This is a genomic window from Alteribacter aurantiacus DSM 18675 (assembly GCF_000429705.1).
Taxonomy (GTDB): Bacteria; Bacillota; Bacilli; order Bacillales; family Salisediminibacteriaceae; genus Alteribacter; species Alteribacter aurantiacus.
Map to the genome: position 1 here is coordinate 57,672 of NZ_KE386941.1, position 115,343 is coordinate 173,014.

Annotated in this window: 95 protein-coding genes and 2 riboswitches (2 of these 97 cut by a window edge); of the genes, 76 read left to right on the forward strand and 19 right to left on the reverse strand. The window is 44.0% G+C overall.

The window, feature by feature from the left end; genetic code table 11:
- The 3 genes from G476_RS0103410 to G476_RS0103420 all read left to right on the forward strand — a co-directional run.
- Window positions 1–597, forward strand: partial view of a PrkA family serine protein kinase gene (locus G476_RS0103410; protein WP_026688834.1) — the final stretch only. Its footprint begins 1,299 nt before the window's first position; the window shows 597 of its 1,896 coding nt (coding positions 1,300–1,896); its start codon lies beyond the left edge, outside the window; the stop codon is at window positions 595–597.
- 396 nt (window positions 598–993) lie between these two features.
- Window positions 994–1,593: a signal peptidase I gene (gene lepB, locus G476_RS0103415; protein WP_084405585.1), complete on the forward strand. Its 600-nt coding sequence runs from the start codon at window positions 994–996 to the stop codon at window positions 1,591–1,593.
- A 93-nt stretch (window positions 1,594–1,686) separates the two neighbouring features.
- Window positions 1,687–2,019 carry a CHY zinc finger protein gene (locus tag G476_RS0103420; RefSeq protein ID WP_026688836.1) on the forward strand — a complete coding sequence of 111 codons (333 nt, stop codon included), beginning with the start codon at window positions 1,687–1,689 and terminating at the stop codon, window positions 2,017–2,019.
- 11 nt (window positions 2,020–2,030) lie between these two features.
- Here the strand turns inward: G476_RS0103420 and G476_RS0103425 are convergent, their stop codons facing one another.
- The 4 genes from G476_RS0103425 to G476_RS0103440 form a co-directional block, all read right to left on the reverse strand.
- The gene (locus G476_RS0103425) at window positions 2,031–3,278 is read right to left on the reverse strand and encodes a hypothetical protein (protein ID WP_026688837.1); all 1,248 of its coding nucleotides are present in this window, start codon (window positions 3,276–3,278) and stop codon (window positions 2,031–2,033) included.
- Window positions 3,262–3,822, reverse strand: a complete 561-nt coding sequence (locus G476_RS0103430; protein WP_051314634.1) for a sigma-70 family RNA polymerase sigma factor — start codon at window positions 3,820–3,822, stop codon at window positions 3,262–3,264. The genes G476_RS0103425 and G476_RS0103430 overlap by 17 nt, the downstream gene beginning before the upstream one ends.
- 215 nt (window positions 3,823–4,037) lie before the next feature.
- Window positions 4,038–5,543: a glycine betaine uptake BCCT transporter gene (locus G476_RS0103435; RefSeq protein WP_026688839.1), complete on the reverse strand. Its 1,506-nt coding sequence runs from the start codon at window positions 5,541–5,543 to the stop codon at window positions 4,038–4,040.
- Window positions 5,544–5,710: 167 nt separating this feature from the next.
- Window positions 5,711–7,210, reverse strand: a complete 1,500-nt coding sequence (locus G476_RS0103440; protein WP_026688840.1) for a BCCT family transporter — start codon at window positions 7,208–7,210, stop codon at window positions 5,711–5,713.
- 477 nt (window positions 7,211–7,687) lie between these two features.
- Between G476_RS0103440 and yhbH the strand changes: the two genes are divergently transcribed.
- The 3 genes from yhbH (at window position 7,688) to G476_RS21180 (ending at window position 10,461) form a co-directional block, all read left to right on the forward strand.
- Window positions 7,688–8,851 (forward strand): sporulation protein YhbH, encoded by a 1,164-nt coding sequence (gene yhbH, locus G476_RS0103445; protein WP_026688841.1) that lies wholly within the window; start codon window positions 7,688–7,690, stop codon window positions 8,849–8,851.
- Window positions 8,852–9,472: 621 nt separating this feature from the next.
- Window positions 9,473–9,835, forward strand: coding sequence for a DUF2188 domain-containing protein (locus G476_RS0103455; RefSeq protein ID WP_026688843.1), 363 nt, complete (start codon window positions 9,473–9,475; stop codon window positions 9,833–9,835).
- 86 nt (window positions 9,836–9,921) lie between these two features.
- Window positions 9,922–10,461 carry an LOG family protein gene (locus tag G476_RS21180; protein WP_035186067.1) on the forward strand — a complete coding sequence of 180 codons (540 nt, stop codon included), beginning with the start codon at window positions 9,922–9,924 and terminating at the stop codon, window positions 10,459–10,461.
- An 80-nt stretch (window positions 10,462–10,541) separates the two neighbouring features.
- Here G476_RS21180 and G476_RS0103465 read toward each other — a convergent pair whose 3' ends face one another.
- Entirely contained in the window at window positions 10,542–10,784 is a 243-nt protein-coding gene (locus G476_RS0103465; RefSeq protein ID WP_035186068.1) for a hypothetical protein, read from the reverse strand.
- A 91-nt stretch (window positions 10,785–10,875) separates the two neighbouring features.
- On the reverse strand, window positions 10,876–11,523 hold the full coding sequence (locus G476_RS0103470) for an SDR family oxidoreductase (protein WP_026688845.1): 648 nt from the start codon (window positions 11,521–11,523) through the stop codon (window positions 10,876–10,878).
- A 175-nt stretch (window positions 11,524–11,698) separates the two neighbouring features.
- Window positions 11,699–11,800, forward strand: a riboswitch (purine riboswitch).
- Between the two features lie 166 nt (window positions 11,801–11,966).
- On the opposite strand from G476_RS0103470, the gene G476_RS0103475 reads away from it, so the two are divergent.
- The 16 genes from G476_RS0103475 (at window position 11,967) to G476_RS21195 (ending at window position 35,162) form a co-directional block, all read left to right on the forward strand.
- Window positions 11,967–12,920: a phosphate/phosphite/phosphonate ABC transporter substrate-binding protein gene (locus G476_RS0103475; RefSeq protein WP_026688846.1), complete on the forward strand. Its 954-nt coding sequence runs from the start codon at window positions 11,967–11,969 to the stop codon at window positions 12,918–12,920.
- 82 nt (window positions 12,921–13,002) lie between these two features.
- Complete coding sequence (gene phnC / locus G476_RS0103480) at window positions 13,003–13,788, forward strand: phosphonate ABC transporter ATP-binding protein (protein WP_026688847.1); 786 nt, start codon at window positions 13,003–13,005, stop codon at window positions 13,786–13,788.
- Window positions 13,772–14,596 (forward strand): phosphonate ABC transporter, permease protein PhnE, encoded by an 825-nt coding sequence (gene phnE / locus G476_RS0103485; protein ID WP_026688848.1) that lies wholly within the window; start codon window positions 13,772–13,774, stop codon window positions 14,594–14,596. Before phnC ends, phnE (G476_RS0103485) begins: the two co-directional genes overlap by 17 nt.
- Entirely contained in the window at window positions 14,596–15,408 is an 813-nt protein-coding gene (gene phnE / locus G476_RS0103490) for a phosphonate ABC transporter, permease protein PhnE (protein ID WP_026688849.1), read from the forward strand. The genes phnE (G476_RS0103485) and phnE (G476_RS0103490) overlap by 1 nt, the downstream gene beginning before the upstream one ends.
- A 245-nt stretch (window positions 15,409–15,653) precedes the next feature.
- Complete coding sequence (locus G476_RS0103495; RefSeq protein WP_026688850.1) at window positions 15,654–16,223, forward strand: hypothetical protein; 570 nt, start codon at window positions 15,654–15,656, stop codon at window positions 16,221–16,223.
- 354 nt (window positions 16,224–16,577) lie between these two features.
- The gene (locus G476_RS0103500) at window positions 16,578–17,876 is read left to right on the forward strand and encodes an NCS2 family permease (protein ID WP_035186070.1); all 1,299 of its coding nucleotides are present in this window, start codon (window positions 16,578–16,580) and stop codon (window positions 17,874–17,876) included.
- Between the two features lie 140 nt (window positions 17,877–18,016).
- Entirely contained in the window at window positions 18,017–18,733 is a 717-nt protein-coding gene (sfsA, locus tag G476_RS0103510) for a DNA/RNA nuclease SfsA (protein ID WP_026688852.1), read from the forward strand.
- Window positions 18,734–18,929: 196 nt separating this feature from the next.
- The gene (locus G476_RS21185) at window positions 18,930–19,865 is read left to right on the forward strand and encodes a polysaccharide deacetylase family protein (protein WP_051314635.1); all 936 of its coding nucleotides are present in this window, start codon (window positions 18,930–18,932) and stop codon (window positions 19,863–19,865) included.
- A gap of 216 nt (window positions 19,866–20,081) precedes the next feature.
- The gene (locus G476_RS0103520) at window positions 20,082–20,981 is read left to right on the forward strand and encodes a manganese catalase family protein (protein WP_026688853.1); all 900 of its coding nucleotides are present in this window, start codon (window positions 20,082–20,084) and stop codon (window positions 20,979–20,981) included.
- A gap of 305 nt (window positions 20,982–21,286) precedes the next feature.
- A complete protein-coding gene (locus G476_RS22780; RefSeq protein ID WP_245579666.1) occupies window positions 21,287–23,122 on the forward strand; it encodes a PAS domain-containing sensor histidine kinase in 1,836 nt (611 codons plus the stop codon).
- Window positions 23,123–23,233: 111 nt separating this feature from the next.
- The gene (locus G476_RS0103530) at window positions 23,234–23,659 is read left to right on the forward strand and encodes a hypothetical protein (RefSeq protein ID WP_026688854.1); all 426 of its coding nucleotides are present in this window, start codon (window positions 23,234–23,236) and stop codon (window positions 23,657–23,659) included.
- 179 nt (window positions 23,660–23,838) lie between these two features.
- Window positions 23,839–24,156: a hypothetical protein gene (locus G476_RS0103535; protein ID WP_026688855.1), complete on the forward strand. Its 318-nt coding sequence runs from the start codon at window positions 23,839–23,841 to the stop codon at window positions 24,154–24,156.
- 555 nt (window positions 24,157–24,711) lie between these two features.
- The gene (locus G476_RS0103545) at window positions 24,712–25,140 is read left to right on the forward strand and encodes a hypothetical protein (protein ID WP_026688857.1); all 429 of its coding nucleotides are present in this window, start codon (window positions 24,712–24,714) and stop codon (window positions 25,138–25,140) included.
- Window positions 25,141–25,469: 329 nt separating this feature from the next.
- Window positions 25,470–27,347 carry a molecular chaperone HtpG gene (gene htpG / locus G476_RS0103550; protein WP_026688858.1) on the forward strand — a complete coding sequence of 626 codons (1,878 nt, stop codon included), beginning with the start codon at window positions 25,470–25,472 and terminating at the stop codon, window positions 27,345–27,347.
- A 212-nt stretch (window positions 27,348–27,559) separates the two neighbouring features.
- Window positions 27,560–28,630, forward strand: coding sequence for an ethanolamine utilization protein EutH (locus G476_RS0103555; protein WP_026688859.1), 1,071 nt, complete (start codon window positions 27,560–27,562; stop codon window positions 28,628–28,630).
- Window positions 28,631–28,880: 250 nt separating this feature from the next.
- The gene (locus G476_RS21195; protein ID WP_051314637.1) at window positions 28,881–35,162 is read left to right on the forward strand and encodes a carboxypeptidase regulatory-like domain-containing protein; all 6,282 of its coding nucleotides are present in this window, start codon (window positions 28,881–28,883) and stop codon (window positions 35,160–35,162) included.
- Between the two features lie 223 nt (window positions 35,163–35,385).
- Here the strand turns inward: G476_RS21195 and G476_RS0103565 are convergent, their stop codons facing one another.
- On the reverse strand, window positions 35,386–36,267 hold the full coding sequence (locus tag G476_RS0103565; protein WP_026688860.1) for a LysR family transcriptional regulator: 882 nt from the start codon (window positions 36,265–36,267) through the stop codon (window positions 35,386–35,388).
- Window positions 36,268–36,432: 165 nt separating this feature from the next.
- On the opposite strand from G476_RS0103565, the gene G476_RS21200 reads away from it, so the two are divergent.
- Genes G476_RS21200 through G476_RS22785 form a run of 4 tightly spaced genes read left to right on the forward strand, consistent with a single transcriptional unit; the run spans window position 36,433 to window position 41,516 of the window.
- Complete coding sequence (locus G476_RS21200) at window positions 36,433–37,533, forward strand: ATP-binding cassette domain-containing protein (RefSeq protein ID WP_084405588.1); 1,101 nt, start codon at window positions 36,433–36,435, stop codon at window positions 37,531–37,533.
- Entirely contained in the window at window positions 37,520–38,581 is a 1,062-nt protein-coding gene (locus G476_RS0103575; RefSeq protein WP_026688861.1) for an ABC transporter substrate-binding protein, read from the forward strand. The genes G476_RS21200 and G476_RS0103575 overlap by 14 nt, the downstream gene beginning before the upstream one ends.
- 25 nt (window positions 38,582–38,606) lie before the next feature.
- On the forward strand, window positions 38,607–40,262 hold the full coding sequence (locus G476_RS0103580; RefSeq protein WP_035186073.1) for an ABC transporter permease: 1,656 nt from the start codon (window positions 38,607–38,609) through the stop codon (window positions 40,260–40,262).
- Window positions 40,263–40,286: 24 nt separating this feature from the next.
- Entirely contained in the window at window positions 40,287–41,516 is a 1,230-nt protein-coding gene (locus G476_RS22785) for an MBL fold metallo-hydrolase (RefSeq protein WP_051314638.1), read from the forward strand.
- 339 nt (window positions 41,517–41,855) lie between these two features.
- On the opposite strand, the gene G476_RS0103590 is transcribed toward G476_RS22785, so the two are convergent.
- The gene (locus G476_RS0103590; protein ID WP_026688863.1) at window positions 41,856–42,155 is read right to left on the reverse strand and encodes a hypothetical protein; all 300 of its coding nucleotides are present in this window, start codon (window positions 42,153–42,155) and stop codon (window positions 41,856–41,858) included.
- A gap of 477 nt (window positions 42,156–42,632) precedes the next feature.
- Between G476_RS0103590 and G476_RS23465 the strand changes: the two genes are divergently transcribed.
- The 6 genes from G476_RS23465 to G476_RS0103620 all read left to right on the forward strand — a co-directional run bounded on the left by G476_RS23465 (window position 42,633) and on the right by G476_RS0103620 (window position 49,364).
- Complete coding sequence (locus G476_RS23465) at window positions 42,633–42,776, forward strand: hypothetical protein (RefSeq protein WP_156906509.1); 144 nt, start codon at window positions 42,633–42,635, stop codon at window positions 42,774–42,776.
- 214 nt (window positions 42,777–42,990) lie between these two features.
- Window positions 42,991–44,007, forward strand: coding sequence for a LacI family DNA-binding transcriptional regulator (locus tag G476_RS0103600; RefSeq protein WP_026688864.1), 1,017 nt, complete (start codon window positions 42,991–42,993; stop codon window positions 44,005–44,007).
- A gap of 105 nt (window positions 44,008–44,112) precedes the next feature.
- Window positions 44,113–46,203, forward strand: coding sequence for an amylo-alpha-1,6-glucosidase (locus tag G476_RS0103605; RefSeq protein ID WP_026688865.1), 2,091 nt, complete (start codon window positions 44,113–44,115; stop codon window positions 46,201–46,203).
- Between the two features lie 28 nt (window positions 46,204–46,231).
- A complete protein-coding gene (locus G476_RS0103610) occupies window positions 46,232–47,485 on the forward strand; it encodes an ABC transporter substrate-binding protein (protein ID WP_026688866.1) in 1,254 nt (417 codons plus the stop codon).
- A gap of 124 nt (window positions 47,486–47,609) precedes the next feature.
- Window positions 47,610–48,512 (forward strand): carbohydrate ABC transporter permease, encoded by a 903-nt coding sequence (locus tag G476_RS0103615; protein ID WP_026688867.1) that lies wholly within the window; start codon window positions 47,610–47,612, stop codon window positions 48,510–48,512.
- Between the two features lie 24 nt (window positions 48,513–48,536).
- Window positions 48,537–49,364, forward strand: a complete 828-nt coding sequence (locus tag G476_RS0103620) for a carbohydrate ABC transporter permease (protein WP_026688868.1) — start codon at window positions 48,537–48,539, stop codon at window positions 49,362–49,364.
- A gap of 511 nt (window positions 49,365–49,875) precedes the next feature.
- Here the strand turns inward: G476_RS0103620 and G476_RS0103625 are convergent.
- A complete protein-coding gene (locus G476_RS0103625) occupies window positions 49,876–50,268 on the reverse strand; it encodes a response regulator transcription factor (protein ID WP_051314639.1) in 393 nt (130 codons plus the stop codon).
- A gap of 539 nt (window positions 50,269–50,807) precedes the next feature.
- On the opposite strand from G476_RS0103625, the gene G476_RS0103630 reads away from it, so the two are divergent.
- From G476_RS0103630 to G476_RS0103660, 7 genes are all read left to right on the forward strand, one after another.
- Window positions 50,808–51,902, forward strand: a complete 1,095-nt coding sequence (locus G476_RS0103630) for a BMP family lipoprotein (RefSeq protein ID WP_026688870.1) — start codon at window positions 50,808–50,810, stop codon at window positions 51,900–51,902.
- Between the two features lie 200 nt (window positions 51,903–52,102).
- A complete protein-coding gene (locus G476_RS0103635; protein WP_026688871.1) occupies window positions 52,103–53,626 on the forward strand; it encodes an ABC transporter ATP-binding protein in 1,524 nt (507 codons plus the stop codon).
- Window positions 53,626–54,693, forward strand: coding sequence for an ABC transporter permease (locus tag G476_RS0103640; protein ID WP_035186074.1), 1,068 nt, complete (start codon window positions 53,626–53,628; stop codon window positions 54,691–54,693). Before G476_RS0103635 ends, G476_RS0103640 begins: the two co-directional genes overlap by 1 nt.
- A complete protein-coding gene (locus tag G476_RS0103645) occupies window positions 54,694–55,656 on the forward strand; it encodes an ABC transporter permease (protein ID WP_026688873.1) in 963 nt (320 codons plus the stop codon).
- A gap of 179 nt (window positions 55,657–55,835) precedes the next feature.
- A complete protein-coding gene (locus G476_RS0103650) occupies window positions 55,836–56,300 on the forward strand; it encodes a chemotaxis protein CheX (RefSeq protein ID WP_026688874.1) in 465 nt (154 codons plus the stop codon).
- A gap of 214 nt (window positions 56,301–56,514) precedes the next feature.
- On the forward strand, window positions 56,515–58,050 hold the full coding sequence (locus tag G476_RS0103655; RefSeq protein WP_026688875.1) for a bifunctional GNAT family N-acetyltransferase/carbon-nitrogen hydrolase family protein: 1,536 nt from the start codon (window positions 56,515–56,517) through the stop codon (window positions 58,048–58,050).
- A 340-nt stretch (window positions 58,051–58,390) separates the two neighbouring features.
- Window positions 58,391–58,882, forward strand: coding sequence for a hypothetical protein (locus G476_RS0103660; protein ID WP_026688876.1), 492 nt, complete (start codon window positions 58,391–58,393; stop codon window positions 58,880–58,882).
- A 25-nt stretch (window positions 58,883–58,907) separates the two neighbouring features.
- Here the strand turns inward: G476_RS0103660 and G476_RS0103665 are convergent, their stop codons facing one another.
- Window positions 58,908–59,831 (reverse strand): AraC family transcriptional regulator, encoded by a 924-nt coding sequence (locus G476_RS0103665; RefSeq protein WP_035186077.1) that lies wholly within the window; start codon window positions 59,829–59,831, stop codon window positions 58,908–58,910.
- 317 nt (window positions 59,832–60,148) lie between these two features.
- On the opposite strand from G476_RS0103665, the gene G476_RS0103670 reads away from it, so the two are divergent.
- The 18 genes from G476_RS0103670 (at window position 60,149) to G476_RS0103755 (ending at window position 86,423) form a co-directional block, all read left to right on the forward strand.
- The gene (locus tag G476_RS0103670) at window positions 60,149–61,738 is read left to right on the forward strand and encodes a solute:sodium symporter family transporter (RefSeq protein ID WP_026688878.1); all 1,590 of its coding nucleotides are present in this window, start codon (window positions 60,149–60,151) and stop codon (window positions 61,736–61,738) included.
- A 113-nt stretch (window positions 61,739–61,851) separates the two neighbouring features.
- A complete protein-coding gene (locus G476_RS0103675) occupies window positions 61,852–64,083 on the forward strand; it encodes an alpha-galactosidase (protein ID WP_026688879.1) in 2,232 nt (743 codons plus the stop codon).
- 21 nt (window positions 64,084–64,104) lie between these two features.
- Entirely contained in the window at window positions 64,105–66,180 is a 2,076-nt protein-coding gene (locus G476_RS0103680) for a beta-galactosidase (RefSeq protein ID WP_035186080.1), read from the forward strand.
- A gap of 697 nt (window positions 66,181–66,877) precedes the next feature.
- Window positions 66,878–68,068, forward strand: a complete 1,191-nt coding sequence (locus G476_RS0103685; RefSeq protein ID WP_026688881.1) for a galactokinase — start codon at window positions 66,878–66,880, stop codon at window positions 68,066–68,068.
- On the forward strand, window positions 68,068–69,069 hold the full coding sequence (gene galE / locus G476_RS0103690) for a UDP-glucose 4-epimerase GalE (protein ID WP_026688882.1): 1,002 nt from the start codon (window positions 68,068–68,070) through the stop codon (window positions 69,067–69,069). The genes G476_RS0103685 and galE overlap by 1 nt, the downstream gene beginning before the upstream one ends.
- A 45-nt stretch (window positions 69,070–69,114) precedes the next feature.
- Window positions 69,115–70,650, forward strand: a complete 1,536-nt coding sequence (galT, locus tag G476_RS0103695) for a UDP-glucose--hexose-1-phosphate uridylyltransferase (protein ID WP_026688883.1) — start codon at window positions 69,115–69,117, stop codon at window positions 70,648–70,650.
- Between the two features lie 297 nt (window positions 70,651–70,947).
- Window positions 70,948–72,165, forward strand: a complete 1,218-nt coding sequence (locus tag G476_RS0103700; RefSeq protein ID WP_026688884.1) for an ROK family transcriptional regulator — start codon at window positions 70,948–70,950, stop codon at window positions 72,163–72,165.
- A gap of 149 nt (window positions 72,166–72,314) precedes the next feature.
- Entirely contained in the window at window positions 72,315–73,643 is a 1,329-nt protein-coding gene (locus G476_RS0103705; RefSeq protein ID WP_035186085.1) for an ABC transporter substrate-binding protein, read from the forward strand.
- A 129-nt stretch (window positions 73,644–73,772) separates the two neighbouring features.
- Entirely contained in the window at window positions 73,773–74,870 is a 1,098-nt protein-coding gene (locus G476_RS0103710) for a M24 family metallopeptidase (protein WP_026688886.1), read from the forward strand.
- 27 nt (window positions 74,871–74,897) lie between these two features.
- Window positions 74,898–75,791: a carbohydrate ABC transporter permease gene (locus G476_RS0103715; RefSeq protein WP_026688887.1), complete on the forward strand. Its 894-nt coding sequence runs from the start codon at window positions 74,898–74,900 to the stop codon at window positions 75,789–75,791.
- Window positions 75,788–76,627, forward strand: a complete 840-nt coding sequence (locus tag G476_RS0103720; RefSeq protein ID WP_026688888.1) for a carbohydrate ABC transporter permease — start codon at window positions 75,788–75,790, stop codon at window positions 76,625–76,627. Before G476_RS0103715 ends, G476_RS0103720 begins: the two co-directional genes overlap by 4 nt.
- A gap of 387 nt (window positions 76,628–77,014) precedes the next feature.
- On the forward strand, window positions 77,015–79,024 hold the full coding sequence (locus G476_RS0103725; protein ID WP_026688889.1) for a beta-galactosidase: 2,010 nt from the start codon (window positions 77,015–77,017) through the stop codon (window positions 79,022–79,024).
- A gap of 562 nt (window positions 79,025–79,586) precedes the next feature.
- On the forward strand, window positions 79,587–80,153 hold the full coding sequence (locus G476_RS0103730; protein ID WP_026688890.1) for a glycerol-3-phosphate responsive antiterminator: 567 nt from the start codon (window positions 79,587–79,589) through the stop codon (window positions 80,151–80,153).
- Between the two features lie 12 nt (window positions 80,154–80,165).
- Entirely contained in the window at window positions 80,166–81,662 is a 1,497-nt protein-coding gene (gene glpK / locus G476_RS0103735; RefSeq protein WP_026688891.1) for a glycerol kinase GlpK, read from the forward strand.
- 227 nt (window positions 81,663–81,889) lie between these two features.
- Window positions 81,890–83,554 carry a glycerol-3-phosphate dehydrogenase/oxidase gene (locus G476_RS0103740; RefSeq protein WP_026688892.1) on the forward strand — a complete coding sequence of 555 codons (1,665 nt, stop codon included), beginning with the start codon at window positions 81,890–81,892 and terminating at the stop codon, window positions 83,552–83,554.
- Window positions 83,555–83,703: 149 nt separating this feature from the next.
- Window positions 83,704–85,440, forward strand: a complete 1,737-nt coding sequence (locus G476_RS0103745) for a phospho-sugar mutase (protein WP_026688893.1) — start codon at window positions 83,704–83,706, stop codon at window positions 85,438–85,440.
- A 146-nt stretch (window positions 85,441–85,586) separates the two neighbouring features.
- On the forward strand, window positions 85,587–85,778 hold the full coding sequence (locus G476_RS21210) for an aspartyl-phosphate phosphatase Spo0E family protein (protein ID WP_026688894.1): 192 nt from the start codon (window positions 85,587–85,589) through the stop codon (window positions 85,776–85,778).
- A 51-nt stretch (window positions 85,779–85,829) separates the two neighbouring features.
- Entirely contained in the window at window positions 85,830–86,423 is a 594-nt protein-coding gene (locus G476_RS0103755) for a pentapeptide repeat-containing protein (RefSeq protein WP_026688895.1), read from the forward strand.
- 45 nt (window positions 86,424–86,468) lie between these two features.
- Here the strand turns inward: G476_RS0103755 and G476_RS0103760 are convergent, their stop codons facing one another.
- The 4 genes from G476_RS0103760 to G476_RS0103780 form a co-directional block, all read right to left on the reverse strand.
- A complete protein-coding gene (locus G476_RS0103760) occupies window positions 86,469–87,167 on the reverse strand; it encodes a P-II family nitrogen regulator (protein ID WP_026688896.1) in 699 nt (232 codons plus the stop codon).
- Window positions 87,164–87,895 (reverse strand): DUF1538 domain-containing protein, encoded by a 732-nt coding sequence (locus G476_RS0103765; RefSeq protein ID WP_026688897.1) that lies wholly within the window; start codon window positions 87,893–87,895, stop codon window positions 87,164–87,166. Before G476_RS0103765 ends, G476_RS0103760 begins: the two co-directional genes overlap by 4 nt.
- Complete coding sequence (locus G476_RS0103770; RefSeq protein ID WP_026688898.1) at window positions 87,892–88,587, reverse strand: DUF1538 domain-containing protein; 696 nt, start codon at window positions 88,585–88,587, stop codon at window positions 87,892–87,894. Before G476_RS0103770 ends, G476_RS0103765 begins: the two co-directional genes overlap by 4 nt.
- An 822-nt stretch (window positions 88,588–89,409) precedes the next feature.
- The gene (locus G476_RS0103780; protein ID WP_084405589.1) at window positions 89,410–90,954 is read right to left on the reverse strand and encodes a peptide chain release factor 3; all 1,545 of its coding nucleotides are present in this window, start codon (window positions 90,952–90,954) and stop codon (window positions 89,410–89,412) included.
- A 302-nt stretch (window positions 90,955–91,256) separates the two neighbouring features.
- On the opposite strand from G476_RS0103780, the gene G476_RS0103785 reads away from it, so the two are divergent.
- The 7 genes from G476_RS0103785 to G476_RS0103815 all read left to right on the forward strand — a co-directional run bounded on the left by G476_RS0103785 (window position 91,257) and on the right by G476_RS0103815 (window position 95,551).
- A complete protein-coding gene (locus G476_RS0103785) occupies window positions 91,257–91,514 on the forward strand; it encodes a hypothetical protein (RefSeq protein ID WP_026688900.1) in 258 nt (85 codons plus the stop codon).
- A gap of 71 nt (window positions 91,515–91,585) precedes the next feature.
- Window positions 91,586–91,837, forward strand: coding sequence for a hypothetical protein (locus G476_RS0103790; protein WP_026688901.1), 252 nt, complete (start codon window positions 91,586–91,588; stop codon window positions 91,835–91,837).
- A 164-nt stretch (window positions 91,838–92,001) separates the two neighbouring features.
- Window positions 92,002–92,364 (forward strand): GntR family transcriptional regulator, encoded by a 363-nt coding sequence (locus tag G476_RS0103795; RefSeq protein WP_342664064.1) that lies wholly within the window; start codon window positions 92,002–92,004, stop codon window positions 92,362–92,364.
- On the forward strand, window positions 92,361–93,248 hold the full coding sequence (locus tag G476_RS0103800) for an ABC transporter ATP-binding protein (RefSeq protein WP_026688903.1): 888 nt from the start codon (window positions 92,361–92,363) through the stop codon (window positions 93,246–93,248). The genes G476_RS0103795 and G476_RS0103800 overlap by 4 nt, the downstream gene beginning before the upstream one ends.
- Window positions 93,245–93,949 carry a hypothetical protein gene (locus tag G476_RS0103805; RefSeq protein ID WP_026688904.1) on the forward strand — a complete coding sequence of 235 codons (705 nt, stop codon included), beginning with the start codon at window positions 93,245–93,247 and terminating at the stop codon, window positions 93,947–93,949. Before G476_RS0103800 ends, G476_RS0103805 begins: the two co-directional genes overlap by 4 nt.
- Before the next feature lie 96 nt (window positions 93,950–94,045).
- Complete coding sequence (locus tag G476_RS0103810; protein ID WP_026688905.1) at window positions 94,046–94,897, forward strand: ABC transporter ATP-binding protein; 852 nt, start codon at window positions 94,046–94,048, stop codon at window positions 94,895–94,897.
- On the forward strand, window positions 94,898–95,551 hold the full coding sequence (locus G476_RS0103815; RefSeq protein ID WP_026688906.1) for an ABC-2 transporter permease: 654 nt from the start codon (window positions 94,898–94,900) through the stop codon (window positions 95,549–95,551). It begins immediately after the preceding gene.
- A 142-nt stretch (window positions 95,552–95,693) separates the two neighbouring features.
- Here G476_RS0103815 and G476_RS0103820 read toward each other — a convergent pair whose 3' ends face one another.
- From G476_RS0103820 to G476_RS0103830, 3 genes are all read right to left on the reverse strand, one after another.
- Window positions 95,694–96,968: an ammonium transporter gene (locus G476_RS0103820; protein WP_026688907.1), complete on the reverse strand. Its 1,275-nt coding sequence runs from the start codon at window positions 96,966–96,968 to the stop codon at window positions 95,694–95,696.
- A gap of 598 nt (window positions 96,969–97,566) precedes the next feature.
- On the reverse strand, window positions 97,567–98,511 hold the full coding sequence (pfkA, locus tag G476_RS0103825) for a 6-phosphofructokinase (protein WP_035186631.1): 945 nt from the start codon (window positions 98,509–98,511) through the stop codon (window positions 97,567–97,569).
- Window positions 98,512–98,621: 110 nt separating this feature from the next.
- On the reverse strand, window positions 98,622–98,879 hold the full coding sequence (locus tag G476_RS0103830) for a hypothetical protein (protein ID WP_156906510.1): 258 nt from the start codon (window positions 98,877–98,879) through the stop codon (window positions 98,622–98,624).
- A gap of 388 nt (window positions 98,880–99,267) precedes the next feature.
- On the opposite strand from G476_RS0103830, the gene G476_RS0103835 reads away from it, so the two are divergent.
- The 3 genes from G476_RS0103835 to G476_RS0103850 all read left to right on the forward strand — a co-directional run bounded on the left by G476_RS0103835 (window position 99,268) and on the right by G476_RS0103850 (window position 102,466).
- Entirely contained in the window at window positions 99,268–100,713 is a 1,446-nt protein-coding gene (locus G476_RS0103835) for a SulP family inorganic anion transporter (protein WP_035186633.1), read from the forward strand.
- Window positions 100,714–100,785: 72 nt separating this feature from the next.
- The gene (locus G476_RS0103840) at window positions 100,786–101,205 is read left to right on the forward strand and encodes a universal stress protein (protein ID WP_026688911.1); all 420 of its coding nucleotides are present in this window, start codon (window positions 100,786–100,788) and stop codon (window positions 101,203–101,205) included.
- A gap of 184 nt (window positions 101,206–101,389) precedes the next feature.
- Window positions 101,390–102,466, forward strand: coding sequence for a M42 family metallopeptidase (locus G476_RS0103850; RefSeq protein ID WP_035186090.1), 1,077 nt, complete (start codon window positions 101,390–101,392; stop codon window positions 102,464–102,466).
- Between the two features lie 91 nt (window positions 102,467–102,557).
- Here the strand turns inward: G476_RS0103850 and mgtE are convergent, their stop codons facing one another.
- The gene (gene mgtE, locus G476_RS0103855) at window positions 102,558–103,919 is read right to left on the reverse strand and encodes a magnesium transporter (protein WP_026688913.1); all 1,362 of its coding nucleotides are present in this window, start codon (window positions 103,917–103,919) and stop codon (window positions 102,558–102,560) included.
- Between the two features lie 240 nt (window positions 103,920–104,159).
- Window positions 104,160–104,327: riboswitch (M-box (ykoK) riboswitch) on the reverse strand.
- 193 nt (window positions 104,328–104,520) lie between these two features.
- On the opposite strand from mgtE, the gene G476_RS21215 reads away from it, so the two are divergent.
- The 4 genes from G476_RS21215 to G476_RS0103880 all read left to right on the forward strand — a co-directional run bounded on the left by G476_RS21215 (window position 104,521) and on the right by G476_RS0103880 (window position 108,872).
- A complete protein-coding gene (locus G476_RS21215) occupies window positions 104,521–107,004 on the forward strand; it encodes a penicillin acylase family protein (RefSeq protein ID WP_051314641.1) in 2,484 nt (827 codons plus the stop codon).
- 383 nt (window positions 107,005–107,387) lie between these two features.
- Window positions 107,388–107,792, forward strand: a complete 405-nt coding sequence (locus tag G476_RS0103870; RefSeq protein ID WP_026688914.1) for a fluoride efflux transporter FluC — start codon at window positions 107,388–107,390, stop codon at window positions 107,790–107,792.
- On the forward strand, window positions 107,785–108,165 hold the full coding sequence (gene crcB, locus G476_RS0103875) for a fluoride efflux transporter CrcB (RefSeq protein ID WP_026688915.1): 381 nt from the start codon (window positions 107,785–107,787) through the stop codon (window positions 108,163–108,165). The genes G476_RS0103870 and crcB overlap by 8 nt, the downstream gene beginning before the upstream one ends.
- 233 nt (window positions 108,166–108,398) lie before the next feature.
- Window positions 108,399–108,872 (forward strand): hypothetical protein, encoded by a 474-nt coding sequence (locus tag G476_RS0103880; RefSeq protein ID WP_026688916.1) that lies wholly within the window; start codon window positions 108,399–108,401, stop codon window positions 108,870–108,872.
- Window positions 108,873–108,918: 46 nt separating this feature from the next.
- Here G476_RS0103880 and G476_RS0103885 read toward each other — a convergent pair whose 3' ends face one another.
- Entirely contained in the window at window positions 108,919–110,454 is a 1,536-nt protein-coding gene (locus tag G476_RS0103885; RefSeq protein WP_026688917.1) for a hypothetical protein, read from the reverse strand.
- Between the two features lie 234 nt (window positions 110,455–110,688).
- On the opposite strand from G476_RS0103885, the gene G476_RS0103890 reads away from it, so the two are divergent.
- From G476_RS0103890 to G476_RS0103910, 5 genes are all read left to right on the forward strand, one after another.
- A complete protein-coding gene (locus G476_RS0103890; protein ID WP_026688918.1) occupies window positions 110,689–112,122 on the forward strand; it encodes a SpoVR family protein in 1,434 nt (477 codons plus the stop codon).
- Window positions 112,123–112,273: 151 nt separating this feature from the next.
- A complete protein-coding gene (paiA, locus tag G476_RS0103895) occupies window positions 112,274–112,789 on the forward strand; it encodes a spermidine/spermine N(1)-acetyltransferase (RefSeq protein ID WP_026688919.1) in 516 nt (171 codons plus the stop codon).
- A 53-nt stretch (window positions 112,790–112,842) separates the two neighbouring features.
- Entirely contained in the window at window positions 112,843–113,241 is a 399-nt protein-coding gene (locus tag G476_RS0103900) for an NUDIX hydrolase (RefSeq protein ID WP_026688920.1), read from the forward strand.
- A gap of 82 nt (window positions 113,242–113,323) precedes the next feature.
- On the forward strand, window positions 113,324–114,553 hold the full coding sequence (locus G476_RS0103905) for an MFS transporter (protein ID WP_026688921.1): 1,230 nt from the start codon (window positions 113,324–113,326) through the stop codon (window positions 114,551–114,553).
- A 230-nt stretch (window positions 114,554–114,783) separates the two neighbouring features.
- On the forward strand, window positions 114,784–115,343 hold the start of the coding sequence (locus tag G476_RS0103910) for an SNIPE associated domain-containing protein (RefSeq protein ID WP_035186092.1). 805 nt of this gene lie beyond the right edge of the window; only the first 560 of its 1,365 coding nucleotides appear in the window; its start codon is at window positions 114,784–114,786; the stop codon falls past the right edge of the window.

The following is a 115,343-nucleotide window of genomic DNA, read 5'->3' on the forward strand; positions in this document are numbered from 1 at the left end:
GACGTACTTCGTTCAATCAAAGACGGACTCGATCAGCATGCGTCGATTTCAAAAGAGGATAGAGAGCGTTATCTGAATTACATCTCTGTCGCTCGTAAAGAGTACGACGAGATTGCGAAAAAAGAAGTACAGAAAGCCTTTGTGTACTCATATGAAGAGTCTGCGAAAACCCTCATGGATAATTACCTTGATAATGTGGAAGCGTATTGCAACAAAAACAAGTTGCGCGATCCGCTCACAGGTGAAGAAATGAACCCTGATGAAAAACTCATGCGTTCTATTGAAGAGCAAATCGGCATTTCCGAGAATGCGAAGAAAGCATTCCGTGAAGAAATCCTGATTCGCATTTCTGCTTACGCTCGTAAAGGGAAGAAGTTCGACTATCAATCCCACGAACGTCTCAGAGAAGCGATCCAGAAGAAGCTGTTTGCTGATCTGAAAGACGTTGTCAAAATCACAACGTCAACGAAAACGCCTGACGAAAACCAGCTCAAAAAAGTAAACGAGGTAATCGCACGCCTTATCGAAGATCACGGCTACAATTCCACTTCCGCAAACGAACTGCTCCGCTACGTCGGAAGCTTGCTAAACCGCTAAAAAGTTCAAGAAAAGTTCGGGGGACTGTCCCCCGAACTTTTTTGTTTTGGGGTTGACAACGAGAGGTAGCTATGAAACAAGGTTTTCTGTCTTGTGATTTTGGGTATGAAGTACGTAATAAGTAAAATCCTCTTTTCCTCTTCACCACTCTTCTGTTTTACATAACCTGCTTTTTTTATTCTCATTTAGGTTTACTATTTATCATTTCTGTCAATAGTAGTTAAGTTGGCTATAACGCTATAACTATCATACTAATTTTTTCAGTAACCTCTTCTTTATTTCATTTTATTAACAAATATTATTATTATTTAATAATAGTTTAAAACGTTATATCCATGGCTATTAATAGAGTATAAAAGTCCTTGAATTAATCAAATAAATGGAGGAGAACAAAGGATGAGAACAGAAGATGTCGGTAGTCGCCGAGCGGTAAGAGATCCTTTTAAAAAGAAGAATTGGAAGCTGGAGCTTTGGAGTTGGACGAAGACATTCATGATTGTTTTTATCATTGCTATTATGATTCGCGGCTTCATGTTCACAAACTATATAGTGTATGGCCAATCCATGATGCCGACGATCAATGACGGTGAACGGATTATTGTTAACAAAATCGGTTATGAGATTAGTCAGCCTAACCGATTTGACCTGATTATTTTTCACGCTACAGAGGATACGGATTACATTAAACGTGTAATCGGGCTACCCGGTGATACGATTCGTTACGAAAATGACATTCTCTATATAAATGATAAGCCCCATGATGAAGACTTTCTTAATCAGTTCCGAGAAGAATTGAATGGTGATATTCTGACCAGTGACTTCACATTAGAAGATATTACAGGAGAATTGAATGTGCCTGAGGGACATATCTTCGTACTCGGCGATAACCGGCAAAATAGTATAGACAGTCGTCAAATTGGATTTGTACCAATGGAACAAATCGTTGGACGAGCCAATATGGCATATTGGCCGATCCAAGCATTTAGACTGTTTTAAGATAAAAGAAGAGGCGTTCCTTCAAACAGAAGGAACACCTCTTTTTTGTTATACTGATAGCACTAACACACTCATAATAGGGGGTGAACGACTATGGGAAGAACTAAACTGGACGTCTGCGGAGTGAAAGTGGACCAACAAACCCGTTGTGCACACTATCATTCAGAGAACGACCGCATTTCTATCAAGATGAAGTGTTGTCAAACGTATTACGCTTGTATCACCTGTCATGAAGAGCTCGCCGATCATCCGGTTGAGAGGTGGACACCAGACGAATTTGAAACTACAAAAGCGGTCCTATGTGGGGCATGTAGAACGGAACTGACCATTAGTGAATACATAAATGGAGGTTCCGTGTGCCCTAACTGCGCAGCCGAATTTAATCCAGGTTGTGCTAATCATTATCATTATTATTTTAAATTGTGATGGATTGATCCTTACTCAAAAGTGAGGAGAGTATCATTCCCAGGAATATATAATTTTGAGTATTCCGTTTCAAGTCCATCTATTTCTGCATCCTTATTATCAATGTGTACCTCAATGACGAACTCATCCGAATTGTAGTATTCTTGGACTTTATAGATTGTTTCTTCAGCTAATGAGTCAAATTGTGATTGTTCCAGAGCCTCATGTCCATATGCTAACACTTGGACTCTCTTTAAAGGGTCTAATTCATTCCCTTCCGTACCTATGAATTCCTCCCCTAAAACTATAAATATGCTCGAGTGAGAAAAAGAACGGTCATGTGGAATCATTTGATATAACTCTTTATCCAAAAAGTCTCTCAAGTCATCATTATAGATATGTTTTTCTTCCGTTATTTTGAAGGTGGAAGCCTCATTAAACGTTTGGCCAATAGCGTAACGTTCAATAAAATCTTCTTCTATTTCAATATACGATATCGTAACAGGAACATCGTAGTGTTGATGGAAGTAATCCGTAACGTCTTCTAAGTAGTCAATATTCCTATTACGACTTGAAATCATTACTGTGCCCTGTACAAGTTCATCTCCAACGAACAAGCCTGTAGGATAGATGTAATCTAAATTCTGAAATCTATCCTTTAAAGTTACTAATTCATTTAATGTCATTAAGTCGCTAATTCTAGCATCTTTACCAAACCGGTATTCCGTTTGTAAATCTTGTGTAATAATATGGCTCGCTTCACTTAGGCTGAAAAATTGATTATGAATATGCAAGCCAACATTGTTTAAATCAATGTTATCGCTTAAAAAGTGATCAATCTTTGGAATAGTCCTACGAGACATTTCTTCATAGTCACCACGCTTTATCTCTTCACCATTTGAATCAAAAATATCTAGCTTTTCTGTTTCGGTGCCCGTTCCAATCATGTTCTCAATCTCTCCTTCTGTTAAAGGTTCCCTTTCAATATCCGGTCGAGAGAGAAGTGCCATTCCTCGCATGTCGGTATGCTTTGAAAAACTTGGTGGAGATACCACAAGGTCACCCGCTTTAATATAAGATAATCCAATAATAACAACTAAGAAGGTAGCTGCGAGCATTCCGAATAGAGGCTTAGAGCCGGTAACGACTTGTTCGAAAAAGGAGGGCTTTATCTTTTTCTTCATGTTTTGTAAAACAAATTCTTTCTGCAATGAAGAATACGGATTCCCCTCAAAAGCTTTATCGAAAGCCTTTTTGATCTCATCACGCTTCGGGTCCATTGTAAATCCCCCTTTTTTCAAGCTCCAACTTTAACCGTTTTCTTCCCCTTTGAAGCTTGCTCTTAATGGTCGACTCTTTCTCATCCAACAAGTCGCTAATCTCTTTAACAGAAAAGTCCTTATAGTAATAAAACAAGATGATTTCACGGTACTTTAGGGGGAGGGTCATAATGGCCTCTGAGATGACCTCGTCTTCTGATTGTTTTAACACAATCGCTTCCGTTTCGTTGTGAGAGGAAGTAAATATCTTTTCTAACACGGTACTTACTGTGACTCTTTTTACGTAACTTTTACGAAGATAGTCTTTGGCCTGGTTCATGGTGATGCGATACACCCATGTTTTGATGCTCGACTGGTGATGAAACGAGTCCATGTGGCGAACCGCTTTAATTAACGATTCTTGAACCACATCTTCAGCAATGCCCCAGTCTTTTACATATGTATAGGCAAGGTTTATAAGATCCTTGTAATAATCATCTATAAACTCAGAGAGAATGTCTTCATCATCATGCTCGTCTTCAGCCACTACGTTGTCTAAAATCATACATGCCCTCCAATCATTTCAATTTTTGCTTAAAATTAGACGTATCTTCTATGGTATAGGATACAGTCATTTTTTTCATTACCTTTTCACAACACAATGCCCCTGGTAAAACGAAGGCATTGAAAAAGTTAAAGGTCGAACTTTTTCAGTTCCTTCTGTTACAACTCAATGGTGCAAAAAAAAAGATGCCCCTTGTAAAAGGGACACCTCTATTCTTAAGCACTTTTCTTCGTTTTGCCACGTTCTGATTGTTTCTCCTGAGCGAGTGCTTTAAACAAGGAGAAAATCATGAGAACCATGATGATGGAAAAGGGAAGGGCAGCAATAATCAAGGCGTTTTCCAATGCCTGAAGCCCATCTGAGTACAAGAGGATGAGGGCTGTTGCTGATAGCATAAGTCCCCATACCAGTTTGATCGTTTTGGATGGTGTCAATGATCCACCAGTTGTTTGCATACCGAGAATGAATGTTCCTGAATCGGCTGACGTGATAAAGAATGTACAAATTAACAAAATGGCCACCATGGACATGAGTTGCCCCAGTGGGAAGTTTGAAAAGACGCCGAAGAGAACTTCTTCTGTCGCGAGGTCTGAGATCGCGTCTATTCCACTTACTTCTAAGTTAATGGCCGCGCCGCCGAATATGGATGCCCATAAAAAGCCAACTGCACACGGAACGAGTAAAACAGCCGTAACAAACTCACGAATGGTACGACCTTTTGAGACCCTTGCAATAAAGGAACCAACAAAAGGTGCCCATGCAATCCACCAAGCCCAAAAGAAGATAGTCCATCCGTTGATCCACTCTCGGCTCTCCCCATCAAGTGGGCTTAGCCTAAAGCTCATGCTAGGTAAGGTCTGAATATACGTTCCGATCGTGTTAGTGAATAGGTTCATGGAAAAGAGCGTAGGACCTACACTGAACATAAACGTAAACAATGTGATAGCTAGAATCATATTCACGTTACTTAAGTATTTGATGCCTCTGTTCAGACCTGTATATGCAGAAATTAAAAACAGGACAGTCACCACTGAGATGATCATCAACTGGACCAAAAAGTTGCTTTCAATCCCAAATAAGTAGTTTAATCCCCCATTAATTTGCACAGCCCCAAAGCCTAACGTACTTGAAACACCGATAACCGTAGCGGTCACCGCAATGATGTCAACAACATGTCCCACAAATCCATGAGCATGTTTCCCGATCAATGGTTCAAGGGTGCTACTAATAAGTCCGGGAGCTCCTTTACGAAATTTGAAGTAGGCGAGGATCAACGCCACAATGGCGTAGATGGCCCAAGCATGGAGTCCCCAATGGAAAAAGGTAAACCGCATCGCATCTAAAATCGCCTGATTTGATCCAGGCTCTGAAGTAGGAGAATCAATCATGGCGTGAGAAAGGGGTTCCGCAGCTCCCCAAAACACAAGACCAATCCCCATACCTGCACTGTACAACATTGCAAACCAGGTCGGGTAATTATAATCAGGCTTGTCATCCGGCTTCCCTAATTTGATCCGTCCATACGGGCTTGCGATTAAAAATAAACAAATAAGTACAAAAATAGAAACAACTAGCAGGTAGTACCAGCCAAGTGTTTCAGTAATGAAGGCTTGAAGGTTGCCGGTTATCCCCTCAAGTCCAGTAGGGGCAATGGCTCCAAATAATACTATACATAGTAAAATGATCAGAGCACCCCAGAATACAACCGTTACTTTTTTCATGCGCATATCCTCCTTATAGAATATCTATCCTATTCCCTGTCGCTGAACAAAAATATCCTATACTTACACGAAAGTCAAAAGAAAACTGTTTATCTCATCATTTATGCACCAGTTGAATATAAAAAAGATGCCCCCCTATTAAAAAAGGAGGCATCATCCACGTAACACTATGCTTTTTTACTCGCGCGATCTGACTTTCTCTCTTGAGCGAGCGCTTTAAATAACGAAAATACCATGAGAATCATGATGATGGAAAAAGGAAGAGCTACAATAATTAAAGCATTTTCCAAAGCCTGCATCCCTCCGGTGTACAACAGGATCAATGCAGTTGCTGAAAGCATCAACCCCCAAACGAGCTTGATCACACGGGATGGATTCAATGATCCCCCAGTCGTTTGCATTCCGAGAATAAACGTACCAGAGTCGGCGGACGTAATAAAAAACGTTCCGATCAACGTAATGGCAACATAAGACATAACTAATCCAAGGGGGAAGTTGCTAAATACGCCGAACAGTACTTCTTCGGTAGCTAGCTCTGAGATGGCCGATATGTTTGCGTCTTCCAAGAAAATAGCTGTTCCGCCAAACACAGAGAACCAAAGAAAACCGACAATACATGGAACGAAGAGAACACCGAGTACGAACTCTCTTAAGGTACGCCCTTTGGATACACGTGCGATAAATGAACCTACAAACGGAGCCCAAGCAATCCACCAAGCCCAATAGAAAAGCGTCCATCCATCAATCCACGCCCTACCTTCGTCATTAAGAGGGCTCAGTCGGAAACTCATGCTCGGTAGGGTCTGTAAATACGTACCGATTGTATTGGTAAAAAGATTCATCGTATACAAAGTCGGACCTACAATGAGCATGTAAAGAAAAATGAGTAGAGCGAGGGTCAAGTTTGTATTACTCAAATATTTAATTCCCTTGTTTAGCCCAGAATAGGCTGAAATCATAAACAAAACGGTAACAACAGCAATAATGATCGCTTGAATGACGATGTTGTTCCCCACGCCGAGCAGGTAGTCAATTCCGCCATTAATTTGTACTGCCCCAAATCCGAGAGAGCTCGCTACTCCAATAACCGTTGCTGTAACCACAATAATATCCACTACATGTCCAAGAAGCCCTTGGGTATGCTTGCCAAACAACGGCTCAAGCGTACTACTCACAAGCCCTGGCGCGCCTCTTCGAAATTTAAAATAAGCAAGAATCAATGCCACAATGGCGTAAATCGACCAAGCGTGGACACCCCAATGAAAGAATGTAAACCTCATCGAATCGAGAATCGCTTGATTCGTTCCAGGCTCTGTAGTAGGAGATGAGATCATGGCATGAGAAATCGGTTCAGCAACCCCCCAAAACACAAGGCCAATCCCCATCCCTGCGCTAAACAACATCGCAAACCAAGTTGCGTAGTTATAATCAGGTTTATCTTCTGGCTTCCCGAGCTTTATTTTTCCATAAGGACTGACTGCAAAAAACAAACAGACAAGTGCAAAAACGGAAACAATCATAAGATAATACCATCCGAGGGTTTCGGCAATCCAATCGCGTAACGAAGAGGTTGCATTTTCAAGACCAATAGGCATAACAACCCCGAAGCCGACGATAAACAGTAATATCACAAGTGAACCCCAAAAAACCACGGTTACTTTGTTCATAAACGATTTTCCTCCTCAAAAGCTTGTCCACTTAGATTCCCTTAAAAAGTATAAAAACATGTCAAGAAATCATAAGAAGTGGAAAAATCGTAAAACCATGGCTCTTAGGTGGCTAAATGTGTATGCATAAACGTGCAAAACGTTCAAATGAAAGAAACGTCATTTCCGCTCATAGATTGTCGGTATTCTTAAGGAATAGGAAATGCCTGTCCGATTTATGCCTGCAAAGTGATGTAAATGCTTGTATATTTATCAGATTTTTTTGTCAACTAACCGAGCTACCTGCATAGGATAAAGTAAGCTATTCAAAAGACACCTTGGTGAAAGACAACTGACCTGATTTCGTCACTTTTAATGTATGTGCGATAAAAAAAGATTGTGCCTGTCCCAAGAACTTTTTTGAGAATGAGCATTCGTTACACGAAGTAACGATATTACCTAAAAAGGCATTGTAAAAATGAAGGAGGGAGTAAGACAATGAAAAGTAACGTCGGAAAAAATTATGTTGTCTCTCAGGATAATTGGTCCCTCCACCGTAAAGGCTACCAAGATCAACAACGACACCAAGAGAAAGTGCAAGAGGCGATCAACAAAAACTTGCCTGACTTGGTGAGTGAAGAGAACATTGTCATGTCAAATGGCCGAGATGTAATCAAAATACCGATTCGCTCTCTAGATGAATATAAAATTCGCTATAACTATGATAAAAACAAACATGTGGGCCAAGGAGACGGAGACAGTGAAGTTGGCGATGTAGTAGCAAGAGACGGTGCTCCGAAGCCGGGCGCAGGGCAAGGTGAGGGAGCCGGTGATCAACCGGGAGAAGATTTTTATGAAGCAGAAGTAGCCATCTCTGAACTTGAGGAAATGTTATTTAAAGAGCTGGAACTACCGAACTTGCAGCAAAAAGAAGAAGACAACATTGTCGTTGAAGACATTGATTTTAATGACATCCGTAAAAAAGGACTTATGGGTAACATTGATAAGCGACGGACGATCATTCAAGCCATTAAGCGAAATGCCATGGCCGGTAAAAAAGGAATCATGCCTATTTATAATGACGACCTGAGATTTAAAACATGGAATGAAAAAGTGAAACCGGAATCCAAAGCCGTGGTCCTTGCTATGATGGACACGAGTGGAAGTATGGGCCGCTGGGAAAAGTACATGGCTCGAAGCTTTTTCTTCTGGATGACCCGCTTTTTACGCACGAAGTATGAAACGGTAGATATCGAGTTTATTGCTCACCATACGGAAGCAAAAGTCGTGACAGAAGACGATTTCTTCATGAAAGGTGAAAGTGGAGGAACGATCTGTTCATCCGCGTATCGAAAAGCCCTTGAACTCATTGACGAAAAATATTCTCCTGAACGCTACAACATTTACCCGTTCCACTTTTCTGATGGTGACAATTTAACGTCTGATAATCAGCGCTGTTTAAAGCTCGTTAAAGAACTCATGGAGCTCTCAAGCATGTTTGGATACGGAGAAGTAAACCAATACAACCGACCGTCCACATTAATGGGCGCATACAAAAACATTCGCGATGAACGTTTCAGACACTTTATCCTTCGGGAAAAAGGCGACGTCTATCAATCGCTCAAATGGTTCTTTAGAAAAAATGAAGAAGCTATGAGTTAATTAAACATCCCTCGGAAGCCATTCCGGGGGATGTTTTTTTTATTGAAGAGGCGGGTAAAAGTAATGATGAAGGAAATGTGCTTGAGGCTCTTGTATGAGAGCGAGGGTTATTTAGAATGCGGCTTTTACCATTATAAAAGCAAGAAGTTGTTTTTGTACGCTGTTTTCACAAGAGGTGTTGCTTTTATACAAGAAAAGTTGAAGCAAAAGGGCCCAAGACTCCTGTGGCTGTGGGGGCAATGCAAGACCCCACAAGACGCAGGAAGCCACTGAAAAAGTACACCCCGACTTTTTCACTTCCTTTATTTGAATGGCAATGGCTCCACTCGGTTGCGCGCCTGATACGAGAAGCCCACTCGTATCAGGCTTTCAAAACAGGCAACCGTTACGCTCATTGCTTCGAAGGCATTGAAAAAGTTAAAGATAAAACTCTTTCAGTGCCTTCACGCAGTCCGAGGAGGCTTGCCAGCACCGCCACAGAAAGTGAAGGGCCCGTATGCTTCAACTACAATTCTAATGATGAAGACAATAATAAAATAGCAACAATCTATACGAAAATAGCCCTTTTTAAGCCTAATTATAACTCAACATGAAAACGAAAAGTAAAAGGAGGACAAGCTAATGCCTTGGACAAAAAACGATTACCCAAGCTCAATGAAAAATCTCGATAAAGAAGTAAGAGACAAAGCCATTGAAATCGCAAATTCCATGGTTGAAGATGGTTACGATGAAGGCCGAGCCATTCCAATTGCCATTGACGAGGCTAAGAAAGTGGGCCCAAAGAGTGATGTAACCTACACGGTCACTTACAAAGATGAAAAGTGGGCGGTAAAAAAAGAAGATGCAGACCGGACAACGAATATATATGATCGAAAAGACCAAGCACTCGAACGAGCCGACGAACTCATCGAGAGCCAAAATGCACAAATCAAAATATACAGCCAAGACGGTCGTTTACAGGAAACGAAAAAAGCAACTGAATAAGTTGATGTTGACAGTTCTGTTTTGCAGGCTGTCTTTTCTTTGCTATATTTTAATAGTGAAATTTAGGATTCTGGAGGGATGAAATTGTGAAAAAGTGTGCAGTCTTTTGTGGGTCGAGGGCTGGTAATCATCCAGCTTACTTAGAAGCGGCAAAAACGTTGGGTAAAGCCATGGCAAAGCGTAATACCGAGCTTATCTACGGGGGAGCAAGTGTGGGAATTATGGCAGCGGTTGCCGATGCGGTTTTGGAAAATGGAGGACGAGCAACAGGTGTCTTACCGCGATTTCTAGGAGATCGAGAAATTGCTCATGAAAAGCTTACGGAACTACATATGGTCGATACGATGAGTGAAAGAAAGCAAATGATGGCAAAGTTATCAGACGGTTTTATCTCCTTACCAGGGGGGATTGGGACAATGGAAGAGTATTTCGAGATGCTCACCCTCGGATATTTGAGCCAACATCAAGGAAAAAGCGGTCTTTTAAATGTGAACGGTTATTATACACCGCTCATGACTTTTTTCGATCATATGCAAGAGCAAGGCTTTATTGACCAAAAGACGAGAGAGGGTATGATCGTAAAAGAAGATCCTGAAAGGCTATTGGATATTATTTTTCCGGAATAAAGGATTAAATGGTTTTTCACATTAATAAGATGACGCAAAAAAACCTGCCGGGCTTCCTTTGCAAGGAAACCTTAGGCAGGTTAATTTGTCTGTGAACGACCTTTTGAAAGACCGAGTATTGTACTTACAAGTTGATATACGCTAAACAAGACAATGCACGTGACAAGGGATCCTGCCATATAGCCGGCAGAGAAGTGGGAATTTCTAAACCATTCCTCGTTCCCTCCAACGAACACTCCTGCACCAATGGAAAGAAGGAAGATAACAGCGACAATGATTTGCTCAACCTTTTCTTCTTTCGAAACATTTTTAAATTTAAACAAGCTTCTTCCCACCTTTCAAAACCAATGTTCTTACTGAAAGTATACGGTTTTACATGAATATTAGCAATGGGAGAAACTGTCGGCGCCTATGTTAGCGAATATCCTTTAGCGCCGCTCCAATACTCGTATCCCCTGATAAAAGTTCGAATGCCTGGTGATTGGTTTCCTCAATTGTCAATGAGTTGACTGCAACAGATGCCACGTCTTCTCGGGGAATGTCACCGTCTTTATCAGAAAGAGACTTAGCTAAACGAATCGTCCCTTTTCCTGGGTCGTCCGTAAGAGGTCCTGGACGAAGAATCGTGTAATTTAGCTTGCTTTTTTCAAGCGCTTCGTCTGCATCACCTTTTGCTTTCATATAGTGGCGGATCGAGTCAGGAGTCTCATCCGGTTTGTCCGCTCCCATTGCGCTTACCATGACGTACCTGACGACACCGTGTTTATCCGCCTCTTCTATGGACTTGATCGCCCCTTCGCGATCAATAACTTCTGTTTGCTCTTTTGATGTATGGCCACCAGAACCTGCAGTGAAAATAACAGAGTCTACACCTTCAAAAGCATGAGAAAAATCCTCTTCCAAATCGGCAAGAACAATTTCGTCAGCTCCGAGATCTTCCATCGTCTCTTTTTGTTCTTCCTTACGAATCATCGCTTTCACTTTATGTTCGGTACTAAGGCCTAGCATTTTTACAATTTGCTTCCCTATTTTCCCATTAGATCCTATAACTAGTACGTTCATGCCGAAACCACTCCTTAAATTTAAGTTTGCACTCTATCAAAATGTTCCCTTCTAAAAAGGGAGCTAAACGTTGAGAACACTAGGATCGATAATTGTCGAAAGATTAATGAAATATGTAAATTCGAAATACATATTGACTTATTATGGCTAATCGTTAATAATTTTAATCGACAACTATTGATGAACACCGACCCGTCGTATAATTAAGGGGATAGGGCCCTTAAGTCTCTACATAGTCACCGTAAATGGCTAGTCTACGAGGGATTGAGTGTGTATCGGACCTGTGAAAAAGGCTCTTGACACCATTCGACTCTCTTCAGACTCCAGGGACAATACTGCCCTTGGAGTCTTTTTTGCGGCAGAAATTTTTTAAAAAGTTAAAATATTCACTCTATTTCGACAAGGTTGTTCATCAATTGGGGTAAAAAAGAGGAGGGGTCAAGATGTTTAAGAAAAAAGTATTAACATCTGCACTAGTGTTAAGTTTAGGGGTTATGGCTGCTTGTGGAGCCGATGAGGAAGAAGGTACGAACGGCGACACAGAAGGAGATTCCGCAGACGGAGCAACGGAAGAGCAAGAGTATGAGGAGCTTGTTATGGGATTCGTTCCATCAACTGACTCTGATCAAATTGCTTCCACGGTTGAGCCTCTTACAGAGCGTCTTTCTGAGGAGCTTGGTATCGATGTAGAAGGTACTGTTATGACAAACTACTCTGCTTTGGTTGAAGCAATGGGTAGTGGACAAGTTCAAATCGGATTTATTCCAGCATTCGGTTACGTTCTTGCAAACGATCGTTATGACATTGAAGTTATTCTAAAATCCATGCGTAATGGTGACAGCTCTTACCGCGCGCAATACTCGGTTCGTGCTGACAGTGGCATTGAGACATTGGCAGATCTAGAAGGTAAAGTTTGGGCGTTTGCTGATTCTGCATCAACAAGCGGATACATCTTCCCAGGAGCACAAACGATCATCGACAACGACCTAGAGTCTTCTGATGATTTGGATAATTTCTTTGGTGACATGGTAGAAACAGGTTCTCACGATAACGCACTTGTAACGGTTCTTGAAGGCGGAGCAGACTTTGCAACAACATTTGAAGATGCTCGTGAAGTAATCGAAGGTGACTATCCTGAAGTATTCGACGAAGAAAACGGTTTGGTTCAACTTGACTTCACAGATCCAATTCCAAACGACACCATTTCGGTTATTCCTAGTCTTTCTGATGATATGGTAGATCGCATTCGTGAAGCTTTCCTTTCTTTTAACGATGACGAAGACATGATTCAAATCATGAATGACGTTTACCGTTGGGACGCGATTGCAGAAGCTGAAGACAGCGAATACGACGTTGTTCGTGAAGCAGCTGAATTCTTTGATATCGGATTAGACTAATCCATTTACTAAAACAAAAGAGGAGAAGATTGCCTTCTCCTCTTTCTTTACGAATTTAAACGGACACTTGGGGGAGTTAGAAATGATCGAATTTAAAGATGTGTCTCTTGTTTATCCCAATGGAACACAAGGACTAAAAAACATTAACTTAAACATTAAACAAGGGGAATTCGTTGTTATTGTCGGCCTTTCAGGCGCCGGTAAGTCTACATTAATTAGAAGTGTAAACCGTATGGTGACACCAACAGGTGGAGAACTTCTAGTAGATAATGAAAACATTCTTCCTTACAAAAATAAGAAACTACGAGAACTGCGTACAAAAGTAGGGATGATCTTTCAAAACTACAATCTCGTAAAACGTTCAACTGTAATGAAGAACGTTATTGCAGGAAGACTTGGTCATACCGGAACGCTAAAAAGTGTTCTTAACCTATACAGCAATGAAGACAAAGCTTTGGCTTACCACAACTTGCAGCGTGTGAATATCAGTGAGAAGGTTCACTCCCGTGCAGATGAGCTGAGTGGTGGACAACAGCAACGAGTAAGTATTGCCCGAGTATTAACGCAACAGCCTAAAGTGATCTTGGCCGATGAGCCGGTTGCGAGTCTTGACCCGCCGACGTCTCACCAGGTGATGACGTATTTAAGAAAAGTAAACAAAGAAGACAACATCACAACAATTGTTAACTTACACTTTATCGATATGGCAATGGAATATGCCGACCGTATTATCGGTATGCGAGCAGGTGAAGTTGTATTTGATGGTCCCGCCAGTACGGTAAACGAAAGCACGTTCGAAGAAATTTACGGACGTAAGATTCGTGAAGAAGACATGGTAGGAGGAGAAGACGATGAAGGGAACGCCTAGTCCGCAACAAGGAACTTTTACTCCTAACAACCCGCCAGGTCTACGTGCCCAGCAGGCCAAATGGAAGCTTACCTTCGTTTTTGCGGTCGTCGTTCTCGTTTATATGTTTACTTCTTGGCAAACCAACTCTAGCTTGATTAATCTATGGAATGGGTTGCCGGACGTCTGGAGAATGGTTGGTGAACTGTTTCCACCGAACTGGGGTTATGCAACTGAAACATGGGGCCGATTAAGCGAAACGATTCAGATGGCAATCATTGCAACTACGGTTGCGGGGATTCTCTGTATTCCAATCAGTTTAATGGCATCGTCTAACATTGCTCCAAACAAATGGATTTATAACATTACAAAGCAAATTATGAACATCCTACGTACCATTCCGGACCTTTTACTTGCGGTTATTTTCGTAGGAATCTTCGGTATCGGAGCTTTCTCTGGAATTATGGCTCTTATTATTTTCTCATTGGGTATCTTGGCTAAGCTCCTTGCAGAAACGATCGAAGCAATTGATAAAAATCCGTTGGAAGCGATTCGTGCTTCTGGGGGGAACACGCTACAAGTTATTGTTTACGGTGTTATGCCGCAAATTTTACCTCAGTACACGTCGTTTACGCTTTACGTATTTGAAATCAACGTACGTGCGTCTCTTGTACTAGGTTTTGTAGGTGCCGGTGGGATCGGTCAACTCCTTCAGCGTTCAATTAGCTTTTTCCAGTATGGACGCGCCATGATGATCATTATTATTATTTTCGTAGCCGTTGTTATCATCGAGTATATCAGCGGTAAGATTAGGGAGGAGATCATGTAATGGCACAACCAGAAACGCTCGTTCTACCTCCAAAGAAAAAACGTTCTACGAAAAAAGTCGTTCGCAACTGGATCATTGCAGTGTTGTTACTTGCTATGTACGTTTGGACGTTCTCAGATATCGGCATTAACTGGTCACAGATTTTTAGTGAACGTACGTTAAACAACATGACTCGTGTCGTACCGCAACTTTTCTCACCTGAGTGGGCAGTAGCTCCGGACGCTATGAGACTTATGGGAGAAACCCTTGCTATGGCCTATACAGGTACGTTAATGGCGGCTCTCTTGGCTGTTCCGTTCGGTTTCTTCGCCGCAAAGAACATGTTCAACAGTCGTTTAATTAATACATCAGCAAAGTGGTCCCTTGATGCGATTCGTGCATTCCCAGAGATCATGCTAGCCCTGATTTTCGTAGCTGCAATCGGTCCGTCACCTTTTGCTGGGGTATTGGCGATTGCGGTTGGATCGATCGGGATGCTTGGTAAATTGTACTCAGAAGTCATTGAGTCAATTGACATGCAAGTGGTGGATTCACTTGAAGCAAATGGTGCGAATAAGATTCAGATTCTCTTTTACGGAATTATTCCACAAGTTATTCCTGAGTTCTTGTCTTACGCCATTTATCGTTATGAAATCGATGTTCGATCTTCCACGATTCTAGGTTTGATCGGTGCCGGTGGTATCGGTATGATGATCCAAATCTCTACGATGAACCGTAACTGGGACGAAGTAGGGATGGCCCTACTCATTATCATCATTGTAGTAACGGTCATTGACTATTTCAGTTCTTATTTAAGAAAGCGAATTGTATAACGGAACTTCCAGGTGCCCTTGTTTTGAGGGCATCTTTTGTTTTGCAAAAAAGGGTGAAATAGGTGGAGCGGCTCTCTTCAGGCCTTGTGTGTAGGCAAAAAGGATACGGACTTTTGACCGCTATGTTTATGTGCGGTTTTTCGTTATACTCTTTTTACCAATTATTCGGTCTGAACGATGAAGGATTCGGGTATAGATAAGGTAGAACATGTCCGTAGCCGAAATGAGTAAAGGAGAGGGAACCGATGAAAAAGGGAGTTATGAAAACAACATTTGGTGTAGGGGTATTTTTGGGAGCCCTTCTCCTCTTTTCCGCTTGTGCAGAAGGGGAAGAAACGGAAGCGGTCGAAGCGGCAAAACCCCTCGTATCGGAAACGGAGGCAGGTGACTTTCTTCTTCGTTTGGTGTCAGATCAACCGATCTATAAAACAGCAGAAGAAGTGAAACTAACTGCTAAGCTCAAGTATATTGGGGAAAAAGAACGGATCACGCTCAACCACAGCCAATCTCCCTTTCACTATCAAATTGAAGAGGTGACTAGAGGGATCGAAGTTCCTTTCGGGAGAGAAAGAATTCAACTCACAACAGAACTGGAACGAGATCACTGGTACGAAGAGTCATTCACAAAACCTGCGATCAGCTTGTTGAGTGAGGACAAGGATTATAAATTCTATAAAAGCTTTGTTGAAAGCGAGGGCTTTCCTCCGGGTGAATATGAAATCGAACTTAATTCTGATTTTGAGGTCCTCACCGATGGGATAGAGGGAGGATACCTCGTTACAACAGGAGTAATCATAACTGTAATTGAAGAGTAATAGGAGCTGCTTCTTGGATGAGGCGGCTTTTTTTGTTGTTGTTAAATGTGATGGTGGGGTGTGGGAGCGGGAGAGCTAAAACCGCTAATTTTAAAATAAGTCAGCCAATCCCACAATTAACTCCGCTAATTTTAAAATAAGTACGCCAATCCCACATTTATCTCCGCTAAACGAAAAATAAGTACGTTATCCGAATCCCGAAAGAGTTCAACAGCCTCTCTCTCCAAACAAATAAAGAAAGCAAAAAAAGAACGGACGTGATATAATCTTAAATTGGTTCGTGTTTTTTGAACCAGCTTGGCGTTACGTTGCCAAGAGGTCGGGCGAGGGGCTACTAGTAAAGGAGAAGATAGAGTGAACCAGAGACTTAATCGCTGGTTTCAGATCGATGAACACAACTCAACAATTAAGAAAGAAATGATGGCGGGAATGGTGGCGTTCTTTACGATTGTATATATCGTAATCGTAAATGCTGCAATTTTATCCGACGCAGGAATTCCTCTTGTAGCAGGGATTATTGCAACGGTTTTTGTATCATTTCTCGGGAGTATGATTATGGGCTTATGGGCGAATGCGCCGATTTTGCTCGTACCAGGCATGGGGATTAATGCCATGTTTGTGTACACATTTGTCCATTCAATGGGGCTGATGTGGCAAGAAGCTCTTGCTGTTGTTGTGTTATCAGGGGTGATCTTTTGTGTAATTGCCTTTACGAAGCTTGCTCCGATTATTACTGAATCCATTCCTACCTCTTTAAAAGAAGCCATTGCTGTCGGGATCGGGATTTTCTTAACCTTTATCGGCCTTCAGCAAGGTGGGTTGGTTATATCCGATGAATCTACTTTTGTGACGCTCGGTAATATTTCCGAGGCAAACGTAATCGTAACCATCGTTACACTATTTGTAGCTGTAACGTTATTTATTAGACAAGTACCAGGCAACTTTTTGATCAGCATTGTATTTGGTACGGTTCTTGCTTATTTCTTAGGCGTTTTAGGAACCGGAGAAGCGACATCCATGTCACTGGCACCATACGGAGAAGTATTTTTTGGATTCTCGTTTTCCAGTTGGATGACAATCGCTTTTATGGCGGCCACGTTTTCTTTGGTTATGGTGATTGTGTTTGAAAATATCGGACTCATTCATGGACATCTCAATATGGTCGGTGCCCCGCACAAATATAAACGAACACTTCAAGCGAACGCCGTTTCCGTGTTGTCTTGCGGCTTTTTAGGTACAAGTCCCACAGTTGCAACGGTTGAAAGTGCAGCAGGGATTGCTGCCGGAGGTCGTACCGGTCTAACGACAATTACAACAGGGTTTTTATTCTTAGGCTCTCTGTTTTTTATTCCATTCATTACAATGATTCCTCCAAGTGCGATTGCACCGGTGCTGATCATTATTGGTGGACTGATGATGCAAAACATACAAAAGATCAACTTGAACGACTTTTCAGAAGGCTTCCCAGCTTTTCTTGTGATCGTTCTGATTCCATTAACCTATAGCATTGCTGACGGCATTGCGTTTGGTTTTGTCGCTTACCCGTTATTGAAATTACTCTTGGGTAAACGTCGAGAATTAAACACGCCGTTGGTGATCATCTCAACGCTGTTTTTCCTAAATTTCGTATTGCAAATTTGGAGCGGCGGATAAAAAAGGTTCCTCTACGCTTTTACGAGAGACCACTGAAAAAGTTGAAGATCAAACTTTCTCAGTGCCTCGTTTTTATAAGCGTAGGGGATTTTTGTGTATAATGAAGCCATCATCCCAAATGATTTAAGGAGGAAATACAGATGGTCAGTCACTCGTTTGGTCCTCTTGTGAAAAGTACGTTCGTAAAAAGACCGAATCGATTTATTTTGATATGCAAGTTGGAAAATGGAGAAGAAGTCACGGTGCACCTTCCGGACCCTGGACGTTTAAAGGAGCTTCTCCTTCCTGGAACAGACGTAATGCTTCGCTATGTGGACGATAAAAACAGGAAAACGAACTGGTCAGCCGTTCTTGTGAGCCGAGGTGATGGGGGGTGGGTAAGTGTGAATTCCCAGCTTCCAAACCTTTTGGCTAAAGATGCAGTGGAAAAAAAGCTGATTGCGGAGTTTGAAGGATGGACCTATCTTCGCTCTGAATTTAAAAAGGGAGGTTCGCGTTGGGATCTGTTGATGGAACACGAAGATGGACGGAAGATGGTCGTGGAAGTCAAAGGCGTATCTCTTGTATATGAAGAAGGAGCAGGAGCGTTTCCCGACGCTGTCACAGCGAGAGGAGCCAAGCATGTAAGAGAACTCGGTCATATAGCACAGGAAGAAGGATGGGAAGCGGCGCTCTTCTTCGTCGCTCAACGAGACGACTTGCGTAGCATCACGCCAGCGCGGCATATTGATCCAAACTTTGCTGACGCCATGGAAGAAGCAAATGCAAAAGGGGTAACGATCATTGGACGAAAGTGTAGCATCACACCAGATCATATAAACATGAACACCGACGATCCCCTGACGATCCTCTTATAAGAAAAACGCCTTGGAAGAGCACTCTTCCAAGGCGTTTTTCTATTTACACTACCTTTTAAGGCATGTCAACAACAAACACGGCATTGTGCGGGGGCAGACCCCTGAACTTTCTGAACTTACTCTTTTGAATGGAGCGAGGGGAATTTTGGCATACTAGGTTTTATATGTGAATGGATAACGATGAGGGGTGTGTGGAATGAACAAGATAAGTACGAAGCGAATGGGGCTTGTGGCTCTGTCGTTCATTATTATGACAATGATCATCCTTACTGGTTGTGCAGCAAACCAAGACCAAGCGAGAGAGCCGAACAGAGATAATATCGGAATTCAAGGCGATACTGAACCGATGTATCCTTCTGCTGGAACGACAGCCCAACCGGCCGGCGGTCCAGAATATGCTGCAAGAGAGGAAATGGAACCAGATTTGCCTTCCGCCTATGCAGGGCAAGCCGATAAAGGAGACGTGTCCCTAGAGAATGTAGGCTTTGGGGAACTGCAAAAGCAATTTCCCGATACGGTTGTTTGGCGAGGGCCAACAAACCAAAAACGAGTGGCTCTGACGTTTGATGATGGTCCGGATCCTCGTTTCACCCCAGCTATTCTTGATGAACTAGACAGTCAGGATGTGAAAGCGACGTTCTTTGTTATGGGAGCAAGAGCGAAGGGCCATCCTGACATTTTAAAGAGGATGCATCGTGAAGGCCATGCGATTGGTAACCACACTTACTGGCATCCGAACTTGGAAGGAGAGTCTGTCGGACAATTGCGATGGGAAATGGATCAAACGAACGATGTTCTTCAAAACCTGCTTGGCATGAGAACCGATTTGTTCCGACCTCCATACGGCATTTTCGGAACGGCTCATACAGAAAGCCTGGCTACCAATAGCGAAACGGCTGTCTTTTGGACGGTTGACACAAGAGACTGGGACGGCCCTTCTTCAGAAGAGATCTTCGAATCCGTGATGGAGGATACAGATAATGGTTCGATTATTCTCATGCACGATGGATCTCACTGGACTGTTGATATGAGCAATACGGTAAACGCCCTCGGTCCGATCATCACAGAATTAAAGAATCAAGGGTACGAATTTGTCACAGTACCTGAATTGTTGAACTTGAACGGGAATTAATATGTCTGATTGATGCCTTTATTGGAGCGTACTCTGTTAAGGGCATTTTTCTTTGAAGTTTGTGTGTCGATGTTCTCTGTCTTCTTTTCCTGCCGGTAATAATGAACCCCCATATTGATAAACGAAAGTCTGATTTGACCATCCGTAGTTTTAAGACAAACGTTCGCCATCATACAGATGAAAGAGAAAATGTCTAAGAATGATGGAGGGACTGCTTTGATTACACGTATAAACAAATTGCAAATTGAACTACCTAAGCCGAAGAACCCTGATGCGAACGCAGCTGCGGCTGTTCAAGAGCTTTTAGGTGGAAAGTTTGGTGAAATGTCCACCCTAAACAACTACATGTTTCAGTCGTTTGCTTTTAGACAAAAGAGGAAGCTAAAACCTTTTTATGATCTGGTTGCTAGTATTACTGCAGAGGAATTTGGTCACGTGGAGCTCGTATCAAACACGATTAATTTGATGATTCATGGAACGACCTTCCCAGGTGATCCGAACATCGCTCCGATGCAAAATGGGAAAGACAAACGAAATTCTTATCATTTTATTGATACGGACCAAACGGCCAAACCATTTGATTCGATGGGTGCAGGATGGAATGGAGCATCGAATGTGTTCTCAAGTGGGAACCTGGTACTGGATCTTCTCCATAACTTTTTCTTGGAGTGTGGTGCAAGAACACACAAGATGCGTGTGTACGAGATGACAGACAACCCAGTTGCCCGAGAAATGATCGGATACTTGCTCGTGCGTGGAGGGGTGCATGTCATGGCCTACGCGAAAGCACTGGAAATTGCCACAGGAGTAGACATGACAAAAATGTTACCAATCCCGAACCTCGACAATGCCAAATTTGAAACGGCGAGGAAGTTTGAAGCGGAAGGGTCGCATCGCAAACTTTATACATTCAGTGCCAATGACTATAAAGATGTGGCGATGATTTGGAAAGGGGATCACCCTCTTCAAGGCGGGCAACTGGAAGTTATTCAAGGAACACCTCCAGGAGGACCGATCCCTGATCTCCCACCAATTCCGGAAACTTTTGCTCCAGGCATTTCTGAAGAAGATTTCAAAGAAATTGCGAAACGACTTCAACGATCGGCCGGTATTTAACCAAAGGTAACATGTGTGGATGGAAAGCGGTGGATTTAAACAGGTTGGTGTGGCCTTTAAACAGATTAGCATTTGATTTAAACAGGTTAACCACTTTCCTCACCTCTCGCGTCCCCACAAACCCGATGAAAGAGCCGAGTTACAACAGACTCGGCTTTTTAATTTTCATAAAAAATACCATAAATAAGCAGTAATGGTACGGATTATGACATATTTATACTTTTTCGGTAAAAAAATTTCGGCAAATTAACAAATTTTTGCTAGAATAGACATATGACTATCAACAGGAGAAATTAGAGGTGAAAATGATGACGGAACGATCTACTAATAGCATACCTAAAAAGTTGCTCACGATCTCCCGTGAAAGCGATTTAAACCCTCTCGACTCGGATGCTTTGATCCTGGATCGATTAAGCGACGCTATTGTTGCCTTCGATTATCATTTTACGGTTACATACGTAAACCAAGCTGCATGCAAACAGCTACGAACAAAAAAAGAAGATATGGTTGGACATAATATATGGGAGACCTTCCCACAAGCAAAAGGGACGAGAGTATACGAGGCGTATCAGCGAGCCATGCATGAACGTGTGCTTGCGGAAGTGGAGTACGAATATTTTCCCCCACTGAATACGTGGTATAACGTACGGGTCTTCCCAACAGAAGACGGAATTACAGCGATCATCCGGGACGTGACGCAAAGGCAAATGGCCATGCTCGCGGTAGAGCAGAGTTATCGCACGTTGTTCCACGAACATCCAGATGCCGTTTGCTCCATTGATTTGGACGGATACTATTTATCTGTGAATCATGCATTTGAGAAACTATTCAATACGAGTGAAAAGCGTCTGGTAGGGAAGCAGTTCAACGCCGTTTTACCTAAAGACACAGCCGAGAAGGCGTATGATCTTTTTTATTTGGCAAAAGAAGGAAAGCCGGTCACACAAGATTTTGATCTGACAAAATTAAAGAAAGAACCGATGTTTGTCCAATGTACCGCTCTACCAATTATTGTTGACTCAGAGATTATTGGAGCCTATGGTATCTTAAAAGATATAACGAGTCAGCGATTAAATACAGATGAACTCAAAAGAATGCACCACATGAATCAACTCATCTTGGAGTCTGTAGAGGACGGTATTTTGGGAATTGATAAGGATTTTAACGTAGTCATGTGGAACGAAGCGGCAGAGGGAATTACCGGATTTTCTCGTGAAGACTTGAATCCGAACATCTTTATCCAATTTCTTTCAACCTTATATGAAGGGGAAATGAAAGAGCTGACCGACTATTTTACAAGTGAAACGAATCTTGTTCGAAAAGAAGTCATTCGGAAAAGTAACGTGACGTTGTACCGTAAAGATGGAACCCCATATCTCGCAGAATTCACGGTCACACCCATGGTTTCGGACGATGCAGTAGTCGGAAGTGTGTTTACCTTCCGAGACATTACCGAGAAAACAAAGTCTGCAGAAATGCTTCACCAGTCGGAAAAACTGTCGGCTGTTGGCCAACTGGCAGCGGGAATTGCTCATGAAATTAGAAATCCTCTTACTTCTTTAAAAGGATTTTTGCAACTGATCGAGATCTATGGGAATGAGAAAAAAGAGTACTTCGATATTATGAAATCGGAGTTTGGGCGAATTGAGCAGATCTTAACAGAGCTTTTAATTTTGTCCAAACCACAAACCTTGTCAAAGGAACGCTCTGAAATGAGCGAGATGCTGACTCACATTAGCACCTTGCTTGAAACACAAGCGATCATCAAAAACATCGGTATTGAGAAGGAGTTCAAAGATACGGACCTTTATGTGGTGTGCGCTCAGCACCAAATTAAACAGGTGTTTGTAAACTTGATTAAAAATGCAATCGAATCAATGGAGTCCGGTTTGATCACCTTAACGTTGGAAAAGGTGGATAACCAAGCGGTCGTAAAAGTGATTGACCAAGGGTGCGGGATCCCAAAAGAGAAGGTTGCAAGGATCGGTGAACCGTTCTATTCCACGAAAGAAACGGGAACGGGACTCGGATTAATGGTCACGTTCAAGATTATTGAAGAGCACGGCGGAACCGTAAAGGTGGACAGTCAAGTAGGTGTTGGAACCACATTTATGATTTCCTTCCCTCTTGCTCAAGATTGACCCGAGCAGCTAAACAAGCTCATGTTTGGCTGCTTTTTTTATGAACGAATGAGTAAACTAAAGGTGGAGAAATGATGTAAATTCGAGGATGGAAGTAAGGAGATGAGGTTTATGAGCGCATTAAGAAAGATCACAGGACTCTTGGTTCTGTTAGCCATACTTACAGTCGCGTGCAATTCAGCCGAAGAAGAAGCTCGGGAATCCTTCGAAAGTTTTGTGGATGCCTTGGACCGAGGAGCAATTAGTGAAGTTGTGGATTACGTGACCGATGACTTTGTTGAATCGGAATTCGGCGTACCGAAAGAGGCATTTGAAGAAGAGGGGGATTTAATTGATGAACAAATGGGAGAGCTTTTGTCCATGTTCGATTACCAAATCATATCCTTCGAAGTGAGCAGTGAAACGGATGAAGAGATTGTAGCTGCTTATGAAATCTCCATTACTGAAGAAGAGACCGGTGACGAACAAACAGAAGGTGGCACCGTTACATTCATTAACACGGACAGCGACTGGCTCATCGACCAAATGGAAGAGTAGCCCAAGCCGTCACAAAAGAAGGAGTCGTAAGGAAACCTCACCCTTACGACTTCTTCTTTTATTTCCGAATATACTCAGGCTCCTGACTCACAGCCTTCAACTTGCCCTGGGGTCAGACCCCAGGGCCGTCAACTTAAGGATAGAGTGTCGCAAATCAGTTGAATAAAGGTGTAGCCAAAATGTTCTTCACTTTCCGCGGCGGTGCCGGCGAGCCTCCTCGGGCAAAGCCCTTGCGGGGTCTCTCCTGGCTCCCACGGCCGCAGGAGTCTGCGAACATTCCGGCTACACCTGATCACATGTCCAAGTTCATATCATTTGTGATTGAAATCAGTGAGATGAAGTGCATAAAAGAATTACGTGAAAGTGCAGAAGAGTTCTTTCAAACAAGTACATCACCAATTAAGGAAATAACCTATTCCATCAATACACAGCAGTCATTCGGAGTCAATGTAGGAAGTGCAAAAAGAAGAATCGCGAGACACCTTTTCAAGTGTTAAAGAACGAAATGAAGGAGGAAGAAAAGCTGATACTCTTAAAGGTTTAAATAAGCTGTTCGTTATATAGAAATCATCTTTTATTAAAGTAGAAAATGGAGTGAAAGGTGGCGACTCCAGCGACGAGCGTTTACATCACGAGTATGCTACGAGTTGCTTCGACGCAGATGCTTCGGAGCATATGCTTGTAGAGGAAGAAGCAGGAAGCTCATCAGCCCAAGACCCCGCAGGGCGCCCTTTCCCGAGGAGGCTAAGGCGATGCCCGCGGAAAGCGTCCACCTGTAACGGAATTTATCCTTGTTTAAAAAAATCTTCCGAAAGGAAGCTTCTTTGTCATTTGAAAAAATGAGAGTGAATGATCAAAAAGATAAAAAGCCGCCAATTTTGCTTAACTTGACGGCTATGGGGTCTGACCCCGCACAATTTTGTGGGAAATTGTGGTATGAATTGGTGTTGGGGGAGTTACAATGGAGAAGAGCGAGTTGGCGATGTTTTCTTATTGATTGCCTCTTCCTTCTGCTCTATGATTAGACTAATCAAAAAAACAAGGTGATGAAGATGATAAAAAAGGTTATGATCCTGTGTATTCTTTTAGGAACCCTTGGCTATTTCGGTTACAATCTCGCGATGGATTACGCATCGGATCGTGTAGCTGATCAAATACGCAACGAGGTTTTGACTGACGATGTAGCCGAACAACTGAAAAATAACCCGGAGCTTCAAGCTCTGGCTGAAAAATATAGTAGTAGAGATCTAACGAAAGAAGAGAAACAAGCGTTACCGTTCACCACAGCCGAAGAGGCAGCACGTGTGTTGATGACGAAGTTCTCTTTGGGAGAATTGTATTCGATCGCTTCTAAAGCGTCAGGTGGGATGACACAGGAAGAGCAAGCAGAGCTTGAAACGAAACTGAGAAGCCGTCTTACTGATGAAGAATTGGAAGCGATGATGGTGATCGGGCTCGATGAGATCCAGCGGAAGTTTTAGCGGAATAGGTAATTTAATTGAAGAGGGTTGTAATCAAAGAGGCTATGTCGGGGTTGTGCCCCTGATATAGTCTTTTTCGTACTTACGGAATTTGCGATGATAGCTTCTTTGGTAGCCTGAGCGAATGATTCACCGGACCACCCCGAAGAAGGAAAGAGCGATCGTGCAAATTAGATCCTGTTTATTTGAACCTCCTTTCAATCCAGCAGATTCACAGCTTTCCTCTTGACAACTTTTTTTGAATATGATAATTATTAATGTGGGTTAGCACTCTGGTAAGTCGAGTGCTAAAAAGATATATTTACATATTACTTAAAGGGGAAGATACGATGGTGAAGAAGCAGTTTGAAGCAGAATCGAAACGATTGCTAGATATGATGATTCACTCGATCTATTCACAGAAAGAGATCTTTATTAGAGAGCTCATTTCAAACGCAAGTGATGCGATTGACAAGATGTATTACAAAGCCCTAACCGATGAGTCGTTGACGTTTGAAAAGGACGATTATTTTATCAAAATCTCCGCAGATAAAGAAAGCCGCACGCTAACGATTAAAGACACTGGAATCGGGATGACGAAAGAAGAGCTTGAGGAGAACCTCGGGACCATTGCGAAAAGTGGTTCTTTAGCGTTCAAAAATGAAAATGAAATCAAGGACGGTCACGACATCATTGGACAATTCGGAGTCGGTTTTTACTCCGCATTCATGGTAGCCGATGCTGTAACCGTGTATACAAAGTCCGTTGCAGACGAGACAGGCTATAAGTGGGAGTCTACAGGGGCAGATGGCTATACTGTCGAGCCGTTTGATAAAAAAGAAGTGGGCACAGAAATTATCCTTAAGTTAAAAGAGAATACAGACGAAGAGAGCTATGATGACTTCCTCGAAGAACATCGTCTCAAGCAAGTGATCAAGAAGTACTCCGATTTTATCCGCTACCCTATTAAAATGGATGTGTCGGAGCGTAAGCTAAAAGAAGGCACGGAAGATGAATATGAGAGCGTCGTTGAAGAGAAGACCGTCAACAGCATGGTGCCGATCTGGAGAAAGAATAAGAGCGAGCTCACCGATGAGGATTACGAGAACTTCTACCAAGAGAAGCATTACGGATTCGACAAGCCGTTAAAGCACATTCACGTAAGCGTAGACGGCGCAGTTAGATACAATGCGATTCTATACATCCCATCCACCATGCCGTTTGATTACTACAGCAAAGAATACGAGAAAGGCCTTGAGCTTTATTCCAATGGGGTCTTGATTATGGAAAAAGGACCGGAGCTTCTTCCTGATTACTTTAGCTTTGTAAAAGGCTTAGTAGACTCTGAGGACCTTTCGTTAAACATCTCAAGAGAAATGCTTCAGCATGACAGACAGCTGAAGCTGATTGCGAAAAACATCAAAAACAAAATCAAGAACGAGCTGAAGAAACTTCTAAAAGATGATCGTGAAACATATGTGAAGTTCTTTGATACGTTCGGAAGACAGTTAAAATACGGTGTTTACAGTGACTTCGGGGCGAACAAAGACGACCTTAAAGATCTTCTCATGTTCTACTCATCAAAAGAGAAGAAGCTCGTTACGTTACAAGAGTATGTAGAGAACATGCCGGAAGATCAGAAGTACATTTACTACGCAACAGGCGACAGCTACGATCGCATCGAGAAGCTTCCACAAACAGAAGTGGTCCTTGATAAAGGATACGAAATCCTCTACTTCACCGATGAAGTAGACGAATTCGCGATCAAGATGCTTGCGGCGTTTAATGAAAAAGAGTTCAAATCCGTTTCTAGTGGCGACTTAGGCTTTGATGAAGAGGAAAGCGAAAAAGCGGAAGAGGAAGACAAAGCGAACAAAGATCTTTTTGAAGAAATGAAAAAGCATTTAGAAGGAAAAGTGAAGGATGTTCGCGTATCCAAGCGTCTAAAATCTCACCCGGTCTGCCTCTCGAGTGAAGGAGAAGTGTCCATTGAAATGGAAAAAGTCCTTCAAGCGATGCCAGACAGCCAAAATGTTAAGGCCGATAAAGTCCTCGAAATCAATACTAATCACGACGTGTTCCAAACACTAAAGAACGCGTTCGAGAGTGACAAAGATCAAGTCAAACTATATACAAACCTCCTTTACAACCAAGCATTATTAATCGAAGGGCTTCCAGTCGAAGATCCTCTCGCATTCTCCAACGACATTTGTAAAGTGATGGTGTAACTTTTAGAGTCCTGTTCCTTTTGGAACAGGGCTTTTCTTATTGTGATTGTGAGGAGTGCCTATATAGCAATCTCAAGCGGGTCAATAAAGGACATCCCTTGCTCAATCTCGTACTAGTAGGTTAGTAGAGTTGGAGCGGGGAATTTTTTAGTTCTGTTCAAGCTGCTGTGAAAACACAGCTAGTCGTTTGATAGAAAAGTGGGGGCTGAGGCATGTTCATTTGGTTGATTGCGGTGTTTGCGGTTGTTGGGGTGTTGGACCGGGTGTTTGGGAATCGGTTTGGGTATGGGAGGGAGTTTGAGAAGGCGTTTGTGGCCATGGGGCCGCTTGCTCTTGCGATGGTAGGGATTCTTTGTTTTGCGCCGGTTGTGGCGGAGTGGATGGCTCCGATAATTGTGCCGGTGGCTGGTGTGCTTGGTGTGGATCCGTCCGTTTTTGTGGGGATATTTTTGGCGGTGGACATGGGAGGGTTTCCTCTTTCAGTGGAGCTTGCAAAAAGCTCTGACGCGGGGCTCTTTTCGGGGATTCTCTTGGCTACAATTGTAGGTCCCACGTTTTTGTTCACGATTCCGGTGGCGTTAAGTCTAATTAAAAAAGAAGATCATGTTTTTTTAGCCAAAGGGGTGTTGGTTGGTCTTGTTCCTGTGCCTGTGGGGGTGTTTGTGGGCAGTGTGGTGGCGGGGTTTTCGGTGGAAGAGGTGCTCGTCAATCTCGTGCCGGTTGTGGTTGTGAGTGCTGGTGTGATCGTGGGGCTTTGGTTGATTCCTAGGCGGATGGTTGTGTTGTTCGTGTGGTTCGGAAAAGGGATTGTAGGCTTGTTCATGCTCATGGTCGGGGTGATCGGGTTCGAGGTGCTTACCGGTCTGACGGTTGTGGAAGGGACGGGGTCCGTGGCGGAGGCGTTTATGATTGTGGGAGTAATCGTGCTCACCTTGTCTGGGGCGTTTCCGTTTGTGCTTTTTTTGAAAAAGGTGGCCGGGTCATTGTTTGAGCCGGTTGCCCGTTGGTTGCGTGTGGAGAAGGTGTCGGTGGTGGGGATCGTGACGTCTCTCGCCCACTCGATCCCCATGTTTCAGGTGCTCGAGCAGATGGACGAGCGGGGGAAGGTCATGAATGTGGCTTTTGCCGTGAGCGGGGCGTTCGTTCTGGGGGGACATTTGGGATTTACGGCTTCCGTGGCCGAGGAGATGGTCGTGCCGATGATTGTAGGGAAGCTCGTGGCCGGGGTGCTGGCTGTGGGGGTTGCTCTTTTCGTTATGAGGCGGGGAAGGGCGGGTGTTTAGTCGAGTTAGGAACCGGTTTAGTCGATTTAGATTGCATTTAGTCGAGTTAGATCTACCTTTAATCAAGTTAGCTCTCCAACGCTTCACTACGGCTGGAAAGGTGAAGGTCCTCCATGGGAACTTCCTTAACCAACTACATAGTAATAGCGCGCACGACAGTCACTTCAAAAAAACAAGGTGTGACACAAGCACAATTCCTCTCTGGGCGGAATAGGGTATACGGGAAAAACCATAGAGAGGATGTGATGTTGTGGCTTTTCCGGCGGATTCACAATTTGAACCGATTTTAATCGGGGGAGTGCCGTTATTTGATATAACCGGTGATGAATCCCCCGCCTCGACAGATATTGTAGGAAACACGCAGTTTCCGGCGGCCTTTTATGCATATGATGGTCAGTTTGTCACTTTTCGATTGAGGTTGAACGATGATCCTCGAAACCCGCAGCTAACAGGGTTTCGAAATTTTGCTTGGGGGGTTCTTGTTAATACGACCGGAGTGCCTGGAACGTACAACTGGCTTGCCGGTGTGAACGGGCTCGCAACGAGAGTCAACTTGATTCAAAATACAGTCGTTCAATTTAATTCGTGGAACGATCCGGCAGAAGGGCTTGGTGGGGGGACGCCGAACTTTAGCTTGCCAATTGTGAATTATGATTTGGCTCGGGTGCGGCCGGCCGATTCAAACTTTGGTGGAAATCCGGACTTTTTCTTAGATTTTCAATTTCCTGCTGCCGCTTTCTTTTCAAACCTTGGAATTACGGAGACGTCCATTCTTCAGTTTATTTTCTTTACATCAGCGAATGTGAATAACTACAACAAAGACAGCTTGAGAACGGCGGAAGGGTTCAGTTTCGTGAACGCCTTTACGGATCCGACAACAATTGCTGACGCAGATATTCGAGCTCGGCTTGCTATAGAAAAGGCAATCACCAGCGGGCCTTCATCGGTTGTGACGGGTCAGCTTGCTAACTGGACTGAACGTGTTCGAGTAACGAACACAGGTGGGAGTGTTGGCTCGCAAGTATTTGTAAATGATGTGATCGAGCTGGATACGATCGCGAACGTGACGATTACAGGTGCGACGCAAGGGAATCCGGCGTTTAACTCATTAACCAACCAGATTACGTGGAACATCGGAAACCTTCAGCCAAATCAAACCGTTGAACTGACGTATACGGTTAGAGGATCGTTTAACAACCCAGGGAACCGAGTATTGGATCGGGCTACTGTGACCGGGGTGGATACGTTTTCGGGAAATAATCTTCCACCTGTATCTGCCACGTCGAGGGTAACGGTCGCTGCGACGGGCAGTATTCAGGGGGGAGTCACGTCAGGAGTTACCGGCTTACCTCTCCCAGGTGTTACCGTAAACCTTTACGATGCAGGAAACGTCCTTGTAGCAACGACTTCGACAGGGGGAGCGGGTTTATTCAGCTTTTCCAATCTTGCACCGGGAAATTACCGTGTCGAGTATGTACTGGAAGGATTTGAAACCTTAAATCAAAACACGAGTGTGACGAGTGGGCAAGTGACGGAGCTCAATGCCGTACTTCAACCATTGCCGGGTACCCTTCAAGGGACGGTGACGAATGAAGCGGGACTGCCTGTGAACAATGCCACCGTTCAATTGGTGAATGCATCGAATGTAGTAGTCGCTACGCAGACGACGAATGCTCAAGGGTTTTACCAGTTTCAAAATGTGACCCCGGGTCTTTATACGGTTACGTTTGCTGCAGAGGGGCTTCAAACGGCTGTGCGATCGGCACAAGTAAATTCAAATGAGATTACGACACTCAATGTGACGTTAAATTTCCAGGCGGCGATTGTAAACGGGCAAGTAACGACGGAACAAGGGGCTCCGATTGCAAACGCCACGGTTGAAGTGCTCGATACACTTGGGAATGTAATCCAAACGGTCACGACGAATGGGGACGGCAACTATTCGGTGCCGGGGCTTGCGCCTGGAACGTATACATTTCGGTATACAGCAACCGATTTTCAAACGCGGCTTGTGGGAGCGACGCTGGCTGCAGGAGAAATCCGCACAATCAATGTTCAGCTCGCAGCTTCACCTGGAACATTAACAGGAACCGTTCGGGACCAGGCTACCAATCAGCCTCTTGTTGGGGCGAGCGTAACGGTTCAGACATCGGGAGGCGTGTTTGTTCAAAGTACCCAAACGAACGTAAACGGTCAGTATACGATTCCGTCACTTGCTCCTGGAAGCTACAACGTCGTCTTTTCTCAAGATGGTTATGGACAGTCAGTCCAAGGGGCAGTTATCAATGCCAATCAGACGACTACATTAAATGCGGCGTTAGCGTTTATTAGTGGGGCTGTGTCAGGTGTGGTTAGAGACAATGAAGGCAATCCGCTCGCCAATGCGTCAGTTCAAGTATTGTTAAACGAAGTGGTTGTGGCTTCCGTTTTAACATTAGCTGACGGCTCTTATTTTATTGGAAACCTTGCTCCAAATACGTATGTGGTCACTGCATCGGCTGAGAATTTTGCAACGGCTTTTGAAGGTGTTGCGATCCTCGGCAATCAAACGGCTACGGCTTCCTTTGCGCTCTTTCCCGATCCGGGGCGTGTGATCGGAACGGTAAGGGATTCGGATGGAAATCCAATTTCCGGAGTGGAAGTGGTTGTACGTACCTCCATTGGCCGAGTGGTCATTGGTACAGTCATAACAGGGATTAACGGAAATTACGTTGTGAGTAATGTGGCCCCGGGCAGTTATTCGGTTACGGCATCCGCAACGGACTTTCAGTCGGCCTCTTTAGGTGCCATCGTCGTGTCCAATCAAGATTCGATCGTCAACTTTACGCTTTTGGAAAATCCAGGAACGATTGTAGGAACGATCGTAAATGCCCAAACGGGTCAACCGATTGTAACATCGAATGTGCAGCTTCGGATTAATGACGTGAATGGTGCGGTGATTGCCACTGCTTCCACGGACACCCAAGGAAACTTTACATTCCAAGGTATCGCACCGGGGACGTACACCGTTGTAGCATCGGACATCAGCTTCCAAACGAATTTTGCCACTGTAACGGTTGGTCCTGGGCAAACTCAAACGGTTAACATTGCCCTTGAACCGAATCCAGGCTTTATTTCGGGAACGATTACGGACAGTGGCACTGGTCAACCTATTTCAGGTGCCCAGATCAATGTCGTCAATGAGTTTAATGTGTTTGTCACATCCGTATTTACAAACAGCAGTGGCGAATACATGGTACCAGGTCTTGCCCCAGGTCAATATTCGTTAACGATTTTGGCTACGGATTACCAAAGTATTCTTAGAGGAGCTATCGTCAGTTCAAATGGGATGACGGTAGTGGACGCAGCCCTCGTGGGTAACCCGGGCTGGATTGTGGGAACCGTTACACCGGCTGTACCAAATACGGTTGTTCAATTGTTTACATCGAACAATCAGTTCATAACAAATACGATTGCCGACCCAAGCGGCCGTTACCGATTTGATAATTTGGCACCGGGAAGTTATATCGTAATTGCGGCTGCACCAGGCTTTGCGCAAGGGGTTGCGGGAGCGACGGTCAGAGCGGGAGAAGAAACGACGGTTAATTTACAGTTAGTTGCGAATCCGGGAACGATTATCGGAACACTTGTGGATACGAATGGCAATCCGATTGTAAACGGAATCGTTCAAGTGGTTGATGGGGCAGAGACGATCTTCGGTGTCGTTGCTACTGATCAAAACGGGAACTACACCGTACCGCTCCTTCCACCGGGAAATTACTTTGTGATCGCGTCGGCGCCGAACTTTGCCACTCAAATTATCGGTGCGGTCGTTGAAGCAGGAGAAGTGGAAACGGTGAACTTTACGCTCCTTTCCAACCCGGGTTCGATCAACGGTCAAGTTCGAAATGCGGTGACATTGGAGCCGATTGCTTTTGCTGAAGTGGTCGTTCGTGTGTTTAGTGCAACCGGTGCTTTTGTCACGAGCGTAGTGGCTTCCGAGTTTGGTAACTATACGGTAGCAGGATTGGCACCTGGAGAGTATACCGTAACGGCGACTGCGCCAGGTTTTGGTGCCTCGTCCGCCGGAGTCATTGTAGTAAGTGGTGAGGCTGCGGTTGCCAATATCAATCTTGCGCCAAACCCGGGAAGAATTGAGGGACAGCTAAGAGATCCTGAAGGGAACCCAATCACCGGTCCGAATTTGTGGGTTCGTTTACTCGATCAAACAGGGACACTTATTCTAACTGTTCTGGCTAATCCGGATGGCTCCTTCGTATTTGAAGGTGTTGCCGCAGGAGGATACTTTATCAATGCGGTAGCTCCGGGCTTTGCAAGGAGCAATACCGGTGTGATTGTGAACAGTAACCAAACGACAACGGTTACGGTTACGCTTGAACGTGATCCATCACGTATTGAAGGGCGGGTCGTGATTCAAGGCACGACAACCGGTATCGCTGGTGCGACTGTGATTGTGAGAAACCGTGCCGATCTTTTTGTCGGTCGGGCCATAACCGATCCTAACGGGTTCTTCGTAATTGAGAATATGCCGAGCGGCTTTTTTACGATTACGGCTGACTCGGAAGGGTTTGGTAGTCAGTCCGTCGGTATTCAGCTTTTGCCGAATGAAACGACGAGGGTTACATTGGAATTATCCGAAACGATCGGAAGTGTGGCCGGGGGAGTCATAAATCTGGATACAGGAGAAGATTTGGCCGGCGTTACGATCTCCATTCGAAATTTCCAAAATGTGCTCATTCGACGAGTGATTACTAATGACTTGGGTGAATTTTTAATTGAAGGTCTTGCACCGGGAACCTATTTGATTTCAGCGGACCTTCAAGGGTTTTCAACGCAAATCCTCTCCGTCTTTGTATTAGGGAATCAAACGTCAGTCGCAAGTTTTGCCCTTGTTCCTGATCCGTTTACGATTTCAGGTAGAGTTACTGCAAACGGCACTCCAATTGCAGGAGCTACGGTCCGGGCGAGAGACGCTGTATCTGGTTTGATTATTGCAGCAGATATTACAGACGACAACGGAGAGTATTTCCTGAACGGTCTTGCTGCAGGAACGTACTTCATAGTGGCTACTGCACCAGGTTTTGGAGCTGCGGTACAAGAAGTGAGCGGCGTTAGAGGAGAATCTCTGATAGTCAACTTGCAACTAAGCTTACAAGCATCAAATGTGGTCGGTGTAGTAGAGGACGCTGTTACCGGTCAGCTTTTATCAAATGTTCGGGTCACCATAATAAGACCGGACGGAACGGTATTGTTAAGGGTCGTAACGGACGAAAACGGCTTTTATGAAATTCTCGGATTCTTGCCGGGTACCTACACTCTCGTCTTTTTTAGAGAAGACTATCAGGCGAGAACAGTTCAGTTCAGTGTGGCTGACGGGCAGACGGCGGAGGTGAACACCAGTTTAATCGGCAACCCGGCCCGAATTTTCGGGCGAGTAACAAACTTAGTAGGAAACATTCCGTTAAGTGGAGCAGCTGTCACGTTGATTGATGAGAACGGGATGATCATTGTATCGACGTTTACGGATGGAGAAGGGAATTATGTTCTTTTCGGAGTACCAGAAGGAACGTTTACGTTGATTGTACATTTAGAGGGCTATGAAACATTCACAACAACGGTCACTGTCGTAGCAGGGCAAGTACTGGAGCTTAATATAAGGCTCACGCCACTACCGGAACCAACACCATGTACGATCATCCCAATTGAAGCAAACTGTATTTTTACCAATCAAATGGGTGAAGAAATCGACATTAGCGAACTATCATGTCAGGTGAAAACAAAGGGATGCATCAGGCATAGAGGACGTCTTCCGAAGAACTTGAACGAAGTGGCGGTCATTGTAAGCGGGTTTATCCGGTTTGAAATTATTGGAGAACTGGGGACGTGTTTGACAAACCCAGTACCGTTTACCATTGTAGAACGAACGTTAATTTGCCTTCCGAAAAATGCAGAGCTCTCGTGTGACGTGTTTGCTGTTGACTGTGATGCTGTGGTGAACTGTTGTCCTGGTCCACTTGGTCCAGATGAGCTCGACTCCATTGATGTCACGCTCAGGTTATGTACTTCCGTTACAGCTACGGTTAATAAGACGGTTAAAATTGACGTACTTGACTACTGCAAACCGAGGAAGCACTTCAGCCCAAGTCCGATTGACATTGGTTGCGAGCTTCCTGAACTTTTGGATAATGCCCAAGCGCCAGCAACAGTTGGATCAGACGGTACCATTTCCATCGGAGACTTCGATGACGAGTGGGAACCTGAAGATCGACCCGTTTCTTCAGGACCTGTCTATGATGAGCAAAAGAGTCATATTGCCCACAGAATGAGACAAGAGCAATGGGAAGAATATGAACGACAAGTTAAAAAGCTCTCTCATCATCCACCTGAAAAGGAAATATGCATCATCACTCCGGTCATCTACGATTGGATCGTAATTAATCGGGTGCAACAATTCTCGATCGACGAGAACGTCATTTTTGCAGAGTGTGAGTTTTTTGTAAGGCCAGTCAATAGAAGGAAACGAATGAATTAAATGTGAAGCCGCACGGTGTTATGTGACCGGGTGGCTTTTTTTGAGTGGAGGTGGTGGCTAATGGGGGGCGAGAGTGCTAACTCCGCCAATTTGAAAAAAAGTCAGCCAATTACACAATTATCGCCGCTAAATCTCAAATAAGTCGCTCATTCGAATCTCGAAATATCCACTCCTAGCCCTAGTCACCGCCGCTCGCCTCCATTTCCACTAGTTAAGCTGACTCCTACACATTCCGATAAATCGCCGTGATAAATCGCTGAAGGATCGGTGTAATGGGCCGGTCTTTTCGGTAAACAAGAGAGATGTACCTGTTTTTTTCAAGCAGCGGAACTTCTGCAATGCGGAGCTTCCCAAGGCTTACATCCTCTTCGACCGCTCTTTTTGACAAAATAGAAAGTCCCGATCCGAGCATCACCATTCGCCGGATCGCTTCAATATTTGTAAGCTCCATTTTAATTGTGAGTGTATGGTTCTCCTTAACTAGCCACTGGTCGATCACGTCCCTTGTGGATCCTTTTCTGTGCAAAATAAATCGTTCTGTTTGCAAATCATTCAATTGTACTTCTTCTTTTTCGGCCAACGGATGAGTAGGGGGCATGACGAGTACCAAATTATCAGGAACGAGCCTTCTGATTTCGAGCGTAGCGTCCTCCAACAGCTGTTCCGATACAACGCCTAAATCGAGCTGCTTTTCTTTAATGAACTCTAAAATTGTCGGCGTGGATTCGACTTTTACGCTCAGCTGTATGTTGGGACTCTCTTCGGTGAAACTACTGAAAACAGGAGGCAGGATAAAGTTGGCAGGAATGTGACTGGCACCGATAAACAATTCTCCTCTTGTGGAAGACTGGTAATCGTTCATGACCCGTTTGGTCTCATTTAGTAAGCTCATAATGTCGTTTGCATAACGATTAAGCGTTACACCTGCGGCCGTGAGTTTTACGTCGTCACTTGTTCGTTCATAAAGGGTGATCCCAAGAGATGTCTCAAGCTTTTTTAAGTGAAAGGTAACAGTAGGTTGTTTTAAGCCGAGATCTTTGGCTACTTTAGTCACACTTCTTGTTTTAGCGAAACGGTTGAAGATATCAAGCTGCTGAAGGTTCACGTGTGTCACCTCATTAGGGTTATGGTATAGAAATGATCTATGCATGTATAGATTATACATTAGTTTTTTTGATCAAGGATTAAATCCATCTTAACAATAGCTTTACATTCCATGTGTAAAGTAAGAGTTGACTTAGACAGACGAACTTGAAAGGGGAGTGGCAACGTGGATATTTCGCTTCAAGGAATCGTAAAGCGATTCGGAAAACTACAAGCATTAAAGCCACTGAATTTATCGATAAAAAGCGGAGAGTTTGTAAGTCTTCTTGGCCCATCCGGGTGCGGGAAAACAACACTACTTCGCATCATTGCAGGACTTGAAAACGCAGATGAAGGTCAAATCGATTTTGGAGACAAAACGGTTTATTCAAAAAAGAAGAGAACGAACGTGTCACCTCAAAAAAGGCACATCGGGATGGTGTTCCAAGACTTTGCTCTTTGGCCTCACATGACCGTCTTTGAAAATGTTGCTTACGGTTTACGAGCTACCGGCAAGAAAAAGGGGCTCAAAGAAAAAGTGGAAACGGCGCTAAACAATGTTCAACTGGGAGACTTTGCTGAGCGCTATCCTCACCAGCTTTCCGGTGGACAACAGCAGCGTGTAGCCATTGCACGAGCGATTGCGAACGATCCGTCAATCATTTTGATGGACGAGCCGTTAAGTGCATTGGATGCTACCCTTCGTGATGAAATGAGAATTTTACTTCAATCACTCGTAAAAAAGCTGAACATGACGGCCATTTATGTGACTCACGACCAGAACGAAGCGATGGCCATGAGTGATCGCATCGTGGTTATGAACAAAGGAACGATCATGCAAGTGGACACACCGGAAACGGTTTACCAACGTCCCGAAAACGAAACGGTAGCCCGCTTTGTTGGTAAAGGCGCTCTCATTGAAGGGATGCACACGATTTATGATGATGTTCATTATTTAAAGCTAAACCAAAACGCGGCAATCCCGTTTTCGAGAAACTTCTTGGGAGACTTGCCGTACAATTCAAGCATTACAGCGGTCATTAGGCCTGAACAGATAATTATTTCACGTACCGCAAAAGAAACAGGATTAAAAGGAGAAGTTGAAACGGTCAGTTTCTTGGGTGAACGGTACGAAATTACATTTAAAATCTCGGGATCTGATCAACTATTATTTGCTTACACCACATCAAAAGTGGCACCAGGAGATCACATTTTCTTTGAAGTAACAGGTCAAAACATTCACGTAATGAAAACAAACTCAGGAGGCGAAAAGCATGAAACAGCCTAAAGTAACAGGACTTGCACTAGGATTAGGATTACTCACATTAACCGCATGTGCACAAACGGAAATGGAACAAGACAATGCAGGGGATACAAGCACAGATAACCAAACAGAGGAAACAAACACAGCAGGAGATGTAGAGGAAACAGGAGAGCTGACCATTTATACAGCTGGACCTGGTGGCATGGCTGAACAGTTGGTTGAAGCGTTCGAAGAGAAAACGGGCATTGACGTTCAAATGTATCAAGGTACAACTGGTGACGTTTTAGGGCGCCTAGAAGCAGAGCAAGGAAATCCAATCGCGGACGTGGTCGTACTCGCTTCTATGCCTCCTGCGATGCAGTTTAAAGAAGACGGAATGATTATGCCGTACGAAAGTGAATACGCCGATCAGCTTCATGATGGTTGGTATGACGAAGACCACCACTATTACGGCTTTAGTGCAGCGGCACTTGGAATCAGCTACAACACGAACATGGTAGATGAAGCTCCAACAGATTGGAGCGATCTGACTGGTGAGGCATTCGCAGATCAATTGGCGATCCCCGATCCACAACAATCGGGTACGGCTCGTGACTTTGTTGCAGCGTACATTCAGCAAGAAGGAGATGCTGGTTGGGAGCTATTTGAAGAGCTAAGTGAGAATGGATTGAGCCTTGAGGGAGCCAACAACCCTGCTTTACAAACGGTCATCAGTGGGGCCAACTCGGCAGTGATGGCTGGTGTTGACTACATGGTTTACAACAACATTGAAGGTGGAGAGCCGATCGACATTGCATTCCCGGAGAGTGGAACGACGATCACTCCGCGTCCGGCATTCGTTTTAGATTCTGCTCAAAACGTTGATTCTGCTCAGAAATATATCGACTTTATTTTATCTGATCGCGGTCAAGAAATTGTAGCGGATAACTACTTGCTCCCGGGACGCACAGACATTGATGCTCACGAAGATCGCGCTCCTCTTGAAGACATTGCAGAGCTTGATTTTGACTGGGATTACCTTGAAGAAAACGGACAAGACATTATTAACGACTTTATTAGCATCGTACGCTAAAGACAGAAGATAGGAGCTGTTACACATGAGAAACGCCATCCCGACGCTAAATAAATGGGCCGCACTTGCGGTCCTGATCATCTTGGTGTTTATACCGCTCAGCCTTGTTCTCCTTCGTAGTGTAACACCTGACGGAGCGTTTGAAGGGTTCGCGGCTTTCTCGATTTTATTCGAAGAGCAATACCGTACCATCCTTTTTAACTCGTTGTTACTCGGACTAGGCGTAGTGGTTGGGGCATCTGTATTGGCTGCCCCACTTGCCTTTTTTATGGCCCGAACAGAGCTTCGAAAACACCGGTGGATTGATATTGTCTTAATCATTCCTTTTATGACTCCACCGTATATCGGAGCGATGGGCTGGATTTTGTCCATGCAACCAAACGGGTACGCCCAGCAAGTGGCACCGTTTTTAAGCGCGATCACTCCGTACTTTTTCACCTACTTCGGCATGGTTCTTGTGATGAGCTTGCACTTGTTTCCGTTCATTTACTTGATTATGCGAAACACCCTTGAAAACATCGGTGGACGCATGGAGGAAGCAGGCGTCATTCACGGAGGGAACTTCTTTTACCGAATGAAGCGCATCATTATTCCGCTCTTTTTCTCGGGATACAGCATGGGGGCATTGCTCGTATTTGTAAAAACGATCGGAGAGTTCGGAACGCCCGTGACTCTTGGAAATCGAATCGGTTTTTATGTATTAACGTCAGAGATTCACCGGTACACATCAGTGTGGCCTCTTGACTTTGGAACAGCTGCGATTCTGTCTACAATGCTTTTAAGTGTAAGTATGACGATTTGGTACATTCAACAATGGCTTGTTAGCCGTCGGCACGATAAAGTGGTTTCTGGTAAAGGCCAGACAAAAGCCTTTACGCCACTCGGGAAATATCAGTTCTTGGCATGGTTTTATTTGTTCGGTGTTCTCGGTCTTGCGATCGGTGTACCCTACTTCTCTGTTATATCAACGGCATTTTTAGAAGTACAAGGAGACGGGCTTGCTTGGAGCAACCTAACAACGGCTCACATGGTCCAGCTCTTTACGGGAAGCGGACTTGAAGCTTTATTAAATAGTGTGTGGCTTGCAGCGATTGCGGCAACGATCAGTGCGGCCATCGGCATTTGGGTCGCGATCATTATCATGCGAAAAAAAGGAATCGGGGAAAAGACGATGGACTTCCTCAGTCTCGCACCAAACACGGTACCAGGTATCGTTGTGGTGGTCGGATTGATTCTGTTTTGGAACGCCCCGTGGAATCCGGGAATGATTTACAACACGTGGATGATGCTCGTTGCCACATACGTGGTCTTGTACTTGCCTTTTACAGTTCAAAACATTAAAGCCATCTATGGCCAGCTCGGCGACTCTCTTTTTAACGCGGCAAAGATGAGTGGGGCGAAGCCTGTCTATATTTTACGCACGGTTTTGATTCCGCTAATTTTACCGGGAATTTTAGCCGGTTGGATCATGACGTTTACGATTTCCATGCGTGAGCTAGTAGGTTCATTAATTTTACGTCCGCCGAACATGCACACGTCGGCTACGTTCATATACTCTCAGTTCGAACAAGGGACGGCAGCGCTCGGGATGGCTATGGCACTTGTGAGTGTCGGCTTTACAACGATTGTACTGATCGTTGTAGAACGTTTCAAAAACCGCTCTCAAGCGTATCGACAGTAACTTTTCTTTAAGGATGATGCAACGATGAAACTCACCTTTTTAGGAGGGGCAGGAGAGTACGGACGCTCCTGCTTTCTTCTTGAACACGATCATGGCGCTCTTCTCATCGACTGCGGAGTGATGAAGAAAAAAGGAAGCTTCATAAACACCTACCCAACACTTACACCAAGCATTGCCAAGCGTGTTTCCCACGTTCTTGTGACGCACGCCCATGAAGATCATACGTTATCTCTCCCTTATTTAAAGAAGCTTGGCTTCACGGGAACCGTTCTGGCTACCTCTCAAACGATTGAACAAACGATCGAGTACTTTTCAAAGTGGAGACAAAAGGTAGAAACAGAAGGGGATACGCTCCCTTATGAAAAAGAGGATGAAGAAGGTCTTTCGTTTGAAGCGTTGGACGACAAGTGCACCAATTTTTGGATCTCGTTAACGGATACGGTCTCCATTATGTACGGTCGAAGCGGTCACACGATTGGTTCCCTTTGGTACGCCGTTCAGGTAGATGGAAAGACCGTTTTTTTCTCAGGAGATTACTCTCTTGAATCAACTCTCTTAAACTATGAGTGGCCTAAGATAGGAGCAAAGCCAGACCTTGCTGTGATGGACGGGGCATACGGTGACTTTAACGTTACTCAAGATACCCTTTTGGAGCAAGTGATGATAAAACTTCACTATGCTCTAGAAAAGAGGGATCGGGTGCTTCTGCAAGTTCCTCTTGTGGGTAAATCTCAAGAGCTCCTTGCGGCTGTGAAGCATCGTTTGTTAATGAAAGGGGCAGACCAAATCGTAGTGGAAAAGGCTCTGTATGAGGCTAGTAAGAACTTTGGGAAGCACAGTGACTGGCTCGTGGATCATACAACCGCTGCCTTTTTCGATTCTCTGGGAAATGGCGGTGTGACTGTGGCTGATAGCCCTAATGAGGTTGCAAACGGATCGATCGGCTTTTTCACAGCTGAGACATTAGTGGAAAAAGACGATTGGAAGCACGATCGGTCCACACATATTATCTCTCCTGGACCGGAAAATCAGGAGCTTAAAAGAATGGCAGAAGTGACATCTATTGCGTATTCGAAAGTGATGCTTAAGGTTCACCCTGGAAAAGACGAGACGGAAGCTCTTCTTTCGCGGCTCATGCCAAAACGGACCGTGTTCACCCACGGCGTGCGAAAAGATGTGGAAGCATTGGTGGGAGCGTTACATTCGAGAACGAGGTTTTTGACAGGGGAAGTTGGAGTTACGGTTGAGGTGTAGTAGATGGTTGGGAAGAACCGCTCTTTAGGTAGGGCGGTTTTTTTTGTGTTGAGGAGGTGGTGGGTGGGGGATCGAGAGAGCTAACTCCGCCAATTTGAAAATAAGTCAGCCAATCGCACAATTACTCCGCTAAATGAAAAATAAGTCAGTCAATTCCACAATTAACTCCGCCAAATCTAAAATAAGTGCCTCATCAGAACTCCGAAAGATCCACCGCTCGCCGTCCTACAGATAGTGCGAGCGGCGGGTATGTGTCAATTGCAGTGTTATACCTCTATTCAATGCTTCGAGTAAAAATAACAAGACCCGATCCGGATCTCGGATTGGGTCTTTCTCATACTATGCTCTTGCTTTTCCGGTGATTAGGGCGAGACGGTTTTTCAACTTCTCGACGAAAGGTTGATACCGAGTCTCGGTGGTAGGAGGCGCCTCTTCCTCGGTGGTTGCTACAGGTTTTGCAACCTCTACTTCTTGAGGCATTTGCTCCCATTGTTGCCACAGCTGCTTTTGTACTGCCGCTTTTTCATTGAAACGATCTTTACCATAATAATAGCTCTTTACAAAATACCAATAATACCAAAATCGATGCCATTGAATACGATAACTGCGTTTTTCACGAAGACGGCTGAAGTAATTCATATGTGACCCCTTTCTACTGTTTCTATATGGATGATTTACCCACCTCTTGGCCTTAAGTAAACATTTATACAGAAAGTAAATTTCTTATTACTAATGCTAAAAGAAGAAGGTTTCAACAGGAACAGTCATCAAAGGTGTTCATGGGGTCTTTACGAAAACTAGATTTCCCCATTGGACGCCAAAGTAGGGGAGTGTTGTTTTTTAGGTAGGGGATGCCACTAAAATATTTCACCTCTTTTCCCTCTTTTTATTAGACAACCATATTCCTTTACAGTAGCTAATGATTTTCAGCAGCTGGAAGAAGTCATAGTGGAAACCCTGGATGTGTAGGAAATAGACAAGCTGAATACGATTACGAAGTGTATTAATTAGTATGTGTGCGTGGGGGAGGTCACTACTTTTTTTGGAGTAGTGGCCTTTTGGGTGTGGTGGGGAGGGGGGAATTGGAGCCAAACCGGTAAATAGGGAGAGGAAGCCGTGAATAGAGAGTGTGAACACGGGAATGCCTTGAGCCAAGCCGTGAATCAGCGTTTTTTAGCCGTGAATCCTGCCAAGGGCCCCCAACCCGTTAAATACGAAGAGCTACCCGTAAATAAAGAGACTGTTCCCGGGAATCAGTAAACGTTACCCGCGTTTCCCTCGCACCAAGCCGTAAATTAAACCACCTAACCCGTAAAAAAAATAAATTTTCCTACGCCAACCCCCGCCATCTCAACTCATCCGACACTTCCACCACTAAACTTGACTATACAAATTCAAAAACCCCTTGTAATCGTTTTCAAAAGAGTGTAAAGTAATAACTGTAAGAACATCCGAAACGTTTTGGAGGGAGCCTATGGCTACAATAAAAGATATCGCGAAAGCTGCAGGCGTCTCTGTGACAACGGTTTCGCGAGCCTTGAACGATTACAGTGATGTAAATGAAAAAACAAAGGCACGTATTAAAGACATAGCCACACAACTTAATTACAGTCCGAACGCTTTGGCGAGAAGTCTTGTGATGAGTAAATCTCACACAATTGGCCTTCTTGTTTCAGAGCTCAACCGGTCGGGTGCGAAAGACATGTTTACATACGAAGTGATGTGTGGAATCAATGACGCCGCATCGGATCAAAATTACGACTTGATTTTATTTAGTACCAACCCGATTAAACAAGAGCAAAAGAGCTATTCCCAACTTTGTCGCGAACGGCAAGTTGAAGGGGTCATCATGCAAGGAATCAAGACAGACGATCCTTATTTAGAAGAAGTCATTGAATCGAACATTCCTTGTGTCCTTGTAGATGTGGAGCTTGAAGGAGACAATGTGGGCTATGTGTCTACAGATAACGTCTTCGGAGCTCAAATGGCCATAAAGCACTTGATCAACTTAGGGCACGAAAACATCGCAATGGTCAACGGTCATAACCAAGCGAGGGTCAGTCAACGGCGCTTTGAAGGGTATGAAAGAGCCTTGAAAGAAGCGGGAATCCCAATGCAAGAGCATTACGTGGTCGAAGGGGACTTCCTTGAACCAAAAGCTGAAACGGTAGCCACAAAATTACTGACGGAACATCCGGAAATCACGGCGATTTTTTGCGCTAGTGACTTGATGGCACTAGGTGTGTTAAGGGCTGCTGAGAGGGTTGGCAAAAAAGTGCCTGAAGATCTATCAATAGTGGGTTATGACGATATCATGCTCGCCCAATATGCTCATCCGCCTCTGACAACCGTGGCTCAGGATAAGTATCAAATTGGTTACGAGTCATCTCGATTGCTCACTGCTATGCTCCAACAGGAAACAAAAAAAAGAAAAGTGATTCTCGATAATCAGCTTATTGTAAGGGGATCTACCGCACCACCAAAATCATGATCCTCTTTTTTTAACCTATAACCGAAACGTTTCGGTTATTTTTACCAACAAAATCCGAAACGTTTTGGAAAAAATACGAACTACTCACTCAGGAGGTACACAACGATGAACTACCGTGTAATCAAAGAAAATGACGTTTTTTTACTCACAGATGAAAAAGGAAACATCCCAAAAGATCACCCATACGGACCTGGTTTATATTCAAAGGATACCCGCTTTTTAAGCAAAATGGACCTGAAGATTAACGGTCAAGAGCCAATCCTTCTCTCATCAGAAGCGGAAGTCAGCTACATGGCATCCATGATAATGACAAACCCTCATATGGAGAGTGACGGGGAAGTGGAGCTTTGGCGTGAATCGGTTGAGCTTACAAGAAAGCGCTTTATTTACCGAGATGTGTTTTATGAAGTGGTCACTGCGAAAAACTATAATCCGAAGCGCACACAATTTAACATTAGCCTTCATGTGGACGCCGACTTTAACGACATGTTCATCGTACGTGGTTTCCAAAACGGGGAGACCGGTTCAAGAGGAGAAACAACGCTAGACGGTAACCAACTTGTGCTCACTTATAACGGTGCAGATGACGTGAAGCGTGAAACGGTGATTGCCTGGAACGAACAAACATCGTCTGCTACAAAAGATGGCGACGTGTATTTCGATCTCGACCTTGATCATGAGGAAGAAAAAACAATTGTGTTTACATTCGTACCAACCATTAACGGTGATGTTCCTAAAACATATGAGCCACAGGAAGCTTTGGACAACCTAGCCCAATCATACAAAGATTGGGAAGATGAAACCACGCAAGTCAAAACGGATAATGCTCCTCTCCAACGGTTGATTGAGCGAGGGATAGGAGACTTGAGAGTGTTACTCACTGACCTTGGTTACGGGCGCTTCCCGGTTGCAGGTCTCCCTTGGTTTGGTGTTCCGTTCGGTCGGGATAGCTTAATAGCCGCATTGCAAATGCTTCCGTTTAATCCTGAAGTAGCAAAAGGGACTTTGAAAACGATGGCTAGCACTCAAGGGCAGTCAAAAGACAGCTGGCGAGATGAAGAGCCAGGGAAGATTATGCACGAAATGCGTTTTGGTGAGCTGGCGAATACGGGACAAATTCCGTTTACTCCCTATTACGGCACGATCGATGCGACACCACTTTTCCTTGTGCTCTTGAGTGAATACATTAAGTGGACGGGTGACATGGATCTTTTTACAGAGCTTGAAACGAATGTAGAACGAGCACTCGAGTGGATCGACAGCTACGGGGATCGTGACGGGGACTTGTTTGTGGAGTATCACCAAGAATCGTCCAAAGGAATTGCTAACCAAGGATGGAAAGACTCCGGTGACTCGATTGTTCATCGTAACGGGGACTTGGCAAAAACACCAATCGCCTTATCAGAAGTACAAGGATATGTTTATCAGGCAAAAGAAAGCATTGCTGCGATTTACGAAAAGCGCGCGGAAGGCGAAAAAGCCGAAGCTCTTAGAAGTGAAGCTGCGAACCTGAAAGATGCATTTGAAAAAGCCTTTTGGATGGAAGATGTGAACTTCTACGCTCTAGCACTTGATGAAGGGAAGAACCAAGTGGGCACGATCACATCCAACCCAGGTCACGTTCTCTTCTCTGGCATGCTTGATCAAGACCGCGCTCAAACGGTGAGTAGCATGCTTGTGTCAGACAAAATGTTCTCTGGTTACGGCATTCGTACAATGGGTAAAGGGGAAGCTGGTTATAACCCGATGAGCTACCATAACGGAACGATTTGGCCTCACGACAACAGCATGGTGATCCTTGGTATGAGTAAAACAGGAAATAAACAAGATGCTGCTAAAGCGATGAAAGGGTTAATCGATTCGGCTGCTTCATTCGAATATGATCGTCTTCCGGAGTTGTTCTGCGGCTATGATGCGAAAGGAAAAGCGGTTAATTATCCGGTTGCATGTTCGCCGCAAGCGTGGGCTGCAGGAACACCACTGTTATTTATCCAATCCATATTAGGTCTATTCCCGGATAGTTTAAATGAAACGATTGCCCTTAACCCAGAGCTTCCTGAAGGCACGAATGAGCTTGAAGTGGCGAACGTGTCGATCGGAAGAGGGGAACTGAGCGTTCGTGTAACGAGAAAAGAAAACGGATTTGAGACGGAAGTGCTCTCCAATACAACGGGATTTACTGTGAATAACGAATAGATTTTCATTTTAGAAAGGGGAATGAACGATGAAAAAAGCAAACTGGCTGAAAGTACTGGGAATGGGTTCATTAGTCACTGTGGCAGGCGTGTTAACAGCATGTGGGGACGGTGGAAATGATGCTGGAGGAGACGGTGAAGAGGAAGTGACGATTCGGTTGACTGGCTGGCAATCTTCACCGACGGAGCAACGTTATTTTGAAGAAACAATTGCGGCTTTTGAAGAAGAGTATCCACACATCAACGTCCAAGTGGATACAATTGCAGACCAATACATGGATGTGTTACGTACGCGACTAATCGGTGGAGAAGCGGCTGACGTGTTCTTCCTTGATGCCTTTGAAGCTCCGGGACTTATTCAGTCGGGTGTCCTTGAGCCGCTTGACGGCTACATTACAGACGAGTTTGACATTGACGATTTCCAAGAGCCATTAATTGATGCATTCCGTAGAGACGACCAGCTTTGGGGACTACCAAAGGATACGTCTACGCTCGCCCTTTTCTATAATGAAGACCACTTGGAAGAAGCAGGCTATGACGGACCACCTGAAACGTGGGAAGAGCTTGAAGAGATGGCTGAAACCCTAACAGAAGGGAACCGCTATGGTTTCGGAGTTGTAACAGACCTTGCAAGACTGAAGTTCATTGCCGAGTCGGGCGGGGGACAGATCGTGGAAGATAACCGTGCGAGCTTCTCTGATCCAAGCGTTTTAGAGGCACTTCAACCCCTTATTGATATGAGAAACGAAAAAGAAATTGCAGCATCACCAGCAGACGTTGGGGCTGAGTGGGGCGGAGACATGTTCGGTACAGAACGTGCGTCCATGATCATTGAAGGAAACTGGATGCTTGAGTTTATGGAAGACACATTCCCGGATGTGAACTTTGGAGTTGCTGAAATTCCGACGATTAACGGTGAACAAGGCTCGATGGCATATACGGTCTCTTACTCTATGAACAGTGCATCCGATCATAAAGATGAGGCGTGGCAGCTGATTGAGTTCTTGACAGGTAAAGAAGGTATGGAGATTTGGACAAGCTCTGGCCTTGCCCTACCATCTCGTGAAAGTGTTGCAGAAGAACTTGATTATGCAGACGACGAGCTTTACGCACCGTTTATTGAAGCTGCTTCATATGCAACGGTATGGGCGGACGATACGAACTTGCCGATCATCAATTCAAACTTTGAAAACCAATTCTCAAGTGCATTCTTAGGTAACCGCAGTCTTCAAGAGGCGTTGGAAGAAGCGGAGCGTGTAGCGAATAACGAAATTCAAGACTAGTAGCGCGGAGGCGGTTGCCTGGGGATGATAGGATCCCCCGGCAACCACTCCCTTTTACGAAACTAAAGCATGTTAGGCCTTCCGTTTATTTTCACAATGCCAATTGAAGGAGGTTACGAGAACCATGGCTAAACGCAAATATACAAAAAGCCAACTCAGAGAGGCTGGTCAAGGTTACGTATTTTTATCTCCGACCATTTTCACGCTTCTTGTGTTTTTGATTGGACCGATCGTTTTTGCTTTATTTTTGGCATTTACAAGAGTCCAACTACTCGGTGATACGAGCTTCACATTCGTAGGTTTTGATAACTTTACAAGAATGGTCGATGATACGAGAGCACTCATCGCCCTTCGGAACACAGCCTTTTACGTGATCGTGGTTGTTCCGATCCAAACGATTTTGGCCTTGGTATTGGCGGCAACGTTGAACGCTGGGCTTAAAGGGGAAAAAGCGTTTCGGATCATTTACTTTTTACCAACATTAACGTCTTCGGCTGTACTCGTCATGATCTTCATGTGGATGTATCGTCCGGACGGTTTCATTAACTCCATCCTCGGTGGAGTAGGATTACCTACTTATAACTGGCTCAATGATCCAAACATTGCCCTCATCTCGATCATGATTATGAACATTTGGGCAACGGCGCCTTTCTTTATGGTCATTTATTTGGCTGCCCTTCAAGACATTCCTGATTCTTTATATGAAGCGGCTGATCTTGATGGAGCCAATGCAATTCAGAAGTTTTGGCATGTGACGGTGCCCCTGCTTCGTCCCGTTACAGGATTTGCGGTTATTATGGGGATTATCGGAACGTTTCAGCTCTTTGACCAATCGTACATGTTCTCGGGAGGTTCCGGTGGTCCGGATAACTCCACATTAACGGTCGTTCTGTTGATTTATCAGTACGCTTTCGCGGCTTACGATCAGATGGGGTATGCCGCATCTCTTGCTATCGCCCTCGCGATAGTCATCTTAGCAGCGACGCTCATTCAGCGTAAGCTTTCAAAGGACGAAGAAGTGTACTAGATAAATGGAGAGGAGGATCCGACCATGAAAAAACAAACGAACATCGCAAAACTCTTGCTCTACGCAATTTTGACCAGTTACGCGATCGTCACGCTCATACCGTTCGTCTGGGCATTGAGTGCATCATTTAAACCACTAAATGAAATTCTTGCAGGGGGACTGAATTTTATCCCCCAAGAATTCACGTTCAATAACTATATTACGATTTTTACGGAGCAGGCTTTATTTCCACGCTGGCTGTTTAACAGTGTGTTCGTTGCGGTGGTAGGTACAGCGTTGAATCTCGTGTTCAACTCCATGGCAGGATACGCTCTTGCAAGGCTTAGCTTTCCGGGAAAGAAGACGCTCTTCATTACAATCCTCGCCGTATTAATGATTCCGGCGCAGGTAACGATGATTCCGAACTTCTTGATTTTAAAAGAACTCGGTTGGCTCAACAGTTACCAAGGATTGATCATCCCTGGTATGATCAACGCCACGTTTATCTTCATGATGAGGCAGTTCTTTATCAACTTTCCTCGTGATGTGGAAGAAGCGGCTGCGATTGATGGTTTGGGACGTTTCGGCACGTTCTTTAGAATCGTTATGCCAATGGCGAAGCCGGCACTGGCCGCCCAAGCGATCTTCGTGTTCATGTCCTTTTGGAACAACTTCATGGCGCCACTTATCATCATGACGGATGCGTCCATGTACACGTTACCGGTCGGCTTGAACGCCTTCCAGTCGGACTACGCTACGTACTGGAACTACATCATGGCAGCCTCTATGGTATTTACATTGCCAGTGCTCGTGATTTATATCTTCTTTAACCGCTTCTTCTTGAAAGGGATGTCGTTTAGAGGGGATAAATAGAATTGTATGTTTTTGGTGAGGCCGCTCTATTTGTATAGGGCGGTCTTTTGTTGGAGTCGGAGTAGCTGTAGGTCGGTGGAGGGGGGGGGTCGTTTTTTGTCGATTGGTCGATATATTAGGATTAGTGGTCGATAAACTTGAAGTAGAGGACGATATAATATGATTAGTTGACGATAAATTTAGAATAAAGGTTGATAAACCATAAATAGAGGACGATAAACTAGGACGATCCGCTGTTATGCACCAAAGTATTTGAGCCATCTTCGAATCAACCAAGGTGGCTCCCATAGAAACCGCCATCTCGTTAAAATAGGAAGGGGAAGCCGTTAATAGAAAGTTGGAAGCCGCGAATCCAGAGAGCGAACCGGTGAATCAAGAGAACCAACCTGTTAATCCTACGAGCCAAGCCGTGAAAAGCACAAAATCCAGTAATTCCCACAACTCCTCGGAACCATCCTTACCTCCAAACAAAAAACGCCAAGCCGTTTTCACACCGGCTTGGCGTTTACCTTTAAACTCTATTCTTCGATACTTCCCCTAATTCGGTCAAAGCACGCTGAACAAGCTGCCTTACTATGATGTCGCTAATTGGTTTTTGGATGGTGGCAAAGGCCCCGAGCATAATCGTTTTCTTTAAATGACTGTTCGTACCCGCCGACGAAGCCATGATGATTTTGACATTAGAGTCAAATCGGACAATTTCTTTTAGGGCTTGGACACCGTCTTTTACAGGCATGATGATATCCATGATAATCACGTCTGGACGATAGGTGCGGCACAGTTCAACGGCCTCTACACCGTTGGAAGCTTCATAGATTTCTGATGTACCAAGGGTTTTAAAGGTTTCTCGTAAATGTCTTCGAACCATCTGTGAATCATCACAGATGAGGATAGAACATTCCATGCTCATGCCTCCTAAAAATGAAGTCTGTGACACTGAAAAGATAATGACCGAACGTTTTCAATGCCTTCATGAAGTCTTCCATGGGGTGTGCAAAGGGAACAAGATCCGATCTCTAACATTACACATAGTGTAACATAAAAATCTAAAAATATAGATATTTCCGTCAATTTAAGTGGTAATTTGACACAATTTTTTCCAAAAAAAAGCTTCTTAAATTCCTCTTTATTCCTATTATCGTAATGGTTTAAAAAATGTTAAAAAATTATGTTTGATTTGTAAAAAAACTATTTATTACGTTTCATAAAGATGATATATTAAAGTCGATTCATGTAACTTATTTGCGATGAATAAGGTAACACACTTAGTTGTCAGACATCGAACATTTTTTTTATACCCTATGAAAACGCTTTACAAGGGTTTGAGAATCATACTGTGTCATACTATTGGTATCGTTTTCAGAGGCGAGTCTGATGTTGAGGTTTCAGTAGTAAATAAGGTGCATACGTCAACTTTCAAGATTAATCGAGGGGGATTAACGAATGAAAAAGAAGTTTTCATTTCTATTAACAACAGTACTTGCAGCAGGTACAATTCTAGCCGCATGTGGTAGCGGGGACGATGAGGCGAACGAAGGCCAAGGTGCTGATGGCGGTGCTGAAGGTGGCGGATTCTCAGCCAAAATGGTAACGGATGAAGGTGGCGTTGACGATAAGTCATTTAACCAATCTGCATGGGAAGGGCTTCAAGCATTTGAAGGAGATTTCGATGACATCGAGATTGAATACCTACAGTCTAACAGTGCGAGTGATTATGCACCAAACTTGAATCGTTTGGCTCGTGATGGATCTGACATTACATTTGCAATCGGGTTCTTAATGGAAGATGACATAAGAGAGATTGCCAACCAACACCAAGACAACAACTTTGCCATTGTGGATACAGTTGTTACAGACGGTGATGACAACTTGATTGATAACATTGCTAATATCACGTTTGCAGAGCACCAAGGTTCATTCTTGGTCGGGGTTGTTGCAGGACTTCAAACGGAGACAGATCAAGTTGGATTTATCGGTGGGGTTGAAAGTGCTCTAATCTCCAAGTTTGAAACTGGATTTAAAGCTGGTGTTCTTGCAGTAAATCCTGATGCTCAGATTTCTGTTCAATATGCACAGAGCTTTAACGATGCCTCTTTAGGACAAGGAATTGCTGACTCCATGTATGGTAGCGGCATTGACATTATCTATCACGCTGCAGGCGGCGTTGGTAACGGGGTATTCACAGAGGCTACAGACCGTGCACGTAACGGTGAGAACGTATGGGTAATCGGGGTTGACCGTGACCAGCACGAAGAAGGGGAATATGACGGCGGTAACGTAACGCTTACTTCTATGGTTAAGCGCGTAGACGAAGCGGTTTACCAAGTATCTGAACAGACAATGAACGGAGACTACCCTGGTGGGCAAATTCTTGAGTTCGGTCTTGAAGACAACGGTGTAGGAATTGCTGAAACACAAGACAACGTATCAGATGAAGCTCTTCAAGCGGTTGAAGAGTACAAGCAAATGATTTTAGACGGTGAAATCGACGTTCCTCAAAACGATGAGGAGTTCGAAGAGTACCAAAGCAACCTTTAATTTAGTAGAGCTTCTCGAAATACCAGTGTTGTAGCGAGAACGAAGCGTCTATGTATATGAAGGAAAACAGGAGGTGCCCCATAGACAAGAGACTAGGCTCCCGTACTTCTCGGAAAGTGAAGGTGGGAGACCGGCTTGCAAATATGGGGCGCCTTTTTCTAACAATACGCCGATTTTTACGGTGGGGAGTGGGTTAGCGAATGGAATATGTAATTGAGATGAATAACATTCGTAAAGAGTTTCCCGGTATCGTTGCGAATGACAATATAACATTGCAGGTCAAACAAGGCGAAATTCATGCCCTTTTAGGAGAGAACGGGGCTGGGAAGTCTACGTTGATGAACGTCTTGTTCGGCTTGTACCAGCCTGAGAAAGGTGAAATTAAAGTTCGGGGAGAGAAAGTGGCAATTACCGATCCGAACGTTGCAAATGGCCTCGGGATTGGAATGGTTCACCAGCACTTTATGCTTGTGCAAAAATTCACGGTCACAGAAAATATCATTCTCGGAAGTGAACCAACCAAAGGAATGAACATTGATATCCGTAAAGCGGAGAAAGATGTGGCTGCTATTTCCGAGCAGTATGGACTTCGTGTCGATCCAAGAGCGAAGATCGAGGACATTTCAGTTGGCATGCAGCAACGTGTTGAAATCTTGAAAACTCTTTATCGCGGAGCTGACATTTTGATTTTTGATGAGCCTACGGCAGCTCTTACACCTCAGGAAATCAAAGAACTGATTCAGATTATGAAAAATCTGATTAAAGAAGGAAAGTCTATCATCCTTATTACGCACAAATTAAAGGAGATCATGAGTGTATGTGATCGTTGTACGGTTATTCGTCGTGGACGAGGGATCGGAACAGTAGATGTATCAGACACGGATGAAAACAAACTTGCAGCGATGATGGTCGGTCGTGAAGTAAGTTTTTCAGTTGAAAAAGGGCCGGCAAAGCCCAAGGATTCAGTTCTCTCCATTCGCAATTTGACAGTCGAAGATGCAAGAGGAGTCAAGGCAGTAAATACATTGAATCTTGAAGCTCGGGCTGGGGAAATCCTTGGTGTTGCTGGGGTTGACGGGAATGGACAGACAGAATTAATTGAAGCCATTGCAGGACTTCGTAAAGTAACGGACGGAACAATTTCCGTGAGTGGCCAAAACATCACAGGTCTCAAACCAAGAAAAGTAACCGAGTCTGGTGTGGGACATATCCCGCAAGACCGCCACAAACATGGATTGGTTCTTGACTTTACAATTGGGGAAAACATCCTTCTTCAAACGTATTATCAAAAACCATATTCAAATAATACAGTTTTAAATTATACGAAAATGTATGAAAAAGCACGTAGTCTTATTGAAGAGTACGATGTACGTACGCCAAATGAACGGACTCCGGCAAGAGCATTATCCGGCGGTAACCAGCAAAAGGCGATCATTGCTAGAGAAGTGGATCGCTCTCCTGACCTTCTCATTGCTGCACAGCCTACTCGTGGACTCGATGTTGGAGCGATTGAATTTATCCATAGCAAATTGATTGAAGAACGTGATAAAGGGAAAGCAGTACTCCTTGTGTCTCTTGAGTTGGACGAGGTACTAAATGTGAGTGATCGAATTGCCGTTATTTATGAAGGGCAAATCGTAGAGATTGTGGATGCGGCAAAAACAAATGAACGAGAACTTGGCTTATTGATGGCCGGAGGAAAGCGAAAGGAAGGTGAAGCCTAATGATAAAAAGGTTGTTAGTAGGAGCTAGAGGGAAATCATTCGGTCTCATCGTTCCTTTAATCGCCATTGCCTTCGGGTTTATTGCTGGTGGAATAATCATGCTCCTTAGCGGCAATAATCCGATTCTAGGTTACACGGCATTAATTCAAGGTGTATTCGGTGACATGTACTACTTCGGGGAAACACTCCGTATGATGACGCCATTAATCTTGTCGGGATTGGCGGTCGCTTTCGCCTTTCGTACTGGTCTACTTAATATAGGTGTAGAAGGTCAGCTTATTGTCGGATGGCTTGCTGCGGTGGTCGTTGGGATCTATGTTGACGGACCATTTGCCTTGGTATTGGCTATTTTAGCTGGTGCAGTGGCCGGTGGACTTTGGGGATTTATCCCGGGGCTTTTAAAGGCGAAGTACGAAGTCCATGAGGTTATCGTAACCATTATGATGAACTACATTGCCCTTCATGTAAGCAATCATTTTATACGTAATTACTTATTGGCGAGTGGACAACGAACTGATTTTGTAAACGATTCTGCGTCTCTTTCTTCACCATTTCTAGAAGCGTTAACTGACTACTCGAGACTTCACTGGGGTTTTTTCATAGCCATCTTCGCTTGTGTTGTTATGTGGTTCATCCTTTGGAAAACAAACAAAGGGTATGAGCTTCGTGCTGTAGGATACAACAAAAACGCTTCTTCTTATGCGGGAATGAACGTTAAAACCAATATCATTCTTTCCATGGTCATCTCTGGAGCTTTTGCTGGTGTAGGTGGTGCGATGGAAGGGCTTGGAACATACGGATATGCACAGATTCTCTCAGGATTTACGAACCTTGGGTTTGATGGAATTGCTGTAGCATTGCTCGGTGCAAGTACATCTGTGGGAATCTTTTTGGCTGCATTCTTGTTTGGTGGCTTAAAGATCGGAGCTTCCAATATGCAATCTGCTGCAGGCGTCGCTCCTGAACTCGTAGAGATTGTCATTGCGTTAATTATCTTCTTTGTAGCATCTAGTTATCTTATTCGCTGGATTCTTGGTCGTCTTCAGCAAAATAAGGAGGAGAAATAGATGGATATCCTTCAGATTTTATATACGATTATTCCAGCGGCTTTAATTGCAGCCACTCCTCTGATCTTTACAGCTCTAGGCGGACTATTCAGTGAACGTGCCGGGGTCGTTAACATCGGGTTGGAAGGTTTAATGGTCATTGGTGCTTTTAGTGGTATTGTAGCAACGTTATGGTTTGAGTCAATGGGGCTAGGGTACGCGTCACCGTGGCTCGCGTTATTGGTTGCTATGATTATCGGTGCCGTATTTTCCCTCTTTCACGCGGTGGCTTCAATTACACTTCGTGCTGATCAGGTTGTAAGTGGTGTAGCACTGAACTTTTTAGCCGTCGGTCTAGCGGTGTTCATGGTAAGAGAGATCTTTGACCGTGGTCAGACGGATTACATTAGTGCTCGTATTTATCGTACCGATGTCCCGTTTTTAAGTGATATTCCATTTATCGGTCCTATGCTTTTTAGCCGTGTATATGCGACCACATATATTGCTATCATCCTTGCAGTCGTTGTATGGTACGTTGTCTTTAAAACCCCATTCGGACTTCGACTACGTTCCGTTGGGGAACACCCGATGGCGGCAGATACGATGGGAATCAAGGTAAATCGTATGCGTTATATTGCTGTCATGTTAAGTGGGGCTTTCGGTGGTGTTGGTGGAGCTGTATTTGCAATTACAACTGCAGGTAACTTTGCCGGTAACACCATCGTCGGACAAGGGTTCATGGCTCTTGCTGCTTTGATTTTTGGTAAGTGGCACCCGTTCGGCGCATTGGGAGCGGCCTTGTTCTTCGGATTGGCTCAGGCGTTAAGTCTCACTGCCCAGCAAATTCCGGCTCTTGCTCAAGTCCCTCAAGTATACTTGCTCATCGCGCCTTATGTACTAACCATACTTGCTCTCGCTGGATTCGTTGGAAAAGCGAATCCGCCGAATGCGATTGGTAAACCGTACGAAAAAGGCAGTCGTTAATCGTAATTGGTACTACAAACCGTTGGGTCTTTTGATCCGACGGTTTTTTGTGTATTCCATAATGAGTGGAGGTCTTTTATACTATATACATAGTACCGGTTAGGGGTATCGATAGTCGGATAAACACATAAGAGCAACATCATCTTAAACATAAGCGTACTTAAAGGGGAAGAAGGCTCATGAATGTAGATCATATTAATGCCGTCTGCAGGGCGACGAAGGGAATACTATCAAGTCATTTTGGGCTTGAGGTAGAACCTAAGACACCAAAAGCGGGTGTACATGCGATACCATCAAACGACGTTTCTGTTGTTCTTGGTGTGAATGGAGAAGTAAATGGTCAAATTGTGTGTGCCGTTGACGAACAAACCGCCAAAAATATTGTTGGAGTCATGATGGGTGGGATGACGATTCTGGATTTGGATGATATGAGTTGGAGTGCGATTCAAGAGTTTGGTAATTGGATTGCTGGATCAACCGCAACGGAATTATCCAAAGTGAATTGTCTCATTGACGTGACACCGCCTATAGTCAATGATGGGCGCTCAAGTTTTCGTTCATCCGAGCAATTCATCACCGTTCCATTAGCTAGCACACTTGGGCAAATTGATGTTCACATTTCACTTCATAAAAAAGCAAGCTAACCAAAAGTCTCAGCCAACTTGGCTGAGACTTTTTCTACGCGCAATAACTTTGTCATATCACTAACAGAGGGTCAAACCCTCTGTTAGGTGATTCACATAACAAAAGAGCATTATTACCCAGGAAATGACACAGACTGACGTTATCCATTGCTTTTCGTATCCATTCGTAATAAATTTAAAGAGATTAGATTTCCTTAGAGAAAGGACGTTATGTATGGCACCTTTAGATATGTCGAAATTTGAGAAGAAAATTATCATCCGTAACATCGAAGCGAAAGATATAGATAAGATTATTCAGCTTTCAAAGGCGTGCTTTCCAAACATGGAAGCATGGAAGCGTGAGCAGTTAAGAAGTCACATTGAGCTGTTTCCGGAAGGGCAGTTTTGTGTGGAGTATGATGGGGAAATTATCGGTTCTTGTTCCAGCTTGATCATTAACTTTGATGAATATGATGATCAGCACACATGGGATGAGATTACAGATGAAGGATACATTACAAATCACGATCCTGACGGGTACAATTTGTACGGTATTGAAATTATGGTGGACCCTAACTATCGTCGAATGAAAATTGGTCGCCGCCTCTATGAAGCCCGTAAAGATCTTGCCCGTAAGCTAAACTTAAAAAGCATCATTATTGGTGGCCGTATACCTAACTACAACAAGCATGCAGATGAAATGTCACCAAGAGAATACGTAGAAGAAGTGATTCACCATAACGTTTACGATCCGGTCCTTACATTTCAAGTGATGAACGGCTTTAGCTTAAAGCGAGTCAATCGGAACTATTTAAAAGATGACAAAGCTTCTATGAAGTATGCCACGTTAATGGAGTGGAACAACGTCGATTATCAACCGACCACAAAGCGTCACTTTAAAACGGCGTTCCCGGTACGAATTTGCGTCATTCAGTACATGATGAAGAAGATCAATTCGTTTGAGGAATTTGCTCAGCAGTGTGAGTATTACGCTGATGTAGGAGCGAGCTATAACTCCGATTTTGTGGTTTTCCCAGAGATTTTCACCACGCAACTTCTTTCTTTTATAGAAGAAAAAAGTCCAAGCCGTGCGATTCGAGCCCTCACGGAGTACACGGAAGATTACATTCAAGTGTTTACAGACTTAGCTGTTAAATACAATGTGAACATTATCGGTGGATCCCATTTCGTTGAAGAAGAAGGAGATATTTATAACATTTCCTACCTGTTTAGACGAGACGGAACGATTGAAAAGCAGTACAAAATCCACATTACTCCTAACGAGCGTAAGTTCTGGGGCATCCGTGGTGGTGAAAAAGTGGAAGTATTCGATACGGATTGCGGTAAAATTGCGATTCAAATCTGTTATGATATTGAATTTCCTGAGCTTGGTCGTATTGCTACGGAAAAAGGAGCAAACATCATATTCACACCGTTCTGTACGGATGAGAGACAAGGCTACCTTCGCGTACGTTACTGTGCTCAAGCCCGCGCGGTTGAAAACCAAGTGTTTACGGTTATTAGTGGTACAGTCGGAAACCTTACTCACGTGGAAAACATGGATATTCAATACGCACAGTCCGGTATTTTCACACCGTCTGACTTTGGTTTTGCAAGGGACGGCATCGTCGGGGAATGTCACCCTAACATTGAAACAGTTGTTGTGGGAGACGTTGACACGGAGCTTATCCGTCGATCCAGAAAATCAGGAAACGTTACCCAATGGAAAGATAGAAGAAAAGATCTGTATCAAATCAAATCAGATTGTTAATAACAGAAGCCCTTCCTGCATTAATTGCCGGGGAGGGTTTTTTGCTGTGCTTTTAGTGTGGGGGGGTGGTTACTGAGTAGGAAGCCCGCGTCTACTATAGATAAATCTCCCTCACCTTTAGTCAATTTAAACCGGTTTGCCGGATTTAGAAGCGAATTCGATTTAGCCTCCCCCCTATTTAAAATTCTGTTTTCCGTTATGTTTACAGGACAAGTTTCATAAAGTAATTTAAAGCCTGTTTATTTTGAAAAAAGTTGGACCATGATGGGAATGAAAGAAGGCACTGAAAAAGTTCGATCTTTACCTTTTGAATGCCTTCGAAATGAAAGGGGATAGGAACATGAACGAGCATATGAGACCAAAACAAGAGAAGCTGCCTTCATGGAGAACGCCCGCCATCATCGCAATGGTCTTTTTATGGGTGACAACAGCCTTTTTTCTATGGCTGCCTAACCAACTTGAAAAAGAAACGATGGACCCCGATTGGGCTGTCCAAGTATATACCCGAGAAAACCCCATAAGAGAGGGCGGGGATGTGACGCTACAAGTATTTGTGTTTGATAACCAAACGAAAGATCCGATCAAGGGAGCCGACATTGAAGTGGAGTTTGATACGAGAGAAACGCCTCTTATTTTGCATTATGTGGAAAACGGCTTATATGAAAATGTGAGTCAGGTTGAGGAACATGAGGTCCTAAGCGGAAACATTATTGTAAAAAGGGAGAACTTTGAAGCAAACAGACCATTCACCTTCCCTGTAGAATCCTTTACAGATGAGTGGGCAAATACATCAGCCTTTTATATGAAAAAAACCAAAGCGGTCTCCCACTAAAGGAGGCCGCTTTTTCCTAAATTCTCTATTTCTTTAAAACAGACTGTTCATACTTTTTTAACAGCTCGTCAAAGGCGTACGAATCTTTTCGGTTCCTAAACTCTCGAGGGGAGAGGCCGGTCATTTTTTTGAACACTTTGTTCATATAATTGCCGTTTGCATAACCGGTTTTTTTGGCCACTTCATCAAATGATTCGTTCGTATGAAGGACGAGGTCTGCTGCTTTGTCCATTCGCACAAACGTGACGTATTGAAGAGGGGTGTACCCGGTCGTTTCTTTAAATAGGCGACTGAAATGATACGTGGACAGACTCGCTTTTTGAGCAAGGCGATCCGCAGTCAGATCTTTATTGTAGTGCGCTTTTATGTAGTCAATCGCTTGTGAAATCCCCGGGTGATAACGAGCGGATGGTTGATCCATGGCGCTTGTAAATTCGAGGAGGCTCATGGTCATTTGATATGCGAGTGAACTACCGATATAAGGATTGTCGATTCGTTTTCCGTCGGCTTGCTCGTAGATAGAAAGGAGCATTTGAATAGGGCCGGACTCGGGGTGAAACCGAAGAATCGAGCCGTTTGTATTCGTGAGCTTATCCCAACACCATTTTGCTTTGTTTCCGTAAAGGGTGATATAAATAAACTCCCACTCGTCACTTTTTTCGGGCAGATAATATTCATAATCCCCAGGGGTTGACACCATAAAGGCTGTCCCTGGTTCCAATCTGAATACGTCTTCTTCAATTTTGATTTCCCCGTACCCGCTCACCGTATATTGAAAAATATACTTATCGGTATCCTTTCGCTTTAACCCGTTCCATTTATACAAGTTAGATGTATGGAGATCCCAGCCGATAGACCAAAGTTGGATATTTTCGCTCACTTGAGATTGTTGAAATCGGTACGCATAAGACCCTTGATTTCGATGAAGAGAATCGATGAGAGTATCCATGAAATGGATCCCTCCTTTCGTAGAAATGACACTTGTATAGGTGTATGAAAAAATTTACATATAGCAAGAAATTACCGAATACTTTATCGTACTACATTGTGAAAATGAGAGATATATAGAATTATAATAGATCATTCAGAATAATACCAATATAAAAGATAGCAAGAAATTACCTTTATTATTTCACAAAAACTATTGAAACCGTTATCAGAAATCGTTTACAATATGAATCACCAAGACGATTAATTAAGTAAATGAATAAAGCGGCAGTACTCTTAGATAAAACACGAACAGCTCACAACAAAGGAGAGTCTGCCATGAACTGGATCATCATATTATCATTCCTGTTTTTTACAGGACTTGTAGCTATTATTTCCTATATGAAAACGAAGAAAGAGCAGTTGGATACGTCTGACGGATACTTTCTCGGAGGACGAAGCTTAACTGCGTGGGTCATTGCAGGGTCGTTGATGCTTACAAACTTGTCAACGGAACAATTGATCGGATTAAATGCAGAAGGCTATGAATACAACATGAGCTCCATGGGATGGGAAGTTGGTTCCGCCATTGCTCTTGTTATCGTTGCTTTTTTCTTTTTACCACGTTATTTAAAAGGTGGAATCACAACGATTCCGGACTTTCTTGAAAAGCGTTTTGACGCTGGCGTGAAACAATTCGTTACGATTCTATTTTTGTTTGGTTATATCTTTAACTTATTGCCACCGATCCTTTATTCTGGAGCGGTTGCTCTGAGTGGAATGTTTAACGTGCCGGAAATGCTGGGCGTAAGCCCTACAGTAGCCTTATGGATTACGGTTTGGGTGATTGGGTGTATCGGTTCCTTGTATGCCATTTTCGGTGGTTTGAAAGCGGTTGCCGTTTCGGATACGATTAACGGAATCGGTCTTCTTATTGGGGGGCTTATGGTTCCGATCCTTGGACTGATGGTTCTTGGAGGAGGAAACCCGTTCTCCGGCTTCAACGTTATTGTCGAGAATACACCTGAGAAATTAAATGCAGTCGGAAGCAACACCGACCCAGTTCCGTTCGGTACGATGTTTACGGGAATGCTTCTTGTGAACTTGTTCTACTGGGGAACGGCGCAACACATTATGCAGCGTGCCATTGCGGCGAAAAACTTAAAAGAAGGTCAAAAAGGTCTCATTATTGCAGCCTTCTTGAAGCTTCTTGGACCAGTATTCTTGATCTTGCCGGGAATTATCGCGTTCAACCTGTTGGGTGACAACATGAACGCAATGGATGCTTATCCGGCACTAGTAAATCACATTTTACCAACACCGCTTGTTGGTTTGTTTGCAGCGATTCTGTTTGGTGCGGTGCTATCATCGTTCAACTCCGTATTGAACTCGTCTGTAACACTGTTTGTTTTAAACATTTATAAGCCTTACTTTAAACCAAAAGCACCAGATCATGTGCTCATCAAGCACGGTAAAGTGTTCGGTTTGTTCTTAGCTCTATTTGCAATGATGGTTGCACCGTTGATTGCCATGGTGCCACAAGGGTTCTTCCAATACTTGCAAATGGTTAACGGATTCTACAATGTACCGATCTTAACCATCATCATTGTTGGTTACTTGACGAAAAGAGTACCTGCACTTGCAGCGAAGATCTCTCTTGTTGTATTTATCTCAACGTATGGTTTCACGCAACTTGTGTGGGACGGAGGACTTCACTTCCTTCACATCTTGGCGATCTTGTTCGTCTTATGTGTAACGTTGATGCTTGTGATCGGTCGACTTTACCCACGTGAGAAAGAATTCGTACTTCAAGAACAAAGTAAGGTGGACATGACGCCATGGCGCATTGTCTATCCGATGGGTGCCATTGCTACAGCAGCAATGATCCTTGTATACCTTCTCTTCTCTGGTATCGGACTAGCAGCCTAGTAAAACACTGATCCGGGAAAACTTATGAATAAGCGCCCTGTCGCTTGAATGAGTCTTCCCGGCTTTTTTTATGAATTAGCGGAAAATAATAAATGGAAAAGAGGTTCTTCACCATGCCTATTCTAGTAAACACACAACCACTTGAGTTTCATCTCCAATCCGAGAACGTGAGCTACATTTTGACTGTTATGGAAAATGACCAGATTGGTCATTTGTACTATGGTAAAAAACTGACACACCGAGATAGCTTTCAGCACCTCATCCGCACAGGAGAGAGAGGAATGACGGCTTACATAAACGAAGGAGATTTGAATTTCTCCTTGGATCTTGTCCAACAAGAGTACCCGTCTTACGGTACAACGGATTTCCGTGAGCCTGCCATTCAAGTAGAGCAAGAAAACGGAAGTCGAATCTCGGATTTTACTTTCCGCTCTTACGATATTCAAAGTGGAAAGCCTGCTTTAGAAGGGTTACCGGCCACCTATGCAGAAAAAGACGACGAAGTGACGACGCTTACAATCACACTTGAAGATCAAGTGACAGGGGGAGAACTGACCCTTTTATATTCCATCTTTGAACAGTCAGGAGCTATTACCCGAAGTGCATCCATTCAAAATAAAGGAGATGAAACGGTTCGACTTAAGCGCTTCATGAGTGCGTCCGTGGATTTCCCAGATGCTGATTATGAAATGGTTCAGCTTTCTGGTGCATGGTCAAGAGAGCGTCATGTGAAAAATCGTACACTAGCACCTGGCATTCAAAGCGTATCAAGTGCTCGTGGGACAAGCAGCAGTCAGCAAAACCCGTTTCTAGCGTTAAAGCGTCCTGATACGACGGAGGATACAGGGGATGTATATGGATTCTCTTTTGTATATAGTGGCAATTTCCTTGCACAAGTAGAAGTTGACCACTACGATGTGGCACGAGCCATGATCGGCATTCACTCCTTTGATTTTGAGTGGAAGCTTGAGCCTGGAGAAGCGTTTCAAGCTCCGGAAGCGGTTCTCGTATATTCCGATGAAGGGTTAAATGGAATGAGCCACATCTATCACGAGCTTTATCGAAACCGTTTGGCAAGAGGAGAGTGGCGCGACAAAGAGCGTCCGGTTCTTATTAATAACTGGGAAGCCACGTATTTTGATTTCAACGAGGATAAAATCGTCAATATTGCTCAATCTGCCCATGACCTTGGTGTAGAGCTGTTCGTACTCGATGACGGCTGGTTTGGTAAAAGAGATGATGATACAACGTCCCTTGGAGATTGGGTCGTGGACAAACGCAAGCTTCCTGATGGTATGAAGTCACTTGGGGATAAAATTACAAACCTTGGTATGAATTTCGGTCTTTGGTTTGAGCCCGAAATGATTTCAAAAGAGAGTGACCTATACAACAATCACCCGGACTGGCTTATACAAGTACCTGATCGTAAGCTTTCCCACGGTCGAAACCAGTTCGTTCTAGATTTTTCCAAAAAAGAAGTGGTCGATCATATCTTTAACCAAATGGCGGAGGTTCTTGAAGATGCCCCGATTTCGTACGTGAAATGGGACATGAACCGAAACATTACGGAGGCAGGATCGACTGGTCTCTCACGGGATCGTCAGCAAGAAGTGTATCACCGCTACATCTTAGGAGTATATGACCTTTACGAACGATTGACTTCTCGTTTTCCTCACATCTTGTTTGAATCTTGTGCAAGTGGTGGTGCCCGCTTTGATCCGGGTATGCTTTATTACGCGCCTCAAGCGTGGACGAGTGATGACACGGATGCAGTGGAGAGGTTGAAAATTCAATACGGCAGCACCTTTGCCTACCCCCTTAGTTCGATGGGGGCTCACGTTTCTGCCGTTCCAAACCACCAAGTAAAAAGAATCACGTCTCTTAAAATGAGAGGGGACGTGGCGTACTTCGGAATGTTCGGCTACGAGTTGGATGTAACGAAGATGGATGAGGAAAGTCGAGAAGAGGTAAAAGAGCAAATTCGTTTTTATAAAGAAAACCGTGGGCTCATTCAAAATGGACGTTTTGATCGTCTTCTTAGTCCATTTGAAGGTTCAGGCAACGAAACAGCCTGGAGTGTGGTGTCCCCTGACCGTAAAAAAGCGATTGTTGGATTTTATCAAGTCCTCGCTGAGCCTAATCCAGGCTTCCAAAAGCTCAAGCTCACTGGACTTGATCCACATAAAGAATACCGTGTAAGTGGAAAAGACCGAACCTACTTTGGTGATGAACTCATGAACTCTGGTCTTCTTTTAAAAGAACAATATATCGGTACCGATGCCGGAGGACTTGAAGAGAGCGGGGACTTCAGCTCACAAGTGTACGTACTAGAGCAAATCAACTAACAGCCAAGGAGAGGAAAAGTGATGAATAAATTCCCACCTATTAGTGAGCGAGTACCACACATGCTCCACGGAGCAGATTACAATCCAGAGCAATGGCTCAACTATCCGGATATTCTTGAGAAAGACATGGAGCTGATGAAAGAAGCCGAGTGTAACGTGATGAGCGTTGGCATCTTCTCATGGGTGTCCCTTGAACCAGAAGAAGGGGTCTTTACATTTGAGTGGATGGACCAGGTTCTCGATCGCCTTCACGAAAACGGCATTAGCGTATTTCTTGCTACACCGAGCGGGGCGAGACCCGCTTGGATGTCCCAAAAATATCCTGAAGTTCTTCGTGTTGAAGCGAATCGCGTGCGAAACCTTCATGGATTCCGTCACAACCACTGTTACACATCGCCTGTGTACCGGGAAAAAGTCCGTACGATAAATGAGAAATTAGCTGAGCGATACGCTCATCATCCGGCGGTCATTGGTTGGCATATCTCAAACGAATATGGCGGCGAATGTCATTGTGAGCTGTGTCAACATGCTTTCCGTAACTGGGTAAAAGAGAAGTATCACACTTTAGATCGAGTGAATCATGCGTGGTGGACCACTTTTTGGAGTCATACGTACACAAGTTGGGATCAAATCGAATCCCCAGCTCCCCACGGAGAAATGATGGTGCACGGTCAGAATCTTGACTGGAAGCGGTTCGTAACAGACCGAACCGTCGACTTTTGTCGTCATGAAATCGAGCCTTTAAAAGAGAAAGATCCAACGATTCCTGTTACAACGAACTTTATGGGCATCTACGAAGGTCTTGATTATTGGAAGTTTGCCGAACATCTCGATGTCATTTCATGGGACGCCTATCCCACGTGGCACGACAACCAAGATGAAAGCTTCCACGCATCAGGTGTTGCCTTTACTCACGACTTGAACCGCTCTTTAAAAGGAGGACAGCCATTCATGCTTATGGAAAGTACCCCAAGCATGACAAATTGGCAAAACGTAAGTAAGCTGAAAAAGCCAGGCATGCATCACTTGTCTTCTCTTCAAGCTGTAGCCCATGGATCAGACACGGTCCAATACTTCCAGTGGCGAAAAAGCAGAGGGTCGAGTGAGAAGCTTCACGGAGCTGTTGTCGATCATTACGGTGAAAGCGACAACCGCGTATTTCAAGATGTGAAAGGAGTCGGTCTCACACTAGAGAAGTTGTCTTCCGTTACAGGAACGAGTGTGCAACCGGAAGTAGCCATTATCTTTGATTGGGAAAATCGCTGGGCGATCAATGATGCACAAGGACCACGAAACATTGGCGTGCATTACGAGCGAACGGTTCAAGAACACTACTTGCCGTTTTGGGAGCGAGGCATTCCCGTTGATGTAGTAAGCATGGATGCGGACCTTAGCAAGTATAAAGTGGTGGTGGCTCCCATGCTTTACATGGTACGTGAAGGCGTAGGGGAAAAGATTGATCAATTCGTTCAAGCTGGCGGAACCTTTGTAACCACTTACTGGTCCGGCATCGTTAACGAAACAGACCTCTGCTTCTTAGGAGGATTCCCTGGTCCATTAAGAAAAACCTTGGGTATTCGCTTAGAAGAAATTGATGGCCTTCATGACGGACAAACGAACGGGATTGACATGAGGGAGAACAGTCTCGGGATGAGCGGACGTTTTAAAGCGAAAGAGCTGTGCGATCTGATTCACCTAGAAGGGGCCACTTCACTTGCTGAGTACACAGACGACTTTTACAAAGGACGGCCAGCTCTTGCAGTGAACGAGCATGGTGAAGGAAAGGCCTATTACATTGCCTCTCGAAATGACGGGCGTTTCCACGACCAATTTGTGGAGAGTGTTGTGACTGAGGCTGGTGTTAAGAGAATCGTAGATACTAAATTGCCAAAAGGTGTGACAGCACAGCTGCGTACAGATGGCGAGACGGATTATGTATTTCTCATGAACTTCACGGGAGAGAAGCAGCGTGTGCAACTAGATGGTGAAGGATTGGAGCTCTTTGTTGGAGAAAGTGAAGAGGGAGAGATCAAACCGTACGGTGTAGAGATCTTTACAAGAAAGGCGAAGCACGGTCATTTTTCTGAGTTTCGTTAGTTTAGATGAGAGCCTTGGGGTCGTGCATGTGCACGGCTTCGGGGCTTTTTTGGTGTGTGGGAAGTGTGAACTAGAGCCAAACCGTTAATAGGGACGGTGAAGCCGCGAAAGCGTACGAGGAAACCGCGAAAAGAAGGTGAGAAGCCGTTAATCCAAGCAAGGTTCCGTAGAAAAGCAGGTCCCAACCCGTTAAAAACCCCCTATCTAGGGGTTGGGGTATGCGCGGGGAAGGTTACTAGAGCCAAACCGTTAATAGGGACGGTGAAGCCGCGAAAGCGTACGAGGAAACCGCGAAAAGAAGGTGAGAAGCCGTTAATCCAAGCAAGGTTCCGTAGAAAAGCAGGTCCTAAACCGTAAAAAGCCCTAGCTGGGGGTGTGCGGTAAAGTCGACTTTGAGTTTAGTTTTACCAATCACTTTTTGGGGTTTATTCATCACTTTTAAGATTTATCAATCACATACGACCGTTTATCCATCACTTTCACGCCACCAATCCCTAACCCAAAATCATCGCATCAACCCCCACAAAAACTTTTTTAATTAAATTTATTAATTAATGTTTTCAAGAGACATCTTCTTCGTTATAATAGGTTACGAGGAAACAGTACGAATGCCGTTTGAAATGAAATCGTTTACAGATCGTCTTGGTTGTCAATTTGTAAACACCGTAAGAAAAGCGAACAGGAAGGTGACGGCACCATGGAACAAAAATTACTAGATGCAATGAAAAAAGCTTATGGTCACGATGGAAGTAACGTACGACTATTTTTTGCCCCAGGACGGGTAAACTTGATCGGAGAGCACATTGATTACAACGGAGGATACGTGTTCCCTTGTTCTTTGAGCATTGGAACGTACATGGCTGTGAAGCGCAGAACGGATAACGTTGTTAACATGACTTCTCTTAATTTTCCTGACGAAGGAACGATCCAATTTAGTCTGGATGAACTTGTTTATAAAAAAGAAGACGACTGGGCTAACTACCCTAAAGGTGTTATTAAAGAGTTTGTGAATCTTGGCAAAACATCCGACCAAGGATTTGACGCTGTATTCTTTGGGAATATCCCTAATGGAGCAGGTCTTTCATCATCCGCATCGGTTGAGCTTGTTACAGCCGTAATGTGGAATGAGGTTAACGGATTTGATTTGCCGATGGTTGAGATGGTTAAAATCGGTCAGCGAGCAGAGAATGACTTTATCGGTGTGAGCTGTGGGATTATGGACCAGTTTGCGATCGGTATGGGTCGAGAAAACAAAGCGATTTTGCTCGACTGTAACACACTTGACTATGCCTACAGCCCAATTGAACTGGGCGATTACGCTCTTGTAATTGCAAATACGAATAAACGCCGCGGACTTGCGGATTCCAAATATAACGAACGCAGAAGTGAATGTGATGAAGCACTTGCTTCAATTCAAAAGAAAAAAGATGTAGCGTTTTTATGTGACCTGACTTCAGCGGAGTTTGAAGAAGTAAAAGATGCGATTAGTAACCCGGTCGCTCAACAGCGAGCGAAGCATGCGGTCGCTGAAAACGAGCGTACGAAAAAAGCAGCGGAGCTACTTGGTGAAGGAGATTTGCTTGGGTTTGGTCAATTGATGAACGCTTCTCATGTCTCCCTTCGTGATGACTACGCAGTTTCCGGTAAAGAGCTTGATGCCCTTGTGGAAGCGGCTTGGAAAGAAGAATCAGTCATTGGAGCGAGAATGACTGGTGCCGGGTTTGGTGGATGTACAGTGAATCTCATTCACAAAGAAGGACTCAACGAGACGATTGAACGCATCGGATCGGATTACGAAAACCATACAGGCCTTAAAGCGGAATTTTACATTGCAGAAGTGGGTCCTGGAGCAAAGGAAATCACATCAGTAAAGGAAGGTGAGAGGTAATGGCAGTACTCGTATGCGGAGGTGCAGGATACATCGGAAGTCACGCAGTCGAGGATCTCATCCGTCAAGGAGAAGAAGTGGTCGTTGTCGACAATTTGCAAACCGGTCATCTTGGAGCGGTAAACCAAAAGGCTTCTCTTTATGTTGGAGATTTGAGAGATGAACGCTTTTTAACTCGCGTGTTTGAAGAGAATGATATTGAATCGGTGATTCATTTTGCAGCCGACTCTCTTGTTGGTGTAAGTATGGAAGAACCTCTTCAATACTACGACAATAATGTAAACGGTGCCTTAAGCTTATTGAAGGTCATGCGTACGTTTGGCACAAAACGCATCGTTTTCTCTTCAACGGCAGCGACCTACGGAGAGCCGGAACGCATGCCAATTCAAGAAAGTGATCCAACAGAGCCGACGAACCCGTATGGTGAAACGAAGCTGGCGATTGAAAAGATGCTCAAGTGGAGCGAGAAAGCTTACGGAATTGAGCACGTGGTCCTTCGTTATTTTAACGTTGCAGGAGCACATATGGAGCAAGACATTGGAGAAGACCATGATCCTGAAACGCATTTGGTCCCGATTGTTCTTCAAGTGGCCCTTGGTCAGCGAGAAAAAATCATGATGTTCGGTGACGACTATGATACGCCGGACGGTACGTGCGTACGTGACTACATTCATGTTAACGACCTCATTTCCGCTCACCTCCTTGCTTTGACTCGCCTTCGCGAAAACAAAGGAAGCGGTACGTATAACCTTGGGAACGGCAACGGATTTAGTGTAAAAGAAGTAATCGAAACGGCCCGTGAAGTCACTGGAAAAGCGATTCCGGCAGAAGTAGCACCAAGAAGAGCAGGGGACCCTGCGAAGCTCGTTGCTTCTTCTGAAAAAGCAGCGACTGAACTTGGTTGGGAGCCTCGTTTTGCAGACATGAAAACGATCATTGAGAGCGCGTGGAAGTGGCATCAAGCTCATCCAAAAGGCTACAACGACGAGTGGATTAAGTAACGATTACCATCACAAATCTTGAACCCTTGTAAAGGAGAGTGCAGCATGACTAACCAACCCATTGAGCGTTCCATTGAAAGATTGATTCAATACGGCTTGCAAAAGCAATTAATAGAGCAGGTAGATGTAGCCTATACAAGAAACCAAATTCTCGGTGTGTTGGAGCTGGATGACGTGAACGAAAGTCTTCTTTCAGCACCTGAGGAAGCCCTTGAACACCCAGGTCCGATCCTAGATGATCTATGCGACTGGGCCTATGAGAATGATCGGATCGATTCCAACGCCGTAACGGTTCGTGACCTCTTTGATACGAAATTGATGGGATGTTTAACCGCTCGGCCATCAGAAGTAAACAAATGGTTTGATCACCTTCGTGAGACGGAAGGGCCTGAGGCTGCTACTCGTGCTTTTTACGATTACAGTCAGGATGTGCACTACATTCGAAAAGATCGTATCGCCAAAAACCAAAGCTGGCAGGCGAAGACCGAGTACGGCGATATGGAAATTACGATAAACCTGAGTAAGCCTGAAAAAGACCCGAAAGAAATCGCTGCCGCAAAGCAGGCAAAGGGAGCCGACTATCCGAAGTGCTTGCTTTGTAAAGAAAACGTAGGGTATGCAGGAAGAATGAACCATCCGGCCAGACAGAATTTACGGACGATACCAGTAAGTTTGAACGATGAAGGATGGCAGGTTCAATTTTCACCATATGTGTATTACAATGAGCATGCGATCGTGTTAAATGATGAGCATACACCAATGAAAATCTCTAAAGACACGTTTAAGCGTTTATTATCCTTTGTGGATGAATTCCCTCATTATTTCATCGGTTCCAATGCGGACTTGCCGATTGTTGGGGGATCGATTCTCAGTCACGACCACTTTCAAGGTGGAAACCATGCGTTTCCTATGGCATTAGCACCTACAGAAAACACGTATCCTCTTGAGCAGTTTGGTGACGTGACAGCCGGTACGGTTAAATGGCCGATGAGTGTGGTCCGCCTAAGTGGCTCTTCCATGGAAGACGTGGTGGAAGCGGCCGACTTTATTTTATCCAAATGGAAAGGGTACAGTGATGAGAGCGTAGATGTGTTGGCATATAGCGGGGACACGCCGCATCACACGATCACGCCAATTGCTCGGATGAGAGACGGAAAGTATGAGCTTGACCTTGTTCTCCGTAACAACCGTACGAGCGAAGAGCACCCGATGGGAATTTTCCATCCTCATGCAGAGGTACATCATATTAAAAAAGAGAACATTGGCTTAATCGAAGTGATGGGTCTGGCTGTGTTGCCGGGCAGACTTCAAAAAGAGCTGGAAGAGTTGAAGGATGCGATGCTTTCCTCCGATCCGTCTACTGCCATTGAGGAAAATGAGTCGATTGTAAAGCATCAGACGTGGGCCCTTTCGATCTTAGAAAACACCCCGAATTTCTCTGAAGAAAACGGAATGGATATTCTTCGAGAAGAGGTAGGCTTTATTTTCAGCCGAATCCTTGAACATGCAGGTGTGTTTAAACGAGACGAACATGGACAGGAAGCGTTTGCTCGCTTTATGACTCACATTCAATCTTCGTAAACAAAAAGGACCAAGGGAGTGAACGATACTCCCTTGGTTTAAGCCTTTTTAAGGTAAGGTTGTGAAAATGAAGGGGGAAGTCGCGACGTCGCAGAATGTCGATACCTTTTTCTTACCTGAAAATGAAAAGGTTTTCAAACGCTCTAAGATGGGTGAGGCAACAACCGTGAACATTCAATATTCATCATTGTGAAAGAAGAAGGGGAACTTCTTTCCGCGAACATATCGTTCAAAAGCTCGTACACGAGTCTAAGTGTAAATGTACACATGACCTTTTAAGAGAGAGGGGTAGTCCAAGTGGTAGCCAGTATGACAGGAAGTTTTCAACTGATGAAGTCTTTAAACCGCTCGCTGATTTTAAATATGATTCGTGTATATGGACCGATTTCCAGAGCGGAAATAGCGAAAAAAGCGAGCCTTACACCACCAACTGTGACGAACATCGTCAATGAGTTATTGAACGATGAACTTGTCAAAGAAGGTAAAATGGGTGCGTCAAAAGGCGGCCGCAAGCCGATTCTTTTAACAATTAATAAAGAAAGCCATTTCATTTTCGGGGTCGATGTGGGGGCTCAAGAGGTAAGAATCGCACTCACCAATTTAAGTGCGGATGTGATTTGCTTAAAGCGTTCAAAATTGCCTAAAGGTTTTACCAAAGAAGAGCTTATGACGATGATTAAAGAAAACATTCAGCACGTTCTTGATGAGGAACCCGTTCCACAAAGTAAGATTCTAGGAATTGGAATCGGAATGCACGGTATTGTGGATCATGAAAAAGGGATTGCGGTTTACGCACCGAACTACGGCTTATCAGATATTCGGATGAAAGAAGAGCTAGAAAAGGAATTTCCTTTTACAGTTAAAGTGGAGAACGATGCTCGTGCACTGGCCCTTGGAGAACTGTGGTTTGGTCACGGTCAAGAAAAGCAAAATGTGGTATGTGTGAACGTTGGGATCGGGGTTGGAGCCGGTATCATTTTAGGTGGTCGCTTGTATCACGGGGAGCATGGGATTGCCGGTGAGATTGGTCACACGATCATTGATCTTAACGGTCGTCGTTGTTCGTGTGGAAATTATGGCTGTCTTCAAACGGTTGCGGGAAGTACACGCATAACCGATCGCGTGATCGAAGAGATTTCTCTCGGACGCAAAACAATGATCACAGAGCTTGTTGAAGGGAACAGCGATTGGATAACAGGTGAAATTGTTCACCAAGCTGCGACACAAGGGGATCCTCTTGCAAAGGAAGTTCTCGAGCAAACAGGCCGCTACCTAGGAATTGGCTTAACAAATTTAATTAACTTTGTTAACCCGGAAAAAGTGATCATCGGTGGAGGGGTTTCCCGAGCAGGGGAGTATATTCTTGATCCTATCAAAGAAATTGTTCAAAACAGAGCCTTGACGGATCGCGCCAGAACAACGGAAATCGTTCCTTCCAAACTAGGTGAAAAAGGAACGATCATCGGGGCAGCAACGTTAATTCTAGCAGAATTATTTGACTATCAAATTTCATAAAAGGGCTTTCATTATATAAAGAGATATGGTATCTTCAATTTAGTTAATAATTTAATTTAAAAAAGTTTCATGTGAGACTGAAATAAAAAAGAGCTCGCTCTTTTTTATACAAGGTATGAAAGCGTATACAAGAAAAAGGGGGATTCAAGATGTTCAAGAGAAAAATGGCTGGAGCTTTTGCAGGTGTGATGTTGGTTGGAGGACTTGCAGCTTGTGGCGGCGGAGACGACGATGCAGGTACGGATAACGGTAATGCAGGTGACGGTGACGGCGAAGTATCAGGTGAGATTACAGTTTGGGGTTGGAACGTAGCGGCAAGCTCAATGGAACTTGCGATTGAAGGCTTCAATGAAGAGTATCCTGATGTAGAAGTGAATGTTCAAGATATCGGTCGTCTTGATTTGTATGACCGTTTGACTGTAGGACTTGCTGCGGGAGGATCTGGTTTACCAGACGTTACGCTTATTGAAACAGACAGAATTGATAACTATGTAGCTGAGTTTCCTGAAGGATTCTTGAATCTATCAGAATACGGTTACGATGAGTACGCAAGCGAATTCGGAGATGCGAAGATTCAAGCGACTCAAAATGATGATGGAGACTTTATCGCGGCGCCTTGGGACGTGGGACCTGCAGCTGTCTTTTACCGCGTAGATATCTTTGAGGAAGCTGGTGTCGATGCCGACTCAATCGAAACGTGGGATGACTTTGTTGAAGCGGGTACTACGATTAAAGATGCCACTGGTTCTTATATGGTTCCGATCGACATCTCAGCAGACGATGCTTTGTTCCGTATGATGCTTAACCAACAAGGAGCATACTACTTTGACGATGAAGGCAATATTGACTTAACTTCCGATGAAGCGGTACAAGCGATGGAGAAAATCCAAGAGCTTCACGAAAACGAATTGGTTGCTAACGTAGATGGCTGGGACGGAACAGTTACATCTACAGTAAACGGAAATGTTGCCACAGTGCCATTTGGTGTATGGTACGCAGGTACAATTATGGACCAAGCACCTGAGCTTGAAGGTGACTGGGACGTATTTGAACTTCCAGCATTTGAAGATGGCGGAAACAGCGCCGCTAACCTTGGTGGATCCGATCTTTCGATCATCTCTGGTACAGACAACCCAGATGCTGCTTACGCATTCGTAGAGTACTTCACAACGACTGTTGAGCCACAAATGGCTGCTCTTGATGAGTACGGAATGTTCCCTTCCCTACTTTCAACGTATGAAGAAGACTATTTTGATGAGGAATCTGCATTCTTTAACAACAGCCCAGTATTCCGTACGTTTGCTGACATGGTAGAAGATATTCCTGGAGCAAACTACACAAGTGACTATGCACGTGCTTTCCGTTACGCTTCTGACGCTCAAGCAAGTAGCTTATTGCAAGGACAATCTCCAAGCGAGACCCTCCGCCAAGCAGCTGAGCAACTTGAAAATGAAACGGGACGTACGATCAACGAGTAATGGTTTGAGATTACAATAGAAAAGAAGAGCTGTACGAAGGCTCTTCTTTTCTTTCCATTATCTTACTAAATTAATTTAATAAAGCTAAATAAAGCTTAACTAGACTAGCAAGAAAAGAGGATTCATATTATGCAGATGAAACAGCTTAGGAACTGGCTCAATGATAATCATTATGAAGCCTTACTACTATCAAAACGAAATAACTTCTCTTGGGTAACGAGCGGGAGAAGAAGTCACATTGTTCAATCCACCGATCAAGGTGTAGCGAGCTTGCTCATTACGTCGGACCGTGTCCATTTGATCACGAACAACATGGAGGTCAAACGGATTGAGGAAGAAGAACTTCAACACTGTGATTTTGAATATGAGGCTCACACATGTGAATGGTATGAAGACGAAGGAGATGTGATCCGAACGCTTATTGAAGGGAAACGAGTAGCAGCTGATTCCCCATTTGATTCCTTGGATGTGGTGGACGATCAGATTGGCGCGATTCGATCTGTTTTATCAAAGGAAGAGCAAGAGCGTTACCGCATTCTTTGCCAAGAAACGGCTACCGCTGTGGAACAGGCTGCGCGCATGGCAGAGCCTGGGATGACAGAACACGAGATTGCTAGTTTTGTTGCATCAGAAGTGGCAAAATTCGGAGCAACCGCACAAGTGATCCTCGTCGCTACAGACGAGAGGGTATATAAGTATCGTCATCCGATCCCAACAGATAAAGTATTCAACAAACACGCCATGATCGTTGCGTGTATCGAGCGGGGAGGACTGGTTGCCAACGCAACACGCTTCGTGTATGTAGGAGAGCCATCAGAAGAATTGCTCGAGAATCGTACACGATTGGCTAGAATTGATGCGACGATGATTCATCAGACACGTCCTGGCTATGTTGTAGGCGACATTGTGAAAAAAGGCATTGAAGAATACAAGAATGCTGGTTTTCCTGAAGACTGGAAACTCCTTCATCAAGGAGGCCCTACTGGATATGATTCTAGAGAATACTTGGCCACCACAACATCTCCAGCTGAGGTTCAAGTAAACCAAGCTTTTGCATGGAACCCTGCATTACCAGGTATTAAATCGGAAGATACGATTTTAGTAAAAGCAGATGGCGTCGAATTGTTAACAAAAACAAACCAATGGCCTTACTTGGATGTGGAAATAGAGGGTAAAGTCTATAGCCGTCCGGATCTTTTGATTAAACCCGCATCAAATAAAGCGTAACGACCACACGTAGAAAGGGGTAACTTTATGGAACAGTCGGTTAAACCGAAAAAGAAGCGCAAATTCGTCACTCCAAAGACGGCGCCTTACATGTTTATTGCACCAGCTGTGATCTTGTTCTTGATCTTCACGATGTACCCGGTTATTTCATCTCTCATCTTGAGTTTCCAACGAACATCCGGCGGTGTAACAGAGTTTGCAGGGCTTGCCAACTATCAGCGCTTGTTTAACGACCCGTTATTTTACAAAGCACTAGGAAATACATTTACCATTTTAATTATCCAAGTCCCAATCATGCTTACCCTTGCCGTTATTTTAGCGGTCTTCATGAATTCGGCACTTCTTAAAATGCGCGGATTCTTCCGAGTGGCTTTCTTTATGCCGGCCATTACGGCACTCGTTGCTTATGCGATCATTTTTATGATTTTACTGGATGAAAACTACGGAATCGTCAACTACCTGCTAAACATGATTGGTGTCGATTCTATTCCTTGGTTAAATGATCCATTTTGGGCGAAAGTGGCTTTGATCATTGCCGTAACGTGGCGTTGGACAGGCTATAACATGGTTATTTTCTTGGCAGGACTTCAGAACATCTCAAGCTCGTTATATGAAGCTGCAAGTATCGATGGAGCGGGCAAAATTCGTCAGTTCTTCTCAATCACACTGCCACAGTTGAAGCCGATCTTCTTGTTTACATTCGTACTCTCAACGATCGGTACGCTTCAGCTTTTCGACGAACCGTTTATTTTAACCGGTGGTGGACCGAACAATTCCACATTGACGATTTCACTGTATCTTTACATGAACGGTTTCAGATACTTCGACTTTAACTATGCGTCAGCCATTGCCTATGTCCTCGTAATTATTATTGCGATTCTGTCTTGGCTGCAGATGAAAGTGGTAGGTGATAAAGAATGATGAAGAAAAAGAAAACACGCGAATTGCTTAAGAAAATCGGACTGTATTCATTCTTGTTCATCGGTGTTATCATCTCCATGTTTCCGTTTTATTGGATGTTTATCGGAGCAACAAACCCATCAGGGCAAATTTTCAGCATCCCGCCCAATTTAACACCGGGTGATCATTTCTTTGAAAACTTACGGAACTTAAATGAGTCGGTTGGCATTTGGCGAGTCATGTTCAACTCTCTTGTCATAACGCTGATTTTTACAGCGGTGAGTGTCTTCATTTGTTCTGCTGCAGGATATGCCTTTGCGAAGTTCGACTTTAAAGGGCGTAACGCGATTTTCTTCACGTTACTTCTTGCGATTATGATTCCTTATCACGTCACGCTGATCCCGCTTTTCAAACTAATGGCGGACCTTGAATGGTTAAACACTTATCGCGCAGTTATCCTGCCGCACTTGTCTTACCCATTCGCGATCTTCTTGATGAGACAAAACATGAAGGCCATTCCGGACTCTTTAATTGAGGCTTCACGAGTGGACGGCGCAGGAGAATTCCGCATCTTCTTCCGCGTTGTACTTCCAACGATGAGACCAGCCCTTGCTGCAGTAGCCATTTTCTTGTTCATGTTCCAGTGGAACAACTTCCTATGGCCCCTCGTCGTTATGAATTCAAGTGACATGTACACACTACCAGTGGCACTATCCAGCCTTGTAGGAATGTCACGAATTGATTACGGTCAAATTATGCTAGGAACGACCATCTCAACATTACCAATCATGATCTTCTTCTTGCTTCTGCAAAAGCAGTTCATCTCAGGTATCTTGGGTGGCTCGGTGAAAGAGTAATGTTATGCCTGTAAAACTAGCTATCTAAATTTGGGAATGGTACTTTCTGGAGTAGTAGCTAATCTAGCTTCTATTGTATAAGCTTCAAATAGTGAGTGTTTAGGAACACTGCTATCGAAAAAGTGTCGTTTATTAAGAGAGATGTTGAAGCCGAAGTGCCCGAGACTCCTGTGGCTGTGGGAGCTAGGCAAGACCCCGCAAGGCGCAAGCCTGAGGAGGCTTGACAGCACCGCCACGGAAAGCGAAGGGCACGCAGGCTTCAACCTAATCCTCGGTATTCTTATCCTAGAGGCAACCTTAAGGTAACAATTAAATTTTTATGGTACAAAAAGCATAAAAGCATCACGAAAAACAACAACGAAACTGAACTAAAGGTGGTAAAACAACATGTATATCGGTGTAGACTATTATCCAGAACAATGGCCAAAAACGCGCTGGTCCGAAGACGTGCGTATGATGAAAGAATTAGGAATTAACGTTGTACGAATCGCAGAATTCGGTTGGAGCCTGATGGAGCCAAATGAGGGCACGTACGACTTCTCATTATATGATGAAGCGATCGATCTTTTTGCCAAAAACGGGATTGACGTAGTACTTGGGACGCCAACGGCAACACCTCCAGCTTGGATGGTCCAGCGCTACCCTGACATTCTTCCGGTCGATGAAAACGGGGTAACCATTTCTTTCGGTGCCCGCAGACACTATACCGTAAACAGCAAGACCTACCAGGAGTTTTCTAAAAAAATCGTTGCCGAAATGGCGAAGCGTTACGGACAACACGCTGCCGTAATCGGTTGGCAAACAGACAACGAATACGGACACGAAAAATCAGACCGTAGCTACGGAGACGAAGATCGTGCCCGTTTCCAAGATTGGTTAAAAGAAGAGTACGGCACACTTGATAAGCTAAACGAAACATGGGGTACCGTGTTCTGGAGTCAGACTTACACAGAGTGGGAACAAATTCCTGTTCCGCGTAAAGTGTATCAAGAGCACAACCCAAGCCTTCTTCTCGACTTCGACCGCTTCTGTGCGGAGGCGTATAACCGTTATAACCGCCTTCAAGTGGAAGAGCTGAAAAAGCATATCGACGAGCGTCAGTTTATTACACACAACTTCGTATACACAGGTCTTGCGTTAAACCAAAAGGAAATGGCGAAAGACTTGGACTTCATCAGCTTTGACAACTACCCTGTATGGGGCGGACTACCAGAGCCGATTACACCAGCTAACATCGCACGTCAACACGACTTGTGCCGCGGAACGAAAAGCGGAAAAGGCTACTGGGTCATGGAAGAGCTGTCCGGTGCCCAAGGATGGAGCCGTATCGGCTACTTGCCTCGTCCGGGACACCTTCAACTTTGGACGTATCAAGCGATCAGCCGTGGTGCTGAAGCGATTGTTTACTTCCGTTGGCGCGCTGCCCGTTTTGGAACAGAAGAGTTCTGTCACGGAATCTTGGATCATGATGGCAAGCCAAAGCGCAAGTTCGACGAAGTAAAACGCGTAATCGACAACATGAAAGTATTCGGTGACGATTGGATCGAAGCAGAGTACAAAGCGGACGTTGCTGTTTACCACGATCCTGAAAATGACTGGGCTTGGCAGATCCAACCGCAAAGTGAAATGTTCAACTATGTTAACGAATTCCTTCGATTCTACGAGCCTGCATACGCAGTAAATGCAAAAACAGACATCATCAGTGAAGTGGAAGATCTCGATTCTTACAAAGTCGTTGTGGTTCCTGTGTACTTCTTGACGAAGAAAGGGTTCACAGAAAAGCTCAAAGAGTACGCAAATGCCGGGGGAACCGTCATCTTGACGTATCGTTCCGGAGTGAAGGACGAGCACAACGTTGTAACCGATCAAACGCTCCCAGGTGATCTGGCTGAGATTGCTGGAATCGAAGTAAATGAATACGAATCGCTACAAAGTGGTCAAGTGAACCAAGTCGAAGGGGTTAAAGGATCAATTGAGGGAATCGTATCTGATGCAACAGTATGGTGCGACCTTGTAGATCCGGTTACCGCTGAAGTATTGGCCGAGTACCGCAACACGTTCTACTCCGGCCAAGCGGCAATCACTCGTAATCGCACAGGTAAAGGTTCAGTTTACTACATCGGCAGTGCCGTTGAACCTGAAATCCTACGTCCTCTTTACAAAGAGGTTCTCGGAGAAGTGGGCGTGACCATGGTTGAAACGCCTGAAAACGTAGAGGTGCTGTTCCGCGGCGAGAGCGGAAGCGAGTTCATGAGCATCCTGAACCACGACACAAAAGCTGCTCACTCTTTCGAACTACCTGAAGGAAAGTGGCAAGATCCTGTAACAGGTGATGTGTACGACGGCGCATTTACAATTGAGTCTCTCGGTAGCATCGTGTTAAAGAAACAACAGTAAATAGGTGGTCAGGGGGAGCGGCAGCGCTCTCTCTGGCTTTTTTCTAAGGCACTGAAAAAGTTCGGACTTTAACTATTTCAGTTCCTTAAGCAATGAGCGAAACGGTTGCCTGTCTTAAAAGCCTGATACGAGTGGGTTTCTCGTAACAGGCGCGCAACCAAGTGGAGCCATTGCTATTCAAATAGAGGCACTGAAAAAGTTCGAACTTTAACTTTTACAATGCCTTTCCTTGATGGAGTAGCCGCTCGGTCGGGGATATTGCAGTGTGATTGGTGAGAGCATTTGGAAAGTGATTGATAACTTCTGAAAGTGATGGATAACGGGACGAAAGTGATCGATAAATCTGAAAGTCGATGAAGAACCACGCAAACTCGATGGATAAATCTGAAAGTCGATGAAGAACCACGCAAACTCGATTAACAAATCCCAAACTCGATGAACAAATCACGCCTACCCTATCCCATCCCACCATCGCCGCGCCCACCACACCTATCACCCCACACCTATCTTTTACACCACCTTTGAAAAAAGGTACTATTGTAGGAGATAGGAGTGAAACGTTATGAATGAACGCGCACAAACACTGCTTCCGGCCATCCGGCAGCTGAAAGATTTTGATTGGCTACTCGAAAGCCCATATCAAACGATTATTTTACTCGAAAGTCATGTCGGTCAACTTAGAAGTATCGTTACAACTGCAAAACGAGCGAATAAACAGCTCTTTATCCACGCAGATCTTGTTCACGGGTTGAAAAGTGACGATTACGGAGCCGATTTTTTATGCCAGGATATTAAAGTGGATGGGCTTATATCAACGAGAAAGAACATGGTTTTAAAAGCGAAGAAGCAAGGGATCTCAGCAATACAACGGTTGTTTCTCCTTGATTCCCTCGCTCTTGAAGCCAGCTATAAAAAGATTGAACTTACAAAGCCGGATTATATCGAAGTTCTCCCTGGGGTGGTGCCCAATTTGATCGAGGAAATTACGGATCGAACGCAAATACCGGTCATTGCAGGGGGACTTGTGCGGACATATTCCGATGTGGAAACGGCGCTTAAGGCAGGCGCATCGTCGGTGACAACATCTAATAAAGACCTATGGAAAGAGCACTTAGAAAGAGAAGCCTAAGGAGGAGTAACAATGGACAAGACATACATTCTTTCATTAGACCAAGGAACAACAAGCTCACGAGCGATGCTTTTTGATAAACAAGGGGAAGTTGTAGATATTGCTCAAACGGAATTCAGACAAATTTACCCGAATCCGGGGTGGGTGGAGCACAACGCAAACGAAATTTGGTCATCCATTCTGTCCGTGATTGCGGAACTCCTAAGTCGAACTGGGGTTTCCGCCAAGCAAATCGCGGGTATCGGAATTACGAACCAACGCGAGACTACTGTCGTGTGGGAAAAAGAAACCGGTCGTCCGATTCATAACGCGGTCGTTTGGCAATCGAGACAAACGGCTGCCATTTGTGAGCAGTTAAAAGCGGAAGGGCATGAAGACACAATCCGTGAAAAAACAGGACTACTTGTAGATCCGTATTTTTCAGGTACAAAAGTAAAGTGGATTCTTGACCATGTAGAAGGAGCGCGTGAGAGAGCGGAAAAAGGAGAGCTTCTCTTCGGTACAATTGACAGCTGGCTCATCTGGAAGTTATCCGGAGGGAAAGCCCACGTAACCGACTACTCCAATGCGTCTCGTACATTGATGTACAACATTCACGAGCTAAAGTGGGATGACGAACTTCTTTCCATATTAGGTGTACCAAAAGCGATGCTTCCTGAAGTGAAGCCGTCTTCAGAAGTGTATGGGACTACGGTTGATTACCACTTCTTCGGACAAGAGGTACCGATTGCAGGAGCGGCCGGAGATCAACAGGCAGCACTTTTCGGCCAAGCATGTTTTGAAAAAGGAATGGCAAAAAACACTTACGGAACCGGGTGCTTCATGCTTATGAACACTGGAGAAGAAGCGGTCAAATCAGAGCACGGGTTGCTCACGACGATTGCCTGGGGACTGGACGGAAAAGTGGAATATGCTCTTGAGGGAAGTATTTTCGTTGCGGGCTCTGCGATTCATTGGCTTCGCGACGGGCTACGCATGATTAAGGATGCAAAAGACACGGAAGCTTACGCTGAGCGCGTCGCGTCTACTGAAGGCGTATACCTTGTACCTGCATTTGTAGGGCTTGGTACGCCGTATTGGGATTCCGATGCAAGAGGCGCGATTTTCGGATTGACCCGCGGTACAGAAAAAGAACATTTCATTCGTGCCACACTGGAGTCTCTTGCTTATCAAGCGAAAGACGTGGTTCGTGCAATGGAGGCTGATTCCCATATCGATGTAAAAACCCTTCGTGTCGATGGGGGAGCGGTAGCGAACAACTTCTTGATGCAATTCCAAAGCGACATTTTGGATGTTCCTGTTGAGCGTCCGGTTGTTCAGGAAACAACAGCACTTGGAGCCGCATACCTCGCCGGACTAGCTACTGGCTTTTGGTCAAGTAAAGAGGAGATTGCCAAGCAGTGGGATGTGGATCGTACGTTTAATACAAATATGCAAGCTACTGATCGAGACAGTCTTTACAAAGGATGGAAAAAAGCGATTGAAGCGACTGTAGCATATAAAGTTTAATTCGTATTAAGACAAATTATCCGTGCTTATCCCTTTCATTAGGTACAAGGATGTAGTATACTAGAGTCAAGTTCATAACAGGTCGGAGATTAGGAGAAAGACCACAGCACGGGGTCCATAGGTGCGTATTTTACGCTTTTTGGGGGACTCTGATGTTGTGGTCTTTTCTTTTTTTGAACCTGTCAGATAAAGTAAAATACGTTTTTATAAAAGAAAGGATGTTTGAAGTGGTCAAACCATTTTCAGCAATTCAGAGAAACACTTATTTAGATGAAATGCAGCAAGAGGAGCTTGATTTACTCGTAATCGGTGGAGGGATTACAGGAGCAGGTATTGCTCTTGACGCATCAGTACGTGGGCTTTCAACGGGACTCATTGAGATGCAAGATTTTGCCGCAGGTACGTCAAGTCGTTCCACAAAGCTTGTTCACGGCGGTCTTCGCTATTTAAAGCAGTTTGAAGTGAAACTTGTAGCAGAAGTAGGAAAAGAGCGAGCGATCGTTTACGAAAATGCCCCTCACGTAACGTCTCCTGAGTGGATGCTCTTGCCAATTATGAAAGGCGGCACCTTCGGGAAGCTTTCCACTTCTGTAGGATTAAAAGCATACGACAAGCTTGCAGGTGTTAAAAGAAACGAGCGCCGAAGCATGCTAAATAAAAAAACAACGCTAGAAAAAGCGCCACTTCTTCGTAAAGAAGGCCTAAAAGGAAGCGGCATTTACGTAGAATACAAAACCGATGATGCCCGCCTCACCCTTGAAATTATGAAAGAAGCGGTTCACCGAGGAACAAAAGCGACGAACTATACAAAAGCTGAGTCCCTTCTTTACAACGAAGCAGGCAAGGTCATTGGAGCGAAAGTGAAAGATCTTGTAACAGGCAAGACCTTTGATATTAAAGCGAAGCGCGTGGTTAATGCAGCTGGTCCTTGGGTGGACGATCTTCGTGAGATTGATGGCTCCAAGAAAGGGAAGTTCCTTTATTTAACCAAAGGCGTTCACTTGGTGATCGATCAGTCTCGTTTCCCACTGAAACAAGCGGTTTACTTTGATACGGAAGATGATGGCAGAATGGTGTTTGCGATTCCTCGTGACGGGAAAACATACGTAGGGACTACAGACACGTATTATGATGGACGCATCGCTAGTCCTCGTATGACTCAAGAAGACTTGGATTACATTTTGGATGCGGCAAACTACATGTTCCCAAGCTTGAAACTTGAAGAGAAAGACGTGGAATCTAGCTGGGCAGGACTAAGACCTCTTATCCATGAAGAAGGAAAATCTGCATCAGAGATTTCACGAAAAGATGAAACATTTATTTCTGATTCTGGCTTAATTTCAATCGCAGGTGGTAAGCTGACCGGATATCGTAAAATGGCTCAGCGAATCGTTGATATGGTTGCAAAAGATGTGGGCGTAAAAGGCAAATGCACTACTGACAAAATTGTTCTTTCGGGCGGAGACGTTGGTGGATCAAACGGTCTTGAATCGTTCAAAAAAGAACAAATCAAAGTTGGAATGGACTTAGGTCTTGATAAAAAAGAAGCGGAAAAGCTTGTAAAACTTTATGGATCAAACGTTAAGCGAGTCTTTGAAATTATGGAAACGTCCGGTGAAGAGGCTAAGCATTTCCATATGCCGAAAAGCTTGTACGCAAGCCTTGTTTACGGATTAGAAGAAGAGATGACTACGACACCGTTAGACTTCTTCAACCGTCGGACGGCTTCATTGTTCTTTGACATCCATTGGGTAAAGGAATGGAAAGTACAAGTCGTGAACTATATGGCATACCGTCTGCACTGGACGAGTGAACAGAGGGATCGCTATGTAGAAGAGCTTGAGCGTGAGATGGCTTACGCGATGAATCCTGAAGAAAAGGTAAATGCATAAAAACGAGTCTTGGTTTTTTGCCTGACCACTCGTATAATAAAGGAAACTGGAAAAGCCCTATCACATTGTGTTTTGATAGGGCTTTTCTTTCTAAAGCCATCTTCACTCTAGCATCTACATACTAAATAACGATCTACAAGGAGGAACCAATGAGCTGGAAAAAGCAGTTTGAAAAATGGATGGGGTACGAAAGTTTACGAGAAGATTTACGAGAAGAGTTAATGAAGTTTGCAAATGACGAAACATATTTGGAAGATAGTTTTTACAAGAACCTTGAGTTTGGTACAGGAGGAATGCGCGGTGAAATCGGACCGGGTACAAACCGAATGAACGTTTATACGATCCGTAAAGCTGCTCAAGGACTAGCAGATTACATGAAGGCTGCCGGTGAAGAAGCTGTCTCCCGTGGAGTGGTGATCGCTCACGACAACCGTCGCATGTCTGATGAATTCGCCATTGAAGCCGCTTGTACACTAGGTGCAAACGGGATAAAAACCTATGTTTTCAGTGAGCTACGTCCAACACCGCAGCTTTCTTTTGCTGTGCGTGAATTGAACACACATACAGGAATTATGATTACAGCAAGCCACAACCCACCTGAATACAATGGGTTTAAAGTATACGGAGATGATGGCGCTCAGCTTGTACCAAATGATGCCGATCGTCTCATTGAAATGGTGAACGCAGTTGAAAATGAATTGACGATCAAAACAGGCGATAAAGACGAGCTTCTTGAAAAGGGACTTCTGGAATTCGTACTTGAAGACATGGACAAGTCTTACGGTGAAGCCTTGGAACGAGTTGTTGTGGATCAAGAGCTTATTAATGAAGTAGGAGAAGACTTGGGAATCGTATTTACACCTCTTCACGGGGCTGCCCAAAAGCCGATGATGGACGGCTTCCAGAGAGCCGGCTTTAAAAAGGTACACGTCGTTGAAGAACAAGCGGTTCCTGATACAGAGTTTTCTGCCGTGACGTCACCTAATCCAGAAGAACATCGTGCTTTTGATCGTGCTATCATTCTTGGTGACAAGCGTGATGCAGATATCCTTATTGCAACAGATCCAGATGGGGACCGTGTTGGTGTCGTAGCAAAAGACACAGAAGGCACGTACAAAGTGCTTACAGGTAACCAAACCGGTGCGTTGATGCTCGACTACTTGCTTTCCAAGAAGAAAGCTGACGGTAGCCTACCTGATAATGGTGTTGTCATCAAGACGATCGTGACTTCCGAAATGGGACGTCGAGTCGCCGCTCAATATGGCATAGAAACACTGGACGTTCTTACAGGGTTCAAATTCATCGGAGAAAAAATCCGCCAGTTTGAACAAACGAACGAGCACACGTATTTATTCGGGTATGAAGAAAGCTATGGTTATTTAATCGAGCCGTTCGCTCGTGACAAGGACGCGATTCAAGCAGCGCTCCTCGCAGCGGAAGTAGCAGCTTATTATAAAAAACAAGGGAAAACCTTGTACCAAGGACTTTTGGATCTTTATGAGCGCTACGGTTACTTCTTGGAAGACCTTGAATCGTTTGTATTCAAAGGGAAGACCGGCGTTGAAACGATGGGCCGTATGATGGAATCGTTCCGTAATGAACCTCTTAAAGAACAAGCTGGACTAAGAGTAAAGTGGCAAGAAGATTACTTGACCGGAACACGTACCAATATGATCAACGGCACTTCAGAAGAGATCGACCTTCCTGCATCCAACGTGATTAAAGTCGTATTGGAAGACGGTAGCTGGTACTGCCTTCGCCCGTCCGGTACAGAGCCGAAAATCAAAGCGTACTTCGGAGTGAAAAAAGACTCTCTTGAAGCTGCGGAAAGTCAGATTGAGCAGTTAAAAGACGCGGTGCTACAAAAAGTAAATGAAATGTCATAACCGGCACTGATGATAAATAGGGCAAAGCATGTTGTTTTCACGAGCAGCATGCTTTTTCCTTTTCATTTAAGGTCAATTAATTTATAATATTAATTAACAAAATATGTTACATTTGTCAGAATAAACGGAAATAAGGTAGTGAGTATATGGTCCTTTTGCACGACCTGAAACGATACGTAGAAGAGAAACGTCAGCTTATGATCTTGTCTGCCAAAAAGAACGGATTAACGTCATCAGAAACCGTTAAATACAGCCAAGAGTTGGACGAGCTATTGAACCTTTATCAAAATTACACCACCCAACGGAAGAAAAGCACAGGAGATGCAGGCCTAAACTAAAAGCCATGCAACCTACCTGTGCTTTTTGCGTTCGGAGAAAGGAACAGACAAATGAAAGAACAAACCTTTATCGATAACCAATTCAAAGATTCGTTGCAAGGAACCGTCATAGACCGTTGTACGTTTCGCAACTGTCGGTTTCGGGGCATTGACCTTCAAGAGGTTCAAACTTCCAATTCCGTCTTTGAAAACTGCGATTTTAGCGGAGCAAAACTGAATGATTCCCATCACCATACGAGCGCTTTTCTCAACTGTGATTTCCACATGGCGAATCTATGGACCGTGCACTTCTCCCATTGTAAAATGACTGGCTCCTCATTTATCGAAGCGATCCTTACTGGGATGTCGATAGAAGAAGGAGATTGGTCGTACACGAATTTTCGCCTCCAAGCTCTTGGAAAACAAAACTTCACCAATGTGCGGTTGATGGAAGCTGATTTTTACGAAGCAGATTTAACGGGAGTTGTGTTTAGTGGCGCAGATTTAACACGGGCAAAGTTGATGAAAGCGAATTTGAAAAAAGCCGATCTCCGAGAGGCCGTTGTTGACGGCATCAATTTTAAAGACCTGGAGTTAAATGACACCAAACTCGATTGGCACCAAGCTATTCGTGTGGCGGAAAGTCACGGTGCCAAAGTCGATTAAATAGAAATCAGCCCTACACGACATCGTGCAGAGCTGATTCTTTTTTTATTCTTCATCTTGAAGGAGGTGGTGAATACCCACGGTTTCTTCAACAGGCAACACAAAGCAAATGCCTTTTCCCGGTTTGTTGAGTTCTGTACCTTCTTCAATTTTTGCTAGGACTTCCTTTGTTTTAGAGCGTTTAATGAGCGTAAGAACGATATCTTTTTCAGGCTCGATACTTAAAGAGAGCAACTTGGCTTTTTCATGAATGCCACTTCCACGGCCGTTTAGAATCGTTCCACCTTCAGCGCCCCCCTCGATGGAAGAGTCGACAACCTTCCCGGCATCTCCTTTATTCACAACGGTCATGATCAAATTGAATCCTTTAGTGTCGTCTGTCATCGCGTCTAAATCCTCCTTTTCTTCCTCTTCATAATCCATATGGTTAATGCCGATCGTCTTTTTAATATCAATGATACAGCCGAGACCCTTTCCCGTTGTATTGAGTTTTACGGCGTCGATAATGTTTCTTAAAACGTCGGGCAAAATCTCCTCTCTCACAAGTGTGAGAATCAGGTCTTTTTCATAAATTTGATCCAAACCGAATGATTTGCCTTTTTCATGAATGCCTCGTCCGTTTGCCAATAGAATCGTTCCGCCCTCGGCACCGGCAGATTTAGATGCTTTCATCACCTTTTTCGACATGCCTCGTTTTACAATGGTGAGAATGAGTTTGTGATCGTGCTTTTCTGAAGGTGTCATGAAGAGGTACTCTCCTTCCATTTGTAAATTAAACCGAGAATCAGAACAGATAAGATCGGAGTGATGGCTACGAGAGCAATCATACCGAATCCATCCATTAACGGGTCTCGACCTTCTGTTACTTCAGCAATTCCTACCGCTATTGCCATAATGAACGTCACGGTCATAGGTCCTGTTGCTACGCCTCCCGCATCAAAAGCGATGGAGATGAACCTGTCCTTTGAGAAGAAAATGAGTAAAAGAGCAAGCCCATACCCCGGCACAATAAGGTACCAAAGGGGGATGCCAAGAACAATACGGACCATTGAAAGAGCAATAGAACAGGCAACACCAATCGATAACGTGATGAGCATGACGTTCTTGGAAATGGAGCCTGAGGTTACTTTTTCCACCTCATAATTTAAAATTCGAATAGCCGGTTCTGCAAAAGTCGCAGTAAATCCAAAAAGAAATCCAAGGATAGGTAGTAAAATCAATGTGTTTTCCCGTTCTCCGAGTAATTCACCAATCACTTCTCCAGCAGGAAAAAACCCTACTTCTACTCCTTGTAAAAAAAGAGAGAGCCCCATAAACGTGAGGACGATTCCAATCAAGACATTTTTGATTCGTTCTTTTTCAAGTTTTAAAAAGAAAATCTGAAAGATCAAGAAAAACACAAGAAGAGGAATAACAGCCATTAACACTTCCAACAATACATGGTCAAATCCTTCAAACAGTTCTGCAATCATCCGTATATCACCCCTAAAATCATCACGGCAATGATCGGTCCGATCGAGGCGAGTGCCACAAGGCCGAACCCTTCACTTGACGACCCTTTGCCGCCGCGAATGACAGATGCCACACCTACACCAAGCGCGAGGATAAAGGGCACCGTCATCGGTCCTGTCGTTACCCCTCCTGCATCAAAGGAAATGGGAATAAACGAGTCGGGGGTGAACAAAGCCAAGAGGAATACAACCGTGTATCCTCCGACAAGTAAGTACTTCAATGGAATTTCGTAAATGGTTCTTGCCATGGCCAAGGCGACAAAAATCCCCACCCCAAGTGCCACCGTATAGACGAGGGTCAAATTCGAAATGTCCCCTCCTGAGACTTGATCGACTTGAAGGGCAAGCACACGCACATCCGGTTCCGCAATCGTAACTGCTACCCCAAGAATAAAGCCCACTCCGATAATAATCAGAGGTTTTTTCGACTTAGGTAGGGTAGACCCAATTAATTCCCCGATCGGTAAAAGTCCGATATGAACGCCAAGTAAAAAAAGAAAAAGGCCTAGCCCAACCATGACTACTCCGAATAAAAAGCGGATGAACACATCTGTGGGCATTCCAATGACGGTAAATTGTAAGAAAATAATTAAGCCGGCCATTGGCATAATGGCTAAGCTAACTTCTTTGAATTGGTCAAGTACGTTCTTCATAGCATCTCCCCATCTGCGACGTTTTCTATGTTAACCTTTTCACTTACTAATACCCTTTTGAACGATATTTTACGCTCGAAATAATTGATTGAATAGTATAAAAATTTAAGTGAGGTTGGGTTACTTTTTCTAAAAGAGCGGTGTATAATAAGAAAAAGAGTAGAAAGCGGTGGAAAAAGGTGGCCATTATTTACATTTGCAAGCAGTGTAATGGCGTTGGTCAGGTTGAGAGGAAATTTTGGTTTTTGTCCAGAAAGAGTAGCTGCCGCTTTTGTGAAGGAAAAGGAAAAAGAAGATATAATAAAATTGTGTAAGAGTAGGTCTGTTTCCGATTTGAGGAGACGGGCTTTTTTGTTCTTTGGATGAGGTGGATTGGGGGAGCTGTGATTTGAGCCAAACCGTTAATTAGGGGAGTGAAGCCGTAAAAAGAAGGGGAGGAGCTGTGAATTGGAGAATGGTACCCGGTAAAAGTGGGGATGAAGCCTCGAATAATAGTGATTTGGCCGGATATAAACATTAAGTGCGTTGGCCTTCTTCGAGATGGTGTGACTTGAGCCAAACGGTTAATTAGAGGAGTGAAGCGGTAAAAAGAAGGGGACAAGCGGTGAATTGGAGAGTGGTACCCGGTAAAAGCGGGGGACGAAGCCGCGAATGAGAGTGGTGAAGCCGTTAATTCCCCTAAGCTCCACACCTTTCTACAACAAGACCCCCTCTCCAAAAATAGAGAGGGGGTCTTACAAGAGGTGGTCATCAGGTTTGGTGCATTAATCGCTCTACGATGCATCACAAATCAATCCTCAACCATTTCCGCCAAAAACACTCTTACTCCAACAATTCCCAACCAGTCGATAACGTCAAGTCAGGATACTTGTCTTGGAAGAAGCGCAGGGAGAATTCGTTTTCGAACAAGAGGACGGAGCGGCCGTGCTGATCTTTTACGAGCATTTTGCGGCTGTCTGTCATGTTGTCGGTAATTTCACCTTTGGTTACCCAGCGAGCGAGTTCGTAGGTCATGTGACTAAACTCGATATCTACGTTATATTCGTTTTTCATACGGTATTCGAATACTTGGAATTGAAGCTCACCAACGGCACCGATGATGTAGTCATCGAAGTACGGCGTCTTATAGAGCTGAATCGTTCCTTCTTGCACTAGCTGCTTCATTCCTTTGTGATACTGCTTATGTTTCAGCGCGTTTTTCGCCGTAATTTTGGCGAATTTTTCAGGCGGGAATTGAGGCATTTCTTCGTATTGGAACGGCTCGTTGCCCGTTACAATCGTATCGCCTACTTCGAAGTTTCCTGAGTCGTAAAGCCCGATTATGTCTCCAGGGAGTGCATCATTGACCGTTTCACGATCTGAAGCGAAGAACGAATGGGACTGAGACAATTTCATTTTTTTGCCCGTACGTGAAAGCATGACTTCCATTCCTCGTTGGAATTTACCCGAACATATGCGAAGAAACGCAATACGGTCACGGTGGTTCGGGTTCATGTTCGCTTGAATTTTGAAGATGAATCCGCTGAACGTATCACCTTCTGTGCTGATTAGCTCTCCACCAGCTTTACGAGGCTGAGGGGGTGCTGCAAGATTGACGAATTCGTCGAGAAACGACTGAACACCGAAGCTTGATAAAGCACTACCGAAGAATACCGGTGTGAGATCACCGTTACGCACTTTGTCCATTGTAAATTCGTTGCCGGCTTCATTTAGAAGCATCACGTCTTCTTCGAGCTTTTCTTTTTCGTAATCCTCGAGCATCGTCTGCTCGTCATAATCGACGATTACACGTTCATGCTGCTCGTTGTACACTTCAATTTTATTTTTTTCGCGGCTGTAAATCCCTTTAAGGGTTTTTCCCATACCGATCGGCCAGTTCATCGGATACGTTTCCATCTCGAGCACTTCTTCAATTTCAGCTAAAAGGTCGAGTGGGTCTTTTCCTTCACGGTCAAGCTTGTTGATGAAGGTGAGGATCGGTATTCCACGCATTTTACACACTTTGAACAGCTTCAATGTTTGCGCTTCGATTCCTTTTACGCTGTCGATCACCATGACGGCCGTATCAACGGCAGTGAGTGTTCGATACGTGTCTTCACTGAAGTCTTGGTGTCCAGGTGTATCGAGAATGTTGATTTGGACGTCGTCATAAATCAACTGCATCACACTGGATGTAACGGAGATTCCCCGTTGTTTTTCAATCTCCATCCAGTCGGATGTAGCGAACTTTCCGCTTTTTTTCCCTTTAACCGTTCCTGCGTCGCGGATTCCTCCACCAAGGAATAACAGCTTTTCGGTTAGTGTTGTTTTACCGGCATCCGGGTGAGAGATGATGGCAAATGTTTTTCTTGGTAATTCGGCAGTCATGTACATAACCCTTTCTACATTTAGCGCTCATTTTTACATTCATCTCCCCATTATATACAACTTGGGACGAAGAATCACTCTAAAAATGCATGGTTCTCCTCATGAGCGGGAAAATAACAATGTACAGACAAGAAGGCACTGAAAAAGTTCGAACCAATGAGCGTAACGGTTGCCTGTTTTGAAAGCCTGATACAAGTGGGTTTCTTGTATCAGGCGCGCAACCGAGTGCCTATTCCAATAAAGGCAGTGAAAAAGTCGGGCTGTACTTTTTCAGTGGCTTCGAGTAAAAGGGAGGAGAGACCATGAAGGACGAGCGCTTGTTTTACTTTTCCATTACGGGAATCTTTGTTGTCGTGATTATTGCCAGCGGCTTTTATGTATTTGAGCGTGCGGCAGAACAGGACTACGCATTTCCAAATCACCTATTACTCATTGGCATTGCTTTTGGTGTGTGGGCGATTCTTCGCTGGAAACGAAAATCGTACCCTTTGGCATTTATTCTCACGTTACTCTCAGCCTACGCGCTACTTATGGTGTTATTTACCATGATGGCCATGTAAATGAATGAAGGTATTGAAAAAGTCGCGCCTTATCTTTTTCATTGCCTCATCAATAAACAGGAGATTACATCATGACAAAACAACGATGGATTTGGCTCATTGCGATTCTCCTTATTTTTACAGGAGGGTTGCTTCTTTACCATACGATTCAAGCTCCGGCGCTTCTTTTATCTTTGCCCTATCACTTATTGATTATTGGGATCATGTTTTTCGTGTGGGCAAGATTTGAGTGGCAAAAAGGGAATAGGAAGCTTTCGTATTTGTTTATTGCGATTGCAGTGTACTCATTAACTGCATTTGCCTTTACAACAATCGTTCTTTAAATCGGTCTTCCTTGAGAGGGCCGGTTTTTTTTGCTTTGAAAAAATATCTGAATTTTTCACACTTAGTATTGACTTTGGAATAATATGACTGTAGTATCTTAGTTAGTTAGTTGAGTAACTAACCAAATGACATGGATGAAAAAGTTGGTGAAAAATTGAAGAAAATGATTGATGAGAACCGACCGATTTTTCAACAAATTAAAGAATGGGTCGAGGAAGACATCTTAGACGAAGCGCTAAAAGAAGGTGACAAACTTCCTTCCACAAACGAGCTTGCTAAGTTTTATAAAATTAATCCAGCTACGGCGCGTAAAGGAATTCAGGCTTTGGTGGATGAAGGATTGATCTTTAAACGGAGAGGAATTGGCATGTTTGTTGCTGAGGGGGCAAAAAAGAAGCTTATGGCAAAACGGAAAGAAGAGTTTTTTACCGAGTTTGTGAAGCCTCTTGTAAAAGAAGCCAAGCGAATCGGGATGGAGAGGAATGAGCTTTCAGAACTGTTATCTAAGGGAGTGGATGAAGAGTGAATGAGCATGTGGTAAAAATTGAGGGGTTAACGTATTTTCACAGTAAACAAGCGAAAGGTCTCGACAGTGTCAGTTTAACGTTAGAAAAAGGAAAGGTTTATGGGCTGTGGGGTAGAAACGGAGCGGGAAAGACAACGCTCATGAAAGTGTTGGCCGGCTTTTTTAGACCCGACGAAGGAAGTGTAAAGCTATTCTCAGAAGCTCCTTTTGAAAACCGCAATGTATTGAAAAAAATGTGCTTCATTCAAGAGAATCATCCTCTAAACCCAGCGTGGAAAATTAAAGATGTGTTACGAGTCGCGTCTTATTTTTACCCTAAATGGGACGAAGAACTAGCTGCCCATAGTTTACGGGCTTTTTCGTTAGATGGTAAAAAACGTGTGAAAACCTTATCAAAAGGGATGAAAACGGCTGTCGCTTTAACTGTTGGTTTAGCGAGCCGAGCGGAATTCACCGTGTTCGATGAACCAACAAATGGTCTGGATGCAGCTGTCCGTGAAGTGTTTTATGACTTATTGGTAACGGAACTTGAAGAAGGGGATCGCACGTTTTTGTTGTCTACGCACTTTATTCAAGAACTACAGTCGTTTATTGAAGAGATGATCGTCATGGATCAAGGAAAGCTCGCCCTTCAAAAATCAATGGAAACCATTCGAGAAGGTGCCGTTTATGTGACTGGTTCGAAGGAGGCGCTTGGGGTATACCTGACTCACCGTGATGTATTGGAAACGAAGTCACTCGGTAACACCGTTTCCCTTCTAGTAGAAAAGGAAAGTGAGTTATGGCAAGAGCTTCAGGACGTAGAGAGCATGAACGAAGTACCGAGCCTTCAGGAGTACTTACTTCGCAAAACGGACCGTAAGAAAGAGGGAGTGGGAGCATGAGAGAAGTAATAGGGTTATGGCACATGGTTTGGCTTGAAATGAGAAGTTCATTTTTGTACTTCTTTGCCATATTATTTGGTGTCGTGAGCATCGGAATTGTGTATACAGCGATTAACCAGTCAGACCAAGTGTTCTTTCAGACTAATGCGGCTGTGTATCTTTACTTTGCGATTATCGGGAGTTACTTATATCGTCTCGTTTTAACATATGGATCGTCTTTTGGTGCCACTCGGAAGCAACTCTATATAGGTGTAGTCGCGAGTGCTGTGGTGCTAAGTGTACTCGGTGCCTTTATCCACACTGTTGTGTTTCTTGGTCTTGAACAGTTGACGCTGTGGCAAGCAGAAGAAATGAACCTTTCCCATTTTACGGCATTCATGGCTGGGGAACAAACCGTTTTGATAATGTTTGCAGTCGATATGGCGATGCTCATTATGATTATGTCACTGGGATTTGCAGCCTCTGTGATTCATTACCGATTTGGTCTTGTGTCTCTGATAATTGGTGGTGGAGTGATTGGTCTCTCTGTCATTATTCCAGAAGTACGTGAAGCGATTTGGCTAAATGTTTTCAACATTTTCTTGGTTCGTGGGATTTGGGAGATCACAGGTGCTGTGCTAGCAGTAGCGGTGGCTGGCTTCGTTCTACCATATTTCTTGGTAGGAAGACTGAATCTGTACTTTAATGAAAAATCTGCCTAAATAGATCTTAAATGGGGGATGTGTCTGAGCCTTACACAACACTGACGTAAGTGTAAATAAATCAATAATTGGTGGAATCACAAAAGGAGTGGAAATATGGCAAACCTTTTAGAAGTTAAAAATATTAGTAAATCGTTTGGTGATAAAGCTGTTTTAAAGGATATTTCGTTCAATGTCCCTGCAGGGTCCATCGTTGGGTTTATCGGAGATAATGGGGCAGGTAAATCCACAACATTTAAATCGGTCCTTGGGTTAACGTCTACGGACAATGGCTCAGTTAAGATATTAGGCAAAGAGGATCCGAGTAAACATTCAAGAATGAAAGAAGAGATTGGGGTCGTGTTTGATGCTATGAATCTGCCTTCACAATTGACAATAAAGCAGCTTGGTAACGTATTAAAGAAAATGTATGACTCATGGGACACAGACAACTTTAATCGTCTGGTTGAGGCGTTTTCTCTACCTTTGGATAAAAAGGTCATCACCTTTTCTCGAGGAATGTCAATGAAGCTGTCGGTGGCTATTGCCTTATCGCATGACGCAAAGCTACTACTTTTAGATGAAGCTACAGGTGGACTTGATCCCTCATCTAGATCAGAATTGCTTAGTGAATTAGAACGATTTGTAAGAGAAAAGAACGGTGGGATATTACTTTCCTCACATATCATGAGTGATGTGGAGAAAATAGCTAGTCACCTCGTTTTTATTAAACAGGGTGAGATCATATTAAATGATGAAATAGAAGAGGTGTTTGAAAAGTATGGTTTGGCTGATGTCACTGCTCACCAGCTAAGTCTAATTGATGAAGAATGGATTGTGGCGAAAAAAGACCAAGACTCACACTATCGTGTACTCGTTTCAGATAAAGAGAAGTTGCCAACTGTAGTAAAGTCTAAACGAATTTCTATGGAAGAACTTACGATCTTTTTAACGAGGAGTGAAAAATAAATGTCAGCTCTTTTATTAACCAATTACTATCTGGTTTATCGTAGTTTCTTTGCCTACGCGGGATTGGCCCTCCTATTGTCCATGCTACTCTTTTATTTTGGAAACGATTCAATGTTAAGCATGGTTGCTTTACTAGTTATATTGTTAGTTTCGATGCCAGGTCTTGAAGTCATCAAGCACGAAGGAAAATCGGGTTATGACAAATACGTACTTACCTTGCCGGTCAGTAGGAACCAAATCGTAAAAAGTCACTATTTTTTTTACTTTATTGTGGTGGTGTTAGGAAGTGGATTATCGTACGGAGTCTTTCTTGTATATAACGTCGTTTCAAGTACACCTGTCGATGCGATCTTTACGACAGTTGCATTAGGAATTTTCATCGTCTTATTTATAGGAGCGGTTGCTTACCCACTTCTCTATATGTTAGGTGCGGAAAAATCGGACGCCATTTTGCTTGGTGGGGCTATGGGCGGACTAATTGTTACTTTCGGATTGCGAAATACGGTCGGCTATATAGCAGAACAACCGCTGATCTCGAATTTAAACATAGACCCTACTTTAACCATGGCCATTGCCTATACGGTTTTAGGAGTTATGATTTATATCCTTTCATTTTTCATCGCAACTTTCATCTATAATAGAAAAGAATTCTAGCAAGCAAAAAGGAAAGGTGAAGAGTAGAACAACAGGAAGCAGTTTAATCCTTCATTTTAAAAAGAGGGCCGCCCTGGCTGAGTTGGGCGGTCCTTTTCAAGGGGAAGCAATCTATTAGATCACCGGTATGATAGCCGGAAGATCACGCTTGTTGAGATTTTACTGCTTCAGGTGCGAAGTTTTCCGGATAACCGTAGCTTCCGTGCTCACTCATATCAAGACCTAAAAGCTCTTTCTCGCGAGATACGCGGAGTCCGCTAACCATTGGTCTGATCAAAAGAAGGAATCCGTATGATGCGATAAAAGCAAAGGCTCCACAAGCGACGACACCAATGGCTTGAACGCCGAGTTGTGTAAAACCGCCGCCGTATAAAAGTCCGGCACTTCCGCCGTTCATGGCTGCTAGTTGAGGAGTGGCGAAGAAACCAGTAGACAACGTTCCCCAAACCCCGGCTACACCGTGAACAGAAAGAGCGTAGATGGGATCGTCGATGCCTTTTTTCTCGAAAAATTTCATGCTGAAATGAACGATAATTCCGGCTACAAAACCGATAAGAACGGCTGCCCAAGGAGCTACGAATGCACAAGAAGCGGTAATAGCTACAAGTCCGGCAAGTGTTCCGTTCAACATGGTTGGAACGTCCGCTTTTCCGCGGTCAACCCATGTAATAAATAACGCTGCGATCGCACCTGCAGCTGCAGCAAGCTGTGTATTAAGAGCTACATAACCAAAGAACCCGTCAGCTACTTCAAGTGTACTACCTGCATTAAATCCGAACCAACCAACCCACAGGATCAATACACCAAGGACTGTGTAAACCTGGTTGTGACCACTTAACGGATTTGAAGATCCATCCGCGTTGAATTTTCCAATACGAGGCTTAAGAAGAATCGTCGCGGCCAATGCTGCCATGGCACCAGTCAAATGAACAACTGTCGATCCGGCAAAGTCTTGTTTATCAAGGCCTGCTAACCAACCGCTACCCCAGATCCAATGTGCAACAACAGGATAAATGAATGCAGTAAACACGACGGCGAAAATAATATAAACCGAAATCTTTGCTCGTTCTGCAAATCCACCAAATGCAATCGCCAATGCGATACCGGCAAAAGCGAGCTGGAACATAAAGTCAACCGATCCCATTAATCCATCAGAGACGGCTGTGAAATCACCAAAGAAAAAGTCTGACATTCCGATAAAGGCATTTCCTTCACCGTAAATGAATCCATATCCTACAGCCCAAAATGCAAGGGACGCAATACCAAACGCAAAGATGGACTTACCAGCCGTATGTCCTGCGTTCTTCATTCTTGTGGATCCTGCCTCGAGAAGAATAAACCCGCCCTGCATTAAAATAACAAGTACTGTCGCAAAAATGACCCATACATTATTCATGAGAAAAATACTATCTTCCATCAAATTCGTTCCCCTTTCAATGTTGCTGTTTTTTTACAGTTTAGTCTTGTGACAAGGAGGTGACTACAAACCGGTCAGATTATGTGACAAACTTTTTAGAAAATTAAGAATAATAGGGTGGGACTATTGGAGTAGTGAGGAATGGTAGATGAGAGGGAGATGCGTCTGTTTCGTGGTTCTATCAGTCTATTTCGGTGGCTCATGCGTCTGTTTTGTGTGTGTATGCGTTGATGTCTTGATATATGCGTCGGTATCTGTCACTTGTCGGTCATTCGACAAACATTTGAATTTCGCCGTGTTCATCACGTTTACCTCTGAATGCTCAATTGACTCTGGAATCCTGGTCGCAAATGAAAAACGCCTCCCCGCAGAGTGGGAGAGGTAAAGGGTGAGGTAGATTTATCAATCGACTTTGGGATTTATTAATCGAGTTCGTCTGTTTATTCATCAACTTTGAGATTTATTAATCGAGTTGTGGCGTTTGTTCATCGACTTCGGGATTTATCAATCGAGGTCAGCCGTTGCATCATTGACTTCCTTGCCTATGAGGACATTCCAAATAAAAAACGCCTCCCAAAAGTAGGAGGCGTCATACAGATTAAATTGAAAGTTCGATAGCCAAAGTATAAAGCTCTTTAATATCCTCATTTTCTTTTTGCTTCAACACGTAATCGAAATCGTGGGAGGAGATTTGATTTTTTTCAAGTCCAAGTGCTTTGCCTGATTCACCGTTCATAAGCATTTCCACTGCCCGTGCACCAAGGCGTGAGCCAAGGAGGCGATCGAAAGCGGAAGGAGAGCCGCCTCGTTGAACGTGCCCCAAAATGGTAACACGTGTATCAAAGTTTGTTTTTTCTTGAATGAAGCGACCGATTTCTTCACCGCTACCGGCACCTTCTGCGGCAATGATAATCGAATGTTTTTTCCCACGTTCGAATCCGTCTTGGATTCGCTGGAGCATATCATCTCGGCTTGACTCGACTTCAGGGAGAAGGATGCTTTCTGCCCCGCCACCTAGACCACACCATGCGGCAATGTCACCTGCGTCCCGTCCCATCACTTCTACCACGTAGGTGCGCTCGTGTGAGGTTGCGGTGTCACGAATTTTATCAATGGCATCGATGACCGTGTTGATGGCTGTATCAAATCCAAGTGTATAGTCAGTTCCGCGAATGTCGTTATCGATTGTACCCGGAATTCCGAGCGTTTTAATACCGTGATTATGTAAGATTTGAGCGCCACGATAGGATCCATCGCCACCAATGACAACAAGGCCTTCGATTCCATGTTTTTTTAACACATCCAGAGCTTGGGCTTGTCCTTCTTCTGTTTTGAAGCGTTCGCTTCGAGCAGAGTAGAGAACCGTTCCTCCTCTGTGGATGATGCTCCCAACGTCTTTTAAGGCAAGTTTTTTGATGTCGTTTTCCATTAACCCTTCAAAACCGCGGTAAATTCCGTACACCTCGTGATTATGATAAATGGCTTTTTTCACGACGGCTCGAACACCGGCGTTCATGCCGGGAGAGTCGCCTCCACTTGTCATCACTGCAATTTTCACGTTATCACCCTTTCCTAATTAAACAAGCAACTCTAAACGTGAGTTGCTCGTTTCTTCTATAATATTATGATAGCGCTTTCTACCATTGAAGGCTACTACTCTATCTCAAAAATAATGAGTTCTTTTCCCGATTCAAGAAGATAGTCTTCATACACTTCTTCCAAAACCGTGACGTTAGAGGTCGTTACTTGCTTTTTTAGGTAGACAAAATCTCCATTAATATAGTACTCGGAACCATCCGTGCCGGAAATGGTAAGAGCAGGCGTGCGATCCGTTTCATTAAAAGGCGTTTCGCTAACATACATATAGTCCACCTGAGAGGTGAAAAGGATAACGATGTACAATGTATTCATACAAATGATTCCTTTCGTAGCATGTTTGTCGGTCTTAGATAATGTATGTAATCAAGGTACGGCTTGTATAAACGAAATCATTAATAAAAAATATTTGGGTGCCAAGCACTTTGTGAAATAGGTTACACGGTGCCTGACCCTGTGTTCACCAAATCACATGCGGATAGGCACCACGGAGTATCTTTTTTATATGAAGTGTCGTTATTAGGAGATACTTGAAGGTATCTTGAGAATATACGGGATGATTGGCGCTTACATTGGTTTTTCGATTTCTTAGATTATCTGGTACAATTTAATATGTTTGCGACGGAGTGGTTTTCGTGAGAGTCGAAAACCAAAACTATAAAATCATATGAAAGAGGTGCAGTTTTTGAGTTACGCTGAAAAAATGAAAAATGAATGGTTTGGGAATGTGAGAGGGGATATCCTTTCAGGGATAGTGGTAGCCTTAGCCCTGATTCCGGAAGCGATCGCCTTCTCAATCATTGCCGGTGTCGATCCGATGGTCGGATTGTACGCTGCATTTTGTATTGCCGTTGTTATTGCTTTTGTAGGAGGTAGACCGGGTATGATTTCTGGTGCCACAGGAGCAATGGCCCTTCTGATGGTCACCCTCGTTGCGGATCATGGGTTAGAGTATTTACTTGCTGCGACGATTTTAACTGGTATCATTCAAGTTCTCTTTGGTGTTTTTAAACTGGCTAGCGTAATGAAGTTCGTTCCGCGCTCGGTTATGATCGGTTTTGTAAACGCCTTGGCGATCTTGATTTTTACCGCACAGCTCCAACACTTTGTAGGTGAAACGTGGATCATGTACAGCTTAGTAGCGTTAACCCTTGCCATTATTTATATTTTACCTAAATTTACGAAGGCGGTACCGTCACCTTTAGTTGCGATTATCATCGTAAGTGTATTAGCAATTGCAATGAACATGGGTGTAAGAACGGTGGGGGACATGGGGACGCTTCCCGCAACGTTGCCGATGTTTGCGTTGCCTAACATTCCGCTCACATTTGAAACATTAATGATTATCTTGCCGTATTCTCTTGCTCTAGCCATGGTAGGTCTTTTGGAGTCACTCCTAACAGCATCGATTGTAGATGATATGACGGATACAGGTAGTGACAAAAACAAAGAAAGCCGCGGACAAGGGATTGCCAATATGGTTACAGGTTGCTTTGGTGGTATGGCTGGTTGTGCCATGATTGGCCAAGCCGTCATTAATGTGAAGTCTGGTGGAAGAGGGCGGCTGTCGTCATTAGTTGCCGGTGTGTTCTTGATGTTTTTGATTCTCGTTCTTGGTGGTCTTGTCGTCCAAATTCCTATGGCAGCCCTTGTCGGGGTGATGATCATGGTTTCGGTCAGTACGTTTGATTGGAGCTCATTGAAGAACATTCACCGTGTTCCAAGAACAGATGCCCTTGTTATGGTTGTGACAGTAGGAACAGTGGTTTACACACACGATTTATCAAAAGGTGTTTTTGCCGGGGTTCTTTTAAGTGCGATTTTCTTCGCTGCGAAAATCTCGAAAGTGAATGTCGAAAGCCATTTCGATAAGAAAGCTTCACGACTTACCTATTCCATTCATGGTCAGCTTTTCTTTGCTTCTGTTACGGAGTTGATTGAAAAAGTTGAGTTTGAGACGAAGGCAAAAGAGGTCGTTATTGACTTAAGTAATGCTCACCTTTGGGATGACTCGGCTGTCGGTGCCATCGATAAAATGGAATCGAAGTTTGAGAAAAGAGGCGCAAAAGTGTATATAACGGGCTTGAATAAAGAAAGCTCGGTTCTTATGGATAAAATAGGCGGATTGAGCAAGGCATCCGGACATTAAACAATAGCCCGATTTGATAAAGTAATCATATCGGGCTTTATTATATAAAGAGAAAAGTAGGTGAAGGGGATTATGTTTAACAAGATTTTACTTGCTGTCGACGGGTCTGAACACGCAGATCGCGCGACCGATAAAGCAATCGCGCTCGCACGACTATCGAAAAATGCAACGGTTGAACTTCTGTATGTAGTAGATGGAAACAAATCTAAATCCGACGTATTGAAGTATGGTGACTCGGATACTGCCTCATTTAAACGTAAAGAAATGCTTAAAGCTTATGAAGCCAAACTTTATAACAAAAGCGTGGCTTACGAAACGACGATTTTGCACGGATCTGCGGCTCAAACGATCATTGAACACGCGAACAAAGGTCAATACGATTGCCTCGTAATGGGAAGTCGCGGCCGCAATGAATTTCAAACCTTTCTCCTCGGAGGCGTAAGCCACAAGGTAATGAAACACGTGAAAGCACCAATCATGCTCGTTAAATAACTGCACTTAAAAGTCGCCTCTTCTAAAGAGAAAGAGGCGGCTTTTTCATGGGTGCTAGGCACTTTGTGATCATTTTCACGTGGGGCCTGACCCTTTGTTCAATAAATCACAATCACCTTAACAATGACCAAATAAATCCTTTCTTCCTGTACATACTAAAACAGGAAAGAGGTGACCACGTATAATGGACGATAAAACATATGAATTGATGCGTGAATTAACAAGTGAAGAGGGAGTACCTGGCTTTGAGGACCGTATCTACCGAGTGATGAAAAAGCATATTGAACCCCTCACTGAGGAAATTGTGACAGACAACTTCGGAGGGATTACCGGTAGAGTGGGCAACTCAGGACCAAAAGTTCTCTTGGCAGGCCACTTGGATGAAGTAGGATTTATCGTGAGTAGCATCACAAAAACTGGGTTTATCAAGTTTAAAGCTCTCGGCGGTTGGTGGGGACACGTAATGCTATCCCAACGAGTAAAAGTGATGACCGATAAAGGGGACTTGACCGGTGTTATTGGATCAAAAGCGCCTCATGTCCTAGCACCTGATGAGCGAAAAAAGGTGTTGGAAATCGATAAAATGTTTATCGATATTGGCGCTTCAAGTGCAGAAGAAGCTAGGGAGTTCGGGGTTGAAGTAGGGGACCCAATCTGTCCTGTTGGTGAATTCGAAGTGCTTCCTAATCCTAAAATGCTATTGGCAAGAAACTGGGATAATCGCGCAGGATGCTATGTGGCTCTGAAAGTCCTTGAAAAACTACAAGGAGCGAACAATCAAAATACATTGTATTCAGGAGCAACCGTACAAGAAGAAGTGGGACTTAGAGGGGCACAAACGCTGGTACAGACAATCAAGCCAGATATTGCTTTTGCCACAGATGTGGGCGTAGCTGGAGATACTCCGGGAATGAATCAAGAAGCAGCAAACTTGGAGCTTGGTAAAGGTCCGATTATCGGGTTTTTAGATCGTTCCATGATTCCGCACAGAAAGCTGCGAGATCTTGCGGTGAAGATTGCTAACGAAAACAATATTCCTTTCCAGCGAGAATTAATGAGCGGTGGGGCAACAGATGGAGGAAAGTTCCACATAGATGGTGCTGGTGTACCAACGTTGGTTGTGAGCGTCCCTTCTCGTTACATCCACAGTCACGTGTCTATTGTCCACCAAGACGACCTTGATAATGCTGTTGAGCTACTCGTTAAGGTCATTAGTGCCCTCGATGAGCAAACGGTACAAAGCCTAAAAGGACTTGAATAATGTGAAAAAGCTCACAGGATGTCTGACACCCTGTGAGCTTTTTCACGTAGTGCCTGACACCGTGTGAAGTCCTACACACAGTGCCTGGCCCCTATAAATATTGCAACATGGCAGTCGCGATCGAGAAGTAGATCATTAAACCAAGTACATCATTGACGGTTGTAATAAATGGACCGGATGCGATAGCCGGATCGAGCTTCATTTTATTAATAATAACCGGTACGACTGCGCCAACAATTGTCGCGATGCTAAGGGTTAAGAAGATAGACACGGCTACAATCATGGCGATCATAACATCTCCATAAACAATCGGGATTAAGATCATCAACACAACGGCACAAATAAGGCCAAGGAAAATACCTGTTCCGAATTCTCTTTTAATCGTATTAAACATCCCTTTTTTCTCGAATGATCCTGTTGCAAGAGAACGGACCATAACAGCAAGAGATTGTGTTCCGGTGTTACCGGCAGAATCCATTAATAAAGGAATGAAAACGGCCAATAAGACGATTTGTTCAAGCGTCTGCTCGAACTGACCGATCACGCCTGCAGTAATCAAGCCAAAGAACATCAACATGATGATCCAGGGTGACCGCTTTTTTGCTGCTGTAAAAGAAGAAAGGTTTACGTCTGTTGCTCCACGAGAAGCGGCAAGTTCTCCGATATCTTCTGTGGCCTCTTCTTCAATAACATCGATGATATCATCGACAGTAATGATTCCCACTAACGTATTGGTAGACGTCACAACGGGGACAGCGAGAAAGTCGTACTTTTTAATTAAATTTGCAACATCTTCTTGGTCCTCATCTGTTTTGACGGAGACTACTCTTGTGCTCATGACGTTTTCAACTTTTTCATTAGGGTCGCTAATAATTAAATCACGAAGAGAAACAACCCCGGCAAGCTCGTGATTTCCGTTAACGACGTAGAGGTAGTAAATCGTTTCAGCATCTGGGCCTTCTTGACGAAGAAGATCAATAACATCCCTTACGGTGGACGAAGCTGTGATGTTAATGAATTCTTTCGTCATGATCGCTCCGGCCGTTTCCTCTTCGTAGCTTAATAGTTCTCTAATATCTTTTGCATCTTCCGACTCAAGGCCATCAAGTACCTTTTTAACGGTTGCTTCCGGCACTTCACCAAGGAAGTCTGCAGCATCATCGGCAGACATTTCAGAGAAAACGCTCTGAGTATACTGAACGTCCAACTCTTCAATGGTACTTTTCTGTTCTTCTAGCTCTAGCTCCTGAAAAATTTCTGAAAATTCTTCAGGCGAAAGATACTCATAAACTTTCTTACGCTGTATTTCATTTAGCTCGAGAAAAAAATCAAGCTGATCTTGAGGGTGGAGTTCTAAAAATAAATGACGGAATTCTTGGATGTCTTCAGCATTTAACGCGTCCAGGATGCTTTTTGCATACTGCTCGCGATTTTGCTCGGTTAGTTTGACCATTTTGGTTAGCCTCCTTAAACAAGGTCAGCCACGAAGGTGTGAATGAACCTCGTTGTTAGTATTAAATTTCCTGTTTCACTAATGTCAAAACTTCGAATTAAATGATGACTTCGACTGGGACTCGGGTCCATTCACACCACCTCCAATTTGGTTTGTTTCGTTTTTCGTATTAAACCAATAAAAAAACACCTTCATTCCATACGAATGAAGGTGTTAGATGCATAGCAAATAACGACTAAGAATGCCCCTCCATTCGTAGAGCTTTAGCACTGTACGGCATAGGGAATACACCCAGCTACGTTAGGAAACACCTTATGTCGATGATTCCGGTTGACCCATTGGCGTCTTTGGACGTTTTTGGGCAGTAGCGTATCTCCAGTACAGGAGCCTCACCTAACGAGGAATGTTCTGTTTTCTTAACTGTTTGCAATGGTAAACCACAAAATCCCACATGTCAACAGGGGTTACACCAACTTTTCAATCTTAATGTATGGAAGGAAAGAGAAAAGGGGTTGCCTAATTTTGGCTCTAAAAAAGGAAAAACCTTGCTGTAACGCGAATCCTTAACAAAAAGAAAGTGCTTTCATAGAGGGGGATTCTTGTGTCACAACAAGTAGTAATAGAAAGAGAAAAAAAGCCTTTTTTTAAACGACGCTCGATAAAAGTAGTGATGATTGCGATCGGAATTCTATTGTTCTTTACCATTGTGGGGGCCGGGACCGGGTACTGGTATGTCACAAAAAGCTTGCCTGTTTTAGAAGGAGAAAAACAGATGGATGGTCTTTCTGAAGAGGTGTCGGTTGTGAGGGATGAGCGTGGGGTTGCGAAGATTTCAGCAACGAACCTTGACGACCTGTTTTATATTCAAGGATACGTGACAGCCCAAGATCGCTTGTTTCAAATGGATATGACAAGGCGCCTTGCTAGTGGTCAGCTTTCTGAGGTAGTAGGAAGTGCTGCCCTTGATAGTGACCGTTTTTTTAGAACGTATGGGATGCATCGCTACACTGATGAGGCGGTCGCACTTTTTGATGACGAGTCTCAAAGGATGGTTGATTCATTTTCAGCCGGAGTGAATGCTTATATGGAAGAAGCGTTCGAATCCGGGAACGAGCCGATAGAATTTAAGATTCTAGGTTATGAGCCGACACCTTGGACACCGAACGACTCGGCACTGGTTGTAAAATATATGGGCTATACGTTAACGGGGAACCATCGTAACGAGCTGGAAAACTATCAGTTGGTACAAGCTCTTGGGGACGATGCCCGTTACCTGTTCCCTGAGTATCACATCAACGACTATTTCCCTACTATTTATGAAGAGTTAGATGTGGAAGATATGGCTTTTTCAGGAGAGATGCTTGAAAAACTGATGCGTTTTGCTCCGTCGGAATTTAACGGAAGCAACAACTGGGCCATTAGCGGAGAGCACACGGAATCCGGTTTTCCGATTGTGGCAGACGATCCTCATTTAGGGCTCGCAATCCCAAGTGTCTGGTATCAAACCCAATTGGATCTTGAAGGAGATTTTCATAGTATTGGTGTAACGGTGCCTGGTGTACCGGGAGTTGTACTTGGGCACAACGAAGACATGGCATGGGGTGTCACATCCATGAGTGTGGACCAAGAGGATTTGTTCTTGGAAAAGATAAGCCCCGACCAAGCGTTTCATTATTTGTATGATGAAGAGTGGGAAGAAGCAGATGTCATCGAAGAGATCATAATGATTGACGGGGAAGAGCCCCATACAGAGCATGTTGTGGTAACGAGAAACGGGCCGATCATATCAAGACTCTTTGACGACGATGAAGGAGAGGACGAGGAAGAGAGCTTCCAGATTGATGGTGATGCGCCGTACGATGAAATTAGTTTACGGTGGGCCGGACGTGAGGCGGGAGAAGAACTCAACGGCGTACTAAAGTTGAATCGAGCTACAAATGTGGACGAATTTATGGACGGCCTAGACGGTTTCGTGACACCGGCATTAAGTTGGGTGTTTGCTGATCGTGAAGGAAGTATTGCTTACCGAGGGCAGGCTAAGCTTCCCAAAAGGCAAAACCATGATGGCCTCCTGCCGGTTGCTGGTTGGGATCCCGATTATCAATGGGATGGTTTCATTGAGCCAGAAGCCTTGCCGCAAGTCGTAAATCCTGAAGAAGGCTATGTGATGACGGCAAACAACAAACCGATCGATGACAGCTATCCTTATGAGATCGGTCGTAGTTTTTACCCGTATCGAGCTGAGCGAATTGATGAAATGATCAATGAACGGCTTGATCTAGGAGAGACATTTACAACGGAGCATAGTAAAGAAATGCAAGTGGACTTTTTAAATACACAAGCGAGAGCTCTCGTTCCTTTGCTTGTGAATGCCGTTGAAAACAGTGATAGAGAATTTTCCGAAGTAGAAAAATCAGCATTGGACATGCTCAGGGAGTGGGACTTTGTTGAAGCTGAGGACTCAGGAGCAGCTCTGTTATGGCACCAGTGGTACAACCAGTTTAAGGACATCATGTTTGAAGACATTGTTCCATTCTCTTATGGTAGTGCTCTTGTCATTCACAATACGATTGTCGAAGCTTCTAATGATCCTGATGGGCGAATGTTTGCCTTTTTAGACGAAGAATGGCACAGAGATTTTGCCCAATTCTCTTTTGAAACATTTGAGGAAGCTTTTTCTCGCTCACAATCCCTCCAAGGAAGCACCGTAGCCGATTGGACGTGGGGTGAGTGGCATCAAATGACGATTACACATCCGTTAAGTAGCGTTTGGCCACTCGATCATCTATTTAATTTAGGTTCATGGGAACTTGGAGGAAGTGGGGCTACACCGGGAGCAAACTCGTACAATGATGAAACGGGGCGAGTCAACCACGCTGCCGGATGGCGTTTTGTTGCCGACCTTTCCTTTGAAGAACCAGCGGAAGATGTCGTGATTCCCGGTCAGTCGGGGCAAGTCATGTCCCCTCATTACGGCGATCAAATTGAGACGTGGGTGGCAGGGGAGCTATACCCTATGAAGTATGACATCAACGAAGAAGAAGGGGCGAATGTGAAGACATTTGTACCGATGAGTGAAGATTAAAGGACCGAGAAGATAGCCTTCAAAGGGACGTGAGCTCTAGGGGAATAATACAACAGCAAGGTCACTGAAAAGGTGTGTGAGAACCTTATTAGTGGCCTTTTGTTTAATTTGAAGAGGTGTGAGACAGGTTGGATGTGTTTATAATGAATCATGAACGTTTTATGATGAATTTTTTTGCATATATAATGAATCTCGGAACATTTATGATGAATTTTTCTTTTATATAATGAATCTCAAGTCATTTATAATGAATTCTCTCCATGAATCCCTCCTTCTTTAAGCTTCCTTCGAACACTCCGCCTTCTGTTATTGAAACGCCAACCATTTTTCTTTAAAGTAAGGAAAGAGAATCTTCCTGTTAATTGGCTAAAGGAGCTACATAAATGAAAATCAATTGGTACTTATTACTCGCTATTTTTATAGGCGGGGCGATCGGAACAATGATCCGATATGGCATTAACATGCAAACGATGTTTACCCTATATCCATTGGGGACGTTGATTGAAAACATCCTCGGAAGTTTCCTTTTAGGTGTGCTTACGAGATACATCTTTCATATGAAACTACATGAGGCATGGAAAGCAGGCCTTGGGGTCGGCTTTTGCGGAAGTCTTACCACCATGTCCACCCTCGCTGCGGATGCGTTCATGCTTGCAGGAGAAAATTCCATGCTCGGAGCAAGTCTGTATGTTTTGTTATCGTTATTTGGAGGGCTCTTGGTGGCGTTTCTAGGCTTTGTCATGACGGACGCCCTAACGAAGAGAAAGGGGGCCAAAAGCCGTGGTTAACTTATTACTCGTGTCAGTCGGAGGAGGACTTGGAGCTGTAAGTCGCTTCTTGGTCGGAGCAAAAATACAAGAGCGCTACCCAAGCCCGCCGATTCCAATTGCCATGCTTATCGTCAACCTTCTTGGATCATTTGGCCTTGGTGTTTTCTTTGGTGCTTTGTTTAAAGGTATTCCGATCTTTGAATACGAAAACCCTTGGTTTCTCTTAATTGGAATCGGTTATTTTGGTGCTTTTACTACCTTTTCCACCTTTAGCGTAGAAGCGGTTACTCTTTTGCATGATGGTAAATACCGAAAAGCCCTCATTTATATTTCCTTAAGTATTGTCGGTTCCATACTGGCATTTATATTCGGGATCTATTGGTTCATCTAGATAGCTAAAACGGTCTCCGTGCAATCTTCACGATAGGCCGTTTTTTTCTGCGCTTTAGAATTCAAAGCGTACAACGGATCTTTACCTCTAAAAAAGACAAGTTTTTGCTCTTAAGTAAAACTACCTAAAACGGCCACATCTGTTAAACCACACGAAAATCCATTTAATTGTAAAAAAAAATAAAGGACTCCTGCCCCTTCACCAAGAATGGTTATAAAAAGGAGGGGCTACCGATGAAACATAAAGTCGCTTTACTTGCTTTTTTAATTGTCATATTAGGTGTGACTGTGTTTTCCACAGTTGATCAGGTGACGGGTGGAGAAGGTGAAGTATACACGTCGTTTACGTTTCAAGGAGAGTCTGAATCATGGAAAGTGGATGGTTCCTTTGTAAGAGGAGAAGAGGGCGTTAACCATGCAAGAGATGTTCTTCGCTTCAGCTATAAAGAAGGAAGGATGCCTCAAAATGTGAGGGTCTCCATCATGACGCCTGAAAAGGATTGGTACGCGGGGCCTGCTCAGGAAGTGCTCGTTTTTGATGGACAAGCATTTCATGATGAGGGAATGAACCTAACACCATCCAATCGAGGAATCACCGCTGTTATCGATTGGGACGGGGAGCATGAAATTGTCCAATTGAGATATGTATCGGGAGGCGGCCCAGCAGAAAAAAATGAACGATTAACAGTGAACGCCGAGTTACAATAATAATAAAAGCTAGGCTCCAGTTTAGGAGAGCCTAGCTTCATTTTTTTTATACGAAAAGTGACAAGATAATTCCTGCAAGACCAATCAACGCCATCACGTATACCGGCTTTACAGGCATTTCGCCACCGTTCTCCATTGCTTTACCGAACATGAAGAACACAAGCGGGTGTACCAAGAACGGCATAGAGAAAATAAACGGAATGAGTGTCGCGGCTTCAGAGCCGAACATTCCTTCTTGAATGGCTGCAAACAAGCCAAAGTGGGAAATGGCAGACGCTTGAGCCATTGCACCGTAATCCATGGACAGAGAACTCATGCCAAGGAAGGCGAGACCACCGAATACGGCACACAATTGCCAACCGAAAGAGAACTGCATAAGCGCCGTTACTTCTTTTCGGTCTTCGTTGTTTGACTTACGTAAGTTGATTAACGAGAGGATCGTTAACCCGATACCAACGGCAACAATAATCAAAGCAGGTCCCATCCAAAGACTTCCACGTTCTGCACTAACAGCGAGAACGGAGAAGACGAATACGTGTCCGAAGAACGGAATGTTAATCATAATCGGAGCACGAGACGCTGCCGTTTTACCAAAGTCGCCGGCAGTACACGCACCAGTCAAACCGGAGTGAGACAACGCACCAGCCATACCTGGCGCTAAGTTACGAGCATTTGCTGTTTTGGCAAAGAACATTATCAATGCAATACCACCGAACATCCATAGAAGCTGTCCGAAGAATCCGTACACAAGAACAGCATTTACTCCAGGAATGGCGAAAGCATCACTGATTCGTGATCCTCCAATCAAGAAGTTCGCCGCAAGAACGACCGGAATACCGGCAAAAAGTAATGAACGTAACGTTGGACCAAATGTCCACTGATAAAAGACAGCCCCAAGTCCTGCCGCAATCATCATGGCAAAGAAAATCTGAGGAAGGGCAATAATTGGCGCTACCGCTTGAGCCACGTAGTAAGACCCCATTAGGATCCCAATGATCGCTACGATTTCAAATACACCTTTTCGTAGGTATTGGTGCTTGTCCGTGATTTTTGCTTTGTTATCAATCAGGATCACCGCACCAACAAGACCAATCCATGCCACTAATGGATAATAAGACGCGAGCATGTCTTCTGATCCTGTTCCAAGGATGATATGCATAAGTCCTTGAATTCCGAACAAAAGGAAGAAGGCACGGAGGATAAAGAACAGTTGCGTTCTGCTAGTCCCAAGAATTACTTCTTCGTCGGACGGGACGACCATGTCATCTGATTCAAGCGATTTTTTGCCAAGAATCTTACGTAGCTCTTGACCACCAACGAAAAACGAAACGGTCAAGGCAATGATTGTCGTTTTTGCCATCAGGTCAATAAACGGGAAGTTTTCAAGACCAGGAGTGGACACGCCGCTCGACTCGAGCAAGAAGCCCATGGCAAGTCCAAAAATAACGATGATAAGGATCGGTGAATATCTTGTTCCTGCTACAACGGTTCTGGAAATAAGAACGATCGGAATCAGGAATAACAAGATGATCCAAAACTGATTTAACAGCTGAACATTTGTAATTTGATCAACAATTTCCATATGAATCCCCTTTATGCTTGTTAATTATAATTTGTATACACAAGGTACTATGATACATGAAAGTGAAAATGATCACAATGACAAATCTCTATTTTATTAAAATGTTCATTTTTACTTTATTTTATTGATGCGAAAGGATTTTTTCGGACAAGTTGCAAGGAATCGTCATCATTTCATCATCCTTCTGCCCATTCCTTCATAAACATTACTAACAGGCTATGGGAGGGAATAAACATGACCAGTCATGATCGCGATAGAGAGCTGATGAGGGCCATCGATGAGATTACGGAAATCGCTGATGGGTTCGGGCTTGATTACTACCCGATGAGGTATGAAATCTGTCCGGCGGATATCATTTATACATTTGGAGCATACGGAATGCCAACTCGTTTTTCCCATTGGAGTTTCGGAAAACAATTTCACAAAATGAAACTTCAGTACGACCTCGGGTTAAGTAAAATCTATGAACTCGTCATCAACTCCGATCCGTGTTACGCGTTTTTACTCGATACAAACACGTTGATTCAAAACAAGCTGATTGTTGCCCACGTGCTGGCACATTGTGATTTCTTTAAAAACAATGTCCGCTTCTCCAACACAAGAAGAGACATGGTCGAGAGCATGACATCTACTGCTGAAAGAGTATCTCACTATGAGATGGTACACGGTAGGGAAGAAGTAGAGAAATTCCTCGACGCTGTTCTGGCTATCCAGGAACACATCGATCCGAGTCTCGTAAGACCAAAGCTGTCATGGTCAAAAGAAGACATCTGGCTCGATGAAGAAGACGATGATCCAAAAGCAAGCCCATATGATGATTTGTGGATTCTCGAAAACGCGGATAAAGTGAAGCCAAATCGACGTGATTTGGTGAAAAAGAAAAAGAAGCTCCCGCCCCAACCGGAAAAAGACATCCTTCTCTTCATCGAAGAATATAGCCGCGAGCTTGAAGAATGGCAGCGAGACATTCTCACTATGATGCGTGAAGAAATGCTCTATTTCTGGCCGCAGCTTGAAACAAAAATCATGAACGAAGGCTGGGCGAGCTTTTGGCACCAACGCATTATCAGAGAAATGGATCTTACAGAAGACGAAGCGATCGAGTACGCCAAGCTAAACGCGGGTGTTGTTCAACCGTCCAAAACGCAAATTAACCCTTATTATCTTGGGATTAAAATCTTTGAAGACATCGAAGAGCGGTATGATAATCCGACTGAGGACATGATTAAGCGCCAGGGTGTGAAACCAGGCAGCGGCCGTGAGAAGATGTTCGAGGTTCGGGAGATTGAATCGGATATTTCGTTTATCCGAAACTATTTAACAAAAGAACTGGCCTCGCGCGAGGATATGTATCTGTTTCAGAAGAAAGGTCGTGACTATAAGATCGTAGATAAACAGTGGGAAGCTGTAAGGGATCAGCTTATCTCAAGCCGTGTGAATGGAGGGTTTCCTTATCTTCAGGTTACAGATGGAGATTATTTGAAGAACGGTGAGCTTTACATTTCTCATGCATATGAAGATATTGAGCTGGATACGAAATACTTGGAGAAAACACTCCCTTACCTCCATCAACTTTGGGGACGTCCTGTTCATATGGAGACGGTGCTCGGTGATCGGCAAATTGTCTTTACGTATGACGGGAAGAAGATTCATAAGAGGTATTTGTAGTATCAAAATAGATTCCACATTTTTAAGACGCATGAACTTCTTTCAAGTTCGTGCGTCTATTTTTGGATCCAACATTTCAGTGATCGATATGTTTTTTAAAAAGGAAAATAAGCGAATGTATTGAACAATATGAAAGGGAGGGGATTTTAATATGACCGTAAATGTGAAGGTGTGTACCCATAAAGATTTACATAAGCTCCAAGAAATCAGTCATGAAACATTTTATGAGACATTTAAAGATCAGAATACGCCCGAAATGATGAGTGCCTATTTAGAAAAGGCTTTTAACTTGAATCAAGTCGAAAAAGAATTATTAAATGCCTCTTCGCATTTCTACTTTGTTTACTTTAATCAAGAAGTCGCTGGATATTTAAAAGTAAATACGGATGAAGCTCAATCTGAAGATATGGGTGAGGAATCCCTTGAGATTGAAAGGATTTATATTAAGAGTGAATTTCAAAAACATGGATTAGGTAAGTACCTCCTTCATAAAGCCATTGAAATGGCGAAGGAACGAAACAAAAAGAGCGTCTGGTTAGGCGTGTGGGAAAAGAATGAGAATGCCATTGTGTTTTACAACAAAATGGGGTTTTTTAATACAGGGTCTCACTCGTTTTATATGGGTGAAGAAGAACAAACAGATTTCATTATGGTCAAGACACTATAACTACATTTCTATATACAGAAATGCTATCTCGTATTGCAAAGGAAGTAGATGGTTTGAGAGATCGAGGAGCAGTTGTCATCATTGAGAATAAAAAAGTCGGACTGATAAAAAGGGAAAGAGAAGGTTCGACTTACTACGTTTTCCCCGGCGGTGGTGTGGAAGAAGGAGAAACGCCTGACCAAACTGCAAGGAGAGAAGCTTTTGAGGAATTGGGGGTGATCGTTAAAATTAAACGTTTGTTCACCACTTTTGAACATGACGGCATCCAATACTATTATTTGGCTGAACGTCTTGATGGGACGTTTGGTAGCGGGAGCGGTGACGAATACGTGGATCGAAGTAGAGACAGAGGGTCATATACGCCAGTATGGGTGGGAATAGAGAGGTTGTCCACTATTGACCTTAGACCACGACAAGTTGGATTAAAAGTCCAAAGTTCAGTCGTTAACTGATCAGTGAGCATTAGTAAAAGGAGGTTCTTCCAATGTGATGTAATCCCTAATTTAAGAGAGAAAAACTTAGGGATGTGAGGACATGAATCTATTTAAACAACGTAACTTTCAAGTCATGTGGGTAGGGCAGTTAGCAACGATCTTTGGGAACCGTTTCAGTGAAATTGCAATTCCTCTGATTGTATTGCAATTAACAGGATCTCCTTGGCATGCGGCTCTCGTGGTTGTATGTTCACAGGTGGCCCCACTCGTGCTTTCACTACCTGTAAGTAACTGGATCGAAAATAAAAAGAAAAGAAATGTTGCACTATTTGCTGAGGCTGTTAGTTTTATGACCATGAGTGCCTTGGTCGTTTTGGTGTTTTTGGATATGCTTACAATTTGGACACTGGCAGGGAGTCTTCTCGTATTAGGAGCGGCGGGTTTGTTTTTCAGAATTTCTTTTGGGGTGATGGTTCCTGGTGTGGTTGGTCGTCAGAACTTAATGAAAGCACACAACAGCTTTGAAGGAGCGGATGCAGTTAGCACGTTAATCGGGCCTTTTCTTGCAGGGGCTGTACTCACTTTTTATGGTATTGGGGCAGTACTTAGTGTGGATGCGTTTACTTATCTGGTTTCCTTTTTGGGTATTTTGCTTCTAAGCTATAAGGAACCTGTCAAAAAGAAACAGACGAATAAGAGTGAGAGGAAAACGAATGGTACCTCTATAAAAAATATAACCTATCTTTTTAAAAACGAGTATCAAAGATTTATTTCGTTTAATCATGGAAAACTAAACTTTACCACTACAGCTGTAACACTTACGGTGATCATTTATACCAGTCAAACTCTTGGTTTGAGTGAATGGCAAACCGGACTTGTTTTATCCGCAGCTGGAGCAGGAAACTTGGTAGGCGTATTTCTATTACAGAGAGTAAGCTTTGTTCAGTGGCGGTACCTGTTCGGGATCCTTATGGGCGTCTCTGGAGCGGGCATTGTGTTTTTATTATCAACGGAAACGCTCCCGTTTCTCATGCTCGGGATGTTTTTATTTGATGGCGCATTATCTATGGCATTTGTAGTTAATGGTTCAGCAAGGCAGGCGGTTACACCTGACCATTATCTCGCCCGAATTGGAGGCGGTGGAATCCTTATCGCAGGACTAGTTGCAATTATGGGAAACCTTTTTGCCGGCGGTATTTCCGAATGGATTGGTCCTCAAATAGCACTGGGACTATGCGCACTTCTCCTTTTTGTAGGAAGTATCAGGTCTCTTCGTTTTAGAAAGGGCAATGTATCTGTGAGAGAGTTGAAGCCTATGGACTTTGTATAATACTGGAACTTTTGTGAAAAAAGAGTTAACAGTTCTATAGATTGAAGTAAAAGTGCGTTTCTAAATAAACCTTAATACATAAAACGGATGAAACAAATGTGAGTTCATCCGTTTTATTAATATCGATTAAGGAAGAAGTAGATTTAGGTAATATTAACCATTTTAAAGAGTTTATGTGATAACATGGTGTTAGTTTAAATATTCAGTAAAAAAGAAAGGTTGTGTATTGGATGTCTCAATCAAACTATCCGTGGTACTTTACTTATTGGTTTATTGCATTACTAATCATCCCTGGAGTAATTACCATTGTAGGTCCAATTATCGGCGCGGTATTATTGGTAATTCGTATTGTAAAAGACAGAAAACACTATGAGAAAGAAACAAGCAACCTAAAAGTTGAACTCGAGAGGATTAGAAAGGAAACAGGATATGAAGACTTAGAAATGATGAAAGAAAGGATTAAAGCAGCTAAAGAAGAACATAAAGATACACAGGCTAAAGTAAGTAGATTAGAAGAAGAGTCGAAAGAAATTACTAGTGTTATTAAACGATTAGACGATGAATATGATGAGCAAGAAATTGGTTTTTTCGTCGCTAAGTATCACTTGCCTTCTTCTGAGGTTTACAAAGAAAGGATTAAAGATATAAGAGAGCAGCAGAAAGCATTAGTAAAAGGAAAAGAGGCTGTAATACATGCAGGTACAGAGTATCCAAAGAAAGTGATTTCCATGGTAGAGAAATTAGCATTGCGCTCTTTTAATAAAGAATGTGATCTTGAAATGAGTAAAGT

Excerpts from the sequence above, each read along its gene's own strand:
- lepB (WP_084405585.1), top strand. The coding sequence starts at position 994 with ATGAGAACAGAAGATGTCGGTAGTCGCCGAGCGGTAAGAGATCCTTTT.
- G476_RS0103420 (WP_026688836.1), top strand. The coding sequence starts at position 1,687 with ATGGGAAGAACTAAACTGGACGTCTGCGGAGTGAAAGTGGACCAACAA.
- G476_RS0103425 (WP_026688837.1), bottom strand. The coding sequence starts at position 3,278 with ATGGACCCGAAGCGTGATGAGATCAAAAAGGCTTTCGATAAAGCTTTT.
- G476_RS0103430 (WP_051314634.1), bottom strand. The coding sequence starts at position 3,822 with ATGATTTTAGACAACGTAGTGGCTGAAGACGAGCATGATGATGAAGAC.
- G476_RS0103435 (WP_026688839.1), bottom strand. The coding sequence starts at position 5,543 with ATGAAAAAAGTAACGGTTGTATTCTGGGGTGCTCTGATCATTTTACTA.
- G476_RS0103440 (WP_026688840.1), bottom strand. The coding sequence starts at position 7,210 with ATGAACAAAGTAACCGTGGTTTTTTGGGGTTCACTTGTGATATTACTG.
- yhbH (WP_026688841.1), top strand. The coding sequence starts at position 7,688 with ATGAAAAGTAACGTCGGAAAAAATTATGTTGTCTCTCAGGATAATTGG.
- G476_RS0103455 (WP_026688843.1), top strand. The coding sequence starts at position 9,473 with ATGCCTTGGACAAAAAACGATTACCCAAGCTCAATGAAAAATCTCGAT.
- G476_RS0103470 (WP_026688845.1), bottom strand. The coding sequence starts at position 11,523 with ATGAACGTACTAGTTATAGGATCTAATGGGAAAATAGGGAAGCAAATT.
- G476_RS0103475 (WP_026688846.1), top strand. The coding sequence starts at position 11,967 with ATGTTTAAGAAAAAAGTATTAACATCTGCACTAGTGTTAAGTTTAGGG.
- phnC (WP_026688847.1), top strand. The coding sequence starts at position 13,003 with ATGATCGAATTTAAAGATGTGTCTCTTGTTTATCCCAATGGAACACAA.
- phnE (WP_026688848.1), top strand. The coding sequence starts at position 13,772 with ATGAAGGGAACGCCTAGTCCGCAACAAGGAACTTTTACTCCTAACAAC.
- phnE (WP_026688849.1), top strand. The coding sequence starts at position 14,596 with ATGGCACAACCAGAAACGCTCGTTCTACCTCCAAAGAAAAAACGTTCT.
- G476_RS0103495 (WP_026688850.1), top strand. The coding sequence starts at position 15,654 with ATGAAAAAGGGAGTTATGAAAACAACATTTGGTGTAGGGGTATTTTTG.
- sfsA (WP_026688852.1), top strand. The coding sequence starts at position 18,017 with ATGGTCAGTCACTCGTTTGGTCCTCTTGTGAAAAGTACGTTCGTAAAA.
- G476_RS21185 (WP_051314635.1), top strand. The coding sequence starts at position 18,930 with ATGAACAAGATAAGTACGAAGCGAATGGGGCTTGTGGCTCTGTCGTTC.
- G476_RS22780 (WP_245579666.1), top strand. The coding sequence starts at position 21,287 with ATGATGACGGAACGATCTACTAATAGCATACCTAAAAAGTTGCTCACG.
- G476_RS0103530 (WP_026688854.1), top strand. The coding sequence starts at position 23,234 with ATGAGCGCATTAAGAAAGATCACAGGACTCTTGGTTCTGTTAGCCATA.
- G476_RS0103535 (WP_026688855.1), top strand. The coding sequence starts at position 23,839 with ATGTTCTTCACTTTCCGCGGCGGTGCCGGCGAGCCTCCTCGGGCAAAG.
- G476_RS0103545 (WP_026688857.1), top strand. The coding sequence starts at position 24,712 with ATGATAAAAAAGGTTATGATCCTGTGTATTCTTTTAGGAACCCTTGGC.
- htpG (WP_026688858.1), top strand. The coding sequence starts at position 25,470 with ATGGTGAAGAAGCAGTTTGAAGCAGAATCGAAACGATTGCTAGATATG.
- G476_RS0103555 (WP_026688859.1), top strand. The coding sequence starts at position 27,560 with ATGTTCATTTGGTTGATTGCGGTGTTTGCGGTTGTTGGGGTGTTGGAC.
- G476_RS0103575 (WP_026688861.1), top strand. The coding sequence starts at position 37,520 with ATGAAACAGCCTAAAGTAACAGGACTTGCACTAGGATTAGGATTACTC.
- G476_RS0103580 (WP_035186073.1), top strand. The coding sequence starts at position 38,607 with ATGAGAAACGCCATCCCGACGCTAAATAAATGGGCCGCACTTGCGGTC.
- G476_RS22785 (WP_051314638.1), top strand. The coding sequence starts at position 40,287 with ATGAAACTCACCTTTTTAGGAGGGGCAGGAGAGTACGGACGCTCCTGC.
- G476_RS0103590 (WP_026688863.1), bottom strand. The coding sequence starts at position 42,155 with ATGAATTACTTCAGCCGTCTTCGTGAAAAACGCAGTTATCGTATTCAA.
- G476_RS0103600 (WP_026688864.1), top strand. The coding sequence starts at position 42,991 with ATGGCTACAATAAAAGATATCGCGAAAGCTGCAGGCGTCTCTGTGACA.
- G476_RS0103605 (WP_026688865.1), top strand. The coding sequence starts at position 44,113 with ATGAACTACCGTGTAATCAAAGAAAATGACGTTTTTTTACTCACAGAT.
- G476_RS0103610 (WP_026688866.1), top strand. The coding sequence starts at position 46,232 with ATGAAAAAAGCAAACTGGCTGAAAGTACTGGGAATGGGTTCATTAGTC.
- G476_RS0103615 (WP_026688867.1), top strand. The coding sequence starts at position 47,610 with ATGGCTAAACGCAAATATACAAAAAGCCAACTCAGAGAGGCTGGTCAA.
- G476_RS0103620 (WP_026688868.1), top strand. The coding sequence starts at position 48,537 with ATGAAAAAACAAACGAACATCGCAAAACTCTTGCTCTACGCAATTTTG.
- G476_RS0103625 (WP_051314639.1), bottom strand. The coding sequence starts at position 50,268 with ATGGAATGTTCTATCCTCATCTGTGATGATTCACAGATGGTTCGAAGA.
- G476_RS0103630 (WP_026688870.1), top strand. The coding sequence starts at position 50,808 with ATGAAAAAGAAGTTTTCATTTCTATTAACAACAGTACTTGCAGCAGGT.
- G476_RS0103635 (WP_026688871.1), top strand. The coding sequence starts at position 52,103 with ATGGAATATGTAATTGAGATGAATAACATTCGTAAAGAGTTTCCCGGT.
- G476_RS0103640 (WP_035186074.1), top strand. The coding sequence starts at position 53,626 with ATGATAAAAAGGTTGTTAGTAGGAGCTAGAGGGAAATCATTCGGTCTC.
- G476_RS0103645 (WP_026688873.1), top strand. The coding sequence starts at position 54,694 with ATGGATATCCTTCAGATTTTATATACGATTATTCCAGCGGCTTTAATT.
- G476_RS0103650 (WP_026688874.1), top strand. The coding sequence starts at position 55,836 with ATGAATGTAGATCATATTAATGCCGTCTGCAGGGCGACGAAGGGAATA.
- G476_RS0103655 (WP_026688875.1), top strand. The coding sequence starts at position 56,515 with ATGGCACCTTTAGATATGTCGAAATTTGAGAAGAAAATTATCATCCGT.
- G476_RS0103660 (WP_026688876.1), top strand. The coding sequence starts at position 58,391 with ATGAACGAGCATATGAGACCAAAACAAGAGAAGCTGCCTTCATGGAGA.
- G476_RS0103665 (WP_035186077.1), bottom strand. The coding sequence starts at position 59,831 with ATGGATACTCTCATCGATTCTCTTCATCGAAATCAAGGGTCTTATGCG.
- G476_RS0103670 (WP_026688878.1), top strand. The coding sequence starts at position 60,149 with ATGAACTGGATCATCATATTATCATTCCTGTTTTTTACAGGACTTGTA.
- G476_RS0103675 (WP_026688879.1), top strand. The coding sequence starts at position 61,852 with ATGCCTATTCTAGTAAACACACAACCACTTGAGTTTCATCTCCAATCC.
- G476_RS0103680 (WP_035186080.1), top strand. The coding sequence starts at position 64,105 with ATGAATAAATTCCCACCTATTAGTGAGCGAGTACCACACATGCTCCAC.
- G476_RS0103685 (WP_026688881.1), top strand. The coding sequence starts at position 66,878 with ATGGAACAAAAATTACTAGATGCAATGAAAAAAGCTTATGGTCACGAT.
- galE (WP_026688882.1), top strand. The coding sequence starts at position 68,068 with ATGGCAGTACTCGTATGCGGAGGTGCAGGATACATCGGAAGTCACGCA.
- galT (WP_026688883.1), top strand. The coding sequence starts at position 69,115 with ATGACTAACCAACCCATTGAGCGTTCCATTGAAAGATTGATTCAATAC.
- G476_RS0103705 (WP_035186085.1), top strand. The coding sequence starts at position 72,315 with ATGTTCAAGAGAAAAATGGCTGGAGCTTTTGCAGGTGTGATGTTGGTT.
- G476_RS0103710 (WP_026688886.1), top strand. The coding sequence starts at position 73,773 with ATGCAGATGAAACAGCTTAGGAACTGGCTCAATGATAATCATTATGAA.
- G476_RS0103715 (WP_026688887.1), top strand. The coding sequence starts at position 74,898 with ATGGAACAGTCGGTTAAACCGAAAAAGAAGCGCAAATTCGTCACTCCA.
- G476_RS0103720 (WP_026688888.1), top strand. The coding sequence starts at position 75,788 with ATGATGAAGAAAAAGAAAACACGCGAATTGCTTAAGAAAATCGGACTG.
- G476_RS0103725 (WP_026688889.1), top strand. The coding sequence starts at position 77,015 with ATGTATATCGGTGTAGACTATTATCCAGAACAATGGCCAAAAACGCGC.
- G476_RS0103730 (WP_026688890.1), top strand. The coding sequence starts at position 79,587 with ATGAATGAACGCGCACAAACACTGCTTCCGGCCATCCGGCAGCTGAAA.
- glpK (WP_026688891.1), top strand. The coding sequence starts at position 80,166 with ATGGACAAGACATACATTCTTTCATTAGACCAAGGAACAACAAGCTCA.
- G476_RS0103745 (WP_026688893.1), top strand. The coding sequence starts at position 83,704 with ATGAGCTGGAAAAAGCAGTTTGAAAAATGGATGGGGTACGAAAGTTTA.
- G476_RS21210 (WP_026688894.1), top strand. The coding sequence starts at position 85,587 with ATGGTCCTTTTGCACGACCTGAAACGATACGTAGAAGAGAAACGTCAG.
- G476_RS0103755 (WP_026688895.1), top strand. The coding sequence starts at position 85,830 with ATGAAAGAACAAACCTTTATCGATAACCAATTCAAAGATTCGTTGCAA.
- G476_RS0103760 (WP_026688896.1), bottom strand. The coding sequence starts at position 87,167 with ATGACACCTTCAGAAAAGCACGATCACAAACTCATTCTCACCATTGTA.
- G476_RS0103765 (WP_026688897.1), bottom strand. The coding sequence starts at position 87,895 with ATGATTGCAGAACTGTTTGAAGGATTTGACCATGTATTGTTGGAAGTG.
- G476_RS0103770 (WP_026688898.1), bottom strand. The coding sequence starts at position 88,587 with ATGAAGAACGTACTTGACCAATTCAAAGAAGTTAGCTTAGCCATTATG.
- G476_RS0103780 (WP_084405589.1), bottom strand. The coding sequence starts at position 90,954 with ATGACTGCCGAATTACCAAGAAAAACATTTGCCATCATCTCTCACCCG.
- G476_RS0103785 (WP_026688900.1), top strand. The coding sequence starts at position 91,257 with ATGAAGGACGAGCGCTTGTTTTACTTTTCCATTACGGGAATCTTTGTT.
- G476_RS0103790 (WP_026688901.1), top strand. The coding sequence starts at position 91,586 with ATGACAAAACAACGATGGATTTGGCTCATTGCGATTCTCCTTATTTTT.
- G476_RS0103795 (WP_342664064.1), top strand. The coding sequence starts at position 92,002 with ATGATTGATGAGAACCGACCGATTTTTCAACAAATTAAAGAATGGGTC.
- G476_RS0103805 (WP_026688904.1), top strand. The coding sequence starts at position 93,245 with ATGAGAGAAGTAATAGGGTTATGGCACATGGTTTGGCTTGAAATGAGA.
- G476_RS0103810 (WP_026688905.1), top strand. The coding sequence starts at position 94,046 with ATGGCAAACCTTTTAGAAGTTAAAAATATTAGTAAATCGTTTGGTGAT.
- G476_RS0103815 (WP_026688906.1), top strand. The coding sequence starts at position 94,898 with ATGTCAGCTCTTTTATTAACCAATTACTATCTGGTTTATCGTAGTTTC.
- G476_RS0103820 (WP_026688907.1), bottom strand. The coding sequence starts at position 96,968 with ATGGAAGATAGTATTTTTCTCATGAATAATGTATGGGTCATTTTTGCG.
- pfkA (WP_035186631.1), bottom strand. The coding sequence starts at position 98,511 with ATGACAAGTGGAGGCGACTCTCCCGGCATGAACGCCGGTGTTCGAGCC.
- G476_RS0103830 (WP_156906510.1), bottom strand. The coding sequence starts at position 98,879 with ATGAATACATTGTACATCGTTATCCTTTTCACCTCTCAGGTGGACTAT.
- G476_RS0103835 (WP_035186633.1), top strand. The coding sequence starts at position 99,268 with ATGAAAAATGAATGGTTTGGGAATGTGAGAGGGGATATCCTTTCAGGG.
- G476_RS0103840 (WP_026688911.1), top strand. The coding sequence starts at position 100,786 with ATGTTTAACAAGATTTTACTTGCTGTCGACGGGTCTGAACACGCAGAT.
- G476_RS0103850 (WP_035186090.1), top strand. The coding sequence starts at position 101,390 with ATGGACGATAAAACATATGAATTGATGCGTGAATTAACAAGTGAAGAG.
- mgtE (WP_026688913.1), bottom strand. The coding sequence starts at position 103,919 with ATGGTCAAACTAACCGAGCAAAATCGCGAGCAGTATGCAAAAAGCATC.
- G476_RS0103870 (WP_026688914.1), top strand. The coding sequence starts at position 107,388 with ATGAAAATCAATTGGTACTTATTACTCGCTATTTTTATAGGCGGGGCG.
- G476_RS0103880 (WP_026688916.1), top strand. The coding sequence starts at position 108,399 with ATGAAACATAAAGTCGCTTTACTTGCTTTTTTAATTGTCATATTAGGT.
- G476_RS0103885 (WP_026688917.1), bottom strand. The coding sequence starts at position 110,454 with ATGGAAATTGTTGATCAAATTACAAATGTTCAGCTGTTAAATCAGTTT.
- G476_RS0103890 (WP_026688918.1), top strand. The coding sequence starts at position 110,689 with ATGACCAGTCATGATCGCGATAGAGAGCTGATGAGGGCCATCGATGAG.
- paiA (WP_026688919.1), top strand. The coding sequence starts at position 112,274 with ATGACCGTAAATGTGAAGGTGTGTACCCATAAAGATTTACATAAGCTC.
- G476_RS0103905 (WP_026688921.1), top strand. The coding sequence starts at position 113,324 with ATGAATCTATTTAAACAACGTAACTTTCAAGTCATGTGGGTAGGGCAG.